Annotated in this window: 103 protein-coding genes, 2 tRNA genes, 2 pseudogenes and 1 riboswitch (1 of these 108 only partly in view); of the genes and pseudogenes, 56 read left to right on the top strand and 51 right to left on the bottom strand. The window is 68.7% G+C overall.

Annotated elements, in window-relative coordinates; translation table 11 throughout:
* The first annotated feature begins 315 nt into the window (after nt 1–315).
* The 3 genes from ACGFIV_RS24415 to ACGFIV_RS24425 all read left to right on the top strand — a co-directional run bounded on the left by ACGFIV_RS24415 (nt 316) and on the right by ACGFIV_RS24425 (nt 2,095).
* Entirely contained in the window at nt 316–675 is a 360-nt protein-coding gene (locus tag ACGFIV_RS24415) for a hypothetical protein (RefSeq protein WP_392837809.1), read from the top strand.
* A gap of 684 nt (nt 676–1,359) precedes the next feature.
* Complete coding sequence (locus tag ACGFIV_RS24420; RefSeq protein WP_392837811.1) at nt 1,360–1,869, top strand: NUDIX domain-containing protein; 510 nt, start codon at nt 1,360–1,362, stop codon at nt 1,867–1,869.
* A gap of 64 nt (nt 1,870–1,933) precedes the next feature.
* Nucleotides 1,934–2,095, top strand: a complete 162-nt coding sequence (locus tag ACGFIV_RS24425; RefSeq protein ID WP_392837813.1) for a hypothetical protein — start codon at nt 1,934–1,936, stop codon at nt 2,093–2,095.
* Between the two features lie 191 nt (nt 2,096–2,286).
* On the opposite strand, the gene ACGFIV_RS24430 is transcribed toward ACGFIV_RS24425, so the two are convergent.
* From ACGFIV_RS24430 to ACGFIV_RS24440, 3 genes are all read right to left on the bottom strand, one after another.
* Nucleotides 2,287–3,111, bottom strand: coding sequence for an aminoglycoside phosphotransferase family protein (locus ACGFIV_RS24430; protein ID WP_392837815.1), 825 nt, complete (start codon nt 3,109–3,111; stop codon nt 2,287–2,289).
* Between the two features lie 505 nt (nt 3,112–3,616).
* The gene (locus ACGFIV_RS24435; protein ID WP_392837817.1) at nt 3,617–3,883 is read right to left on the bottom strand and encodes a hypothetical protein; all 267 of its coding nucleotides are present in this window, start codon (nt 3,881–3,883) and stop codon (nt 3,617–3,619) included.
* Between the two features lie 461 nt (nt 3,884–4,344).
* Nucleotides 4,345–5,268: a phosphotransferase gene (locus ACGFIV_RS24440; RefSeq protein ID WP_392837819.1), complete on the bottom strand. Its 924-nt coding sequence runs from the start codon at nt 5,266–5,268 to the stop codon at nt 4,345–4,347.
* Here ACGFIV_RS24440 and ACGFIV_RS24445 point away from each other — a divergent pair.
* A complete protein-coding gene (locus ACGFIV_RS24445) occupies nt 5,243–5,647 on the top strand; it encodes a hypothetical protein (protein ID WP_392837821.1) in 405 nt (134 codons plus the stop codon). The genes ACGFIV_RS24440 and ACGFIV_RS24445 overlap by 26 nt on opposite strands.
* A 62-nt stretch (nt 5,648–5,709) precedes the next feature.
* Nucleotides 5,710–6,258, top strand: a complete 549-nt coding sequence (locus ACGFIV_RS24450; protein WP_392837823.1) for an NUDIX hydrolase — start codon at nt 5,710–5,712, stop codon at nt 6,256–6,258.
* A gap of 66 nt (nt 6,259–6,324) precedes the next feature.
* On the opposite strand, the gene ACGFIV_RS24455 is transcribed toward ACGFIV_RS24450, so the two are convergent.
* Together ACGFIV_RS24455 and ACGFIV_RS24460 are read right to left on the bottom strand one after the other, a co-directional pair.
* Nucleotides 6,325–7,221, bottom strand: coding sequence for a phosphotransferase family protein (locus ACGFIV_RS24455; RefSeq protein WP_392837825.1), 897 nt, complete (start codon nt 7,219–7,221; stop codon nt 6,325–6,327).
* Entirely contained in the window at nt 7,218–8,780 is a 1,563-nt protein-coding gene (locus ACGFIV_RS24460; protein ID WP_392837827.1) for a helix-turn-helix domain-containing protein, read from the bottom strand. The genes ACGFIV_RS24455 and ACGFIV_RS24460 overlap by 4 nt, the downstream gene beginning before the upstream one ends.
* A 354-nt stretch (nt 8,781–9,134) precedes the next feature.
* Here ACGFIV_RS24460 and ACGFIV_RS24465 point away from each other — a divergent pair, with 354 nt between their 5' ends.
* The 7 genes and pseudogenes from ACGFIV_RS24465 to ACGFIV_RS24495 form a co-directional block, all read left to right on the top strand.
* Nucleotides 9,135–10,391, top strand: coding sequence for an ATP-binding protein (locus ACGFIV_RS24465; protein WP_392837829.1), 1,257 nt, complete (start codon nt 9,135–9,137; stop codon nt 10,389–10,391).
* A gap of 5 nt (nt 10,392–10,396) precedes the next feature.
* Nucleotides 10,397–10,861: a roadblock/LC7 domain-containing protein gene (locus ACGFIV_RS24470; protein WP_392837831.1), complete on the top strand. Its 465-nt coding sequence runs from the start codon at nt 10,397–10,399 to the stop codon at nt 10,859–10,861.
* Nucleotides 10,862–10,938: 77 nt separating this feature from the next.
* Entirely contained in the window at nt 10,939–11,211 is a 273-nt protein-coding gene (locus tag ACGFIV_RS24475) for a DUF742 domain-containing protein (RefSeq protein WP_392837833.1), read from the top strand.
* Entirely contained in the window at nt 11,192–11,785 is a 594-nt protein-coding gene (locus ACGFIV_RS24480; protein ID WP_392837835.1) for an ATP/GTP-binding protein, read from the top strand. Before ACGFIV_RS24475 ends, ACGFIV_RS24480 begins: the two co-directional genes overlap by 20 nt.
* Nucleotides 11,782–13,236: a cytochrome P450 gene (locus tag ACGFIV_RS24485; RefSeq protein WP_392837837.1), complete on the top strand. Its 1,455-nt coding sequence runs from the start codon at nt 11,782–11,784 to the stop codon at nt 13,234–13,236. The genes ACGFIV_RS24480 and ACGFIV_RS24485 overlap by 4 nt, the downstream gene beginning before the upstream one ends.
* Complete coding sequence (locus ACGFIV_RS24490; RefSeq protein WP_392837839.1) at nt 13,233–14,354, top strand: cytochrome P450; 1,122 nt, start codon at nt 13,233–13,235, stop codon at nt 14,352–14,354. The genes ACGFIV_RS24485 and ACGFIV_RS24490 overlap by 4 nt, the downstream gene beginning before the upstream one ends.
* 81 nt (nt 14,355–14,435) lie before the next feature.
* Nucleotides 14,436–14,746 (top strand): annotated as a pseudogene (locus tag ACGFIV_RS24495) (transposase); the annotation flags it as partial.
* Nucleotides 14,747–14,982: 236 nt separating this feature from the next.
* Here the strand turns inward: ACGFIV_RS24495 and ACGFIV_RS24500 are convergent.
* Both ACGFIV_RS24500 and ACGFIV_RS24505 read right to left on the bottom strand, forming a co-directional pair.
* Nucleotides 14,983–15,732: an MBL fold metallo-hydrolase gene (locus ACGFIV_RS24500; RefSeq protein ID WP_392837841.1), complete on the bottom strand. Its 750-nt coding sequence runs from the start codon at nt 15,730–15,732 to the stop codon at nt 14,983–14,985.
* A gap of 15 nt (nt 15,733–15,747) precedes the next feature.
* On the bottom strand, nt 15,748–17,298 hold the full coding sequence (locus tag ACGFIV_RS24505; RefSeq protein ID WP_392837843.1) for a helix-turn-helix domain-containing protein: 1,551 nt from the start codon (nt 17,296–17,298) through the stop codon (nt 15,748–15,750).
* A 329-nt stretch (nt 17,299–17,627) separates the two neighbouring features.
* Between ACGFIV_RS24505 and ACGFIV_RS24510 the strand changes: the two genes are divergently transcribed.
* From ACGFIV_RS24510 to ACGFIV_RS24545, 8 genes are all read left to right on the top strand, one after another.
* Nucleotides 17,628–18,443, top strand: coding sequence for an SAM-dependent methyltransferase (locus tag ACGFIV_RS24510; protein ID WP_392837844.1), 816 nt, complete (start codon nt 17,628–17,630; stop codon nt 18,441–18,443).
* A 22-nt stretch (nt 18,444–18,465) separates the two neighbouring features.
* Nucleotides 18,466–19,335 carry an SAM-dependent methyltransferase gene (locus ACGFIV_RS24515; protein ID WP_392837846.1) on the top strand — a complete coding sequence of 290 codons (870 nt, stop codon included), beginning with the start codon at nt 18,466–18,468 and terminating at the stop codon, nt 19,333–19,335.
* 220 nt (nt 19,336–19,555) lie between these two features.
* The gene (locus ACGFIV_RS24520; protein WP_392837848.1) at nt 19,556–19,870 is read left to right on the top strand and encodes a hypothetical protein; all 315 of its coding nucleotides are present in this window, start codon (nt 19,556–19,558) and stop codon (nt 19,868–19,870) included.
* 52 nt (nt 19,871–19,922) lie between these two features.
* Nucleotides 19,923–20,984, top strand: coding sequence for a methyltransferase (locus tag ACGFIV_RS24525; protein WP_392837850.1), 1,062 nt, complete (start codon nt 19,923–19,925; stop codon nt 20,982–20,984).
* 321 nt (nt 20,985–21,305) lie between these two features.
* Nucleotides 21,306–22,043 carry a TetR/AcrR family transcriptional regulator gene (locus tag ACGFIV_RS24530; protein ID WP_392837852.1) on the top strand — a complete coding sequence of 246 codons (738 nt, stop codon included), beginning with the start codon at nt 21,306–21,308 and terminating at the stop codon, nt 22,041–22,043.
* A gap of 14 nt (nt 22,044–22,057) precedes the next feature.
* Complete coding sequence (locus tag ACGFIV_RS24535) at nt 22,058–23,074, top strand: tetratricopeptide repeat protein (protein WP_392837854.1); 1,017 nt, start codon at nt 22,058–22,060, stop codon at nt 23,072–23,074.
* Nucleotides 23,075–23,276: 202 nt separating this feature from the next.
* Nucleotides 23,277–26,177 carry a Helicase associated domain protein gene (locus tag ACGFIV_RS24540; protein ID WP_392837856.1) on the top strand — a complete coding sequence of 967 codons (2,901 nt, stop codon included), beginning with the start codon at nt 23,277–23,279 and terminating at the stop codon, nt 26,175–26,177.
* A gap of 229 nt (nt 26,178–26,406) precedes the next feature.
* On the top strand, nt 26,407–27,303 hold the full coding sequence (locus tag ACGFIV_RS24545; protein ID WP_392837858.1) for an NYN domain-containing protein: 897 nt from the start codon (nt 26,407–26,409) through the stop codon (nt 27,301–27,303).
* A gap of 197 nt (nt 27,304–27,500) precedes the next feature.
* Here ACGFIV_RS24545 and ACGFIV_RS24550 read toward each other — a convergent pair whose 3' ends face one another.
* The 11 genes from ACGFIV_RS24550 to ACGFIV_RS24600 form a co-directional block, all read right to left on the bottom strand.
* Nucleotides 27,501–29,135 (bottom strand): hypothetical protein, encoded by a 1,635-nt coding sequence (locus ACGFIV_RS24550; protein WP_392837860.1) that lies wholly within the window; start codon nt 29,133–29,135, stop codon nt 27,501–27,503.
* A gap of 18 nt (nt 29,136–29,153) precedes the next feature.
* Entirely contained in the window at nt 29,154–30,884 is a 1,731-nt protein-coding gene (locus tag ACGFIV_RS24555) for an RNA polymerase sigma factor (protein ID WP_392837862.1), read from the bottom strand.
* A gap of 20 nt (nt 30,885–30,904) precedes the next feature.
* Nucleotides 30,905–31,231: a hypothetical protein gene (locus tag ACGFIV_RS24560; protein WP_392837864.1), complete on the bottom strand. Its 327-nt coding sequence runs from the start codon at nt 31,229–31,231 to the stop codon at nt 30,905–30,907.
* A 16-nt stretch (nt 31,232–31,247) separates the two neighbouring features.
* Nucleotides 31,248–32,264, bottom strand: coding sequence for a DnaB-like helicase N-terminal domain-containing protein (locus ACGFIV_RS24565; RefSeq protein WP_392837866.1), 1,017 nt, complete (start codon nt 32,262–32,264; stop codon nt 31,248–31,250).
* Nucleotides 32,265–32,573: 309 nt separating this feature from the next.
* Nucleotides 32,574–33,392, bottom strand: coding sequence for a hypothetical protein (locus tag ACGFIV_RS24570; RefSeq protein ID WP_392837867.1), 819 nt, complete (start codon nt 33,390–33,392; stop codon nt 32,574–32,576).
* Nucleotides 33,376–35,247, bottom strand: coding sequence for a type IV secretory system conjugative DNA transfer family protein (locus tag ACGFIV_RS24575; protein ID WP_392837869.1), 1,872 nt, complete (start codon nt 35,245–35,247; stop codon nt 33,376–33,378). Before ACGFIV_RS24575 ends, ACGFIV_RS24570 begins: the two co-directional genes overlap by 17 nt.
* A 1-nt stretch (nt 35,248) precedes the next feature.
* A complete protein-coding gene (locus ACGFIV_RS24580) occupies nt 35,249–36,754 on the bottom strand; it encodes a VirB4 family type IV secretion system protein (protein ID WP_392837871.1) in 1,506 nt (501 codons plus the stop codon).
* A gap of 2 nt (nt 36,755–36,756) precedes the next feature.
* Nucleotides 36,757–38,313 (bottom strand): SCO6880 family protein, encoded by a 1,557-nt coding sequence (locus ACGFIV_RS24585; RefSeq protein WP_392837873.1) that lies wholly within the window; start codon nt 38,311–38,313, stop codon nt 36,757–36,759.
* A complete protein-coding gene (locus ACGFIV_RS24590) occupies nt 38,310–39,836 on the bottom strand; it encodes a hypothetical protein (protein WP_392837875.1) in 1,527 nt (508 codons plus the stop codon). Before ACGFIV_RS24590 ends, ACGFIV_RS24585 begins: the two co-directional genes overlap by 4 nt.
* 51 nt (nt 39,837–39,887) lie before the next feature.
* Nucleotides 39,888–40,637 carry a hypothetical protein gene (locus tag ACGFIV_RS24595; RefSeq protein WP_392837877.1) on the bottom strand — a complete coding sequence of 250 codons (750 nt, stop codon included), beginning with the start codon at nt 40,635–40,637 and terminating at the stop codon, nt 39,888–39,890.
* Nucleotides 40,638–40,657: 20 nt separating this feature from the next.
* On the bottom strand, nt 40,658–40,981 hold the full coding sequence (locus ACGFIV_RS24600; protein ID WP_392837879.1) for a hypothetical protein: 324 nt from the start codon (nt 40,979–40,981) through the stop codon (nt 40,658–40,660).
* Nucleotides 40,982–41,233: 252 nt separating this feature from the next.
* Here ACGFIV_RS24600 and ACGFIV_RS24605 point away from each other — a divergent pair, with 252 nt between their 5' ends.
* The 7 genes and pseudogenes from ACGFIV_RS24605 (at nt 41,234) to ACGFIV_RS24635 (ending at nt 46,654) form a co-directional block, all read left to right on the top strand.
* Nucleotides 41,234–41,665, top strand: a complete 432-nt coding sequence (locus tag ACGFIV_RS24605; protein ID WP_392837881.1) for a helix-turn-helix domain-containing protein — start codon at nt 41,234–41,236, stop codon at nt 41,663–41,665.
* Nucleotides 41,666–41,885: 220 nt separating this feature from the next.
* A complete protein-coding gene (locus tag ACGFIV_RS24610) occupies nt 41,886–42,410 on the top strand; it encodes a hypothetical protein (RefSeq protein WP_392837883.1) in 525 nt (174 codons plus the stop codon).
* Nucleotides 42,407–42,940: a DUF6545 domain-containing protein gene (locus tag ACGFIV_RS24615; RefSeq protein ID WP_392837885.1), complete on the top strand. Its 534-nt coding sequence runs from the start codon at nt 42,407–42,409 to the stop codon at nt 42,938–42,940. The genes ACGFIV_RS24610 and ACGFIV_RS24615 overlap by 4 nt, the downstream gene beginning before the upstream one ends.
* Before the next feature lie 223 nt (nt 42,941–43,163).
* Nucleotides 43,164–44,192: a C40 family peptidase gene (locus tag ACGFIV_RS24620; RefSeq protein WP_392837887.1), complete on the top strand. Its 1,029-nt coding sequence runs from the start codon at nt 43,164–43,166 to the stop codon at nt 44,190–44,192.
* Between the two features lie 104 nt (nt 44,193–44,296).
* Complete coding sequence (locus tag ACGFIV_RS24625; RefSeq protein WP_392837889.1) at nt 44,297–44,743, top strand: helix-turn-helix domain-containing protein; 447 nt, start codon at nt 44,297–44,299, stop codon at nt 44,741–44,743.
* A gap of 229 nt (nt 44,744–44,972) precedes the next feature.
* Nucleotides 44,973–45,176: a helix-turn-helix domain-containing protein gene (locus ACGFIV_RS24630; RefSeq protein WP_392837891.1), complete on the top strand. Its 204-nt coding sequence runs from the start codon at nt 44,973–44,975 to the stop codon at nt 45,174–45,176.
* A 120-nt stretch (nt 45,177–45,296) separates the two neighbouring features.
* A pseudogene (locus tag ACGFIV_RS24635) lies at nt 45,297–46,654 on the top strand (ISNCY family transposase).
* Between the two features lie 401 nt (nt 46,655–47,055).
* On the opposite strand, the gene ACGFIV_RS24640 reads toward ACGFIV_RS24635, so the two are convergent.
* Nucleotides 47,056–47,925 (bottom strand): hypothetical protein, encoded by an 870-nt coding sequence (locus ACGFIV_RS24640; RefSeq protein WP_392837893.1) that lies wholly within the window; start codon nt 47,923–47,925, stop codon nt 47,056–47,058.
* A gap of 58 nt (nt 47,926–47,983) precedes the next feature.
* Here ACGFIV_RS24640 and ACGFIV_RS24645 point away from each other — a divergent pair, with 58 nt between their 5' ends.
* A complete protein-coding gene (locus ACGFIV_RS24645; protein ID WP_392837895.1) occupies nt 47,984–48,238 on the top strand; it encodes a hypothetical protein in 255 nt (84 codons plus the stop codon).
* Nucleotides 48,239–48,765: 527 nt separating this feature from the next.
* Here ACGFIV_RS24645 and ACGFIV_RS24650 read toward each other — a convergent pair.
* Nucleotides 48,766–48,834 (bottom strand) — tRNA-Pro (locus ACGFIV_RS24650).
* Between the two features lie 90 nt (nt 48,835–48,924).
* On the opposite strand from ACGFIV_RS24650, the gene ACGFIV_RS24655 reads away from it, so the two are divergent.
* Nucleotides 48,925–48,995, top strand: a tRNA-Gly gene (locus tag ACGFIV_RS24655).
* A gap of 975 nt (nt 48,996–49,970) precedes the next feature.
* On the opposite strand, the gene ACGFIV_RS24660 is transcribed toward ACGFIV_RS24655, so the two are convergent.
* Nucleotides 49,971–50,549 (bottom strand): XRE family transcriptional regulator, encoded by a 579-nt coding sequence (locus tag ACGFIV_RS24660; protein WP_358546743.1) that lies wholly within the window; start codon nt 50,547–50,549, stop codon nt 49,971–49,973.
* A gap of 106 nt (nt 50,550–50,655) precedes the next feature.
* Between ACGFIV_RS24660 and ACGFIV_RS24665 the strand changes: the two genes are divergently transcribed.
* The 3 genes from ACGFIV_RS24665 (at nt 50,656) to ACGFIV_RS24675 (ending at nt 53,491) form a co-directional block, all read left to right on the top strand.
* Nucleotides 50,656–51,384, top strand: coding sequence for an amino acid racemase (locus ACGFIV_RS24665; RefSeq protein ID WP_358546741.1), 729 nt, complete (start codon nt 50,656–50,658; stop codon nt 51,382–51,384).
* Nucleotides 51,385–51,472: 88 nt separating this feature from the next.
* Nucleotides 51,473–52,816 (top strand): NAD(P)/FAD-dependent oxidoreductase, encoded by a 1,344-nt coding sequence (locus ACGFIV_RS24670; protein ID WP_358546739.1) that lies wholly within the window; start codon nt 51,473–51,475, stop codon nt 52,814–52,816.
* Nucleotides 52,817–52,921: 105 nt separating this feature from the next.
* A complete protein-coding gene (locus tag ACGFIV_RS24675; RefSeq protein WP_358546736.1) occupies nt 52,922–53,491 on the top strand; it encodes a TIGR03086 family metal-binding protein in 570 nt (189 codons plus the stop codon).
* A gap of 56 nt (nt 53,492–53,547) precedes the next feature.
* On the opposite strand, the gene ACGFIV_RS24680 is transcribed toward ACGFIV_RS24675, so the two are convergent.
* The gene (locus tag ACGFIV_RS24680) at nt 53,548–53,625 is read right to left on the bottom strand and encodes a 50S ribosomal protein bL37 (RefSeq protein ID WP_392837977.1); all 78 of its coding nucleotides are present in this window, start codon (nt 53,623–53,625) and stop codon (nt 53,548–53,550) included.
* A gap of 202 nt (nt 53,626–53,827) precedes the next feature.
* Here ACGFIV_RS24680 and ACGFIV_RS24685 point away from each other — a divergent pair, with 202 nt between their 5' ends.
* The 3 genes from ACGFIV_RS24685 (at nt 53,828) to ACGFIV_RS24695 (ending at nt 56,882) form a co-directional block, all read left to right on the top strand.
* Nucleotides 53,828–54,628, top strand: a complete 801-nt coding sequence (locus tag ACGFIV_RS24685; protein ID WP_392837978.1) for a DeoR/GlpR family DNA-binding transcription regulator — start codon at nt 53,828–53,830, stop codon at nt 54,626–54,628.
* Nucleotides 54,625–55,707 carry a galactose-1-phosphate uridylyltransferase gene (gene galT / locus ACGFIV_RS24690; RefSeq protein WP_392837899.1) on the top strand — a complete coding sequence of 361 codons (1,083 nt, stop codon included), beginning with the start codon at nt 54,625–54,627 and terminating at the stop codon, nt 55,705–55,707. Before ACGFIV_RS24685 ends, galT begins: the two co-directional genes overlap by 4 nt.
* A gap of 63 nt (nt 55,708–55,770) precedes the next feature.
* Nucleotides 55,771–55,906, top strand: a riboswitch (cyclic di-AMP (ydaO/yuaA leader).
* A gap of 34 nt (nt 55,907–55,940) precedes the next feature.
* Nucleotides 55,941–56,882: a hypothetical protein gene (locus ACGFIV_RS24695; RefSeq protein WP_358546731.1), complete on the top strand. Its 942-nt coding sequence runs from the start codon at nt 55,941–55,943 to the stop codon at nt 56,880–56,882.
* A gap of 59 nt (nt 56,883–56,941) precedes the next feature.
* Here ACGFIV_RS24695 and ACGFIV_RS24700 read toward each other — a convergent pair whose 3' ends face one another.
* Nucleotides 56,942–58,249: a site-2 protease family protein gene (locus ACGFIV_RS24700; RefSeq protein WP_358546728.1), complete on the bottom strand. Its 1,308-nt coding sequence runs from the start codon at nt 58,247–58,249 to the stop codon at nt 56,942–56,944.
* Nucleotides 58,250–58,442: 193 nt separating this feature from the next.
* Here ACGFIV_RS24700 and ACGFIV_RS24705 point away from each other — a divergent pair, with 193 nt between their 5' ends.
* Nucleotides 58,443–59,105 carry a response regulator transcription factor gene (locus tag ACGFIV_RS24705; RefSeq protein WP_358546725.1) on the top strand — a complete coding sequence of 221 codons (663 nt, stop codon included), beginning with the start codon at nt 58,443–58,445 and terminating at the stop codon, nt 59,103–59,105.
* Nucleotides 59,106–59,115: 10 nt separating this feature from the next.
* Here ACGFIV_RS24705 and ACGFIV_RS24710 read toward each other — a convergent pair whose 3' ends face one another.
* Nucleotides 59,116–60,234, bottom strand: coding sequence for a PP2C family protein-serine/threonine phosphatase (locus ACGFIV_RS24710; protein ID WP_358546722.1), 1,119 nt, complete (start codon nt 60,232–60,234; stop codon nt 59,116–59,118).
* Nucleotides 60,235–60,353: 119 nt separating this feature from the next.
* On the opposite strand from ACGFIV_RS24710, the gene ACGFIV_RS24715 reads away from it, so the two are divergent.
* Both ACGFIV_RS24715 and ACGFIV_RS24720 read left to right on the top strand, forming a co-directional pair.
* Nucleotides 60,354–61,607 (top strand): GNAT family N-acetyltransferase, encoded by a 1,254-nt coding sequence (locus ACGFIV_RS24715; RefSeq protein ID WP_392837903.1) that lies wholly within the window; start codon nt 60,354–60,356, stop codon nt 61,605–61,607.
* Between the two features lie 20 nt (nt 61,608–61,627).
* Nucleotides 61,628–61,834, top strand: coding sequence for a hypothetical protein (locus ACGFIV_RS24720; protein WP_358546716.1), 207 nt, complete (start codon nt 61,628–61,630; stop codon nt 61,832–61,834).
* Nucleotides 61,835–61,869: 35 nt separating this feature from the next.
* Here ACGFIV_RS24720 and ACGFIV_RS24725 read toward each other — a convergent pair whose 3' ends face one another.
* Nucleotides 61,870–62,340: a ribose-5-phosphate isomerase gene (locus ACGFIV_RS24725; protein ID WP_358546713.1), complete on the bottom strand. Its 471-nt coding sequence runs from the start codon at nt 62,338–62,340 to the stop codon at nt 61,870–61,872.
* A gap of 143 nt (nt 62,341–62,483) precedes the next feature.
* On the opposite strand from ACGFIV_RS24725, the gene def reads away from it, so the two are divergent.
* Nucleotides 62,484–62,972 (top strand): peptide deformylase, encoded by a 489-nt coding sequence (def, locus tag ACGFIV_RS24730; protein ID WP_392837906.1) that lies wholly within the window; start codon nt 62,484–62,486, stop codon nt 62,970–62,972.
* Nucleotides 62,973–63,065: 93 nt separating this feature from the next.
* Here the strand turns inward: def and ACGFIV_RS24735 are convergent, their stop codons facing one another.
* The 3 genes from ACGFIV_RS24735 to ACGFIV_RS24745 form a co-directional block, all read right to left on the bottom strand.
* The gene (locus tag ACGFIV_RS24735; RefSeq protein WP_358546707.1) at nt 63,066–63,566 is read right to left on the bottom strand and encodes a hypothetical protein; all 501 of its coding nucleotides are present in this window, start codon (nt 63,564–63,566) and stop codon (nt 63,066–63,068) included.
* Between the two features lie 21 nt (nt 63,567–63,587).
* Nucleotides 63,588–64,994 (bottom strand): aldehyde dehydrogenase family protein, encoded by a 1,407-nt coding sequence (locus ACGFIV_RS24740; RefSeq protein ID WP_358546705.1) that lies wholly within the window; start codon nt 64,992–64,994, stop codon nt 63,588–63,590.
* A 230-nt stretch (nt 64,995–65,224) separates the two neighbouring features.
* On the bottom strand, nt 65,225–65,872 hold the full coding sequence (locus tag ACGFIV_RS24745; RefSeq protein WP_392837909.1) for a disulfide bond formation protein DsbA: 648 nt from the start codon (nt 65,870–65,872) through the stop codon (nt 65,225–65,227).
* 253 nt (nt 65,873–66,125) lie between these two features.
* Between ACGFIV_RS24745 and pepN the strand changes: the two genes are divergently transcribed.
* From pepN to ACGFIV_RS24765, 4 genes are all read left to right on the top strand, one after another.
* Nucleotides 66,126–68,693: an aminopeptidase N gene (gene pepN, locus ACGFIV_RS24750; protein WP_358546699.1), complete on the top strand. Its 2,568-nt coding sequence runs from the start codon at nt 66,126–66,128 to the stop codon at nt 68,691–68,693.
* A gap of 267 nt (nt 68,694–68,960) precedes the next feature.
* The gene (locus tag ACGFIV_RS24755; protein WP_358546696.1) at nt 68,961–69,512 is read left to right on the top strand and encodes a LemA family protein; all 552 of its coding nucleotides are present in this window, start codon (nt 68,961–68,963) and stop codon (nt 69,510–69,512) included.
* A 13-nt stretch (nt 69,513–69,525) separates the two neighbouring features.
* On the top strand, nt 69,526–71,466 hold the full coding sequence (locus tag ACGFIV_RS24760; RefSeq protein ID WP_392837912.1) for a DUF2207 family protein: 1,941 nt from the start codon (nt 69,526–69,528) through the stop codon (nt 71,464–71,466).
* Nucleotides 71,467–71,478: 12 nt separating this feature from the next.
* Nucleotides 71,479–72,471, top strand: coding sequence for a hypothetical protein (locus ACGFIV_RS24765; protein WP_392837914.1), 993 nt, complete (start codon nt 71,479–71,481; stop codon nt 72,469–72,471).
* An 8-nt stretch (nt 72,472–72,479) separates the two neighbouring features.
* On the opposite strand, the gene ACGFIV_RS24770 is transcribed toward ACGFIV_RS24765, so the two are convergent.
* On the bottom strand, nt 72,480–73,901 hold the full coding sequence (locus tag ACGFIV_RS24770; RefSeq protein WP_358546687.1) for an amidase: 1,422 nt from the start codon (nt 73,899–73,901) through the stop codon (nt 72,480–72,482).
* Between the two features lie 325 nt (nt 73,902–74,226).
* On the opposite strand from ACGFIV_RS24770, the gene ACGFIV_RS24775 reads away from it, so the two are divergent.
* From ACGFIV_RS24775 to ACGFIV_RS24785, 3 genes are all read left to right on the top strand, one after another.
* A complete protein-coding gene (locus tag ACGFIV_RS24775) occupies nt 74,227–74,874 on the top strand; it encodes a nuclease-related domain-containing protein (protein WP_358546684.1) in 648 nt (215 codons plus the stop codon).
* Between the two features lie 193 nt (nt 74,875–75,067).
* Entirely contained in the window at nt 75,068–76,909 is a 1,842-nt protein-coding gene (gene ilvD / locus ACGFIV_RS24780) for a dihydroxy-acid dehydratase (protein ID WP_358546681.1), read from the top strand.
* 331 nt (nt 76,910–77,240) lie between these two features.
* Nucleotides 77,241–77,768, top strand: coding sequence for a WYL domain-containing protein (locus ACGFIV_RS24785; RefSeq protein WP_358559806.1), 528 nt, complete (start codon nt 77,241–77,243; stop codon nt 77,766–77,768).
* A 121-nt stretch (nt 77,769–77,889) separates the two neighbouring features.
* Here ACGFIV_RS24785 and ACGFIV_RS24790 read toward each other — a convergent pair whose 3' ends face one another.
* Together ACGFIV_RS24790 and ACGFIV_RS24795 are read right to left on the bottom strand one after the other, a co-directional pair.
* On the bottom strand, nt 77,890–78,099 hold the full coding sequence (locus ACGFIV_RS24790) for a zinc ribbon domain-containing protein (RefSeq protein ID WP_392837917.1): 210 nt from the start codon (nt 78,097–78,099) through the stop codon (nt 77,890–77,892).
* A gap of 104 nt (nt 78,100–78,203) precedes the next feature.
* The gene (locus tag ACGFIV_RS24795) at nt 78,204–78,713 is read right to left on the bottom strand and encodes an HNH endonuclease (protein ID WP_358559802.1); all 510 of its coding nucleotides are present in this window, start codon (nt 78,711–78,713) and stop codon (nt 78,204–78,206) included.
* 368 nt (nt 78,714–79,081) lie between these two features.
* Here ACGFIV_RS24795 and ACGFIV_RS24800 point away from each other — a divergent pair, with 368 nt between their 5' ends.
* Nucleotides 79,082–81,154, top strand: coding sequence for a prolyl oligopeptidase family serine peptidase (locus ACGFIV_RS24800; RefSeq protein WP_358559800.1), 2,073 nt, complete (start codon nt 79,082–79,084; stop codon nt 81,152–81,154).
* Between the two features lie 79 nt (nt 81,155–81,233).
* On the opposite strand, the gene purU is transcribed toward ACGFIV_RS24800, so the two are convergent.
* Nucleotides 81,234–82,082: a formyltetrahydrofolate deformylase gene (gene purU, locus ACGFIV_RS24805; protein ID WP_392837920.1), complete on the bottom strand. Its 849-nt coding sequence runs from the start codon at nt 82,080–82,082 to the stop codon at nt 81,234–81,236.
* Between the two features lie 244 nt (nt 82,083–82,326).
* On the opposite strand from purU, the gene ACGFIV_RS24810 reads away from it, so the two are divergent.
* From ACGFIV_RS24810 to ACGFIV_RS24820, 3 genes are all read left to right on the top strand, one after another.
* The gene (locus ACGFIV_RS24810; protein ID WP_358559796.1) at nt 82,327–82,488 is read left to right on the top strand and encodes a hypothetical protein; all 162 of its coding nucleotides are present in this window, start codon (nt 82,327–82,329) and stop codon (nt 82,486–82,488) included.
* Nucleotides 82,489–82,574: 86 nt separating this feature from the next.
* Entirely contained in the window at nt 82,575–83,045 is a 471-nt protein-coding gene (locus tag ACGFIV_RS24815) for a hypothetical protein (protein ID WP_358559794.1), read from the top strand.
* Between the two features lie 8 nt (nt 83,046–83,053).
* The gene (locus ACGFIV_RS24820) at nt 83,054–83,503 is read left to right on the top strand and encodes an NUDIX domain-containing protein (protein WP_358559792.1); all 450 of its coding nucleotides are present in this window, start codon (nt 83,054–83,056) and stop codon (nt 83,501–83,503) included.
* A 2-nt stretch (nt 83,504–83,505) separates the two neighbouring features.
* On the opposite strand, the gene ACGFIV_RS24825 is transcribed toward ACGFIV_RS24820, so the two are convergent.
* The 3 genes from ACGFIV_RS24825 to ACGFIV_RS24835 form a co-directional block, all read right to left on the bottom strand.
* Nucleotides 83,506–85,527, bottom strand: coding sequence for a tetratricopeptide repeat protein (locus ACGFIV_RS24825; RefSeq protein ID WP_358559790.1), 2,022 nt, complete (start codon nt 85,525–85,527; stop codon nt 83,506–83,508).
* 179 nt (nt 85,528–85,706) lie between these two features.
* Nucleotides 85,707–86,204 (bottom strand): GNAT family N-acetyltransferase, encoded by a 498-nt coding sequence (locus ACGFIV_RS24830; RefSeq protein WP_358559788.1) that lies wholly within the window; start codon nt 86,202–86,204, stop codon nt 85,707–85,709.
* Nucleotides 86,201–87,517: an XRE family transcriptional regulator gene (locus ACGFIV_RS24835; RefSeq protein WP_358559786.1), complete on the bottom strand. Its 1,317-nt coding sequence runs from the start codon at nt 87,515–87,517 to the stop codon at nt 86,201–86,203. The genes ACGFIV_RS24830 and ACGFIV_RS24835 overlap by 4 nt, the downstream gene beginning before the upstream one ends.
* Nucleotides 87,518–88,087: 570 nt before the next feature.
* Between ACGFIV_RS24835 and ACGFIV_RS24840 the strand changes: the two genes are divergently transcribed.
* The 4 genes from ACGFIV_RS24840 to ACGFIV_RS24855 all read left to right on the top strand — a co-directional run bounded on the left by ACGFIV_RS24840 (nt 88,088) and on the right by ACGFIV_RS24855 (nt 91,780).
* Nucleotides 88,088–88,357 carry a hypothetical protein gene (locus tag ACGFIV_RS24840; RefSeq protein ID WP_358559784.1) on the top strand — a complete coding sequence of 90 codons (270 nt, stop codon included), beginning with the start codon at nt 88,088–88,090 and terminating at the stop codon, nt 88,355–88,357.
* Nucleotides 88,358–88,800: 443 nt separating this feature from the next.
* Nucleotides 88,801–89,805, top strand: a complete 1,005-nt coding sequence (locus ACGFIV_RS24845) for a mechanosensitive ion channel family protein (RefSeq protein WP_358559768.1) — start codon at nt 88,801–88,803, stop codon at nt 89,803–89,805.
* A 13-nt stretch (nt 89,806–89,818) separates the two neighbouring features.
* Nucleotides 89,819–90,208, top strand: coding sequence for a globin (locus ACGFIV_RS24850; RefSeq protein ID WP_358559770.1), 390 nt, complete (start codon nt 89,819–89,821; stop codon nt 90,206–90,208).
* A gap of 30 nt (nt 90,209–90,238) precedes the next feature.
* A complete protein-coding gene (locus tag ACGFIV_RS24855) occupies nt 90,239–91,780 on the top strand; it encodes a glycoside hydrolase family 13 protein (RefSeq protein ID WP_358559772.1) in 1,542 nt (513 codons plus the stop codon).
* 64 nt (nt 91,781–91,844) lie between these two features.
* On the opposite strand, the gene ettA is transcribed toward ACGFIV_RS24855, so the two are convergent.
* The 16 genes from ettA to ACGFIV_RS24935 form a co-directional block, all read right to left on the bottom strand.
* The gene (gene ettA, locus ACGFIV_RS24860; RefSeq protein ID WP_358559774.1) at nt 91,845–93,509 is read right to left on the bottom strand and encodes an energy-dependent translational throttle protein EttA; all 1,665 of its coding nucleotides are present in this window, start codon (nt 93,507–93,509) and stop codon (nt 91,845–91,847) included.
* Between the two features lie 10 nt (nt 93,510–93,519).
* Nucleotides 93,520–94,824, bottom strand: coding sequence for a GGDEF domain-containing protein (locus tag ACGFIV_RS24865; RefSeq protein ID WP_358559776.1), 1,305 nt, complete (start codon nt 94,822–94,824; stop codon nt 93,520–93,522).
* A gap of 881 nt (nt 94,825–95,705) precedes the next feature.
* Nucleotides 95,706–96,509, bottom strand: coding sequence for a single-stranded DNA-binding protein (locus ACGFIV_RS24870; RefSeq protein WP_358559778.1), 804 nt, complete (start codon nt 96,507–96,509; stop codon nt 95,706–95,708).
* Nucleotides 96,510–96,544: 35 nt separating this feature from the next.
* Complete coding sequence (locus tag ACGFIV_RS24875) at nt 96,545–98,194, bottom strand: GTPase (protein WP_358559780.1); 1,650 nt, start codon at nt 98,192–98,194, stop codon at nt 96,545–96,547.
* Entirely contained in the window at nt 98,191–101,205 is a 3,015-nt protein-coding gene (locus tag ACGFIV_RS24880; protein ID WP_392837927.1) for a GTPase, read from the bottom strand. The genes ACGFIV_RS24875 and ACGFIV_RS24880 overlap by 4 nt, the downstream gene beginning before the upstream one ends.
* The gene (gene cobA, locus ACGFIV_RS24885; RefSeq protein ID WP_358550334.1) at nt 101,202–102,437 is read right to left on the bottom strand and encodes a uroporphyrinogen-III C-methyltransferase; all 1,236 of its coding nucleotides are present in this window, start codon (nt 102,435–102,437) and stop codon (nt 101,202–101,204) included. The genes ACGFIV_RS24880 and cobA overlap by 4 nt, the downstream gene beginning before the upstream one ends.
* 55 nt (nt 102,438–102,492) lie before the next feature.
* Nucleotides 102,493–103,533, bottom strand: a complete 1,041-nt coding sequence (gene speB, locus ACGFIV_RS24890; RefSeq protein WP_358550331.1) for an agmatinase — start codon at nt 103,531–103,533, stop codon at nt 102,493–102,495.
* A gap of 126 nt (nt 103,534–103,659) precedes the next feature.
* A complete protein-coding gene (locus ACGFIV_RS24895) occupies nt 103,660–104,916 on the bottom strand; it encodes a nicotinate-nucleotide--dimethylbenzimidazole phosphoribosyltransferase (RefSeq protein ID WP_392837979.1) in 1,257 nt (418 codons plus the stop codon).
* A gap of 9 nt (nt 104,917–104,925) precedes the next feature.
* A complete protein-coding gene (locus ACGFIV_RS24900) occupies nt 104,926–106,116 on the bottom strand; it encodes a sirohydrochlorin chelatase (RefSeq protein ID WP_358550329.1) in 1,191 nt (396 codons plus the stop codon).
* A 173-nt stretch (nt 106,117–106,289) separates the two neighbouring features.
* Nucleotides 106,290–107,378 (bottom strand): GNAT family N-acetyltransferase, encoded by a 1,089-nt coding sequence (locus tag ACGFIV_RS24905; RefSeq protein ID WP_358550327.1) that lies wholly within the window; start codon nt 107,376–107,378, stop codon nt 106,290–106,292.
* 194 nt (nt 107,379–107,572) lie between these two features.
* Nucleotides 107,573–108,745: an ABC transporter permease gene (locus tag ACGFIV_RS24910; RefSeq protein ID WP_358550325.1), complete on the bottom strand. Its 1,173-nt coding sequence runs from the start codon at nt 108,743–108,745 to the stop codon at nt 107,573–107,575.
* Nucleotides 108,742–109,665, bottom strand: coding sequence for an ATP-binding cassette domain-containing protein (locus ACGFIV_RS24915; protein ID WP_358550323.1), 924 nt, complete (start codon nt 109,663–109,665; stop codon nt 108,742–108,744). The genes ACGFIV_RS24910 and ACGFIV_RS24915 overlap by 4 nt, the downstream gene beginning before the upstream one ends.
* On the bottom strand, nt 109,658–109,831 hold the full coding sequence (locus tag ACGFIV_RS24920) for a transcriptional regulator (protein WP_358550338.1): 174 nt from the start codon (nt 109,829–109,831) through the stop codon (nt 109,658–109,660). Before ACGFIV_RS24920 ends, ACGFIV_RS24915 begins: the two co-directional genes overlap by 8 nt.
* Before the next feature lie 15 nt (nt 109,832–109,846).
* Complete coding sequence (locus tag ACGFIV_RS24925; protein WP_358550321.1) at nt 109,847–110,512, bottom strand: lactate utilization protein C; 666 nt, start codon at nt 110,510–110,512, stop codon at nt 109,847–109,849.
* The gene (locus tag ACGFIV_RS24930) at nt 110,509–111,924 is read right to left on the bottom strand and encodes a lactate utilization protein B (RefSeq protein ID WP_358550319.1); all 1,416 of its coding nucleotides are present in this window, start codon (nt 111,922–111,924) and stop codon (nt 110,509–110,511) included. The genes ACGFIV_RS24925 and ACGFIV_RS24930 overlap by 4 nt, the downstream gene beginning before the upstream one ends.
* Before the next feature lie 19 nt (nt 111,925–111,943).
* Nucleotides 111,944–112,720 carry a (Fe-S)-binding protein gene (locus ACGFIV_RS24935; RefSeq protein WP_358550317.1) on the bottom strand — a complete coding sequence of 259 codons (777 nt, stop codon included), beginning with the start codon at nt 112,718–112,720 and terminating at the stop codon, nt 111,944–111,946.
* Between the two features lie 88 nt (nt 112,721–112,808).
* Here ACGFIV_RS24935 and ACGFIV_RS24940 point away from each other — a divergent pair, with 88 nt between their 5' ends.
* Together ACGFIV_RS24940 and ACGFIV_RS24945 are read left to right on the top strand one after the other, a co-directional pair.
* Nucleotides 112,809–113,573 carry an FCD domain-containing protein gene (locus ACGFIV_RS24940; RefSeq protein ID WP_358550315.1) on the top strand — a complete coding sequence of 255 codons (765 nt, stop codon included), beginning with the start codon at nt 112,809–112,811 and terminating at the stop codon, nt 113,571–113,573.
* A gap of 71 nt (nt 113,574–113,644) precedes the next feature.
* Nucleotides 113,645–114,630: the 5' portion of an LLM class F420-dependent oxidoreductase gene (locus tag ACGFIV_RS24945; protein ID WP_358550313.1), read on the top strand. Its footprint extends 34 nt past the window's final position; only the first 986 of its 1,020 coding nucleotides appear in the window; it begins with the start codon at nt 113,645–113,647; its stop codon lies off the right edge, out of view.

Below are 114,630 nucleotides of genomic sequence, written 5' to 3' on the forward strand. Positions count from 1 at the left end.
CCCGCTACGACAAAGCCCCGGAAAGCTACGAGGCCGGACTCCACCTCCGAGGCTCGATCATGTGGCTGAAGCTCCTCACCTCAACCACATGATCCAAACTCCAAACAGCTCCTAGTCGGAGCATGCTCGTCCTGCGACCACTTTCATAGGCGCCCGGGGTGTCCGGGGCTGGCTTGTTGGCAAGGAGTAGCGTGCGCGGCTCGCGACCGCGCTGGCCGACACGCCTTCCCTCGGCGAGCACCTCCGGTCGGCGTGCTGCTCGCCCGTGACAACGTCACCCCTGGGCCGGGCGTCCTGTCTGTCGTGATACGGGACATGGTGAACGCTCTGCGCCGACGTCAGATGGCCACGGAGACGCGCGACCTGGATGGCTGGTCACTGGAAGACATCTACGCCCGCTACGGGCGCCAGGTACTCACTGAGTCGGAACACGACCCCGAGCTGGCGGCTCATCTGGCCACCGAGGCCGAGCACATCCGGCAGCGCCTGAAGCATCACCGGATCCGGGAACGCAGCCGGCCCGGGTACAGCTACCTGCTGGGCTGCGCCAACGCCGCTATGCAGACCATGTTCGACCCCGATACCGGGCCGCGCGTGTGCGGCCACAGCACCCCGGCAGTGCAGCTTGCCGCGGCCTGCCGGGTAGCCATCGCGTGGCACCTGCTGGCCCCCTGACAGGCCCTGCTGTTAACGATCTCTCGGTGAGGCTGCCCCCTACAGTCGCGTCCGGTCCGGCGACCCGGATCTGGCGCAGCCGTGGCAGCGGCTCCGCAGATACGCACCGCGCTGTTCGTACAGCGGCGGCGCGGTGCCGGTGAACGACGCACCACCACGGCGCGCCGGCGGCCCCAGCTATGACGTTCTCCGACTCTCCATGGCGCAGGCACAACACTCGAACGTGATCAGCCATGGCTTGACCCTAGGAGCCGCGGATCTGGTACGGCTCCCTGGATCACTTGGCCAATGAGCGATCAATCCCTTGGCCCGGAAAGGTCGCTGAGATCCGACGGGCGGCGGCATGGGTCTACCCGTGAGTTCTGGTGCCGCTGTGTAGCCGGATGATGACGGTTCAGCGAGTTTTGGTCGGGGCGTGGCGGTGGGACGCTCGATGCGCTTGGCGTCACAAGGGGCGCTGATGGCGCGGATGACCAAGGTGGAGAAGTACGCGGCGATCAGGCGGGACTCCCGGATGGAGGGCGGGCTCGTCGCAGCGGGGCCTTGGCGCGCAAGTACGCAGTTTCCCGCAGAACAGTGGCGGAGGCGTTGACGTCCGCATGGCCGGCACCGCGCAAGGCGATGACGCCGCGGAGGTCGCGGAGGTCGCGGAGAGTGCCCCGGTCGGGCGACTACCGTCGCCCCATGACCAAGTCACCCCTACCTCCCGCCGAGTACTACGCCAGCCTGCCGCACCATCTGGTCGGCGCAGGCGCGGTGCTCCGCGACAGCGACGGCCGCGTGCTGCTGGTCCAGCCCGCCTACCGCTCCGACACCTGGGAAATCCCGGGTGGCGCACTGGAGCACGGCGAGTACCCATGGGGGGCGGCTGTCCGCGAAGTGAAGGAGGAACTTGGCCTGAACCTTCCCCCGGGCCGGCTGCTGGCCATCGATATCGTCCCCGCCCAGAACGACGGACGGCCCGCGCTGATCAACTTCTTGTTCGACGGCGGCGTCCTCAGCCCGGCCGAGGCCGCCGTTGTCCACCCCTTCGACGAAGAACTGGCGGCCGTCGCCTGGTGCAACCGCCGGGAGTGGACCGCCCGCCTGGCCCCTCACCTGGCGCGCCGCATCGACGCCTGCATACAGGCCGCCGATTCAGGCCGCACCGTCTACCTGCAGTACGGCTGGCCGCCCGAAGACGGCCACGGATAACACCGCCGCATCTGTCCTGTTCGGTGTGGCGGATCAGTCCGCCGCACCGAAAGGACCCCACCCTGTGACTGCTCTGCTGAACGCTCCCCCCATCCACCTCGTCTGCTCCGTCCTCGGCGAGGAGGAGATCGCCGCAGCCGTCTCCGTCCTGCGCGGCGAGCCGACGCCCAACTGCGGCAGGGGCACCTCGAACACGCATGCGGTACAGCCCAGGCCCTCGACGTGATCGCGGAGATCAGTTCCCAGCGCGCCATCGGCCCCCTTCGTGAAATCGCCGCAGCGATGCGCGCACAGCAGCACATCCCTGTGGTCCGCGACCTTCGGGAGCGCATTGCCGTCGCAGGGTGACGACGAGCTCATCCTGATTGCCTGACATCCGGGTCGGCGGGATTACCCATCAGTGATGGCTGGGCCGGGTCAGGCGAGTAGGTGCAGAACCCGCGCGGCTTGGCGTTCCAGAGTGCCTGCTGGGTTGCGTGGTGTAGCCGGTCCGTCGGGGCCGAGCATGAGAAACCAGCCCAGTGCGAGCAATCGGCGAAAGTCCCGTACCCGCTCGGTTTCCCTCGGGGTCAGGTCGATACCGGCCAGTAGCTGATGTGCGTCGAGGGCGTCGTCGACGTGGGAGATGTGTTCGGCTACTTCGGCGAGTTCGAAGGCACGGTCACTGCGGCCGGAGTCTTCCCAGTCGATGAGCCGCACCTGGTGATCGTGGTCATCCCACAGGTAGTTGGCGTGGTTGCCGTCCGCCAGGCCGAGGACGGGCGGTAGGGGGTCGATGGTGAGCCTGTCCGGGCCGGTAGTGGCCAGCCACGCGGCTCCTGCCTGGAAGGCCTGCTGCGCGAGGGGGTCCTCGCCGAGGTCGGGTCGCTTGTCGGCCCAGGCGCGGACTTTGTCCACGGCTGCGGTGGGTCCCCACGCGGCGGGCTCGATCACCTCGACGACTCTGGCGGGGATCGCCTGGTGCAACCGGGTCAGAGCAGCGGCCATTGCGGCGGTCTGCTGGGCGGTCATGTGTCCACCACGTAGCACACGGCCGGGCAGCCTGGTCATCACGACCATTGGTGGGCAGGCCTCGCGCTCGGCTCGGACGGGCGCGGGTGCCAGGCCGGCCGCGTGCTCGGCCAGGAGCGTCAGCGCCGCCCATTCCCGGTGCGGTTCTCGCCGATCCCATGACTTGTACCGCTTGATCACGATGTCGTCGCGGATGTCGAGATTGTGGGTGCTGAATTGGCCGGCCGTCATGCGCTCGTTCCGCCCTTCTCCCCTCCTTTAGAGAGGAGATCCTCCAGGTTCGCATTCCCGCAGGGGAGTAAGGGCATCGAGACTACCGAAGCTCAAGGTCGTCATCGGGGCGGAAGACCGATCGAACTCGTGGCTCGTCTGTAGCCGGTCAGCGCGGCCGAAGATCGGGGCTAAGGAACAGGCCGCCTGTCTGTCCACGGGCGCGATCCGCGCGTGCCACGTATCGATGGCAGTCGGCGCTCGATCTCATCGCGGCGGGCGGGGTTCTCGCTGGCAACCCTGATGATGCAGCCTCCGTTCACACCGGTTCACTCCTCCAGCCCGTAGGACAAGTCCGCTCGCTGCGCGGCGATGACCATCAGCCGGTTGTACTTGGCGGCGCGTTCCCCGCGCGCGGGCGCGCCGATATTTGCGCCAGAACCACTTCTCAACCACATGACCCGCCACAGCTATCTGATCGGTGGAGGCACCCTGAGAATGGCTAGGGGCAGGAGCAGCCGAGGCGCTATAGGACGTCCTGCAGGCAGCGCCGGTCTGGGGTGATGGCATAACGCCGGCGCGCCGGCACTGCGGGCAAATCCAGGCCGATCTCCTCGGCGTAGAGGGCCAGGACCGGGGAGGCGTCCTGCTCCGACATGTGCGCGGGGGCGCTCTCCAGGCAGACCATCCCGATCTCGGCCGCGGGCTCGTACAACGTCTCGACCATGCGGCGGCCCTGCTGAACCTCGGTACGCTCATCGGCCGACGAGGGGAGCGGGGGCGGGTTGTGCACCTGGTCCACCGCACGGCGGAGCAGCGCGGCGACGTCATCGCCGGTCAGTTCCGTGCCCGTGCTCCGGGCCTGATCGACCCGCCCCTCACATCACGCAGCGCCCGCCCGGACAGTCCAAGGCCGTCTCCCGCAGAAGACACTCCCGCCACGGTGGTGGCCGCGGCAGCAGACGCCCGGCGGTGGCGGCGATGACCCGCTCGGCCAGCAGCGCCCTGCCTGTTCCACAGCGGCGATGGACTCGCGGATCTGCATGGTCAGCACACGGGCCCGCTCAGGATCAAGCAGAGCATCTGCCGGGACCGGTTCGTCCCGGATACGACCACCCACACCCTGGTTGTCCCCGCGAGCCTGCCGTTACCCTCCGGTCGCCACCAAACCGGGTGCGCGGGCAGCGCCGAGACGTTCGCGTCGTGAGCACTGTGCTGGTCAGTGAGATCTCCGGGCGGTCGACCAGCCGCTCCTTACCGGGTGGTGAGGGCCTGCTCCACCAGCTCTAGATGGGCGGTCCACCACTCCAGCAGGGCGCAGGCCGAGGCGAACAGGTGATCGCAGGAGGTGTCATGCCGTACGTAGTGCCAGTTCAACTGCCACAGATCGCACACCCGTTCCCACCACAGGAGGCGCAACGCGCTCAGCAACTGCTCCTCGCCGATCGCGACGACGCCGCGGTAGGCGCAGGTGAACGCCGCCGCCCGCTCCAGGTCCACAACCCCGGTGTCGGGGTCGGCGAACATCAGCGTCATCGAGCGGGCCAGCTCGTAGGCGTACGCGCGGCGGCGTCCCATGCGGTCCCAGTCGAGCACCGCCACCACCTGCCCCGAACGGTCCCACAGCAGGTTCAGGGGGTGGAAGTCGCCGTGCACGTACCCGGCCGGTTCCAGGGCGGCGCTGTCGTCGGGCCGCAGATGGCCCACGCTTTCCAGCAGCTCACGCCGCGCCGAAAGCTGTGCACGGGCTGCGCGGTCGAAGTCGTCCAGCCGGGGACGTTCGTCGATCAACGCCTGGTAGTGGTCAAGGTCGGCCTTGGCCTTGGCCGCTTCCGGCACCCGGTGAACGATCGGGCCGACCCCGTCGGGCAGCGCCTGGGCCAGGCCAGCGTGGACGGCTCCCAGCAGCTCGCCGACCTGGCGGCACTGGCGCAGGCTCCACCGGGCTCCCTCGATGTGCTCGCCGTCCACCCACGCGACAGCCGCGAACACCGCTTCATCCACGTGCAGCACTGTCTGCCCGGCGTTGGTCGTCAGCGGCGCGGGAACCGGCAGACCGGCCGCTGCCAGCGCCGCGGTGGCGCGGTGCTGAAACAGGGCCTGCTCGGCGCTGACGTCCAGAATCTGCTTGACCGCGACACTGCCCCCGCTGGTGTCGACGCGCCAATTGCGGTTCATCAGCCCTTCGGCGATCGGCGTGACCCGGATGGGAGCACCGACCCCGAAGTCCTCGCACACCCTGGCCAAAGTCCGCAAATCAGCGGAAGCGTCGGTGGTTGACGAGGTCACCGCATGTCCCCCCGGTCCGTCCTGGCTCACCGGCACGCTCCGTGCCTCCGTATTCTGCCAAGCCCCAGACAACTCGATGCGCTGCGGCGGCATGACGTTGCTGGCCCAGCGACTGCGGCGCGAGAACGTCCCGATCGACCAGATCGCCGCCGTTCTATTCGAGCGGTTCGACCTCACCTGTCCGCCCACGGCGATCCGCGCCGAGCGGAGCAAGCGCGCAGGACGAGGTCGCCCACCGCGTCGTCAGGCCGATGAGCCGCTGGGTTGACATCGGGGCGCCTTCTTCTCTCTGCCCGTTGATCACGTTGATCGCTCAGTAGGCTATGCCTCGTGCGTGATGAGGCGAACCTCGAATGGGAACAGCTCTCCGAGGGGCCGCCCGCGGGCTTCTTGAAGGTCAAGTCCCGGCTGTACCGCTACCCGGACGGCAAAGAGGACAAGTGGGACATCCTGCTGGGCGGGGCGACCGTGGCGATCCTCGCGCTGACGGACGACGACCAGGTCATCCTCGCCCGCCAGTTCAGGCCCGGCCCAGACCGCGTGCTCCTGGAGATGCCGGGCGGGAACGTGGCGGGCGCGGAGGACATCGTCGCTGCGGCCGTCCGCGAGCTCCGTGAGGAGACCGGCTACGAAGCCGAGAAGGCCGAGGTCGTCATGCAGACGTACCTGGCCTCCTACGCGACGCACCGGCGGCACGCGATCGTCGCCCGAGGCTGCAAGCTGGTCGGCGACCAGAAGCTCGACGACGCCGAGTTCGTCGACCCGGTCCTGATGCCGGTCGCCGACTTCATCGAGCACGTGCTGAGCGGTCAGCTGACCGACACCGACATGGCGCTGGCCGGCCTGGTCTCCGCCGGGTTCCTCAAGCCGACGGTGTGATCAGCGGGGCGTTCGTCTCTGCGATGACCCGCTCGGTGGTCACCGGGTCGCGGCCGAAGATCAGGGCTAGGGAACAGGCTGCCAATCCGTCCACGGGCGCGATCCGCGCGTGCCGCGTATCGATGCCAGTCGGCGCTCGATCTCATCGCGGCGGGCGGGGTTCTCGCTGGCAACCTGGGCCGCCATGGTGGTCAGGCGGAACTCTCGGATGTCCCGTAGGGTCTCGAATCCTTCCCAGGTGGTGACGTCGTACCCGTAGCTGCGGGTGAATGCCTGGTAGTCGTCGATCGTGATGCCGCCCAGCGTGAACCGCTTCACCGCTGTGGATGTCAGGTCCCACTCAGGCGGGCCAACGGAGCAACGCTCCAGGTCCAGCAGTACCGCGCGGCCGTCGCTGGTGCCCACCACGTTGCCCACCCACGCGTCACCATGCACGACGCAGTGGGGTAGGCCGGGTGGCAATTCGGCGTACCGGCCCTTCAGTTCGGTCAGATGGTCAAGCATCCACGTTCGGTCGTCCGGTGACAGCACCGATGCCCGGCCGATCCGTTCGGTCAGCCGTACAAACGGATCAATCGTTCCGAGCTCGAATCCGGTGGGGATCGGGAGGTCGTGCAGTCGGCGAAGCGCGCCAGCCACCTGCAGGGCGGTTCCGTGCTGGTGGGGTGGTAGTTCCCGCCACCACGTCACTGCCCGGCCGTCCACGTCGACGGGCTGCTCCACGCCGGAGATGGCCTGCACGGCGGGTATGCCAGAGGCTTCCAGCCAACGCGCTACGTTGACCTCTCGGGCGGCGACCTGCACCTGTCCGGGCCGGGTCACGCGGGCGATCATACCGGCGGGGAGCCGGAAGATGGCGTTCTCGCCGAGGCGGATGAGCTCGGCGTTGGCGGCGTCGATCCGGCTTCGACGGCTGGCTTCGTGGAGTGTGGCGCGTGCGGCCACCTCGGCCTCGCCCGTCACACCAGCACCGCGCCCTTGATGTGATGCCGCAGCTCGGCCACCGAGGTGATGTGCTCGTGTGCGGAGGCGAGTTGGTAGAGCTCCTTCATGTCATCAGCGGCGCGGCGGGACCGCACCGTGCCGCCGTCGGCGACGGCCCGCTCTCCGATCGCGGCCGCTTCACGCGGATCGCCGGTTGCCATGGTCAGGCTGGCCAGTTTGACTCCGCTGATCGCGCGTGAGCGGACGTAGGCCGCGGTGTGGCCTTGCACTGCGGCGGCCAACCGCTGAGTTGCCTCGCCGATGAAGTTTCCGCGCGTCGCCAAATCGTAGACCGCATGGCCGGTGTCGCCGGCGTGCTGGGCGGCGTCGTAATAGCGCATCCACGGGGGTTCCTCGTGAGGCCGTACGCGGCTGAACTCTTCATCGGCTGTTCCGACCGTGGTCAGCGTGTCTTGGATGCATCCTTGCTTGGCCAGAGCGCGGGCGCGGGCCGACAGCAGCATGGCACGCTCGGCGGGGGTAAGTCGTTCGGAGCGGACCAGGGCGAGCTCAACCAGGGTCAGGCCGCTGTCCGCGTCACCACACCAGATGGCCTGCCGCGCCATACTGGAGAGGATCTTGGCACGCAGGTGCCAGTTTCCGGCCTCCTCCGCACAGGCCAGTGCGAGTCGGAACATCCGCCGCGCGTCCTCGTGTGCGCAGCTGTCGAACGATGTGGCCGCCGCTGCGTGGCCGAGGTATCCCACGGCGGTGTACAGATCTGGTTGCAGGCTGTTGGGGCAGCGGGCCTGTTTCAGTAACGAAACGGCGTAGCGCAGTTGCGCGACGACGGCCTCCCGCACCAGGCTGCCGCCGTAGGTGTGGTCCCAGGCCTGGAACATGTCGGCGATCGTGCGGATCTCCTGGATGTCGGCCGCGCTGATCAGGGTCGGGAGGGGGGATGGCTGAGTTGGGATCGCCAGTTCGGTGAGCGGGGCGACGATGGCGGCAGCACCGATGCCAAGGGCCGTACGCAGAAACTCCTTACGCTCCACATCGTCCACGGTAGTCATGGGCGCGGCCGGGCGGCTAGAGAGGTGGGATCCTCCTGCACTGGTTCCCGTCGATGTGGCACCGATGGCCTCGTCGACTTCACGGACCTGCCTGGCGTGCTTGATGTGCTGAGGCATCGAAGTCGGGCAGTTGTCGTCGAGCTGCCGGTGGTCGATTCGGTCGAGTTCGGCTCGTGCCGGCGCGCTGTAGTGGAGATACTCGTCTTCAGTGAGTAGCCGCCGCGCGGTGGTCTGGTAGATCCGGGCAAGCATGTTCAGGTTCGAGATGCTGGGGCGGCGCCCCCCGGCCGGCCAGGACTCGAATTGGGAGATCCGGGACTTGGTCATGGTCGGCTCGCCAGGATTCAGCGCGTTGCACGCCTCAGCCACCTGCTGCTGGGTGAGGTTGTGCGCCCAGCGGAACGCGACGCGAGGCGAGGTGCCCGGATGGTCGCTCTCCCACACCGCGGTGATCTGCTCCCAGGTCAGCCCTCGGGTACGGAGTTCCTGTGCCCGGTGTCCACGATCGTGCGGTTTCGGATTCATTGTCGCCGTCCGCCCCTATTGCCTGTACCTGGTGGCGACCTCAGCGTTGCGTAAGCGTTTCGTGTTGTGAACCGTAACAGGTAACAAGACGCGGTGGTTATCCACGTTTGTGCAGTTCAGCGCCGATTCGGCTTGTTAACCAAATTGGATGTCGCCTTCAGTTTTTGATGAGGCCACCCTTGTGAACGTCGTCAAGGTCAAAAAGCGGCACATGTAGAGGCGATGCCGAATGCGGGCAGTGCGTTGGTTGCTGAGGCGGTGCGACGTCAGATGTCCCTTCGAGGGCGATGACGCCTTCCCGTTCGCAGAGCCTAGTGCGCCCTGGACGACGTTCCACCCCTGCCGTCGCTCTAGATGAAGGTTGATATGAGTCAAGCGGTAACCGCCCTCGTGGTGGGGTCCTTTGTGGTTGCGTTCCTGGCGCTGCTGCTTTGGGCGCGAGAGCGGCGGACCAGCACCTGGGCGCACAAGCGGGCGGACGAACTCAAGGCTGGCCTGCAGGCCTGGGAAGAAGAGCTTGGTTACCTGGTTTCCGATCGTCTTCCGCGACTGATGAATGCACTGCTGGTACAACGTGGGCCGGTTCCGGGTCTGCGTGATGAACGACTGCGTGGTACCCGATTCGCCGGGAACATCGAAGCCATCATGGGGTTGTTCGAGGCCGCAGCCGGTCGCTACCGCCAGCATGCCGATCACGCTGTTCGCGACACCTTGGGCGGCATCATCGGGCAGACGCAGGCCTTGATCGGTGAGCAGGAGGTCGCCTTACGTGCCATGCAGCACCGGCACGAGAACCCTGATGTGTTGCGGGACCTGCTTACCCTGGACCACCTCAATGCGCAGATGACCCGGAAAACGCAGGGCCTCGGCGTGCTGTGCGGGAAGTGGGTGGGGCGGCAACGGGACGCCTCCACTTTGACCGATGTGGTGCGCGGCGCGATCACCAAGATCGCTGATTACACCAGGGTGCGGTACGACGAGAACGACAAGGTCGCGGTGTCGGCGTCAGCGGTGGAGGCGGTTGTCTTGTCGCTGGCCGAGTTCCTGGAGAACGCCACGCGCAGGTCCGAGCCGAACGCACCGGTGCAGGTGCGCATGATGACGGCCTACAACGGCGTGGCCATCAATGTCGAGGACTCGGGTATCGGCATGACCGACCAGCAGGTGGAGCAGGGGCGCGAACTTCTCAGCGGCAGACGGCCGGTGGACATCACCCGGTTGGGCGACCCGCCACGGATCGGTTTCGCGGCCATCGCCGCGCTGGCCGGCAATTACGGCTTCTCCGCTCACCTGAACGGCCAGTCCTCCTCCGGCGGCCTGAGCGCGACGATCTTCGTTCCCTCTGCCTTACTGATCCCGGTGGAACAGCCCCTGCCACACGCGGGAGGCGCCGGGGCGGCCTCGGCGACGCCTGTTCCCATGAACGAGTCGGGATTGCCGCAGCGCCGCCGCAGGACCGGCGCACCCTCGGCGGCAGTGCATGTGGCCGATCAGCAGGATTCGCCGCGTCGCACTCCCCACGAGGTGGGTGACCGGCTGGGCGCATTCCAGAGCGGCACCCGCGCCGGCCGCCCGGTCGGTACTGAGTCCTCCGACAGCTACGACAGGTGACAGACATGGACACCAACGTGTTCAATCCCGATACGTTCAACCCTGACACTTTCAACTTCGGCAACGTCGATTTCTTGCTCGACCAGGCAGTGACTCGTGTCCCCCATATACGGGGGGTGATCCTGCTGACTTCCGACGGCCTGCTGCGGTCCCGCACCAAACAGACCATAGATCTGGAAACGGCGCAGCGGATGGCTGCGGCATGCACGGGGCTGCAGGCGACCAGCAGGGGCATGGCCGACTTCATCGCCACCGAGATGAACCCGGCGGGCGGCTGGCGGCAGACGATGGTGGAGTTCGACCATGGTTACGTCCTGGTCGTTTCCGCGGGCCAGGGCACTTACCTGGCGATCGCCACGGGCGGCCAGGCTGACCTGCGGCAAGTGGGGCAGTGGTCGCAGGAATTGGTGCAGTCGGTGGGCGATGTGCTCAGCGCTCCCACGCGCCCGGATGTCGGTAGCGTGTCGTGACAGTGCCTCGGCGCACCCGGCCACCGCTGGTCCGCCCCTACCTGGCGACCGGAGGGCGGACACGGGCCAGTCGCCCCGTGTTCGACGTACTGACGGTGCTGCATGCCCCGGGCTTGCCGGTCGACGGGCTAAATCCGGAGCACCGGCGGCTGGTGCAGCTGTGCGAGCGGGGCCCGATGCCGTTGTTCGAGGTGGCCAGCGCCATGGAACTGCCGATCGGCATCACCAAGGTCCTGGTGGCCGATCTGGTCGACAGCGGCCACGTACTGACCCGCCCGCCCGCCGCCAGGGCCACGCTCCCTAAGCGCGAGGTGTTGGAAAGAGTGATCGATGCACTCAAAGCCCTCTGACCGCGACTACCTCCTGCGCGGCGCCCAGTTGGCGAAGATCGTGGTCGCTGGGCCGTTCGGTGTCGGAAAGACCACATTCGTCTCCACGTTGTCGGAGGTCGCCCCGCTACGTACTGAGGAGCCGATGACACAGGCCAGCGTCGGCGTGGACGATCTGCGCGGCCGGCCAGGCAAGTCCACGACGACCGTCGGACTGGACTGGGGCCGGCTCACCATTGACGAGAACCTGGTGCTGTTCCTGTTCGGCGCCCCAGGACAGGAACGCTTCCGGCATATCTGGCAGGAGACCGCTCGCGGTGCCTGGGGGGCGCTGGTCTTGGCTGACACCCGGCATCTGGCGCAATCTTTTGAATCCCTCGCGCTGGTGGAGGAGATGGGACTGCCGCATGCGGTCGCGATCAACGCCTTCCCCGACTCCCCCCTCTACCCGCAAGCGAGCCTTCGCCAGGCGCTGGATCTGGATCCCTCGACACCGATGGTCACCTGTAACGCCTTGAACCGGCGTTCGGCTGCCCAGGCTCTGACCGTTCTGCTGCAGCACCTGATGACCCGTGAAGTATTGGAAATTACATGACGCACCCCCCGAGCTACCCTTCCGGCGAACAGCTCGCGCCGCCGCCCGGCTGCCCCGCTCATGCCGCAGGTCAAGCGCCCCCGCCTGATCCGACCGCCTTTCCCGCACCCGGCTACGTGCCGCTGTTCGGGGAGGACTTCTCCGCCGACCCGCAGCCCACCTATCGGCACTTGCGATCCATGGGGCCCATCGCGCCGGTCGAAATCGCCCCGCGGGTGTACGGGCTGATCACCACGACCTACGCCGCGGCGCTGCACCTGCTGCGCAGCACCCCCGGCCAGTTCGCCAAGAGCCCGCGGTATTGGCGGGCGCTCGCCAACGGCGAAGTACCCCGGGACAGTCCGGCACTGATGATGATGATGGACCGGAACAACGCACTGTGGAAAGACGGGCCTGCGCACGTCCGACTACGTAGCGCGATCACTGACGGCCTGGCTCGCATCGATCCGCACGACTTGCGAGCGGTCGCCGGCCGTTCCGCCGACACACTGATCGACGCCATCGCGCCGGTGGGCAGCGCTGATCTGGTGGGCGACTACGCGGCACGCCTGCCGATGGAGATCGTCCTGCAACTGTTCGGATGTCCCCCGCAGCTCGGAAGACGGATTGTCAGCAGCCTGGCCAAGCTCTTCGACACCGCACAGGACGCGGCGGCGGCCAACGCCGAACTCGAGCGCGCGTGCCTGGAGTTGACTCACCTCAAGCGCACAACCCCCGAGTCGGACATGACCTCGTGGCTGCTGGCACACCCGGCCGAACTCACCGACGCGGAGATGATCCAGCAGATCCTGCTCGTCATCGGCGCCAGCACCGAGCCGTGCACCAACCTGATCGGCAACGCTGTCAAACTCATGCTGACCGACGACCGCTTCGCCGGATCGGTCCTCGACGGCGCCCAGTCCGTCAGCAGAGCACTGGACTATGTCCTGTGGACCGATCCTCCGATGGCTAACTACAGTCCGCTGTACGCGCGCGAGGACCTCGTCTACCAAGGCCTGTTCATACCCGCGGGTGTCCCCATTCTCGTGTCGTTCGCTGCGGCGAACACCGATCCCGCCCTCCGCCTGGACGGCACTCACCTGGCCGGCAACGAAGCTCACTTGGCCTTCTCAGCCGGCGTCCACCGCTGTCCCGCACCCGACATCGCCCGGGTGATCGCTGAGGTAGCGGTCGAACGCGTGCTGGACCGGCTGCCGGGCCTCGACCTGGCCACCCCCGTCCACCAGCTCGGGCGGCGGCCCGGCACGTTCCACAGCGGTTGGTCCACACTGCCCGTCACCTTCCCATCTGTCGCGATGTCTGGAGACTCATGGACACCCAGCCCTCCTCCGCCTGCCCCCACCGTCTCGACGCCACCGGCAAGGACATCCACGCCGAAGCCCGGCTCCTCCGCGCCCAGGGCCCCGCGACGCCGGTGGAACTTCCCGGTGCAGTGGTGGCGTGGGCGGTGACCGATCCCGCCCTGATCAAAAGACTGCTCAGCGACCCCCGAGTGTCCAAAGACGCCCACCGGCACTGGCCGGCCTTCATCAACGGTGAGATACCGGAGAACTGGCCGCTGCGCCCCTGGGTGCAGGTCCACAACGCGCTCACCGCCTACGGCGACGAGCACACCCGGCTACGCCGCCTGCTGTCCGCCGCCTTCACCCCCCGCCGGACCGCCGCGCTGAAGCCCACGATCGAAAAGATCACCGACGATCTCCTCGCGCGACTCGCCGCCTCCCCTGCCGACAGCACCATCGACCTGCGCGCTCAGTTCGCCTACCTGCTGCCCCTGCTGGTCATCAGCGAACTGTTCGGCGTCCCCGAACAGGCACACGACGGGTTCCGCCGCACCGTCGGCGGCCTGTTCGCCACCAACCTCACCGAGGAACAGGCCGCAGCCAACGCCCGCGAGATCTACATGATGCTCGCCGACCTCATCGCCGCCAAGCGTCATGCTCCCGGCGACGACCTCACCAGCGCCCTGATCGCAGCCCCCGAAGACCGGGACGGCTCGAACTTGTCCGAACAGGAAATCCTCGACACGCTTCTCCTGTTCATCGGCGCCGGGCACGAGACGACGGTCAATCTCCTGGACCACGCCATCGTGAACCTGCTCAGCCACCCCGACCAGCTCGCCCTGGTCCGCACCGGCCAAGCCACCTGGGACGACGTGATAGACGAGACCCTCCGCAAGGAGGCACCGGTCGCCAACCTGATCATGCGCTTCGCCGTGGAAGACATCAACGACACAGCCAGTGGGCTGGTGTTCCACGCTGGTGATGCCATAGTGATCGGCTACGCCGCCGCCGGCCAGGACCCTGACCTGCACGGCCAAGACGCGGACCAGTTCGACATCCGGCGTCCCACCCGGCACCGCCATCTATCGTTCGGGCACGGCACCCACTTCTGCCTCGGAGCGCCCCTGGCCCGCCTGGAAGCGGAGATCGCCCTGCCCGCGCTGTTCGACCGCTTCCCCCGCCTCGCTCTCGCCAGTCCAGCGGACCAACTTCGTCCCCTTGAGTCCTTCATCTCCAACGGACACCGCGCCCTACCCGTCCTTCTCGGCCAGGCGACCGCCACCTGACCTGCTAGACCCGGCGAGAGCAGACCCGCGAAGTACGCTACGTCCCCGGGCGCACGAATACGGCATACGCAGCAGTCGCTACTGGACGAGGCGCGCGAGGACATCTTGGCGTTCACCGCTTCCCCAAGACGGTGTGGCGGCAGGTGTGGAGCAACAACCCGCAGGAGCGGCTGAACAAGGAGATCCGCAGGCGGACCGACGTTGTAGGCATCTTCCCCAACCGCGAGGCGATCATCCGGCTGGTCGGTGCCGTGCTGGCCGAGCAGAACGACGAGTGGACCGAGCAGCGTCGCTACATGGGCTTGGAGGTTCTTGCGTAGTGCCGCAAGGAAACCGACTCCGAAAATCGGACGAATGATGCTAAAGTGACTATTGAGGCGCTTGCTTCCTAATAGTCACCGGACTACGGGTGGCCTTCTCAAACACCACCTCTCTGGGCGTGGCCCTCGGCGATCCGTGCTGCCGCCTGAGCCTGCGTCTGAGCGGGCTGACCCCACCCGAGGACCCTGGCGGCGTCCCGCAGCGGCACCATGAACCGGCGGCAGGTATGCCCGGCAGTCCAGGTCGCGACTCGGATGACGCTCCGGCATCCGGCCCAAAGCCGCGCAGGACAGGCGTATATCTTGTTTCATATCTGGATAGTGAGTCCTGGCCGGGCGACGTCAACGGTGCCGGTGAATCTGGCTTGCACCCTAGTGGAAGCTTGCTCGCGGTCGAGTTCGGGTGCGAGATGGGTAAGCATCACGCCCGACACTTGCGCTGCTGTGGCGATGTCGCCGACGTCCTCTGCCGTGCAATGGTATGGCTGAGATTTACTTGCGCCTGCCTCGATCAAAAGCAGGTTTGCTCCTTGGGCTAGGTCGACCAGTTGAGGGCAGGGTCCTGAATCCGCAGAATAGGCGAATAGGCGGTCGCGATGCTGAGCTTGGAGAGCGAATGTAGGGACGCTGTGCTCGACTTGGTAGGCACGTAGCTCGACCGGTCCGACGCGGGTCAGATATCGGTCATGCAGCTCCAGCGGCGTGAAGACTTCGTCGAGTGCTCCGGGTTGGCCAAGCATCGCCTCGACCCGTTGACGCCAGCCTGGCGGGCCGAAAACCAGCGGCTGGGGAAGCGAAGGCGTATTGGCGTAGGCATTCCATGCTGACAGCAGGTCTGAGTAGTGGTCGGGATGAAGATGGCTAATCCAGATGGCGTTGATGTCTTGGAGTTGGACGTGTAGTTGGAGTTCGGCAAACGTGCCGGATCCGGCGTCGATCCAGATGGTGGATTTCTCGGCCCGAAGGAGGTACCCCGAGCATGGTTCATCAGGTCGCGGATAGGGAGTTTGGCATCCCAGAACGGTTAACGTCATGGGCGCGTCAGGTTGGATGTTCACGGGCCTTCCCGGTGTTCAAGAACTGGTGAGCCGACGGGCGGCGTTGTGTTCAGTAAAATCTCCTATTTGCGCAGCAAGCTCCTGGGCCGCGGATCTCGAACCAAGAGCTGGGGCCGCGAGCAACCGTTGGAGGACGTGCGTACGACGCACTACGCCGGCTAGCCGCATCTCTGGTGGCAGGCCGAGAACAGGCTGGACCAATTCCAGTGCACCGTCCAGGTCGCCGGAGCGCAAGTGAGCCATCGTCAAATCCAACCGGGTAACGGTGGTGTGCGCATACGAGGGGACGCCGGTCTCCGGTGGTGTCTCCTGTGCGAACAGCGTTAAGGCTCGTTCCAGGGATTCTTTGCTTTCGGGGAGGTTCAGCCACAGGTAAGCGCTTCCGGCGCACCTTTCCTGGTTACCCGGAGAGAAAGCGAGCATCCCCGCGTACTCGCCCTCATCATGCACGTGCTGGCGTGCCTCGCTGGCAGCATGAAGAGCGGCGCGGGTTCCCGGCTCATCACCAAGCCGGGCGCGGGCCCGTGCTTCGAGACTCCGCAGGCGCACCAATTCTACCCCCTGAGCACTATATTGGGTGCCGTGCTCGGCGAAGTGAATTGCGTCGTTGGTGCGCCCATCCCAAAACGCTATAAGGCTCCGGGTGGAGAGCACCCATGCGCGTAATTTATCGTGGCCCGCCAGTTCAGCACACAACCAGGCTGTACGGGCATGCGTGTCAGCGACATCGTAGTGCCCGAGATCACTGCTCGCATTGGCAAGCAGACCGCACGCTTGACCGGCGAGCGCATAGAGATGCCGCGTCTGCTCAGGGTATTGGCGGTCTTTGAGTAGCGAGAACGTGGTGTCACGAACCTCCGCCATCTCACCAATGAGAGGCACCAGCGGGTCTGTGAGATACCGCCGAGCCAGATAGGCGATGTCAGCGTCCAGTTGATCGAGATCAGTCTGCCCGATATTGGTTTGACCCACGATATGCGCGAGCCTCGCCGATTCACGCGCAACATCCACTAAGAATGCCCTTTCGAATCCTGCGACTGTAGTTGCAGTGACATCGAAGTGCAGCGCACCTCTGGCAGTGACGACAGTCGATGAGGCTCGCTCGTGAGTTGTCCCGGTGTCAGAGGTGAGCGTGTTGGCCTGCTCAGACAGCATCTCTTGCGGCCGGCTGTTGGCATCCAGATGCCGATAGTCGATCTGCTCGAGTTCCACCTGTGCTGTCCGGCCGTAGCGAAGGTATTCGTCATCGGTGAGCAGCCGTCGCGCCGTGGTCTGGTAAATCCGGGCCAGCATCTTCAAATTCATGACGCTGGGACGGCGACCCTTGACAGGCCATGATTCGAAGTTAGAGACCCGGCCCTTGGTCATGGTCACCTCGCCGGAGTCCAACTCGTTCCACAGCTCAGCGACCTGCTCCTGCGTGAGGTTGTGCGCCCATCGCAGAGCAACGCGAGGCGAGATCTCTGGGTAGTCGCTCTCCCACACCGCGGCGATCTGCTCCCAGGTGAAGCCATGGGCGCGTAATTCCTGAGCGCGGCGTCCGCGATCATGCGCATTTGGGGCCATTGAGGAACTTCGTCCTGTTTCCAGCGGTTGTGGCGGTAGTCATTTCAACCATAGGCGAGGTGTCAGTTGTAAACCTTAGCCGGTAACCCAGACAGGGGTTTCCCAGCGTAGTCCCAGGTCAGTGCCGGTACAGCTTGTTAACCATATTGGGAGTCGCTTCCCAGTCTTTGTGAGGCAATGCTGGTCAGACGTTGTCAAGGTCAACAAGCGGAACCCGCCGAGGCGATCGCAACGCCTGGCGGGCTCCTTGATCGCATGGAGCTGCGACCCGTGACCCACCTTAGATCCGCCCCGGCTCGCCGTCACGCAATAGGCGGGACCGGCGAGATATGACCGCGACGGCTGACACCTCGGGTAGCAATGTGGCAGTTGCTGCTCGCGTGTGGAATTTCCTGCTCGGGGGCAAGGACAACTACGAGTCGGACCGGATCGTGGCCCGCGAGCTGCTGGCTCTCATGCCCGATGCTGACACAACTGCTCTCAGCGGTCGCGCCTTCCTCGCCAAAGCGATCGAGTACATCGTGGCGGCGGGAGTCGAGCAGGTGGTCGATCTGGGATTCGGCCTGCCGATGCCGCCACGGCTGGAAAATACCCACGACGTAGCCCGGCGGATCAATCGGTCAGTCAGGGTCATCTACCTCGACACAGATCCGGTCGTACTGGCACACGGCCGCGCGCTGCTGCATCATCCCGGTGGCGCGATCGTCGATGCCGATATTCGGGATCCGAAGCACGTGCTCGACCTTCTGCGAGGCGAGCAGGTCGACTTCACCCGCCCGGTCGGCTTGGTCCTGACGTCGGTTCTGCACCACCTCAGCGACGATGAAGACCCGGCCGCGATCGTCGACGTCCTCCGCACGGCGCTGCCGGCGGGCAGCTTCTTAGTGATGTCCCATCTCTGTGTCGAGACGATGCAGAGCTATCGCGCGGCCGCTGCCACAGCCCTGTTCTCGAAACTGGGCGCCTTCCATCCCCGCTCGCTGAACCAGATCAGCAACCTGTTCGACGGTGCGGAACTTGTCGGCCCGGGCGTGGTGGAGGCGTCCGCCCACTGGCGACCAGGGGAGCGAAGCCAGGCGGACCATCCGCCGAAACGCGGCTGGCAGTTGATAGGCGGCGTTGCCCGCGTGCCAGATCATGACTGATCGACGAACGAAGGTGGATTCCATGGCCTCACTGCTGGGCGGAAGCGACATGAGCTCTCGGCCGCGTCCTAAAGTGGATCCGACCATTGCCAATGTCGCCCGGATGTATGACTACTACCTGGGCGGCAAGGATAACGGTCCCGCTGATCGTGAGGCGGCCGAGCGTGTGATCCAGACCTTTCCGCAGACACGTCAATTGGCGCGGGTCAATCGTGAGTTCCTCCAGAACGCGGTGGAGTTCCTGGCTGGTGACGCGGGCATCCGCCAGTTCTTCGACATCGGCAGTGGGCTCCCGACGGGCAGGAACGTGCATCAGGTAGCGCAGGGTATCGCCCCCGACGCGCGGGTTGTGTATGTGGACAAAGATCCGCTGGCACTGGTTCACGCTCGCGCGTTACTGGCAAGAAACGAGCATACTGTGGCGGTCGAAGGTGATCTCCGCAGGCCTGTGGACATCCTGGCTCGAGAAGAAGTTCGGCATATGATCGATCTCTCCGAGCCGATGGCCATTCTTCTTATTGCCGTGCTCCACTTCGTCAGGGACGATGAGGGTCCGTACGAGATCGTGAAGAGTTTGCTGGACGCGGCGGCTCCGGGATCTTATCTGGTCATATCGCATGCCGAGCGTGACAAGCGACTCAATGACGTAACCCGTGTCTACGATGCGGCAACCTTCCCTGTAGTGCTTCGCTCACATGAGGAAATCGGACGCTTTTTCTCCGGCCTGGAGATGGTCGACCCTCACGATGCGACGGTGCCGAGCTCGGACGCCGACGACCCGGAATCGGCCGCGTCGGGCGTGGTACGTCTGGGCACCTGGCGGGCGCAGTGGCCGATGTTCCACACCGACGAGCCGTTGCCGGCGTTCTGTGGACTGGGCCGCAAGAGGTGATCGTCGTCGTCCTGTCCGCTCAGCGTGTGCTCGCTTGTCGGGCAGTCGACCTGCGCTGGCGAGAGTCGGAGCGTCACTGTCTCCGCCATCGGTTCCGTCCGTCACGACGCAGGCGGGTAGCGGTATGCCGGTGACAGCTGTCCGGCGAGACGATTCATCCCGCACAAGCGACTTCGCGTTGGCGTCGAACTCCGGCGGCGTCGCACAGGAGCCGGCACCGGTGCCCTCAGCCGTGGCGACCCGTGGTGATGACGCCGGCGCTGGTACTGATGACCGGACCCGCCAGTTGGCTGCGCTGAGGAGCACCTATCCCGGATACCGGATCATCCACTACGTCAGGCGTGACGGCGCAGATGGCGGTTGGTGGGCGTTCAGGAACGATTCCCCGAATGAGCAGCAGCGCCTCAAGGGCGTCTACGCCTGTGTGGCGCGCAGCGACGCAGTGTCGCTGGGCACGGCTTTGGCCGAAGCGGATGCATTGCTGCAACTCACCAATGAGTTCCTGAAGCCGCCTATACGGCCAGGACCGGCCTGAGACTCGCCGCTCTGACCCTGCCAGCCGCGCCGACGCCAAAGGAAGTACCACGATGACCAACGTGCAGCAGCGGGTAGCAGGCCTTTCCCTGCCGGTCACTCCACCCTCTGCCGGGGCCGGATCTGCGGATGTGATCCTGCAGATCACTGGGTGGCCTGAGAAGTTTGCCGCGCTGGTGGCATTCACCCAGCTGCGGCTGCCCGATCATCTGGCCGACGGGCCATTGACGTTGCAGGAACTGGAGCAACGTGTGGGCGCTCATCCCCATCTGCTCGCTCGTGTGCTTCGCGTGCTCGAGCCGCTGGGCATGGTGGTTCAGATCGCAGCACAGACCTATGAGCTGGGCTCAAACGGGCAGACGCTACGTGCCGACGTGGCAGGCTCCATGCGCGACATGGTGCTCGCCGCCGCCGAGTGGCGGGAACCGCTGTCGCGGCTGACCGAGATTGTGCTGACCGGGCGGCCGGAGCCCTTCGTCGGACGGAAGGAAGCCGAGGGTGTCGCCGCCCTCCCCCGGCGCGGGAGGGGATTAGCTGGCGACAGGGCCGACGCGGCCCGGCTGTTGGCGTCGCATATCGCCAACATGTTCACCGGCGAGGGAACGTTGATGGATGTGAGCGGCGGGTCCGGCATCATCCTGGCTGAGGTGGTCGCACGAAATCCCGGATGGCGTGGGGTGCTTTTGGAACGGCCTGACCTCCTCCCGCAGGCGAAGACCTACCTGGCCGAACACGGCGTCCTGGACCTGTGCAGACTAGTCGAAGGCGATGTTATCGCGTCGGTGCCGGCCATAGCCGATACGTACTTGCTGTTCGGCGTCCTGCACGAATACCCCGACTCCCAAGCGGAGAAGATCCTGGCCAATGTGCGGGCCGCGATGGGTCCGGCGACCCGTCTGATCTGCGTCGACATGCTCCTGCCACCAGGCGGCTCAGACCCGCATCCGGGGCTTTCCTGGGACATGCGGACGCTGGTCAGCACCGATGGCGGACGTGAGCGCACAGGCGAGGAATACCTGGGCCTGCTGGAACGTGGCCTTGGTTTCGCTGCTTCGCCGAAGGTCATCCCACTTCCCCTCGGGTTGAGCCTGGTGGTGTCGGAAGCACCGGCCTAACCACCCGTCGCTGTCCTTCCCCCGTGCAGCTCTCCCGCTGGCGGGGCCGTGCTCCGTTTCCTCAGGCATTCCACCCGACCGGGACACGGTTCCTGCCGCCCCACGGCTGAGCCCCTGTTGGACCGGATAAGGCTCCACCTTCTCTCGGGCGTCTCCGCACCTCATGTCATCTGAAAGCGATCAACTCGCCCGGCCAACCAGCGGGGGCACTGTCTTTCAGCAGGACTCCAAGTCCAGGACACACAAGTGCTCACCCACCGGACGGCTACCAGCCACCGAGTCTGCCGCAAGGCGACTCGCCAACACTGATTAGGACTGTCAATGTCGGCATTCACCACCGCGTTCGCTCATTCGATGAGCGGGGATGCCGCCCGGGTGCCTACGGAGGGCGGGCGATCAGCGTACGGCGAGGTGTCTGGCGCCCCGGCGTCGCGCACCTACGGCGGCCTTGAGTCCGGGCAACGCCAGGCAGCACGACGAGCCCGGTTGATGGCGGCCGTGTTTCGCCTAGTTGCCGACCGCGGGCTAAGGCGTACCAGCGTCGGGGCGATCTGCAGGACCGCGCGTCTCTCCAATCGCGACTTCTACGCGACCTTCGCCGACCTGCACACGGCCGTGGAGACGGTGTACCAGGAGCGTGCCCGCCAAGCTCTGTCGGCGGCGGCTGAGGCCCTTCACCGGAGCTCCCCCGAACCGGGTTCGCGCATCGCCGCCGCGGTCCGGGCCTACCTGCGTTTTGTGCTGGCCGATGAGCGGCGGGTCCGCTTCCTGCATCCGCAGGAGTTGCCCACCGACACCGGTTTGATCACCCTGCGGCGGCGGTTCATGTCCGACCTCCTGCACCTGGCAGGGCCGCCGCCAGACCATCCGCGCCTGGCTGTGCCCCCTACCTCCCTGATGGTGTGCGCCCTGCTCGGTGCTATGGACACGCTGGTGAGCACGGCCGGGCTCCCTATCGGTCCTGCCGAGGTGAACCTGCGCATCGACACCGGGGCCGACATGGTGCAGAGGTGCCTGCTCGCCGGCGCTGAGCCTGCCCAACTGGACGCGACGCAATGAACAGGAGTTCGCCGGTGCAACACAAGCCGTCCGACGCTGCCAACGAACCTCCGAGCGCCGCACAGGCTGAAGGACTGCTGGTGCTCGCCGCAGCAGCCGACCTCATGGTGATGCCCGACCGTTGGCGCCTGGGGCCGGCGCAGGCCACCGTCTCTGCTCAGCAGCCGGCGTTCGCCACCGCGGCCGCGGCCCTGGACTGGCTCGAGCAGCAACTGCCCACCCTGCGTGCTGCCATCATCCGCGCCCATCAGCGCGGCCTGCACGAGCTCGCCTGGCAGCTGTGCGAGGCGATGTGGCCGCTGTTCCTCTTTCGACGGCACTACGACGATTGGGTGGCCACCCACGAGATCGGTGTCCAAGCCGCCCGCTCCGGCCGTACTCCGCGGGCCGTCCCGCGGATGATGGTGGCGTTGGCCTCGGCATATTGCAGCCTGCATCGCTTCGATGAAGCTGCCGCCCTGTGCGAGGAGGCCCTTCACCTGGAGCGGACCGGCGGCCACACCCTCGGCGAGGCTGCCGCCCTTCATGGCCTGGGCGTCGCCTATCTGGGGCTCAAGCGGCCTGAGCACGCCCTGGATCTGTTCGACCAAGCACGGCGCATCCACACCTACCTCGGGCGTAAGCGCGGTATTGCCCTGATAGCGCGGCGGATGGGTGAGGCCGAACGCATGGCAGGCCGTCCACAGCAGGCCACATTGCACCTGCATCAGGCCTACCGGTTGTTCAGCGAGCTCAACGATCTCTATAACGAGGCTCGTACGCTGACCGAGCTCGGCAGAACCCACGTGGCGCTGGGCCGGCCTCGATCGGCGCGAGCTCCGCTGGAGACCGCACTGGTGCTGGCCCTTCAGATGGGTGCCCTTCACCAGCAAGCCAGCGCCCAGATGCTCCTGGGCCAGGTGCTTCGAACCCTTGGTCATCACTTCGAGGCAGACAAGCATCTCGCTGAAGCACAGCAGGTGTTCGACGCGCTGGGTGCCCCCGAAGCGCAGAACGTCCAAGGGTCCGGGCCCGAGGAACCGACTTCGTAACCGGGCATGCCGCCCACCGTGACACCGCCGGGCAGCGGCACCGGATCCTGCGCCGCTGCGGACCCGGGTTCCCCGACCCGACCACAGCCACCGTGCGACCGCCTCACCACAGCGACAACCCACACCGACCACGTCAATCACCCAGGGAAGATCACCGGTGACATCCACCCCCCTCACACACCCCCCAACTCAACCCATCCTGGTGGCGCCGCGAACCGGACACCCCGAGCCCGCCAGTTCGCCGCGCCGGACTGGGATCGAACCGGCAGCACCGGACTCCCCGGCGGCGGATGAACACCCTCATCACCCCACCGATCCGTGGTTTCACCAGCTCGTCGCCGTGGATGCGATCGAACAAGCGCTCGGGCGCGGCGGCCGGGCCGTGGTGGCGTCGCCGTGCGGGTCGGGCAAGTCCAGGATCGGTGCCAAGGCTGCAGGCCGGTTGGCCCCGCTGGGGCGCGTGCTGGTGATGGTGCCGACCCTGGAGCTGGTCGGGCAGATGGTGCGCACCTTCGACAAGCACGGCGGTGTGGGGCTCGGCCGGGTGGTGGCGGTCTGCTCTGATGCCCGGGTGCTCGCAAGCAACGCCGCCTTGGATGTCGAGGGCGCACAGGTCACCACCGACCCGGCCGAGCTGGCGAGCGCGACGGCCGGTCCGGGACGGATGACGGTATTGGCGACCTACCAGAGCCTGCCGGTTCTGGCCGCGGCCCACGCCGGTCATGGACTGAAACCGTGGGATTTGGCCATCGCCGATGAGGCGCATCGCACAGCGGGGCGAGCCGGCCGAGCGTGGGCGGTTTTTCACGACGACAGCGCCGTACCGGCCAAGCGCCGCCTGTACATGACAGCCACCCCGAAGATCCTGGTCGGCGGTGAGGGCACTGACGAACTGGTCTCGATGGATGACGAGCAGATCTACGGCCCGACAGTGTTCGAGCTACCCACCTCCACAGCGATCACGCGTGGGTTGCTCGCCGACTACGAACTTGTCGTTCCCATAGTGACCGACACGCACGTCCACCAGCTGGCCGAGGAGCACGACCGTCATCTTCAACTGGCCCGAACCGCCGTCGACGCCAGGATGCTGGCGGCTCAGATCGCGGCGCTGCGCGCCGCGAAAGAGTTCGACATCCGGCGGATGATCACCTTCCACAACCGGGTGGACCAGGCCAAAGCGTGGTCGGCGACACTCCCCCAGGCATGGCAGCTGATGGATCCCGATCATCGTCCGGCAGCGGTATCGGCACGCCATATCCACGGCGGCCAGGACCTCGCGGTCCGCCGCGCGGTGCTGGACTACCTCGGCGAAAATCCCGGTCAGGCCGGCGGCGAAGAGCTGCGTGTGGTCTCCAACGCCAGGGTTCTCACCGAAGGAGTCGACGCACCCGGGGTGGATGCCATCCTGCTGGCCGCGCCCCGCAACAGCGTCATCGACACCGTGCAGGCGGTCGGGCGGGCACTACGCCTGGGAGGCCGGCCCGGCAAAGTCGCCCGCATCATCGTGCCGGTATTCCTTGGGCCGGGCGAGAATCCCGAAGCGGCCCTGGACGGTTCGGCGTACGCGCAGGTATGGCAGGTCCTGCGGGCGCTGCGCGCCCACGACAATCGCCTGGCCGACTACCTGGACATGACACGAGCCCGCATCGGCGCCCACGACACGCTTGCCCACCAAGACCACAGCGACCTTCAACGGTCAGGTCTGCGCGCCGGCTGGCTGTCGCTGTCGGGGGCCCCGGTGCCCGAAGGCTTCGCCTCAGCCATCCAGGTCCGCGCAGTTGAGGCAGCGTCATCCAGCTGGATGGCGTACTACGGCGCCGCCAAGGCCCACTTCGACACACACGGCAGCATCGACCTACCGGTCAGCCACGTGACCGCGACCGGCCTACGCCTGGGGCAGTGGCTACGTAACCAGCGCAAACTACGCGACAGCATGCCCAAGGAACGGGTCCGACTGCTCGACGACATCGCCATTGTGTGGACCAAGAAGGATCTGGCCCGGGAAAGATCATGGCGCAACGGCCTCGCCGCAGCCCAGGCATTCGCCGCTGACCACAACGGCTCCCTGCACGGTGTCCCCAAGAGCTTCACCCACAGCGGCGTCGAGCTGACCGCCTGGCTCACCCAACAACGCCGGCACCACCGCGACGGCACACTACCCGCGCGCTTCCACGACGCCTTAGCCGCTATCGACCCCACCTGGCACGACTCCGACGCGATCTGGGAACAGCACTACCAAGACGCCAACCGGTATTTCCAGCAGCACGGCGATCTGCGCCCCGAACCAGAACATCCCCCTGTCGAGGGCCGGGATCTGTTCGCCTGGCTCAAGACACAGCGTCGCCTCAAGAGCGGCGGATTCCTGGGCAGCGACCGTCAGACCCGGTTGGAAGCCATCGCAATGGCCTGGTCGATCCTCGACGATGACTGGAACCACGGGCTCGCCATCGCACGCGCCTACGCCGCCCAGCACAGGGACCTAGACGTCCCCGGCTCCCACGTCGAGCAAGACTTCCCGCTCGGATCATGGCTGAGCGGCCGTCGGAGCCGATCCGACCGGTTACCGCCCGGGCACCGAGAAGCCCTTGAGTCTCTGGATCCCGACTGGGCATCGGCCCGAAGCCAGCGTGAACGCTGGGATGCCCGTTATAAGGCTGCCGCCGCCTACGCCAAGCAGCACGGGCACCTGCCTACCAAACCGGGCGCCCAACACCCGGCCCCGCAAGGCGACGACTTTCGAACCTGGCTGCGAGAGCAACGCCAACTGGCCCGCCGCGGCACGCTCACGCCCGCCCGCCGCGCCGCACTGGATCAGCTCGACCCCAACTGGGCGTCAGGCCAATCCCGGCAAAGCCTCTGGGACCTCAACTTCGAAGCGGCCCTCGCCTACGTCAAGCAGCACGGCCGCCTGCCGTTCGGCAGGAAAGACCCCGTCCCTCAAGGGCACGATTTCCGACCCTGGTTAAGTCAACGGCGCCAGCTCGCCCGGGCAAACAAACTGGCGGCCAGGCGCCGGGCTGCCCTGGATGACCTGGACGCCGGCTGGCTAGCCGACAGCAGCGGCTCATCCCCACCACCCAGCACATGTTCACAACCCGTCTAACCGCCGACCCACCAGACGCCGCCGCCGGGGTACCGCGAGTCCACGATCGCTGTCACCCGAGCCATCGGCATATCAGGGGAAGAGCGGAGCACCTGCCCCTGGCCGAGCGGCTCGCCCGACCTGACGGGCTGAGACCCGGCCAGGCCGGCGGCCCTGGGGGCTACCTCCTCCCGGGCCGCCTATGAGCTCCTTGACACCACGTTCGCAGTTCCCCAACGAAGAAATCGAAATGACTGATAAACAACTTCGTCTTGCCGTTTTCTACGACGGCGGATGGTTCATCCACTTGTGGGGGTTCCTGGCGGACCACTCCAAGTGGAGAGCCAAACCGGCGTTCGCCGGCATCCATGACGTCATGCGGTGGTACCTCCACCGCGAACTCGGGCTGCCGCTTACACAGATCACCATGGACGAGGCTCATTACGTGCTGGGGCGGCCCACTGATTCCGCGTACCGGGAGGCCGACGCCTCGGGGCCGTTCCGCAGCATGTCGCGGGGCTGGGATGAGCTATTCCGGAACGAGGGCATCGTCCGCCACGAAGTTCTGGTTTCCGACTACAGCGGCAACCGAGAGGCGGGCGCGGACGTCGAACTGGCGCTTCTCGTCTACGAGAGGGCCATCGCAGGGTCACTGGACGCCGTCGTTCTGATCACCGGAGACGCGGACTTCCTCCCGCTGGTCCACCGGCTCCGCACCCTGGGTATCCGGGTCATCCTCCCTAGCAGTTTCACTGAGGCCGATGGCGGCAACCACAAGGTGAGGTCGGCACCCCTTCTTATCGAGGCCGCCGATCATACGCCTTCGTGGGAGTCTCTCCTGGACTCGGGCCTTGCGCCTGAGTACCGACTCAGATACCCGTTCATCGAACCGGTCAAGGGCGCAACAACCAAACGGGCCGACGACGGGTACAGCTACGGCACCGTCAACAAATGGAAGCCCGGCGCCGCATTCGGATTCATCACCGACACCCAGGGCACCAGTTGGTTCGTAGAGAGACAGGCCCTTCCTCCTGGCCTGAAATCTCTGCCCGTCGGTCAACAAGTCCGGTTCAACGGCCGCCCCCACCCGGCGCCCGGCAGGCCGTACCCGCAGGCCTACGCCGTCCAACCGGTGACGGTCGGATGAAAGCTGCCCCGCTCCCCTCCGGGGGAAGAGAGCGGGGCGCGCGACGCCTGGCCGCACACCACCCCGTGAACGCAACCACCCGGTCACGAGTTTGCGTCCCCATTCGCTCAGCATCGCCTGGTCGACGTCGACGTGAGCGGGGTTGAACTGGCCCCTCCCAGCGAGCCGTGGACCTTTCCCTGGCGGGACCTTTTGCTCTACTGGGAGTGGATGTAGATCTCGTCGAAGACTTCGGCGAGTTTGGTGAGGTCCTGGGTGATCCCCTTCTCGGGGTCGCTGGCGTCGAAGGTGACCGAGAGCCGGCCGAGCCCCTTGCGGGCCTGGAGGGCCGTCCACATGGTGTTGGTCGCCAGGCCCTGGTCCAGGAGCCGCCAGGTGGCGCCGTCCCAGCTCTGGCGGTGGGTCCAGAGCATGACCGTCTGCACGCCCGCCTGCAGGGGCAGGTCGACGCGCAGCTTGGCCGCCGCCTCCGCCTGCGCGGCGGTGAGCTTGTTGGCGCCGCTGTGGGCCAGGCCCACCTCCCTGGCGCCGATGTGGACGCGGGTGTCCCAGCCGCGGGCCCGCACGCCGATCCACTGGTTGCGCAGCGCCTTGTCCGGGGTGATCTTGTACTTGGCGTACTCGCTGGCGAACAGCCCGCTGGAGACGTTGACGTGGTCGACGTCGCCGGTGAGGACGTACTTCTCGACGTTGGCCCGGGTGATCAGCGGGTACTTGGTGCGGAGCGCGGCCTGGCAGGGCTCGGAGACCCCGCAGCCCATCTCGGGCACCACCACGTCGAGCGCGAGCTGCTTGCCCGCCGGCATCGCCGCCCGCAGGGCGGTGGAGGCGTCCTTGACGAACTTGCGGACGTCGGTGGCGGACTTGAAGCCCCAGTAGCCGAGGTCCTGGGCGAACTTCACGCCCACGACTCCTGGCCTGTTCGCCTGTGCGGCCATGGAGGCGACCGCGGCGTCGAACTGGTCCTTGCCTGCGGTCCACGCGGGGGCCAGCTCGCTCTCGATCCAGACCCGCATGCCGAGCTTGACGGCCGTGGCTGCGGCCTTGCCCGTGGCGTCGTCGGGCGCCGCGAGGGGCTGCTTGGACGCCGTGGGCGCCGCGCTCGGCTCGGGGGCCGCCGAGGCGGTGGGCTCGGGGGCGGTCGGCGCGGGCTCCTGCGCGCTGGCGCTGGGGGCGGGCTGCTCGTTGCCGTCGGGCACCGTCGAGCTCTCGACCAGCGGCGCCTGGCTGGCGTCGACCGGGGCGGTGCTGGGATCGGTCGGGTTCTGCGCCAGGGGCTCGCCCTGGTTCTGCGTGGTCCCGTCAGGCGTCGGCAGCGCGCTGGCGGTGGCCCGCCCGGAGTTCGCCGACGGAGCCGCCGACGCCCCCGATCGGTCACCTGAGCAGTCGAACTCGCCGCCGAGGCAGGCCTTGTCCGGCGGGTTGGTGACGTTGCCGCTGGTGTCCTTGCAGACGTACTTGCCGACGCTCTGGTCGTACTTGCACAGCACCTGGTCGGTGTCGGCGCAGCCCTGCATGCCGGGACCCTTGTTGGTCTTGTCCTTGCAGAACAGGACCGGGCCCGGATAGGGCACCGCTTCCTTCAGCTTCTCGCCGTCGTTGCGCGCCCAGAACCGGACGACGTCGAGGGCGTCCTTCGGCGTCTTCGCCATCCAGGAGCAGTACATGAACTCGGGGGTGCCGGTGCCCAGGATGTCGTCGCACTCACTGTTGGAGGCGGCCTCGGTCGCTCCAGGATCAGCCAGGGCCATGCCCGTGGGGATGCCGATGGTCAGCGTGAAGAGCACCGCGATGAGAGCGATGATCCACTCGCGTTTGCGAAGTCGGGGCATTGCGGTCTCTCCTGATCGCTACAAGGGTTTGGGGCAGGTCTTCATGTAGGTGATGGTGACGCCGGTGGTTCCGGAGCCTTTGGTGCCTTGGTTGTCGCCCGACCAGGAGATCGACATATACGTGGTCAAGGGCTTGCCGCAGTCGTCGGTGTGGCCCGGTCCGAGCTGGAGCGAGAAATTGATGGTCGAGCTCTGGCCGTCGCTGACGCTTCCGCTGCCAGGTGACGCGGTCACCTCCATGCCGCTCGCCTGCCAGGTGATCGACCCGGTCTGGCTGTGCACGGTCACCGATCCCTGCCGGCCGGTGCCCACGTTCACCGAGGTGGTGGACGCCGAGAACGACGGCGGAGGAGGTGGTGGTGGTGGTGGCGGGGGTGGGGGCGGGGGTGTGCTGGCCTGCGGGTGCGAGGTCTGCCGGGGGGACGACCGGGGCTGCGATGTCGTAGGTGGAGGCGGTGGGTTGTTCGGGCCGTTATTGGCCGATGGAGGGGCGTTGCGCTTGGGTTTGCCGGTGGGGTTGGTTGAGGGGTGCGATCGGTGGGACGGCGGCGGCGGCACGGAGCTGTTCGGCCGGTTGACCCCGCGCTCGTTGGTCTTCGGCGCGGCCGTGCCGCTGGGTGCACCGGGGTCCGCCGGCCCGCCGGTGCCCGATGGTGGGGGCGGGGGGTCGACCAGGGGCGGCAGCGGTTCGCCGGCCGTGACAGCGACCCTTCCTCCGGCCGCCTCCACGTCGATGGTCTTCCTGCTGTCGCTGGGATTGAACAGCAACGTCCAGATCACGGCTGCCGAAGTCACCGACACCAGGGTGACCAGGCCGATGCGACCCCACCGGATGCGGCTTTCGGGGTCGGCTGCCTCCGGGTCGGGTTCCCAGAAATCCGCGGGCGGCTGCTCCTGGTTGGGCTGCTCGGGGGTGAAGCCCTCCTCGACCGACAACGGGGCTTTGGAGAGCGGAGGGTCCTCCAGGACGTCGGGCTGCACGGGGAACCCGTCGGGGTGCCAGCTTTCGGGGCGGGTCTCAGTTGCGGTGACCGAGGTGTCCGCGCCGGCGGACAGCCGTTGCAACTCAGGTGGGCTTGGCAGGATGGGCATGCGTGACAGCAGTGTGGTGATGGATGCCTTCGACGGCGCGGCGTGGCAGTGCTTGCAGGAGCGCACGTGCCGGCTGATGTGGGCGCGCAGCAGCCGCGTCGGCGACTCCACCCACGACGTCACCAGGTCGGCCAGTAGCGAGCACGTGGGGCTCGGGCTCCTGGTGTTCATGACAGCGGCCAGCCACTGCTCGGCATCGCGCCTGCCCAGGCGTGCGGCTGTCTCCACCGTGCCCACTGGGACGTCCAGTACCCGGGCGACTTCATCGGGCGTCAGGCCGTGGCGCAGTGTCAGATCGAGGATCTCGCGCTCGCGCGGCTCCAGGCAGGCCAGCACTTCTCTCGCCAGCTCGGGGGTCCCGCTGCTTCTCTGATGGGCGTGGGAGCCGGTGTGGGTGACGCCGGCGAGCCTGGCCTGGCATTCGGCACGGGCCAGGGAGTACAGCCAGGCCCGCAGCCGCCTGGCGTCATGCAACCGGTCGGTGTGGGCTACGGCCCCGTGAAGGGCGCCCACCGTCGCCGGCAGAGCATCGTCGTCATGCAGCAGGGAACGACAGTAGTCGTAGAGATGATCACCGTACTCGCGGTACAGGTGCTCCAGTACGGCGGGATCGTCTCTCAACACGCAGATCAGCACTCCTGGGGTTCGGATCGGCATAAGGGCATCGCAGCTTGCCGTCAGGTCGGGTTCGATCGTTGTTCTGGGTCGGGCCGGGTGGCCGCACGGATCGCGGCCTTGCGGGCCACGATGGTGTCCTGAGCGGTGATGCGTGCGGCTTCGGCGTCGAGCATGTCCGCGAGCTTGTTGTCGCTGCGGACCCATCCCTTCTCGAAATGGATCCACCAGGTGTCCTGGTAGCGGACGACGTATGCGATGGTCTGGCCGAGCGGCGACACCAGGCCCTGGTCGAAGGCCCGGTTCATCTCCGCATGACTGATGATCACGGGTTGTGTGCCCGGTTCGGCGGTGGACGGCTGCTCTGCGGGGCGCTTGGGGAGCGACATGGTTTGGGTGCTCCTTCTACTGGCGCAGCTCGGGACCGTCGAGGCCGAGCGTTCGATCGGGTTGCTTGAGGACAGGCGCTGGGTGTTCTTGTGTGAGGCCGCGTTCGTGGTGCAGGGTCCGGTGCCCGGCGGGCTCGTGCGCGATTGCCCCGGTGTTCGCGGTGAGCCGGGCGGTTCCGGCGGCGATTTCGGCGCGGGCGTGGTCGGCCAGCAGGTCGCGTCCGATCTCAATCGCGGCACCGGCCTCGACTACGGTGACCGCCAGGCGAGCAACGTAGCCGGGAGCCGAGGGCCTGGTGTCGGACCGGCTCTCGGTGGTCTCGCCGGTCAGGGTAGGCTCGGTGGATCGAGCGCGGGCGAGTTCCCAGCAGAGCGTGAGTTCCTGCACCGGCTCGCCGTAGTCGTCGACCGCGACGATGGCTTCGTAGATACTGCGCCGGTCGGGGCTGGTGAACACCTCAGGATCGAGCCAGGCGGCCACCTCGTGGAGATGTTCGGGATGCTGGATCAGATCGGCCAGAAGTGCTTCCTCGCGCAGGGTCCGCAGGTCCTGGCGCGGGGCCTCCACCGCCAGATCATCGGTGAGGCTGGTCTCGAAGTGGACCGCGTTGGAGCGCAGGGCGTCCGACAGCAGCGCGAGGTGGTCCAGTTCCGGGTCCAGGCCGCGGACCGTTCCGGCGGCTTCGACCAGGCGGTCGGCGTGGCCGAGGAGTTCGCGACGCAGCGCGGCTTCTTGGATCATGCGGCCGTAGACGGCGACGGAGGAGACATCGGGGCTGGACAGAGCAAGCTCAGCGAGCCGAGCCTCGTCGATACCGGGCCGGTCGGCTTGGAAGGTGATCCGCTCGGCCATCGTCACGCCCCAAATGCCGGGTTCGTTCGCCCGGACGTCGAGGAACGCCGCGAAGATGGCCTGATGATCAGCGTGGGCGAAGTGCCGGGGAAGCAGGTAGGGCACGTCGTTGATGAGGCTCGGATCGTAGATCAGCGCTCCAAGGAGCACTTGTTCGGTCCGGTGGACGAGATTAGGCATGGCGTGGGAGCTTCCTATCGTTATGCGACCTCCTAGAAGGCAGGCTCCAGGTCGCGGCGCCGCTGGTCGTTCTGATCGCGGCGCGGGCGTGACTGGCCGCCAGTGGCGCTGCGGTCTGCTCTGCGTTGAGTAGACGCAGGGTCTGAGGGCCGGCCTGCCGAACGGTGTGGACTTGTGATGCCGGTCCGAGCGCCGAGGTCGGCCGACCACCGGGTTGCATTTCAGCCGACGTGAGATCAGCCACCAGCGCTCCGGCGGCCTCGGCGTGAGCCTGAAGTACCGCTGCGGCTTGGGAGGTGAAGGGCGACATCAGGCGATTCCTTTCGCCGCCCAGCCGGCGGGCTTCAACGCGCGGCGGCGGTCAACGCTGCGGTCTGCGAGCGCCAGGGCGGCGGATCGTTCGTTGAGGCGACGGTCGAGCTTGGGGTCCATGATCCGCAGCCAGCCACCTTCACCGGGCGCCCACCAGGAGCCGTCGTGGTGGAGGTAGTCGGTGACGGTCTTGCCCAGGGGGACGGCCGCCTCCTGCTCCCGGTGAGTGCTCATGGTGGCGACTGTCAGGAACAGGTAGCTGTCGGGACGGCCTTTTGGGGACTCATCGGCTTTAAGTAGGCTGGCGGGAATGCCCGCGGCGGGATCGGCGGTCGCCCAGCGTTGTTGGAGGGCGGCATCCTCGGCGGCCAGACCATCGGCTCCACGGTGCCCGGCGCGGCAGCCGGCGGCGTAGAAGGTGATAGCCGCGTGCATGGTCTGACGCAGCTCGGCGTGCCAGTAACGTGCGGCCTGCCCCGACGGCTGCTCGGCGTCGTAGATCTCTTCGCGCCAGGCTTTGAGCGCCCACAGCTCTTCGATCAAACCGGGATGCTGCGCCCAGCAGCGCGGCAAGCGTTCCTCGACGCCGAGTTCGTAGCGATCGTGCAGCCAGGTCACCCAGGCCCGCAACTCAGTCCAGTTTGCCTTGCGTTCGTCGAGCTCCATCCGGTGCCACTCGATCAGGCGCCGGGTGGGCTTGGCCGTGTGGCGGTCCCGACGCTTGCTCACGTGCTGGTCGCGGTAGCCCTTGTTCAGCGAAGATTTGAGCAGGATGGGCACGTGGGGCTTGACGGACTGCTTAGGCGTCTCGGTCATCGTCGGCTCCCTCCTTCCCCTTGGTGGTGTTCGTGGTGGTGGTGTTGGGTGTGCTGGTGGTCAGATCCGGATCGGCGATCATCTGGGTGGCCGCGGCGACCGAGCGGGCGTAGGCGTCGCGGTCTGGGCCTTCGTAGTGCCGGGTCATTCGCACCAGCACCGCGGGGGTGGTGGCGTGGATGACCAGCGCCTCGCGCCGTTCTTCGGACAAGGTCCGGATCGCCTCGGGCGCAAGGGTCTTGCGATCATGCAGCGTGGACTGGACGGTGTGCCCGGTGCTGCCGCGCTGATGAGTAGTGAGGAGCTCGCGGTACTCGCCGGCCAGCGCGGACAGGTCCCGCAGTTCGTCACCGGACAGACCGCCGAGGGCGATCTTGACGGTGGAGGCGCCCCAGAGCATGGCGGCGCCTTCGCGGCCCCATCGGTTCTCGGCTTGGGCCATGTTCTGGAGCACGGCGACGATGAACATTCCCGATCCGCCCGCGTACGACATCAGCGCGGGAAGGTGCGGGAGCGGGACGACGTTGGCGACCTCATCGCAGATCAGGCCGAGGGGTGGGTCGAGCCGGCCGCCGGGTGAGGCGTCGGCGAGCTTCTTGGCGGTCTCGGTGAGTTCGTCGACGAACGCCGAGATCAGTGGCGCCAGGTCGGTCGCCTGCTTTTCGGAGACCAGCAGGTAGATCGTGCCGCAGGCTTTGAGGAAGGCTTCCAGGTCGATGCCTTCCCCCGCCGCCGGTGTGAAGGTGGCGCGGGCGGTGGGAGCCAGCAGCGGCGCCACCGCTGTCTGCACGGTGGTCCACAGGTTGGAGCGGGTGCCCTCGGGTGAGCGGTAGGCGGCATCGAGCATCGCGGCGGTGCCCGGCGCGGCGCCGGGGTGGTCGCGGAGGATCTTCACGGGCTGGTCGAGGCGTTCATCGAGCGCCCATCGCAGGACGTCGTCCATGGAGCCGCCGGACAGGGCGGCGGCGTGCAGCCAGCCCGCGAGCAGGTTCGTGGCGGTCATGCCGAAGTAGGCGGCGTTGCCGGAGTCCTGGTTGGTGCCGGTCTTACCGACCGTGACCATGACGTCGGCGCGAGTGCGGGCCTTTTCGAAGTTCTCGCAACCGGAGCTCGGTGACCAGCGCACCAGGTCGGGCCAATGGATCATCCCAGTGGGTGCCATCACCAGTACGGGACGGTCGCCTTGCGCGCGCAAAAGCGCGGTGGCCTCGACGACGTCCTTGCGGACCGAGGTGACCAGGGCAGGACCTGGCCAGCGGTGCAGCCACGGGATGATGACCATGCTGGTCTTGCCTTGGCGGGGCGCGGAAATCAACAGGACCGATGACTCGGAGCTGAGGGCCAGCGGCATCCCGCCGGAGGCGGTGCGGCCCAACCGGACCCCGACGTCGTCCACCGTGTAGTCGGTGCCTGCGACGCTCGGGCGGACGACCGGGCCCCGGGTGATGACCGCCTTCTCCGACATCGACCGGGCGAGTTGGCGGCGGGAGGCGAACCCGCGCTGGGAGCGCCGGCTGCTGATCCGCCGGATACCGAGGACGGCTGCGGTCGTGATGCCGGTGAGGGTGATCAGGGCTGAGAGCAGGAAGCCTGGCCAGCCCGGCAGGGAGTCACGTGCTGAGGCCGGCCAGGCTTGCTTGGGGTCCGGCAGGTGGTGGGGAAGCCGCGCCAGGACCGATAGGCACTCGCCGAGGCTGGTGTCCGGCCAGGAGAAGGCGAACACCAGCCCGGCGATCTGCCCGGTCAACCAGACCCCACCCACCAGGGCGGCGATGCACGCCAGCCCACCGAACAGCAGATAGTCGGCAGGGCCGTCGAACACTCCGCGGCCGGCGATGGTCTCGTTTCGTGCCATGTCAGACGGCCATGCGTTCGTTGGTCCAGTAGAGCCGGCGCTCCGAAGGGGTGAGGACGACTTGGACGACGTGACTGGCGGTGCGGCCGATCTTCCAGATCGCCCGGCCGAGCTGCTCGCCCGACCAGGACGCGATGTGCGCGCACTCGGTGTCGGTGAGCCCGATCGCATCCCGGGTCATCGCCAAGGGGGCGGTGTCCTGTCGCAGGCAGATTCGCACGTCGCAGCTCGCGATCAGGTTCTTGGCGATCGTGACCTCTTGTGAGCCTTCCGGTCCCACCGCCTCGAAGTCGGCGAGCCGGTGGGTGGCCAGGACCTGGATGGTGCCCTGCGCGCGGGACAGGCGAAGGTCGGAGTCGACTTTGCGGATCATGGCGGGGACGCGCATGGCCCGCCACAGCTCGTCGCGGACGACCAGGCGGACGGGCCCGCCGGGTTCGTCGATGGCGGCCTGGCCCCAGGAGGAGACGCAGGCGAGCGTCATGGCCACGGTCTCATCCCCGCGGCCGTTGATCCGGGACAGATCGACGGTCTGGATCGGGGCGTTGAAGTCGAGTTGCACGCTGGTCGGCCCGTCGAACAGCCCGGACAGGGAGTCGCGGACCATGTTGCCCAGGGCGTCGGTTACCCGCCGGATCATCTCCCGCAGCTCCCCGACGTCCTGGCCCCGTACCCGCAGTTCGGTCGCCATCTCCGCAAGCGGGTCGCGTAGGAGCTGCCAGACCTGCGGGATGGTCGGGTCTTTCAGGGTGGTAGCCCCGGTGGCTTGCCCCGAGGCGTGCTTGATCGCCAGGCTGACCGCCGCTTCCTCGGTCGGGGTGAGGTCGCCGCCCAGTCGCATGACCAGCAGTGAGGACAGCAGGGTGATGCGGCGGCGGTGGATCTCCTCCAGTCGCTCGCGGAGCTGCTCGGTGCCGGTGGGCAGGTTCTCACCGAGCGGCCCGGCATCCAGGGGGTTGAGCCGGGTTGCGAGGCCTGGCCCGAGTTCGACCGGCGAGACGCCGAACGCCCGCGCCAGGGGCGCGTACTCGTTCTTGATGTCGCCGAGCACAAAGGTCTTGACGCCGTACGCGCTCAACCTGGTGATGAGGGCTTTGATCGTGGCGGACTTGCCCGCGCCGGGCACTCCCGTGATCAGCATGTTGGGGTTGGAGACCAGGCCCCGGTGCAGCCATTCGATGGGATGACAGGCAAAAGCCCCGCCCGACAGGCAGTCGACGCCGACGTAGACGCCGACCGGCGGCATGCTCGCCCCATACAGCCACGGGTACAGGCCCTGCACCTGGCCGGTGCTCCCCCGGAATACGGGGATCGCCGGGAAACGGGGGGCACGCCCACCGAACGGGCGGGCGTGCCCGCGCCGAGGCGCAAGCGCATCCTGGCGGCGGCGCTCGACCTTCCCGGCCCGGTTGTCGCCAGACTTGCCCGGTGGGGCGGCAGGAGTGCCCAGAACATCGGCAAGGTCGAAAGCGGGCAGAGCAGTGCTGTTCTTCTTGCGCAGGCCCATACTCAGAACCTCTTCCGGGGCAGGCCCATGCCGAGCGGCAGCGCACCGAGCGCGAACCCGATGTCCTGGGCCATCCACATGCGGCGGACGGAGATCCGCGCTGCCGCCGCGTCGGCTTCCAAGGCCGCGCAGGCGTCATCCAGCTCGGCCGCGTCGGTGACGGTGACCGTGACGTAGGCCGAGAAGCGGACCAGGCCGTGACCGGCCGCGCGTTCACGGTCCTGGGCGCGGGCACGGTCAAGGGCGGCCTGCTCGTGCTCGGGGACGATCTGGCCGGTGCGCTGCCGCATCTTGATCGCGACATCGCGGGCGGTACGCTCCCGCATGACCTCCTGTTCGGCCTTGCGCGGGCCGAGGGGCTCCACATGCAAGGAGAAAGCACGACGGTGGTCGCTCTCCCCCAGCAAAGGCGCCAGCGCGGTGGAGTAGACCTGGTTTCGCGGCCAGTCGTGGACCACGTAGCTGACCGAGTGAGCGCCGTCGTGGGCGTAGGAGCCGGGCTTGGCCTCGGCCGCGGCCGGTCCCGCCAGAGCCGGGTCCACCCCCGGCACACCGTTGTGGTGGACGCCCACTGTGGCAGCGGCCATCGCCCCCGCACGCTGGTCGGCCAGGACACGAGCCGAGTGCGGGTCGAACGCGGTCCGCAGCACTTCGGCCAGATCCCGCGGATCGAGCCAGCCTTCCACCTGCAGATCGGCACCGCTGATAGCCGAGGTGAGCGACTTCAGCTGGCGAACCAGCACAGCGGCGGCTCCCGCCGCACCACCGCCGGCGGCCCTGATCTGCGACGCCGCCCTCTTGTGGTCCATGGTGAACGCCAAGAACGCCTCACGCTGCGAGGTCGCCAACGTCGAGGTCGCCAAAAGCATCGCGGTGATCTCCCGCGCAAGAGGCGGCGCCTCCTCGGTCAGGTGGTCGGCGTGCCATCGGCGCAACGCCGCCCCCGATTCGGGGACCAGCCGCTGAAGCGCCTGCACCCGGACGATCGGGCTGCCCTCGGTGCACAGGCCCGACAGCAACCCGCCCCATCCCGCGACCCGTAGATCCCGACGCGAGGAGTCGACCAGCCCGATCCCCGGGAAACCGATCCTGGCGACCGCGGTGAAGGTCCGCTCGTACCTGTTGTGCGCCACCGCGATCGTGACGCCGTTACCGAACGCGGCCTCCAAGATGGTCAGCGGAGCCAAAATCCCGGGCAGATCCATCGGGGCAGGCGCACCAGGGCGGGTCCTAGACCGCGGGGCGAACGCCGCGCTGACGAACTTGTTGTGGTCTCGCGACCGCAGCAGCCCATAGGAGACAGCGGCCACGATCCACTCATCCACCGTCCGGCCGGCGATCCGGACGAACGCCAACGCGACCAGCAGACCAGCGACCGGCCAGCACACCAACCCCTTCCTGACGTCGGAGACAGCCAGCGGCCACGCGGCGGAAAGCACACCAGCGGCGAGCAACGCTGCCCGCTGACCACTGACCCCGAAAATGAACGCGACCTTCTCCTCCTGCCAGCCGAAATACGTCCGCGACGAAGGCGTCCCGCTACCGGTACCGGTGATCACGCCCCACCCCCCTCAGGTTCAAAGCGGTCGTTGACAGCGCGCGGCTTCGGCTGCGGCGCCGCCGCAACCTCGCCGGCAGCAGGCTGATCCGAAACGGCAGACTGATCCGGCAGGGCAGGGCGGACCTGTCCGGGTGAGCCTTGTTCGGGTGAGTTCTGTTCGGCTGGCGGTTCCGCTGCGGGTGACTGCTGTGCGGGTGGCTCGGCCGGCGACGCTTCCACTGGATCTCGCCCCTCCCCCGGTGCGCTTGTCCCGGCCACGGGAGCGGGGGGCGTGCCGGCTGGGCTGTCATCGCCGGCGTCAGAGGATCGGCCGTACGGGCGCCGGTAACGACCGTGTCCGGCGTAGGGCGGTACTCCCGCCGCGTAGCCAGCGGGTCGCCCGCCCATTCCCCCATGGTTCGCCATCTGGTCCATGCCGCCGCTGAGACTGTTGATCGCCTTCTGCGCTGCCTGGAGGGCCGCGACGGCGACCGCTGCGGGACCGGCCCCGGCCGCCGCTGAACCTCCCACGCCCCCGGCCGCTGACGCACCACCGCCGGACTGAGCGAAGGCGGCCATGGTCCGGGCCTCGGACGCCTGGCTGAACTCATCAGGATCGATACCGGTCGGCACGCCCCCGGCCGAGCCCCCGCCGCTCGCCCTTCCAGCTGCAAAACCGACAAGGCTTCCAAGTCCTGCGCTGCCACCTACCGCGACGCTGGCGAAGGAGAAGAAACGGGCAATGGCCGGCCAGGCGAAGACCGCCAGGATCAGCACGAGCATCCCCGCCAAAAGGGATTGGATGTCCTCGCTCTTGCCGGTCATCCCGAATCCCAGGGCGAAGACCAGCGCGATCACCGGCTTGAGGATGATCAGTTGCCCGGTGGCCACCGCGAACTTGGTCCACCAGGACTTGGTGGCATCCGACACCAGCCCGGCCGCCGCGATCGGCGAGGTCGCCACCAAGACGACGATCGCCGCGTTACGCAGAAGCAGCTGGAACCAGAGCACCAACGTGAGCAGTATCCCGACCACGGCCAACAACAGAATGAGGGCACCTTGGGAGGCCGCAGTTGGGTCCCACTGAATCACACGGGCGATCCTCGCGGTGAGAGCCTTGGTGCTACCGAAACTTCCCACGACGATGATGTTGGTCAGTTCGTCAGCGGCTCTGAGGGCTGTCCCGGCGATGACCAGGGTCAGCAGGAACGCCAATGCGGCCTTACCCACGCCGATCAGCCCTTGCACCACAGCGGAGCCGTCGTGCGTAATCGCCGTTCTGATGACCTGACCCAGCAGGAGCAAAACAGCGATCACCGCGGCGAGCATGATGGAGATCTGATAGACGCTGCGGACCCCTGGCGAGGTCAGATCGACCGGCGGGATGGCGACGAACGCTTTTCCGAAGCTCTCCAGCAGGAGGTTCGCCGCCGACACGAAACTCTGGACTACCCCGTTGAAGGCACTGTTGGTGACGCTGGTGACGGCCCCGCCGATGAGGTCGCCGGCACAGCCGACCGGATCAAATGCGGGGCACGCCATGGGAGACCTCCTCTGCTGTCAAACGGGGATGATCAGTAACGGACCTGGGGCTCATCGCGAAGCCAGCGGCTGCCATCCCATGGCGGCCGCCTCCTCCGACCCGGGCATTGCCTCAAGGCCTGAGTAGTCCGCGCTGAGCGTGGGGGCGGGCATCTTCCAGTCGCCGGCGGCCCAGTGCATCTGCAAGGGGAAGACCCCGATGCGGTTTTTGGACTCCTGGTCCGGCAGCGTGATCTGGAGGTAGCCGAGCAGCAGGACGGTCACCGAGTCAGTCCTGATCTGCCGAATCTGGTATGCCACCGGGGTGAGCAGCATCGACGCTCCGTCGGGAACTGGTCCACTGGTCGGCAGGCCCAGGCGCTCGCGGCTGTTGATCGGCCCCTCGGACAGTTCGGCGACGGCGTTCGGCCACGCCGGATCGGCGACGACCGAGCCGATCTGCGACGCACGAACTGGGTCGAGCGTCGAGGCGATCTGGCCCCAGTACTGCACTGCGGCGGAGACCGCACCGAGCATCGAGTGCGGGTAACCCACCGAGACCTCATGCACCATCCGAGTTCCCGGCAAAAGTTGCAACGGCGGCGGATGCTCACCGAAGTCAATCAGCTTGCCGTTCTGGTCGATACCGGTCACCGACCCGGGCCCTACCGCAGCCGCTGGGACACGGTAGTTCGGGGGATGCTTTGGCATCAGGGCTGTCTGGACCACCAGGCCGACGGCCACGAACGTGACCAGTCCAAGCACGATCAGGCGCACGTAGAACAGGACCGGGCGGCGACGCTGCAGGAAGGTGTTGCTCATGTCGTGTTCGCACCGCCCCCTTAGGAAGCGGCTCCGAAGACCGTGTTGACCATGGGAATCGCGATCGCCGTGACCACGACCCCGCCCAGGCTCCACACCAGGGCCCGTTTGCCCTTGTCAGCATGGTCCGGCCGGTTGGACAGGGCGCCGACGGCCATCAACCCGCCGGAGACGACGGCCGCGACCGCACAAGCGATCAGCGCGCCCCACTTGGCGTACGCCAGCAGCAGGCTGATGCCTTTGCTTCCTGCGGTCGGGTCCTGCGGCGCGGGGTTATCGATGTCACCCGCCAGCACCTGGACCGCGGCATGGACACCATCATGCAGGTACAACAAAAGAGACATATCGGACTCCTCGGGGGTGCGTGGCCCACCCGCCCATCAGGTGTACGAGCGGCCTCGATCAACAGGGGGGAGAGGGGATCTGACGATGCTTGTCAGCTAAACGACCTGGGAACGGTTATAAGGTGCCCGACAGATGACTGTCAACCCCAGCAAACAGATTGCCTGGACCCATGCCCGCATTTGCTCTGCCACAGCAAACACTGCATCATGGATCAGTACTCGATCTTGCGCTGACGGAGGGCTACGTCTGACATGACCGACAGCCGACCGGGTGTGCTCGCGCAGCGGCTCGACCATTTGTTCAAGACCGTCCACCCCAAGGGACGCCGGCCGTACTCGCTCCGCGAGGCCGCCAAGCAGATCAACGACGAGGCAGGCAAGCCGATCATCTCCGCCGCCTATCTGTCGCAACTGCGCACGGGAGAGAAGACCAGGCCCAGCCACGAACGGCTGGCGGCCATCGCCCGCTTCTTCGGCGTCGAGGTGACCTACTTCACCGACGACCAGGTGGCCGAGCGCACCGACAGCCAGTTGGCGTTGGTCAACGCGATCCGCGACAGCGGCGTGCGGCAACTCGCCCTGCGAGCATCCGGCCTCTCCCCCGAAACCCTCGCAGCGATCTTGAACATGGTCGAGCAGGCCAGGAAGATCGAGGGCTTGGCGGACGACGACCCCACGCAATGAAGACGCACCAGTAGCCCCATCACTCACCCCTCCCCCAAAGATCTACCTTTCTCCACATCCCCGCCCCCTCAGGCGTTTCCAGTCAAACCGCCCCCGACCTGCCGAAAAACACCGTAAACGTCCTTTACTCTCCCTTTACTGGGAGAGGGTGGATTGCCCGCGATCATGCCGCCGGGCAGGTGTGACGGCCACCCTCCCCACGGATCGGGGAGAGTTCGGGTTGGACGATCTGAAGCGCCTTCGGCCGCTGTGCGAGCAACATCTGCGCGAACTGACCATCCCCGACCCCTTCGAGATCACCGCGTTCTGTCACTCGGTGTCCGAGCGTCGCGGCAAGCCGATGGTCCTCACCCCGACCCAGATGACGTCCACCGCGCAGTCCTGCCCCTACGGCCTGTGGATCGGCCTCGACCATGTCGATCACATCGTCTACGAGCAGGACACAAGTCCCCTGCATCGCGACGCGATCATCCTGCACGAGATCTCCCACATGCTGCTCGGCCACCCTTCCGACGTGAGCGACCTGCTCGACCTGGCCGGGATGCTGCCTGATGTGAATCCCGCCAAAGTCCGGCACTGGCTGAGCCGGCGGATCAACAACACCGACAACGAAGTCCAGGCCGAGCTCCTCTCATTGCTGATCTTGGAGCGGGCAAGCCCGCCACGGCCACGCCCGCAAAGGCGAGCGACCCGGCTCGGCCAGGCTTCGCGGCGCCTCAGGCAGACGACCTCGCGCCCGAGATGAAGATCCTCGCCACCGCTGGAAGCCACCTTCCATCGATCAGCACTGCGCTCGCTGCCCAATGGGACTATCGCAGCCTCAACGCGCTCCGCCCGCTGTGGGAGCAACTCACCGGCGCGGCGCCACACGTCATCCTCGGCACGCCACCCAGCCGGTTCACCGACCTGACCTCGTTCGCCGATCTGCGTGTCAGACTGCTGCGTCGCACGATCGAGATCCGCGACGCGCAGCTCGCCCTGCGCGGCTACGTGACCGACGAGAACTATCGCCGGCTCCGAGACCAACTGATCAATCAGGGCGTGACGGGAGAACAGTTCGACGCGGCACTGGAGGCCGCCTGGCTCACCGCCGCAGTGACGGCCCGACACCGCGGCGGGCCCTTTGCACCGGTGGCTCCCCGACCGGTACACGGGGGCAGCGACGTGCACAGCGAGGCCCGCTGGCTCCGCCGCGTCGACGCGGCCCGCCGCTCCAAGACCGTCACGACCGCCTTGTCCAAGCTCAACGAGCATAAAGCGGCACGGCAGGCATGACCACGCGCGACAGACACCACAGCAAGCGGAACAACCCTCAACCAGGCACATCGCGTTTGCTGTAGTTGACGGCGATCTGGGGTGGCCACTACGGTCTTCTCACCTCGTTTGCTCTCAGCAAACAAGCGCGGGACTGTGTGGCCCACGCCGACCCGGCACCTCCAGGAGACACCAGGGACACCATGCCCACGATCATCCCTGTTCCCCGCGACACAATCCGCCCGTGAGCGGCAAACTCGTCGGTGCCGCGGTCGCGGCCGTCGCCGTACCGCTCACGCTGGTTGTGGGCATCGGGCTCGGCTCAGCTGCCGGAACCGCGCCCACTTCACCCCAGGCGAACGTGGACCCCTCATGCTTGAGCGCCACCGGTTCTGGCATGGACACCGGCCGCGGCGAAATCCTCAACGACAGCCAAGCCCGGAACGCTCAGATCATCTACCAGGTCTCCATCGAGCTTGAGCTTCCGGCCCGAGCGGCGGTCATCGCCATCGCGACATCAATGCAGGAAGACCGGCTCCGCAACTCCACAACCCCTAACGACCGCGACAGCCTGGGACTCTTCCAGCAGCGGCCGTCCCAAGGCTGGGGCACTCCGCAGCAGCTGATCGATCCGGTCCACGCCTCCAAGAAGTTCTACGCGGCGCTGGTCAAGGTACCGAACTGGCAGACAATCCCCCTGACGCAAGCCGCACAGGCCGTCCAGAGGTCCGGCACTCCCGACGCCTACGCGCAGTGGGAGCCGTTCGCCACGAAAATCGTCACCGCCTTCGCAGAGAAGGCGGCCACCTGCCCCACCGTCGCCCCACCCAGCGACCTCGGCGCGGCGATCCTCGCCCAAGCGCAGAAGTGGAACGGGATGGCCTACCAGTACGGCGGCGGCGACCAGAACGGGCCCTCGGTGGGAACGAACTCCAACGGGAGCGGCCAACCGGGCTTTGACTGCTCAGGCCTGACCGTCTGGGCCGTCTACCAGGCGACCAACGGCAAGGTCCTACTCCCCCGGACCGCCGCCACGCAGTTCCAGGACCGCCGATGGAAGCACGTCCCCTACGATCAGCTCCAGGTGGGCGACCTGGTCTTCTGGCCAGGCTCCTCGGGCACCGGCAGCGCCCCGTCCCATGTAGGTATCTACGCAGGCGACCAGCGCTTCTTCAACGCACCCTTCACCGGCGCCAACCTGCGCTTCGACTCCATGGCACCAGGAACCTACCGGCAAAAGACCTTCATCGCGGGCGCCCGCATCACCGGCTAGGATGTACTCATGTAAACGCCGCCCTGTTGCCGAGTACTGGAGTCTATGGCCAGTTCGGCAGGGGGCTCGTCACCAACCGTCCGCCCAAGGGAAGGGAAGGACCCGTGAGCGCCACGCCTTCCAAACCCGGCCCGCTTGCAGACCGGCTTGAGCACCTGTTCCAAACCGTCTACCCCAAGGGCGGCAAGCCGTACACCAACGTAGAGGTCGCCGAAGCGATCAACGCCGCCGCCGACGACAAGGTGATCTCACAAGCCTACGTCTGGCAACTCCGCAAGGGCATCAAAGACAACCCCACCAAACGGCACCTCGCCGCACTCGCGGCCTTCTTCGGCGTCTCAGTGCTGTACTTCTTCGACGACGAGAGCGAAGACGGCACCACAGCCCCGGCGACCAAGGTCGAGCTGGCGCTCAGAGACGATGCGGTCAAGGAAGTCGCGCTGCGGGCGGCCGGCCTGTCCGACGAAACCCTGAAGACCATCCAAGACATGATCGACCGCGCACGCACCCTCGAAGGACTTCCCGCGGTCGACGTGCAGGGGAAGGGCTGAGCGCAAGAGTTGGCGAGCTCAAAGATCTACCTAGTCACATGAGAACGCAAGGTATGCCGACGCGTGGCATTGATTGCTCTCTCCAGCGTCGCCTGTTCTACTGCACTCCCCTACAAAGTCGCCTTCGTCCAGCTCGAAGCAACACGCGCCCTTGACGGGTCATATATATGAGTATATTTTTCTCATAGAGATACACGTGAGTGCATTCGCGAGCTTGAAGGTGGGCAGCTTGAGCAAAGACTCCTTCGACGGCGCCGAGTTCGTGAGCCTGCGGCTCATCGACGTCGACCAACTGTGTGGCCTCTGGGGCGTCAAGAAGAGCTGGGTGTACGACCAGGTCGAGGCGGGAAGGCTTCCCGTCGTTCGCCTCGGCAAGCAGCTACGGTTCCGCGAGACCGACCTCGCTGGCTACCTCGCCGAGGCAGTCGTCTAGCTACTTGCTCCTGAAGAAGTCCGTCGTGGTAAGGGCTTTCGGCCTTGGCGATCACATCGTTGAGTGGCTTGGCCGGCGGAGAATGATGCCAGTGTCATTCCCCGCCGGAGGTGGTGGCCGGTGCTACGGGTCGCAGAACAGCAGATCCCGTTATGGGAGACGCAGTTGCCGGTGGAGGTGACGCGGCTGCCGCAGGAGTTGGCCCTGGTCGATGCCTATCTGGATGACGAGCGGTTCATCGCGCCATGGCGAGGGGTGTTTCATGCCCGGCTGGGCCGTCCGTCGGTGCCCGTCACCTGCCTGCTGCGGATGCTGTATCTCAAACATCGCTACCAGCTGGGCTATGAGTCGCTGTGCCGGGAGGTCGCCGACTCCATCAGCTGGCGTCGCTTTTGCCGGATGGCCGGGTGCCGCACTCCACCACGTTGATCAAACTGGTCCGGCGAGCCGGACCCGAGGTGTTCGACGATCTCAATGCTGCGCTGGTCGGCAAGCTCACCGAGGACAAACTGCTGCGATGCCGCAAGCTGCGTATCGACACCACCGTGGTCGAGGCCGACATCGACCACCCCACCGACGCCGACCTGCTGGAACACGGAGTGCGTAAGCTGAGTGGGCTGGTACGGCGCATCAAGGCGGCGGGCGCGGCGACCCGGACCCCCTTTCGAAACCGGAGCCGGTCGGCCGGACGGCGGCTCAAGCAGATCAGCCGTACCCTGCGACGGCGCACAGGCCAGGCCTTGGGCGAGATCGATCGGCTCACCGGGCAGATCGCCGACATCGCGGCCACGACGCTGGCGCAGGTGGCACCGGTGCTCCGCAACGCCCGCCGCGCCTTATCCCAGCGGTCCTCAGGACAACTCACCCGTCTGATCAACGATCTTGATCAGACGGTGGCAGGCATGGAGCGGCTGCTGGCTTCGACCGCTCAGCGACTGGCCGGCAACCGCACCATCCCCGACCGGATGGTGTCGCTGGCCGACCCCGATGCCCGGCCCATCCGCAAAGGAAAGCCCCAGCACCCGACCCAGTTTGGCTACACCATGCTGCTCGCCGAAGACGAACGCGGCTTCATCTGCTTGCACCAGGTGAACAAGGGCAACCCCGGCGATGCCCCCCAACTGGTCCCGGCCGTCGAACACGTCGTGCAACGGACCGGCAAGGTCCCCGCGACCGTGGTCGGTGACCGCGGATTCGGTACCGCCGCAGGCGACAAAGCCCTGGTCGACCTCGGCGTCAAACACCTCGGCCTGCAACGCGGCGGCACCCTCAGTAAGACCCGCCGCGATCACGAACGGACCCGCCCGTTCCGGCGAATGCGCAACTGGCGTGTCGGCATCGAAGCCCGTATCAGCCACCTCAAGCGAGGATTCGGGCTCCGCCGCACCCGCCTACGCCGCCTCGAAGGCGCCCAGATCTGGGCCGGACTCGGAATCTTCGCCTACAACCTCCAGCGGATGACCGTGATCACCCGATGACCACCGGCTGGAACCGACTGGAGAGTGTAAATCGGGTCGGCAAGCAGCCCCCCCGCCCCACAGGCCGGCCATCGGCCCCCTGCCCAAAGCTTCAACGACCATTTTTCAGGAGCAAGTAGCTAGTACATCGCCCCGTTGGTGGTCATGGCGTTGCCTTTCTCGGTGTTGGCGACCCGCCAGCGGCAAGCCGATATGAGCACGGTGGGAACGTTGCGCTGTGACTGATCCCTCTGGGGGTTAACGATCTTCGACGGCTCATCAGCGCACGTCAGTGGGCATGCGATGGGGCGTCGACGTGTGCGACAGGTATCGCGGACGTGCTTGACCGATGGGCGGCGCGGCCGGTGAGCTCATCAGCTTTCTTCGGATGGATCGAGGCTCACGACGGCGTGGAACATGGGTCACGCTGGGAAGTGCCGGAGCAGGAAGCGCGCGGTGGCCGTGACCATCTGCATCCGCCAGCGCGCTTCATCGGCGTCTGTCTGTCCCGGGTGTGGGCCGTTGGTCTGGATCATCTGCCAGAGACCTCTCAGCATGGCACCGCCATCGCGTTCCCGAATGCGGTTGCCGTTGATCATGTGGTTGATGGCCTCGCTCCCGGTGTTCGCCCTCGTGGGTCGCGCAAAGCCCGTGTGATCCACGGCCAGCCGGGTGACGAGGTCCTCAAGGGTGGTTCGCAGGTCGCCGTTGGCCGACGCGTACTTGGAGTTGGTCAGGCCGTGCACGGCGTCGCGGTAGTGCTCCAGCACGGTGGTGTAGCCGCGACTGGCGAGGTCTGCTTCAAGAGCGCTGATCTCGAGGCCGAGGGGTGCGGGTGTCGCATCCGTGGGTGCGAGCCTGTAGCAGCCGATCTCCCGCTCCTCCCAATCGCCGGCGATCACGACTCCTTCCCATCTGAGGTCGTAGCCATCAGCGAGCAAAGCTTCGCTCAGGGCACCAAGCAGAGCTCCGCTCGGATCATCGACCCAACCGGGCAATTGGGGTCCCTTCGTGGTGAGCGTCTTCTCAAGGATCAATCGAGCGAACGCGAGGAGGGCTCGGCGGGCCTCAATGTTGCCTTCAAGGGCTATTTCGCGAGCGCCGTTCACCCAGTAACGCATCAATCCCTGGGTGGTCTGGATGTTGCCTCTGTAGTAACGGTCCGGCCTGAAATCTTGCCGTTGAAGATCGGCACGCATCAGCAGGGTCTCGACCTCGAGGACTCCAAATCTCTCAGCTTGGTCAGCGATCTCGATCAACAGGCCCAAAGTGGGGTTCGACAGCGTCGTCATAGTGCTAAGCGTCGTGGATCAGACGTGATCACGACACACGGTTTTCGCATAGCGCGACATGCCTGTGACGTCGCAGGCTCCGGAGACGGTGGCACCCGATGAGCTCCACGACGAAGATCGAGAGCTCGCCGGGTTCTTCGGCGTGAGCGTGCATGAGGACGTGCTGCGTGAGCCGATGCGGTGGCGGAAGCCGCGCAAGGTGTTCGTGAACTCGATGAGTGCTGGTTCTCCCGTTGTGGCGATGTGGAGAGCCCGGGCTTTTGTGGAGTTGGTGGTGGCCGGGTCTTTGGCGGACCCGGCCACCAGCGTTTAGCCCCTCAAGTGGCGCAATCTCCCGGCTGGCCTCGAAGTTCTTCTCGCCGCAGGGAAGCCGTAGGCCAAATCAGACCAGGGTTACCGACCCGGCCACTCGGGCAGCCTTGTTATCGAAGTCCTGTCGCATCAGCGTCAACACGTGACCGCGGCCAGCCTTGAACTGCTGGCGATGAAGGGCCCCAACGCCTGCTCGGCGATGAGGGTTCGTGGCTGGTGTAGCCGGAGCATCCGTGAGACCACGCGTAGGGCACGCGGAGCCGGTGTGGCGGAAGCCGTCAGCATCTGGTCGGCCAAGTGCGGCTTGGTGACGGTGCCCTGCTGAGCGTGGTGCAGGTCGTGGCACGGAGCATGCAGCGACTCGCACTTGTTCAACTGGCGGGCGAGGCACCTACTCCAACCGGCAACTCGGCCCTCCACCAAACGCCACGGATCATCGAGGTCGCCCGTGGTTCCAACAGATCGTCTAACACGCCGTTAGAAGTACGCAGGCGCGGCACTCATATCAGCAGGTCGGACGGGGGACTTAAGGGGCGACTTGACATCAAGCCCTCTTGCACCCAAAGCAGGCGCGCTACCAAGCTGCGCTACACCCCGGAACGTCGGGTCGCTCGCGCACTCGCAATCTCCGGTACGCTTACGTCCTGACGACCGGATGAAGTCTAGACCAGACGGAGACCGGCTCGCGCGGACGTAGCTCAATGGTAGAGCCCCAGTCTTCCAAACTGGCTACGCGGGTTCGATTCCCGTCGTCCGCTCTCGCGATAAAGGCCCAGGTAGAGGACATGATCCTCAGCCCGGGCCTTAACTCTTTCACGACTTACTTTTGGTGTCGTGCCCGTCGCGTGCCTGTCCCCTTTCGGGCCTACGCGGGATATGGCCCGGATGCCTGCGTCGGAGACGTAGGCCGCGCGGACTCTGACGGGGTCGGGGTCGGTTGCCAGTCGGAAGTAGCCGATGCGGGCGCCGAGCATGTAGTCGGATGAGATCTGGTCGGTCAGAGCGCTCCGGTCGCGTGGGCCGTCGTCTAGAACCATGTCGACCTGTTCGGACTCATCGAGCCGGAGCGCGATCTTGTCGGGGAGCAGGTTGCGGATGTTCATGAGCCCCAGCGCCGCACCGCCGCCGACCAGACTCCCGCTTGAGCTGCTGAACGGCCTTGGCCAGATCCCCCGCGCACAAGTTCCGCGTTCCAATCGACCCGCTCCAGGGTGCTCGACACGACGTACCTCTTTGCCGCGCTGATCGTCTGGGCGAAGGGTTCCATCCAATCGGGTCTCGCTCCCGTCGGCGCCGGCGGCCGCCACGCTGCCTCCAGCATTTCGTAAGTCACGCGGCGGAAGAGGAGCGCATCGGCCTGGTTGCGGTTCCCGACGTGGTGACGATGCAAGTCTTCGTCCGCGGGGATCGCACGATGATCGCAGCACCCGTCCAATGTGACGTTGATGGAGTAGCGAAGGGGCCGCATTTCGCAAGAGTACTGCCGAAGGGGTAGACCGGCGGTGTGTCACTTAAAGCATGATCTCTTGTATTTCGGGGTGGGATGGTGGCTGCGGCTGGGGCCTTGGAGATAGCGGGTGAGCAGCGGGTTGAGCTGGAGCGGCTTGCTCGTTCGCACACCGCGCCGACTCGGGATGTGCGCCAGGTCAAGGCGACCTGGGCCTCGGTTTTCCCCCAGCCTCGTTTTCTGTTTCTTTCGCCGGCGCGTCCTTGTGAAGCGGGCGCGTGAGACCTCAGATGTGCTCCATGACGATCACCGCCGTGGTGCCCGGTTCGAGAGCCCTGTAGATGTGCGCCGTGTCGCCGGGGAAGACGACATAGTCTCCCGGGCCGAGCTCGACAGGCTCCTCGGCCGGGCCCGCCAGCGCGCGGCCGGTGGCGAGCACAACGTGTTCGATCGTGCCGGGCATGTGCGGATCGGAGACCCGGGGCTCGCCCGGCTGGGCCACGATCCGGTAGAGGTCCCGCCGGGCGTTCGGCGGGCAGGAGGCGAGCAGCGTGGCCGCGTAGTTGGCCTGCTCCGAGTGGATGACCGGCCCCTCCCCCGCACGGATCACCCGCACGTCGGGCTTCGGAGGGTCGACCAGCCGGCTGAACGGCACGCCGAGCGCGGCGCCGATCGCCCACAGGGTCTCGACGCTGGGGTTGCCGGCGCCCGATTCGAGCTGGGACAGCGTGGATTTGGCTATGCCCGCCCGCCTGGCCAGCTCGGTCAGGGAGACCCCGGCGCGGTCGCGCTCGCGGCGGATCGACGCCGCGATCAGAGAGATCAGGTCGTGGTTCCCGCCATCACCGGGTGAGCCCTTACCCAAGATGTTCGCTCCATAGGTCGTTTCGTTCGCTTTGACGAACAACTGGCTATAGTGTTCATTTTACTGGACGAATGTTCGCCAGCACGAACAAGGAGGAACGGCCACCATGAAGCATCTCGGCATCCTGGCCCACAGCGCGGAAGGGGCCGCGCTCTGCTTCCGCACCTTCTGCCAGGAGGGATTCCGCCGGCTGGGTCCCCACGACCACCCCGACGTGACCGTCGACCTCATCGCCATGGCCCGCAGCATGCCCGCATGGGACGCGGGAGACCACGGCTCGATCAGGGCCACACTGTCGGTGAGCGTGGAGCGGCTCGACCGTGCGGGCGCGGACTTCTTCGTCTGCCCGGACAACACCGCCCACATGGCCCTCGAACTACAGGGAGAGGACCTCGCCCTGCCAGGCCTGCACATCGCCGAGGTGGTCGCCGCTCGCGCCGCGCGCGACGGCCGTACGCGCGTCGGCGTGCTGGGGACCGGATACCTGATGGACGGCCCGGTCTATCCCAGGGCGCTCGCCGGACGAGGGATCGCCGCCGAGGTTCCGGAAGCGGGCGATCGGCGCGTCGTCAACGAGATCATCTTCGAGGAGCTGGTGAACGGCGTGTTCACCGAGGCCGCGCGCCAGGCGTACGTCCGCGTCATCGAGAAGCTGGCAGCGCGCGGCTGCGACGCGGTGGCCCTGGCGTGTACGGAGATCCCGCTGCTGGTGACGCCCGAGTCCTCCCCGCTTCCCACGTTGGACTCGACCCGCCTTCTGGCTCGCGCCGCGTTCGACGTCGCCGCCGGCCGTCAGCCGATGCCGGTCTGGCGCGGCGGCCCGATCAGAGGCTGACGGCACCCCGCCCGGGACTTCAGAGGATCTTGGCGGCGTCCGTGTCGGCGCCATATCCCCTGGGCAGGGGGAGGCCATGGATGCGGAAATGGAAGAGTTCGACGTCATCGTCGTGGGTCTCGGGCCGGGCGGCGAGGACGTCGCCGAGCGCCTGGCGGAGGCGGGTCTGGCCGTCGCCGGGGTGGAGGCCAACCTCGTGGGCGGTGAGTGCCCCTACTGGGGATGCGTCCCGTCCAAAATGATGATCCGGGCGGCCGACCTGCTCGCCGAGGGCAGGCGGATCCCCGGAATGGCGGGCGAGGCGGCCGTCTCGCCCGACTGGGCCCCCGTGGCCCGTCGCATCCGTGAGGAGGCGACCGACGGCTGGAACGACAAGGTGGCCGCCGATCGGTTCACCGGCAAGGGCGGCACCCTGGTACGGGGCCGTGGCCGGATCACCGGGCCGAAGGAGGTCACGGTCGACGGCACGCGCGTGCTGCGCGCCCGCCGCGGCACAGTGATCTCCACGGGATCCCAGGCCTCCATCCCGCCCATCGCGGGCCTCGCGGGCACGCCGTACTGGACCAACCACGAGGCGATCGAGGCCGAGCAGGTGCCCGAGTCGCTCATCGTGCTGGGCGGCGGTGCGATCGGGGCCGAACTGGCGCAGGTGTTCGCCCGTTTCGGGGCCGAGGTCACCGTGATCGAGGCCGCCGAGCGGATCCTCGGCCCGGAGGAGCCTGAGGCGTGCGAGCTGGTCGCGAGGGTCTTCGCCGGCGAGGGCGTGACGGTCCGTACGGGCACCAAGGTCACGCGGGTGGACCACCACGGGTCCGCCTTCACGGTGATGACCGAGGACGGCAGCCACCGGGCCGAGAAGCTGCTGGTCGCCACCGGGCGCCGGTCCGACCTCGCCGCGCTCGGCGTCGGCGCGATCGGCCTCGACGAGTCCGCGCACGCGATCGAGGTCGACGAGCACATGCGCGCCGCCGAAGGCGTCTGGGCGCTCGGCGACGTGACGGGCAAGGGCGCCTTCACCCACATGGCGACGTACCAGGCGAAGATCGCGCTGGCCGACATCCTGGGTGAGCCGGGTCCGGCGGCCTCCTATCACGCCGTCCCGAGGGTGACCTTCACCGATCCCGAGGTGGCGGCGGTGGGGATGACCGAGCACCAGGCGCGCGAGAAGGGCATCTCCGTACGAACGGCGTCCACGCGGCTCTCCTCGTCCGCCCGAGGCTGGATCCACGGGGCCGAGGGCTTCGTCAAGCTGGTGGCGGACGAGCGGGTGCTGGTCGGCGCGACGAGCGCGGGGCCGTACGCGGGCGAGATGCTGAGCATGCTGACGCTGGCCGTGCACGCGCGGATGCCGATCGAGCGGCTCAAGACCATGATCTACGCCTATCCGACGTTCCACCGGGCGATCGAGGACACCCTCCGGCAGCTCGACTGACCCTTCGTGTCCTCACCGGCGCGGTGCCGCGAACCCGCCCTTTCCTCCCCCTGACGGGATCTTCCGGGCGGGTTAACGTCGGGACGACGACGCGGGAGGGGCATGATGACGATGGACATACGGGAGGCCTACCGGCGGGCCCTCGACTCTGCCGGCTCGCAGGTACACCAGGTGACGGCGGGCCAGTGGCGGCTCCCCACCGCGTGCGGAGGCTGGGACGTGCACACCCTGGTCGACCACCTGGTGGGCGAGACCCTCTGGGCACCTGAGCTGCTGGCGGGCAGAACCGTCGCGGAGGTGGGCGACCTTTTCGAGGGCGACCTGCTCGGCGACGACCCGGTGAAGGCGTTCGACGTCGCGGCCACCGCCGTGGTGCGGGCGATGGAGCCGGACGACCTGCTGGCGCGGACGGTTCATCTGTCGTTCGGCGACGTCCCCGCCGGGGAGTACATCACCGAACTGTTCGCGGACACGCTGATCCACACCTGGGACATGGCCACGGCGATCGGCGGGGACGACCGCCTGGATCCCGAGCTGGTCGAGGTGTGCGCGGAGTGGTTCGCCGGGGCGGAAGAGGCCTACCGGCTGGCCGGGGTGATAGAAGAACGCCCGCCGTCACCCGAGGACGCCGACCCGCAGACACGCCTGCTCGCCGCGTGGGGGCGCGGCGGCTGAGACGGCGCACCCTCGTCCTGATCTCACCACCCCTCGACTCCGGACGACAGGAACGGTCAGCGGGAGACCGGCCGCTTGCCGTGGTTGGCCTTCTTCTTCCTGCGGGCCTTGCCCTTGCGCGCGCGTCTTCCCATCTCGCGGTCCCCTTTCCGTGCGGCTCGTCCACCCACACTGCTCCCGGTCGCGGAGCCGTACAAGGCCCAAACGTCAAAGACGCGCACCGCGTCACGTCATACCCGCGGCGTCCCCGTTGTGAGCTCTCCGCCATCAATTCTCAACATTGGACCGTTAGTAACGTGCGATAATTTGTTGGAATCTGTTGAAGAGGAGAGCACGATGCTGGCCCAGCAACGGCAGCAGGCGATCCTCGAGCGCGTTCGCAGGAACGGCGCGGCACGGGTCGCCGACCTGGTCCGCGAGCTCGGGGTGTCCGATATGACCATCCGCCGCGACCTGGAGGTCCTGGCCGAGCGCGGGCTGATCGAGAAGGTGCACGGCGGCGCCACGGCCACGGGCGCCGGGTCCACCGAGGAGCCGGGGTTCGCGGCCAAGTCCGTGCGCCAGCAGGCCGAGAAGGAGGCCATCGCGCGCCGGGCCGCCGAGCTCGTACGCCCCGGCACCGCCGTGGCGCTGTCGGCGGGCACGACCACGTGGACGCTCGCCCACCATCTGGCCGACATCCCCGAGCTGACCGTCATCACCAACTCGGTGCAGGTCGCCGACGTCTTCCACCGGTCGGGTCGTCCCGACCAGACCGTGGTGCTCACCGGAGGAGTGCGCACTCCGTCGGACGCGCTGGTGGGCCCGGTCGCCGTGGCCGCCATCCGCCGGCTGAACGTCGACACGCTCATGCTCGGCGTGCACGGCATGAATTCCCGGGCGGGGTTCACGACTCCCAACCTGCTGGAGGCCGAGACGAACCGCGAGCTGGTCGCCGCCGCGCAGCAGCTCGTCGTGCTCGCCGACCACACCAAGTGGGGCACGGTGGGCATCAGCACGATCGCCAAGCTCGACGAGGCCCACGTCGTGATCAGCGACACCGGCCTGCCCGAGGAGGCCAGGTCGACGCTGTCCGACCAGGTCGGCACCCTGATCCTGACCGACCCCGCCGGTGCCCCGCAGGTGGTGGCCCAGTGAAGCGCACGGCCACCCGCCTCGCCGACGGCCGCGAGCTGATCTACTTCGACCGCCGCGACGACGCCGACCGCGGCGCGCCCGACACCCGTGAGCTGCCGCCGCGCCCTCCGGCGTCCGAGCTGCGCCACGACCCGGTCATGGACGAGTGGGTCGCGGTCGCCGGTCACCGGCAGAGCCGTACGTTCCTGCCTCCCGCCGCCGAGTGCCCCCTGTGCCCCTCGGCTCCGGGCCGGCCGACCGAGATCCCGTCCGCCGAGTACGACGTCGCCGTCTTCGAGAACCGGTTCCCGTCCTTCAGCTTCCACACGGGCGACTACGAGCAGGTGGGCGGACTGAGCGAGGTACGGCCCGGCCTCGGCCGCTGCGAGGTGGTGTGCTTCACCTCCGAGCACGGGTCGTCGTTCGCGACGCTCTCCCCCGACCAGGTCGACCTGGTCCTCACGGCCTGGGCCGACCGTACCTCCGAACTCTCGGCGCTGCCCGGCGTGGAGCAGGTGTTCTGCTTCGAGAACCGGGGCGCCGAGATCGGCATCACACTGTCCCACCCGCACGGGCAGATCTACGCCTATCCCTACGTGACGCCCCGCACCCGGCAGATGCTGGCCTCCGCCGAGCGCTACCGGGACCGCACGGGTGGCAACCTGTTCGCCGACGTGCTGGAGGCCGAGCGCAAGGACGAGACGCGCCTGGTGGCGGCGAACGACTACTGGACGGCGTTCGTCCCGGCCGCGGCCCGGTGGCCGTTCGAGGTGAACGTCTACCTGAACCGCCAGGTCCCCGACCTGTGCTCGCTGGACGCCGAGGAGCGCGCGGCGTTCGGCCCTCTCTACACCGAGGTGCTCAGGCGGCTCGACGGCCTGTTCGGCGTGCCGATGCCCTACGTCGCGGCCTGGCACCAGGCCCCGGTCCGCACAGGGCGCGACCTGGCCTACCTGCACCTCCAGCTGTTCACCATCCGGAGGGCCAAGGAGAAGCTGAAGTACCTGGCCGGTTCGGAGTCCGCGATGGGCGCCTTCGTGAACGACGTCCTCCCCGAGGAGGCGGCCCGGCTGCTCCGGTCCCAGGATGACCTCGGGTGATTTCCACCTCAAAGTCGCCATAATCAGGTCTTTACCACTACCATCCATCGCACACCGGCCGCATCGGCCGGTGCGCCTAATCCCAGGTGTCCCGCCTGGGAACCGGGGACCCAATGGTTCTTGGGGTGAATCCACTTCGTGGTAGGGCGACTCCGGCCCGAACCCGTCAGCTAACCCGGTCGGCAGATGGAGAGGAGTGGGCTCTGCCCCCGACTTCGGGCCGCTACGTCTACGTGGCCGCCAGCGTTCTGACCGCGGCCGGGCTCTTGCTCGGCCAGACGACGGCGGGAAACGCCGCCCCGAAACCCTCAGAGAAACAGCTCAAGTCGCAGCTTGCCGACCTCGGCAAGAAGGTCGACAAACTGATCGGCGAGTACAACGCCAAGCGCGTCGCCGTCGCCAAGGCCAAGGCGGCCGAGAAGTCGGCACGCGAGCGCCTGCGGAACGCCGAGACCGACCTCAAGGCGGCGCAGGAACAGGTCGGCGACATCGCCCAGCTCCGCTACCAGGCGGGCGGCCTCGGCATGGTGGGCGAGCTCATGTCACCGGGCTACGGTGACGCCGCCATGCTCCAGCAGCTCCAGGCCGAGCAGTCGGCCAAGCTGGTGGGCTTCACCTCGGCCAGGGACGCCCGCAAGAAGGCCGCCGACGACGCGGCCGATCTGACCAAGCAGCTCCGCGACGACGTCGTGGAGGTGACCGCCCAGCGCAAGGACGCCGAGAAGCTGATCGGGCAGATCAAGGACAAGCTCGACCAGCTCGTCCCGACCGCGCCGGGCAAGCGGGCGAACGGGTCATGGGCTCCCGAGCTCCCCACCGGCGGCGACAACATCACCCCGAGGACGCGGCTGATGCGCGCCGAGGTGAAGGACCACTTCTCCCTGAGCTTCCCGGTCGGCTGCTACCGCGCGGAGAACGACGGCGGTGAGCACCCGCTGGGCCGGGCGTGCGACTTCATGCTGAGCTCCGGCGGCGCGATGCCCTCGGCCGCGGAGGCCGCGCTGGGCGACCAGGTCGCCGCCTGGGTCATCAAGAACGGCCGCAAGCTGGGTGTGAAGTACGTGATCTACAAGCAGCGGATCTACAACCTGGGATTCCCCGGCTGGCGGGCCATGTCGAACCGCGGCGGCGTCACCGCGAACCACTTCGACCACGTGCACGTCTCGATGTACTAGCCACTCCCGGCCCGGCCCGGCTCGGCTGAAGGCCGGCCGGGGCGGGGCGGGGCGGCCGGTCAGCCCGCCAGGCGGATCGGGTTGACGATGTCGGCGTAGATGAGCAGGGTGCCCATCACGAGGAGCACGGCCGCCATGGCGTAGGTCAGGGGCAGGGCCTTGGCGATGTCCACGTACCCGGGAGCCGGACGCCGGCGGACCCGGGCGTACCCCCGCTTGAGGCCCTCCCAGAGCGCGCCCGCGATCTGGCCGCCGTCAAGGGGCATCAGCGGGATGAGGTTGAACAGGCCCACTGCGAGGTTCACTCCGGCGAGAAGCTGGAGCAGCCCGGAGATCTTGTTCTCGACCGGGACGGGGGCCGCGGCGATCTCGCCGCCGATGCGGCCCGCGCCGACGACGCTCATCGGGCTGTTGAGATCGCGCTCACCCCCGCCGAAGGCGGCGTGCCAGACCCCGACGAGCTTCTCGGGGAACCTTCCGAGAGCCTGGGCACTGCGTTTGGTCACGTCCCACATGACGCCGGCGACGTAACCGGGGCCCTGCTTCTCAAGGACGACGGTGGCGCTGACGCCCAGGTAGCCGACGGCCTTGTCGATCTTCGCCGGGTCGTCGATCGACGGGCGGTCCTGCGCGATCAGGTTCGCGTTGAGCGTCATGGGCTTGCCGCCGCGCTCGATGCCGATGGCGATGGGCCCGGCGCCGTGCATCCGGATGATCTTCGTCGCCTCCTCCCACGAGGCCACCTGCTTCCCGCCGACAGCGACGATCTTGTCGTTCACCCGCAGCCCGGCGGCCGCGGCGGGGCTCCGCGGGTGCGAGGGAGTGCACTTCTGGCCCTTCGCCTGCTCGGCCTGGGTCATGACGCACTCGGGGATCCCGGCCACGATCGGCTTGGTGACCTGGACGCCGAACCCCATGATCACCACGGCGAACAGGGCGAAGGCCAGCACGAAGTTCATGGCGGGCCCGCCCGACATGATGATGGCCTTCTGCCACCAGGGCTTGCGGTAGAAGACCCGCTCGCCGTCACCTGGCCCGACCTCCTCCAGGGACGCCTGGCGGGTGGTCTCGATGAGCCCCTGCCACGGCCCCGTGGACATGCCGCGCAGCTTGGTGGGATCGGCGTCGGGCTTCGGAGGCAGCATGCCGATCATGCGGATGTAGCCGCCGAGCGGAATCCACTTCATGCCATATTCGGTCTCGCCGCGGCGCCGCGACCACATGGTGGGCCCGAAACCCACCATGTACTGCGTGACCTTGACCCCGAAGATCTTGGCCGGGACGAGGTGCCCCAGCTCGTGCAGGCCGATGGACAGGGCCATCCCCAGGAAGAAGATGAGAAACCCGGCCACGATGAGCCAGCTCATAGGTGCTACCCCCACCTGCGGAGAAGATGCCTTCTGTTTACATTGCCCCGTCTGAGAGTAACCGAACTCGGCGGCGACTCCGGCCGGGCCGTGAAATCACCTGTCAACGACCAACCGTAGGAGTGACTTGCGCGAGGTGGACCGAATCGGGAGACTGCATTGACGGTAAGCAATCATGTAGACACCGTGGGATATGAAAGGGCGAAGCGCGATTTGCCCGATCTGTTCCAAGGCCACCCAAGGGAGCACCTTGATACGCATCCTGGTTGCCGAGCATCTCCCGCTGGTTCGCCGAGGGCTGGTGGCATCACTGAACGGAGAGAAGGATCTCATGGTGATCGCCGACGTCGCCTCAGGCGAATACATCGTGCCGGCAGCTCTGGAGCTCAGCCCGGATGCGGCGGTGATCGACGTGGACCTTCCCGACGTCGACGGCCTCACCGCGGCGGCCCGCCTGCACGAGAAGGCCCCTGGCTGCAAGGTGCTCCTGTTGTCCGCGCAGCCCAATCCCGGGCAGGTGCGGCGGGCCTTCGCCGCGCACGCGCTCGGCTTCCTCAGCATCGACGTGGCGCCGGAGCATCTCGCGGACGGCATCAGGCGGGTCGCCGCCGGGCGCAAGGCCGTGGACTCCGACCTCGCCATCGCGGCGTTGACCTCGGCGGACAACCCTCTGACCCCTCGCGAGCTGGACGTGCTCCGCATCGCGGCGCAGGGTGCGGCCTCCAAGGAGATCGCCGCGAAGCTCTATCTGTCGGTGGGAACGGTCCGAAACCACCTGTCGCGCGTCATCTGCAAGACCGGTGCGCGCAACCGGGCCGACGCCGTGCGCATCGCGGCCGAGGCGGGCTGGTTGTGACGGCGGAGCCCTACGGGCGCCAGATGAGGATCAGGGCGCAGTCGTCGTTGTGCCCGGCCGACATGGAGTTGACCAGGGGCCGTGCGCCGTCGTAGAAGCCCGAGGGCACGAGCCTCTCGGCCTCGCCGAGGAGCCGGTCGAGCCCCGAGTCGATGTCGCGGCCGGGCTGCTCGATCAGGCCGTCGGTGTAGAGCATGAGCGCGTCGCCCTTGTGGAGCACTCCGCTGTCGGGCTCGCAGTGCAGGTCGGGGACGACGCCCAGCACCACGCCCTTGGCCGCCGACACCTGCCAGGTGCCGGTGCCCGCGTCGAACTTGACCACGGGCGGGTGACCGGCCGAGGTGATGTCGTAGGCCCCGGTGGACAGGTCGAGGCGCAGGTGGACGGCCGTGACGAAGCCCTCCCCCTCGGGCTGGCGGTGGAGATAGGCGTTGCAGGCCGGCAGGAACGAGTCGACCGATCCGAGCAGCCCTCCGAAGGTGCCGGAGAGCATGAGCGCGCGGGTGCCGGCGTCCACCCCCTTGCCCGAGACGTCGACCAGCGCGATCTCCAGGATGTCGCCGTGACGCATGGAGACCAGGAAGTCGCCGCCGAACGAGGAGCCGCCCGCCTGCTTGAGCACGACGCGCGAGCCCCAGTCTTTGGTGGGCAGCCGCGGCAGCTCTCCCTGCCTCTTCAGCCGGTCTCTGAGCTCCAGGAGCATGACGTCGCCGCGCAGGCCCTGCACGCCGAGCTTCCCGCGGGTGCGGGCCATCAGGACCGCCAGGACCGTGGTGAACCCGATGGTCACGAGGAACCCCGCGCCCACGGACCCGACGCCGAGCACGACGGCGATGTAGCCGAGGGCGACGCCGACGGCGCCGGCGAGGACGACCAGGCTGCGCAGCCTGAGCTGAAGGCCGCCCACCAGGATGACGAGGATGAACAGGCTCGGGGAGAACCACTCGGTCGACACCCTCGCGGCGAGGCCGCCGAGCAGGAGGGTGAGCACACTCAGGGTGATGAGGAGATTCCGGTCACGCGCCAGCGGTCCCCTGCGGAGGAATCGCACGATCCGCACCAGGAACGGGATGCGTACCAGGATCGCGCGGAGCCGTGGGGGGATCAGCGGCGCCGGACGGGAAGTCATGATGCACCCGACTCTATCTGCCCGTCTGCACTTTAGGCAGCCGACTTGACCAAGACCTTGATCATTAAACGGGGATATTAGGTGGCCGATCCGGTTTGCCCGGCCATAACGTTAATCGGGTGAACACGGAACCAAGCCCGCAGCTCAACCCGGTCATCCGCCCGATCAAGAACTCAGAGTGGGACCAATGGATCGTGATCGACGAGGAGGCGTTCGCGATGGACGCCACGGAGCCCCGCGCCGGGCAGTTCAGGGCCCTCGTCGAGTGGGACAGGTCTCTCGGCGCCTACGACGGCGACCTGCTCGTCGGCAGCACCATGGGGCTGAGCTTCACCATGACCGTCCCGGGCGGCCGGCGGCCGGTGTGCGGCGTGACGGGCGTCGCGGTGCTGGCCTCCCACCGCCGCCGGGGCGTCCTGTCCTCGCTGATGCGGCGCCAGCTGGCCGATCTCCACGAGAGCGGCGAGGCGGTCGCGGTGCTGTACGCCTCCGAGGGCGCGATCTACGGCCGGTACGGCTACGGCAGGGCCTCCGACAACCTGGTCCTCCGCATCCCCAAGCGGGGTTCCGAGTTCGTGCCGTACGCGCCGGCCGACCCCTCGCTCAGGTTGCGCGTCGTACGGCCCGCCGCGGCGCGGGCCGACATCGAGAAGGTGTTCGACAGCGTCGTGACCACGCGCCCCGGCCTGTACGCCCGTTCCCCGGAGCGGTGGGACGCGATGCTGGACGACGACGAGAGCAGCCGCTACGGAGCCACCACGCTGCGCTGCGTGATCGCGGAGGACGACGCGGGACCAAGGGGATACGCCCTCTTCCGGCTCAAGGCCGACTACACCGACCACGACGTGGCCGACGGCGAGGTTCGGCTGAGAGACCTGTTCGGCCTCGACCCCGCGGCATACGCCCTGCTGTGGAGGCACGTGCTCGACCGCGACCTGTGCTCCCGGGTGTACGCGTCCAACCGCCCGGCCGACGATCCGATCATGCACCTGCTCGCCGAGCCCCGCATGCTGAACGCGGCCTTTGTCGACGAGATGTGGGTGCGCGTGGTGGACGCCGGCAGGGCGCTGCCCGACCGGGCCTACTCCGCGCCCGTGGACGTGGTCCTCGACGTCGCGGACACCGTGTGCCCCTGGAACGCGGGACGATGGCGGCTGTCGGCCGACGCCACCGGGGCGACCTGCGCCCGTACGAACGACCCGGCGGACGTCGAACTCCCGGTCAGCGTGCTGGGCGCGGCCTACCTCGGTGGGCGGACACTCGGGGCCTACGAGGCGGCCGGCGTCATCCGCGAGACCCGTCCGGGCGCGGTACGGGCCCTTTCGGCGGCGATGTCGTGGGAGACCAAGCCGTGGGGCGGTCTCATCTTCTGATCGGATACTAGGATCCGGGCATGGCACTGCAGAGCTTGCAGATCACGGCGATCACGGCGATGCGGGCGCGAGACGTCTCGCGCCCGGCTCCCGACCACCAGGACGCCGCCGACAGGCGGCCCCTGCGTGACGAGGCCCCCCGCAAGGCGGATCCCGCACGCAGGCCCGAGCCCCAGCGAAAGCCCGAACCCCAGCGCAAGGCGGACCCCCGCCGAAGGAACGGCTAGGCCCTACACCAGGGCCTTCGCCGGCACACCTTGGCTCAAACCGGCAGGGGCGGGAGCGCGCCGGTGGTCTCGTACGCGAAGATCTGGGCGATGCGGCGCCTGTGCCTCTCGTCGCCCGAGAACTCGGTGCCGAGGAAGACCTCGACGAGGCGTGTGGCCTCCTCCAAGGAGTGCATGCGCGCGCCGAGGCTGATGACGTTGGCGTCGTTGTGCATGCGCGCGAGCGAGGCGGTCTCCTCGCTCCAGGCCAGGGCCGCGCGGATGCCGCGCACCTTGTTGGCGGCGATCTGCTCGCCGTTCCCCGAGCCGCCGATCACGACGCCGAAGCTGCCCGGGTCGTTGGAGACGGCCTCGGCGGCGCGGAGGACGAAGGTGGGGTAGTCGTCCTCGGCGTCGTAGACGAAGGCTCCGTCGTCGACGGCCTCGTGGCCGTGGTCCTTGAGCCAGGAGACCAGGTGGTTCTTGAGTTCGTAGCCGGCGTGATCGGCGGCGATGTAGACGCGCACGGGCTCATTGTCGCAGCCGCGCGCACCACTGGTCCATCGGGCCTCGCCGCACGCCGTTGATCTTCGGAGTCGGCGGTGTCACCGGCGCGTATTCCGTTACAGTAATGGGCGGCTAGCCAGATGAACCCTTACAGGAGAGCTTCATGCGTGAGATCCGCGTGATCGGTGACCCGGTCCTGCGCACCCCCACCGAGCCGGTCACGGAATTCGACCGGGATCTGCGCCGCCTGATCGACGAGATGATGGACGCGATGTACGCGGCCGACGGTGTCGGGCTGGCGGCTCCCCAGATCGGGGTGTCCAAGAAGCTCTTCGTGTACGACGCCAGCGGGCGCAAGGGCCACGTCATCAACCCCGAGCTGATCGTGGACGACGCCGAGGAGGTCCTCGACGAGGAGGGCTGCCTGTCGGTTCCCGGCCGCGACACCGGCAAGCCGCTGTACGCCAGGACGCCCCGGGCGGCGGGCGTCACCGTGCGCGGGTTCGACCGGCTCGGGCGCCCGGTGAAGGTGAAGGCACGGGGGCTGCTGGCCCGCTGCTTCCAGCACGAGTACGACCACCTCGACGGCGTCCTCTACGTCGACCGCCTGGCGAAGGACGCCGCACGGAAGATCCTGCTGCAGGCTCCCTGAGCCCGCCTCACACCGCGATCGGCCCGTTGTGCGTGAATAACCCTCGCCAGACCGCGTTCGGGCGACCAGCAGGGGTTTCAGCCCCTCTGGCGTCTAGCTCACGCCTCCGGCGGTCGGTTCGAGGCCGCCCGCGGGGCGCGGCGGGGCCTGCGGCCTCACCGGGCCCCGGCGGCGCGACCGCAGCAGGGGCCGCAGCGCGAGGCCGAGACCGACGAGCAGCAGGGCGGCGACGACGACCCACTCGTTGGACCCGCCGGGGCCGTACACGTGGCCGAGCCTGCCGGTGTCGAACGACGGGGACGTCGCCCCCGGCGTGAACGTGCCCCGCTCGCTCCCGTAGAACGCGATGCCCTCACGGACGGCCCTGCCGTCGCCTGACCGGAACGTGCCGACCCAGTTGCACTGCTCGTGACCGGGATGCTCGATGCAGTCGAGCCGCTGCGCGGTGAAGGTGCCCCGGACCCCGTCGCCGGTGAGGGCCGCGAGGGCGGGCCCGGCGTTCTGCACGGCGAGCAGGATGAGGAGCAGCCCGCCGAGCGCCAGCGCGATGTCGAACGCGCTGACCCGGCGAACCGGCGTACCAGACGGCTTCATGGGGGGCACCCGCCCTTCGGATCACATCTGCAGGGACTTGACCTCGAGATACTCCTCCAGCCCGAACTCTCCGAGCTCGCGCCCGTTCCCGGACTGCTTGTAGCCGCCGAACGGGGCCGAGGGGTTGAACCGGCCGCCGTTGATCGCGACCTGGCCGGTGCGCAGCCTGCGCGCCACGGCCACCGCGCCCTCCTCGGTGGCCGCCCACACCGCGCCCGCCAGACCGTACGGCGTGCCGTTGGCGATCTCCACGGCCTCGTCGACCGAGGTGTAGTGGATGATCGACAGGACGGGACCGAAGATCTCCTCCTGCTCGATCACCATGCCGGGGGCGACCCCGGCGAAGACGGTGGGCTCGACGTAGTAGCCGCGTTCGAGCGGCCGGTCGGCGCCGCCCGCCACCAGGCGCGCGCCCTCCTCCTGGCCGCGGTTGATGTAGTGGACCACCCGGTCGCGCTGGGCGGCCGAGACCAGGGGGCCGAGGCGCGTGGCCGCGTCGAAGGGGTCGCCGACGGTGTAGGCGGACGCTGCGGCCACCGCCTGCCTGACGGCGTCGTCGTACTGGTCACGGTGGACGAGCATGCGGGTCCAGGCCGAGCACGTCTGGCCGGAGTTGACGAAGGCGTTGGCCACGCCGGACTTCACGGCCGCGCCCAGGTCGGCGTCCGGGAGGATGACGTTGGCGGACTTGCCGCCGAGCTCCAGCGCGACGCGCTTCACCGTGCGGGCGGCGAGCTCCGAGACCCGCCGGCCGGCCCGGGTCGACCCGGTGAAGGACACCATGTCGACGTCAGGGTGGGCGGCGATCGCCTCGCCGACGACGGGCCCGTGCCCGCTGACCATGTTGAACACGCCGGCCGGCAGGCCCGCCTCGTGCAGGATCTCGGCCAGCGCGTAGGCCGCGAGCGGGGCGACCTCGCTCGGCTTGAGCACGACCGTGCAGCCGGCGGCGAGCGCGGGGGCGACCTTGCACACGACCTGGTGCAGCGGGTAGTTCCACGGGGTGACGGCGCCCACGACGCCGACCGGCTCCCGCAGGATCAGGGAGTTTCCGACGCGCCTTTCCGACCCGCCGTGCTCCTCGGCCAGCCGCGCGAAGTCGGCGAGCACCCCGGCGGGCATCAGCGTCTGCACCTTCAGGGCCAGGGGGTACGGCGCGCCCATGTCGACGGCGATGATCCGCGCGACCTCCTCGGCGCGGGCCCTCAGCAGGTCGGCGGCCGACCGGAGGATCTTGGCGCGCTCGGCGGGCGACGTGCGAGACCACTCGGGGAACGCCTCGCGCGCCGCGGAGACGGCCCTGCCGACGTCCTCCACCGAGCCGGCGGGCACCCGGTCGACGACCTCTTCCGTCGCGGGATTGACCACGTCGATGCCCTCACCCGACGACGAGGGCACCCAGGCTCCTTGCACGTATAGGTGACGCATACCCCTCAATCCCTGCGCGCGCGGTGCCCGGCGGCGGTTCGCGCCGCCGGGCGGTGTCCGTCCACCGCCCGGCGGGTGCGCGTCCAGCGGATGGGGTGCCGCGCGGTCGCCAACATCCTGTCGCCTTCCCCACCGACGGTACGGTCAAGCTAGAAGTACGGCTTGAGTTGACCATGGGTGTCCACAAGGTCGCAACCCTCTGGAAGACGGCCGGATCGCGGCTCGGCCGATCAGTCGAAGACGGGTTCGCGGGTGCGCGAGCGCTTCAGCTCGAAGAAGCCGTCGGTGCCCGCGACCAGGAGCACGCCGTCCCAGAGCTTGCCGGCGTCCTCGCCCCTGGGGGCGGGGGAGATCACCGGGCCGAAGAAGGCCACGCCGTCGACGGCGATGACCGGAGTGCCGACCTCCTGGCCGACCAGCTCGATGCCCTTGTTGTGCGACCGGCGCACGGCCTCGTCGAACTCGGTGGAGTCGACGGCGTCCACCAGCTGGGGGTCGAGCCCGGCGGCCTCGAGGCCCTCCGCGAGCACCTCGCGGAGGGCGAGCGCCGTGTCGAACTCCTCGCCGGGCTCGCTCGGCCTGAGACGGCCCTGGATGTGGATGCGAAGGCCCAGCTCGGTGTAGAGGGGGCCGAGGACGTCGGTGCCGTACTTGTCGGCGGCCGCCTGGAGCACGCGTACCGGCCCCATCGCGTTCTTGAGGATCTCGCGGTAAGAGTCCGGGATGTCCTTGTCCTCGTTGAGCACGGCGAGGCTCATGATGTGCCAGCGCGGTTCGACGGGCCGTACGGCCCGCACCTCCAGCAGCCAGCGCGAGGTCATCCACGCCCATGGGCAGAACGGGTCGAACCAGAAGTCCACCGGGGTTCGTTCAGTCATGGCCAGCTTCCCTGATCGTGGTTTCGAAGTGGTTCCAATGCCACGGCAGCCACAACCGGCGTCGCGGCGATTTCTATTCCTTTGTATTCCGGTAGGAATCAAGGAATAGATCGTCCCCTCCTGGGGTCCCCCCTCATCCGTCTCGCGGGCCGCCGCTCCCCCTGTTCCGGTGCCGCATCAGGGCGCCCGACGTGGCAGGATTCATGCATCCCTCTCGCGAAGGGGCGGGGGAGAGTCGTGATGAGGAGCGGATGTGGCAGGCAACCTGACCCGTGACGAAGCCCGGGAGCGGGCCCGACTGCTGAAGGTGGACTCCTACGCGGTCGAGCTGGACCTCACCGAAGGCGACGAGCGGTTCGAGAGCATCACTACGGTCCGCTTCTCCTGCAGTGAGCCCGGGGCGAGCACGTTCATCGACCTGGCCGAGGCGAGGGTCCGCAAGGCCGTCCTGAACGGCGCGGAGATCGACGTGACCGCCTACGACCCGGAGAAGGGCCGTCTGCCCCTTTCGGGCCTGTGGGCGAGCAACGAGCTCCAGATCGATGCCGACTGCACCTACATGCGCAGCGGCGAGGGCCTGCACCGGTTCGTCGACCCCGTCGACCAGAAGATCTACCTGCACTCGCAGTTCGAGACGGCCGACGCCCACCGCATGTACGCCTGTTTCGACCAGCCCGACCTCAAGGCCTCCTTCGAGCTGACGACGCTCGTGCCGTCCGACTGGGAGGTCGTCTCCAACGCCGCTCCCGACTCCGTCGAGGAGCTGGAGGAGCACCACGGGCGCCACGGCACGCTCCAGACGGCCAAGCGCTGGCACTTCCCCCCCACCCCGGTCATGTCGACGTACATCACGGCCCTGGTCGCCGGGCCGTACGCCGTGGTGCGCGACGAGCACGACGGCATCCCCCTCGGCGTCTTCTGCCGTGCCTCCCTGGCCGAGCACCTCGACGCCGACAACGTCATCGAGGTCACCAAGCAGGGCTTCGACTTCTTCCACCGGGTCTTCGGCGTCCGCTACCCGTTCGGCAAGTACGACCAGCTGTTCGTGCCGGAGTTCAACGCGGGCGCGATGGAGAACGCCGGAGCGGTGACCCTGCTGGAGGACTACATCTTCCGCTCGCGCGTCACCGACGCCGTGGTGGAGCGCCGCGCCGAGACGATCCTGCACGAGATGGCGCACATGTGGTTCGGCGACCTGGTCACCATGCGCTGGTGGGACGACCTGTGGCTGAACGAGTCGTTCGCGACGTACATGTCGGTCCTGTGCCAGTCCGAGGCCACCCGCTGGGGCCAGACGGCGTGGACCACGTTCGCCAACGTGGAGAAGTCCTGGGCCTACCGGCAGGACCAGCTGCCCTCCACCCACCCGATCGCCGCCGACATCCCCGACATGCAGGCCGTCGAGGTCAACTTCGACGGCATCACCTACGCCAAGGGCGCCGCCGTCCTCAAGCAGCTCGTGGCGTACGTCGGGCTCGACAACTTCCTGGCCGGCGTCCGCGACTACTTCGGTGAGCACGCCTGGGGCAACACCGAGCTGAAGGACCTGCTGACGGCCCTTGAGCGCACCTCCGGCCGCGACCTGTCGTCGTGGTCGAAGGAGTGGCTGGAGACCGCGTGGGTCAACACGCTGCGCCCGTCGTTCAGCGTCGACCCGCAGGGCCGGTTCCTCAACTTCGAGGTCCTGCAGGAGGCCCCGGCCGACTACCCGACCCTGCGGTCCCACCGCGTCGCCATCGGCCTCTACTCCCGGGTCGAGGGCGCCCTGGTCCGTGTGAAGCGCGTCGAGCTCGACGTCGTCGGCGCCCGCACCCCGGTCCAGGAGCTGGTCGGCGAGGTCCAGCCCGACCTGGTCCTGATCAACGACGACGACCTGACCTACGCCAAGATCCGCCTCGACGAGCGCTCCCTGCGCACCCTGGTCGAGGGCGGCATCGCCGGCTTCACCGAGTCGCTGCCGCGCGCCCTGTGCTGGTCGGCCGCGTGGGACATGACGCGCGACGCCGAGATGGCGACGCGCGACTACGTCCGGCTGGTCACCGCCGGGATCCACTCCGTCACCGACATGACGGTGCTGCAGACGGTGATCCGCCAGGCGCGCCACTCCGCGCAGCAGTACGCCGACCCGGCCTGGCGCGACACCGGCCTCGCCGAGCTGTCGGCGGCCCTGCGCGGCCTGATCGCCTCCGCGGAGCCCGGCTCCGACCACCAGCTGGCCTACGTCAACGCCTTCACCGCGGGCGCCACCTCCCCCGGCGACCTGGCGTTCGTCCAGGGCATCCTCGACGGCGCCTCCGTTCCCGAGGGCCTGACCGTGGACGCCGACCTGCGCTGGACGCTGATCCACGCGCTGGTGTCGGGCGGGGTGTTCTCCGCCGACGACATCGCGGCCGAGCTGCGGCGCGACCCGACGGCCACCGGCGAGCGGTCGGCGGCCCTGTGCCAGGCGGCGATCCCCACCGCCGAGAGCAAGGCCCAGGCGTGGGCCTCGATCACCGGGGGCACGCTGAGCGGCGCGGTCCTGCGCTCGACCGTCGTCGGGTTCATGGACCCGAACCACGTCGAGCTGCTCCAGCCGTACGGCGAGCGCTTCTTCGAGGAGGTCGGCCGCATCTACAAGAGCTGGACCTCCGACAGCGCCCAGCGCTTCGCGACCGGGTGCTACCCCGCGCTGCTGATCGACACGAGCACCGTGGCGAGGACGCAGGACTACATCTCCTCCTCCGAGCCTCCGCACGCGCTGCGCCGCCTCCTGCTGGAGGGCGCCGACAGCATCAGCCGGGCCCTGCGCGCCAGGGCCAAGGACGCCTCGGCCGCCTGAGGTCCTTCCGCCACACCCCGCAGGCCGGCCCGTGCCCCACGGGCCCGGGCCCGGCCTGCCCGCCCGAGGAACACCCTCCTTGAGGCCCGGCCCGCCCGATGTCCAAGTCCGGTTGGACGTCAGGCGGGCCGGTCGGCTTCAACGGCGTTGTAAGCGCGTTGCAACCAGCACGCGGTGCTATTGGGCCAGAACCCGGCAGCATCCGTTTACAGCAGGCCACGGCAGGTCTACTGTGCGCGCTGTCACCGTACGTCAGGGAGGCCCCCCTTGATCACCCTCGTCGTCGTCGGCATCCTCGCCCTCGTCCTCATCTTCGTCGTCGTCACGACCTACAACGGGCTGATCCGCAGGCGCGGGGCGGTGGACAACGCCTGGGCGCAGATCGACGTGCAGCTCAAGCGCCGCCACGATCTGATCCCGAACCTCGTCGAGACCGTGAAGGGGTACGCCTCCCACGAGCGCCAGACCCTCGAAGCGGTGGTCGCCGCCCGGCGGCAGGCGGTGTCGGCCCAGGGCCCGCACGACCAGGCCGCCGCGGAGAACATGCTCTCGGGCGCCCTGAAGAACCTGTTCGCCCTCTCGGAGGCCTACCCCGACCTGAAGGCCAACCAGAACTTCGCCGCGCTGCAGGAGGAGCTCGCGAGCAGCGAGAACCGCATCGCCTACTCCCGGCAGTACTACAACGACGCCGTGCTCGCCTACAACAACGGCATCCAGACGGTCCCCGCCAACATCGTGGCCGGCATGACCGGATTCCAGCAGCGCGAGTACTTCCAGGCGCCGGGCGAGGAGCGCGGCCCGGTCCAGGTCCGCTTCTAACCCCGCCCCTGCGATGATCTACATACTCGTCGTCGTGGCCGCCCTCGGCCTCTGGCTGCTCCTGCTGGCGACGCTGGCCTTCTCCACGCGCAGCCCCGACATCGAGCCGGGGCCGCCCACCAGCGAGCTACGCGACGAGTCGCCCGCGCTGGTCGACCTGATCACCGGCAACTGGCGTCTGTGCGACGAGGCCGCCTCGGCGACCCTGCTCGACCTGGCCGCGAAGGGCGCGGTCCAGATCGAGGAGATCGGCCCCGAGCTGTCCCTCGTGCGGCTCCGCGAGCCCCGCACGGCGCTCACGGCGTACGAGAAGCTGGTCCACGACCATGTGCGGTCCCTCGCCACCGACGGGGTCGTGGCCACCGGCGCACTGGCCGAGGGCGCGAGGAACCTCGGCCGCTGGTGGAAGAGCTTCCGCAGGAAAGTGATCGTGGAGGCGCGTGAGAAGGGCCTGTCGCGGCCCCGCTGGAGCAGGTCCCAGGCGGCACTGCTCACGGTCGCCGCGGCGGTGCCGGCCCTCGCCCTCGGCGTCGCGGTGGCCGCGACGGCGGACACCGGCCACAAGGACGGGGGGTTCGGGGCGGCCATCGTCGGCTTCGCGCTGCTCACCTCGCTGCTGGGAAGGCTGAACGGCGAGCGCGGCACGGCAGAGGGGGCCAGGGTCGCGGGCTACTGGATGGGGGTGCGCGCCCACCTGGCCGCCAACCAGGGGTTCGCCGAGCAGCCCGCCGCGGCCGTCACCATCTGGGGGCGGCACCTCGCCTACGCCGCCGCTCTCGGCCTGGCGAGACGGGCGGTGACCAGCCTGCCGATCAGCGTCCCCGCCGACGACAAACGGGCCTGGTCCGACTACGGCGGCATGTGGCACGTCGTCAACGTCCGCTATCCACGGCGCATCATGTGGGGCCGTCCGCCCTGGCCCACGATCGGGCGCGGCCTGGTCGCCGGGCTCGCGAGCGGGTTCTGGCTCTGGTTGCTCGGCATCATCGCCCACGCCGTTCTCGGCTGGCCGGAGCCGCTGGTCATGCCCGTGGCCTACCTGGGCGCCGCCGTCGCGGCCGCGGTGCCCATCGCCTTCGCCATCGCCGACCTGACCACCAAGACGGAGGTGGAGGGTCAGATCGTACGGCTGCGGGCGATCCAGGTCGGCACCAGCGGCAACGACCAGCCCAAGTACGCCTACTGGGTGGCGCTGGACGACGGTCACCTGCGTGACGTCAAGGCCTTCGGCATCGAGGAGGCCAAGTGGAGCCCGCTGGCCGAGGGCGACCGGGTCAGGGCGCGCGTCGGGCGGAGGCTCGGCTGGATCCACGAGATCGAGATCCTCGACCGCTCGCGGCACCGCGACGCGTCCTCCTACGACGACACCGGCGAGTTGCTCCTCAACGTCCCCGAGAACCTCGGCGAGGTGCCGGTCCTCCGCCGCTCCCCCCTGGCTCCGGCCGCGGGGACGGGCGGCGGCGCGCTCGCGGTGTCCGGCGAGGGCACCGACCACGGCGGCCCGGCGGGTGCGGCCTCCGGCGGCGGGGGCGCGGACGGCCGTACGGCCGCTCTGGTCACGCCCGGCGACCTGCGACGGGCGCTCGGCATCACGGTCGGCCCCGCCGGGCCGTACCGGGAGACGCTGCCCACGCCCCCCTGGCTGGCCGTGCGGTCGTGCCGCTACGAGACGACCGGCGGGACCCCGGTGACCGTGGACGTGCACGCGGCGTCCGGCGCGCGGGGCGGCTACCTGATGGTCCTCGGGCACCTGCTGACCCGTGTGGAGGGGCGCCAGCTCTCCGGGGTGGGCACCGGCGCCATGCTGTACCCGGGGGTGGTCTCGGCGCGGACGAGCGAGGGCACGTTCGCGATCCACGTGCACTCCCCCGCCGGCCCGCCGCCCGAGGACGCGCTCGTCGACCTGGCCCTCACCGCGGCGGCACGCATGGAAGGCGGATCACCGGTCGCGTGAGAGGGTTACCAGGTGAAATCGCCCCTCGATCTTCTCACCGAGCTCGCCCGGCGGTACGCCTTCGGCGATCTTGGAGCCCTGGCTCCCAAGGTCGTGCCGGAGGCCGTGCTGATCCCGGCGCTCTGCGAGTTCGGCCAGCGGCTGCTCACGCTCGACGCCGAGGACTTCGCCGCCGAGGTCGACGCGAAGACCGTCCCCAGCGCCCTGAGACGCCGCGCGCGTGACTGCCACATGCCCCAGACGCCCCGCGAGCAGCCGCGAGGCGCCCTCGCCTCCCTCAGGCCCGCCTACGGGCTGCTGCTGGAGGTCATCCAGGTCCGCTGGGAGCGGCGCGAGCTCAGCTCGGTGATGGCGGCCCTGCACATCGCGGGCGAGTATCTTCCGCTGCTGGCCTTCGAGCCGGTGCTCGGGCACGCCGGCGACCCGGCGCGCTGGCCCGAGGGATTGCGCGCCGAGGGCAGCCGGTTCGGCGTGATCGGCGACCGCGAGTGCGACCACACCAAGAGCGAGAGGTCGGCGGCCGAGCGAACGCTGCGGGTCGCCCACGAGCCGCCCGAGGGCTGGCGGGCCTACTTCGACCGCCAGCACAGCCAGCTCGCCGGGGCGATGGCGACGTGCGTCGCCAAGTGCCGCAGGCCGTGCACGGCCATGGACTGGATCGCCGCCGAGGCCCTCGAGAGCCTCGCCCTGCGGTGCAAGGTCGCGCTCGCGTTCGCCGACACCCCGCTGGTACGGCTGCGTCACGCCGCGCCGGTGGGTCACGGTTTCGGCGTGCCCTCGCCGGAGGAGGTGCTCGAGGCCTGGGCCCGGAGCCGGGCGCACCTCGACAAGAACGGCATCGGTCACCATGCCACGCGCGACGACGGTTTCCCCCTGCCGGGCCTGCCCAGTCTGTTCTCGGCGGTCGCGGGCGCGACGATCGAGCCCTCGACGCTGCTGGCGGACGTCGCCGCCCGGCTGGTCGAGCTGATCGAGGGCCCGGTGGCGCGCGGCGTCGCGTCGTAAACCGCCGGTCACCAGACGGCGGGCCGCCGATCGCCCCAGAACCCGCCGACCGCCGCCTCGACCTGGGCCGAGACCGAGATGAGCGTGGCCTCGTCGCCGAACCGCCCGGCGAGCATCACGCCGATCGGCAGGCCCTCATCGGTCCAGTGCAGGGGAAGGTTGACGGCGGGCTGGCCGCTGACGTTGTAGATCGCGGCGAACGGCGCGAACCGCTCCATGCGGTGGAAGGTCTCCTCGGGGTCCTCGACGTCCTCGAACCAGCCGACGGGCACCGGCGGCAAGGTCACGGTGGGGCTGAGGACCGCGTCGTACTCGTTCATCACCAGGAAGCCGAATCGCGTCGCCGTCTGCAGCGTCGCCTGGGCCTGGAGGAACTCCGGAGCCGTGGTCGCGAAGCCCCGCGCACGCAGCCACCTGGTCAGGGGGCGCAGCTTCGGCTCCAGCGAGGGGTCCACCGGGTGCATGCAGGAGAAGCAGAACCACAGCTTCTCGAACTCGCTCACGATGGAGGGGTCGAACGGCGGCGGCATGTCGACGACCTCGTGACCGAGCGACTCCAGCAGCGCCGAGGCCTTCTCGTAGGCCTCAAGGACGTCCGGATGCACCTCCGAGCCCGGCACCACGGGCGTGGCGTTCCTGCCGATCCTGAGGCGGCCCGGCTCGCGCGTGACCGCCTCGGTGAAGCCGACCGGCGACGGCGGCGCGACGTACAGGTCGCCGGGCTGGTTGTGGGCCATGACCTCAAGGAGCGCGGCGGCGTCCGCCACCGTGCGCGCGATGGGCCCGTTGGTCGACAGCCCCGCAAGGTCGGGGACGATCGGCGCGAAGGAGATGCGCCCCCGGGTCGGCTTGATGCCGTACAGGCCGCAGACGGAGGCGGGGATGCGGATGGAGCCCGCACCGTCGCTGCCGTGCGCGGCGGGGGCCAGGCCGGCCGCGACCGCGGCCGCCGCTCCCCCGCTCGAACCTCCCGCCGACCGGGTGAGGTCCCAGGGCGTGCGGGAGGGGGGCGACACGTAGGTCTCGGTGTAGCAGGGAAGGCCGAACTCGGGGGTCGCGGTCTTGCCGATCATGATCGTGCCGGCGTCCCGCAGCCGCTCGACCACGCTGTCGTCGACGGGCGCGACGAAGCCCTCGTAGGTGGAGGAGCCGAAGTGGATGGGAACGTCCTTGACGAGGTTCAGGTCCTTGATCGGGATGGGCACTCCGAGCAGCGGGGGAAGATCGGCTCCGCCCTCCAGGGCGAGGGCCTCGGCCCTGCGCGCCTCGTCGAGCGCCCGGTCGGCGGTCAGCGTGACGAACGCTCCGACCTCGGGATCGATCCGCTCGACGCGCTCCAGATAGTGCTTGGTGATCTCCACCGGAGACAGCTCCAGGGATCGCACGGCCGCCGCCTGCTCCAGGGCTGTAAGATCGTGTATGTGCGCCACGCTTCCGCACAGTAGGGCCTTTGAGCAACGGTTATCTAGAGAGAAAAGAGTTAGATACCCGGCTTTTCGCCTTACAATGCGGGAAGAGACGGCCACAAAAATGTGAACTAGCCAACACTAGGCATGCCCTTGGGCGTCAACTACCGTGAGTTACGTGGATTCCGGTCTAGAACCTGATGACGGTCACAATACGTCACCCATATGGGTGAGTGAGCGTCCCTCGGAGCCGAAATCTCGGCCCCCAGCTCCTGAGGCGACATACGCGCCGATTCAGCGCGCGTCGCTGCTCGGACTGCTTCAGCAGCCCAGATATCAGCATCTGCGGGTGCGTGCCCTGATCGCCGCCGGTGCGGGTCTGGTCGTCGGCATCCCGATGTGGAGCTGGCGGCTCGGCCTGGTCGCGGCGATCATCGCCGCGATCGCCGACACCGTCTACCGTGCGCGTACGGCCTCAACGGTCGCGCCCTGGCGCCGCGCCTCGGCCGCCGAGCGGCGCACCGAAGCCCAGCTGAGGAAGCTAGAAAGAAACGGCTACCTCACGCTGCACGCGCGCGCCATCCCCGATAGCGACGCCCAGATCGACCACCTGGTCGTCGGCCCGACGGGGGTGTACGCCGTCGACTCCGAGAAATGGGACAAGCGGCTCCCGGTGCGCGTTCAGTCGCACCGCAAGCTGTTCCACGGGCCGTTCAACCAGAAGCCGCGCCTCGACGAGGCGCGCTGGGAGGCGTCCCAGGCGAGCGAGCTGATCACCAGGGAGCTCGGCCGTGAGGTCAGCGTGGTGCCGTCCCTCGCGATCTACGGCCCGGCGATCCCGTGGAAGATCCTCAACATCCGCGAGGTCGACGTCTTCGACGGCAGCCGCGTGAGCAAGTGGATCACCAACCGGGAACGCTCCTTGACCAGCGACGAGGTCGAGGAGATCTACGCCGCCGCTGAGCAGGTCCTCCCGGCCCGCTACCCCGAGAGCTGACCACCAGAGGGTCCTTCGGGGTTCCCGTCACCGTCCACCACTGCCCCCGGGAATCCCGAAGGATCTTGTACGTCCCGCCGGCGCGCTCCGGTTCCCGTCCGCCGGCCTGTCCAGCCTGTGGACCGCTGGTCTCGCCAGACGGGCGGTGGCCGTACCATTTGAAGACTCAGCGTCGTCGGATGGGAGAACGGTCATGCCGGCCCTCAGGTCTCGTACGGTCACTCATGGCAGGAACATGGTCGGGGCTCGCGCCCTCCTCCGCGCCACGGGGGTAGCCGGCGAGGACTTCGGCAAGCCGATCATCGCGGTGGCCAACAGCTTCACCCAGTTCGTCCCCGGTCACGTCCACCTTCGCGAGGTGGCCGAGGTGGTGGCGGGCGGCGTCCGCGAGGCGGGGGGCATCCCGCGCGAGTTCAACACCATCGCCGTCGACGACGGCATCGCCATGGGCCACGGCGGCATGCTCTACTCGCTGCCCTCCCGCGAGCTGATCGCCGACGCGGTCGAGTACATGGTCAACGCCCACTGCGCCGACGCGTTGATCTGTGTCTCCAACTGCGACAAGATCACGCCCGGCATGCTGCTGGCCGCGTTCCGGCTCAACATCCCCACCCTCTTCGTCTCCGGCGGTCCCATGGAGGCCGGCAAGACCACGTCGGGCCGCAAGCTCGACCTGATCGACCCCATGGTCGCGGCGGCCGACGAGAGCGTCTCCGACGCCGAGCTGCTCGAAATGGAGGAGGCGGCCTGCCCGACGTGCGGCTCCTGCAGCGGCATGTTCACCGCCAACTCGATGAACTGCCTCGCCGAGGCGATCGGCCTCGGGCTTCCTGGCAACGGCACCACGCTGGCCACCCACAGTGCCCGTAAGGCGCTGTTCGAGAAGGCCGGGCGCAAGATCGTCGAGATCACCAAGCGCTACTACGAGCACGACGACGAGTCGGTGCTGCCGCGCAGCATCGCCACCCGCGACGCCTTCGAGAACGCCATGGCGCTCGACGTGGCCATGGGCGGCTCGACGAACACCATCCTCCACCTGCTGGCGGCGGCCCGTGAGGCCGGTGTCGACTTCGGGCTCAAGGAGATCAACGAGGTCTCCCTGCGCGTGCCGTGCCTGTGCAAGGTGGCGCCCGCCACGTCGAAGTACCACGTGGAGGACGTCCACCGGGCGGGCGGCATCCCCGCGATCCTCGGCGAGCTCGACCGGGCGGGGCTGCTCAACCGCGACACCCACAGCGTCCACGCGGCCTCGCTCACCGAGTTCGTCAACGCGTGGGACCCCAAGTCTCCCGGCGTGACCGAGGAGGCGCTGGAGCTCTGGCACGCCGCGCCCGGCAACGTCCGTACGGTCAAGGCCTACTCCCAGAACGCGCAGTGGGAGTCGCTCGACCTCGACCGCGCCGAGGGCTGCGTCCGTGACATCGCGCACGCCTACACCCGTGACGGCGGCCTGGCCGTGCTCTACGGCAACATCGCGCCCGAGGGTTGCATCGTCAAGACGGCGGGCGTCGACGAGTCGGTGTGGAGGTTCAGCGGCCCGGCCGTGGTGTTCGAGTCGCAGGAGGACGCGGTCGAGGGCATCCTCGGCAACAGGGTCTCGGCCGGCGACGTCGTGGTCATCCGCTACGAGGGCCCCAAGGGCGGTCCGGGCATGCAGGAGATGCTCTACCCCACGAGCTTCCTCAAGGGCAAGGGTCTCGGCAAGGCGTGCGCTCTGGTCACCGACGGCCGGTTCTCCGGCGGCACCTCGGGCCTCTCGATCGGGCACGCCTCCCCCGAGGCGGCCGAGGGCGGCGTCATCGCCCTGGTCGAGGACGGCGACCTGATCGAGATCGACATCCCCGGTCGCGGCATCGAGCTCAAGGTCTCCGAGGCCGACCTCGCCGCCCGCCGCGAGCGACTGCTGGCCGACCTCGGCCGCTATCGTCCCCGTGACCGCGACCGGCAGGTCAGCGCCGCCCTGCAGGCCTACGCCGCGCTGACGACCTCCGCCTCCACCGGCGCCTCTCGCGACCTGTCCCAGCTCTCCCGCTGATCACCAGGTGGTACGGCTCCGCACGAGCCGTACCACCCGCTCTCCACTGCCCATCGGGAGGGCGGGCATTCTCTCAGCGTCGACGGCCGGCTCGCCCCGTAGGGCGGCCGGCCATCCGCGCGTGGTGGGACGGCCCGCTCTGCCTGCCCCGGTGGGACGGCCGGCTCGCCCGGCTCTCCGCGCCCCCCGTGGGGCGGCCGTTCGCCGGTCGCGGCGGCGTTCCGGAGGGACAGTAAGTCGTCACTCCGAGGTAACGAACACTCGCCTCGGAGTCGACCGCTCCAAGACCCGGTGTTCGAAAAATGTCGGTGGCGGCGGGTAGTCTTCTTGTATGGCCAACGTCACCACCCCGCTCCTGACGACCGCCGAAATCGCCGCTCTCGCCCTGTCCCTGGCCCATCTGGGGGAGGGCCCACAGGCCGTCACCGCCCGCCGGGGCCTGCGCAACGTGTTCGAAAACCTCGACTTCGGCGACGACGTCATCGCCGAGACCCTCGACACCCTAACCACGCCGCTGCCGCCCGACGTGGCGAGGCGTGCCCGCACGATAGCGGGCGCCGTGACCGGCCGGCAGGTGGTGCGGCTCCACTACCGCGACGCCGGCGGGCGGGTCACGTCCCGTGACGTCGAGCCGGTCACCTGCCTCGTCCACCGCGATCACTGGTATCTGGTGGGGTGGTGCCGCACCAAGGCCGGCATCCGCGCCTTCCGGTTCGACCGCATCGTGGCGGTCGAGCCCACGCTGGTGCCCGCTCGTCCTCACCGCGCGGAGCGCTACCTTCCCTTCCAGCGAAGGAAGGCCCCCGACCGCCCCACCACCCGCACTCCCACCCACGCGACCAATCGCCGGTCCGCCTGACCGACTCGGCTTCCACGTCAAGGCCGACCCATCACCCGACGACCGGCTCTCGGTGCCGGTCGTCGGCCGTTCAGGCTCGGGGTCGCCGGCCGCTCAGGCTCGGGGCGGGGTGCTCGCTCGGTCAGCCGCAGCAACCACCGCCGCAGCAACCACCGCCGCCACCACTGGGGCGGGGCGCCGAGGCGCCGCCCGTGACGGCGACCGTGGACAGGAGCTTCACGGTGTCCTCGTGCCCCTCCGGGCAGAGGGCGGCCTCGCTGGAGGCGGACATGGGCCGGGAGAGCTCGAACGTGGATCCGCAGGCCCGGCAGCGGTAGTCGTAACGCGGCATGCCATCAGGGTACGACGTGCCGGGACCCTCGGGTCGAGGTCGTCGGAGGAGGAAACCCCGCCCGAGGATCGGTGCGGGGGGGTGTCCAGCCCCGGAGGCGGGGGTCAGGCGGCGGTTTCCACCAGGTAGGGCGCCCATTGGGGGTCGCCGTCGAACTGGGCGCCGATGAGGCGCCAGTGGACGCCATGCGGCACCACCGGGGTGACGCGCAGCGACCACCCGATCTCCTCCAGCAGCCGGTCCGCCTTGCGGTGGTTGCAGGGCATGCAGGAGGCGACGCAGTTCTCCCAGGTGTGCAGCCCGCCTCGGGAGCGGGGCAGCACGTGGTCGATGGTCTCGGCGCGCTGGCCACAGTAGGCGCAACGGTAGTCGTCCCTGCGCATGAGCGCGGCCCTGGTCAGCGGGATGCGTGACCGGTATGGGATGCGGACGTAGCGCCGTAGCCGGATGACCGAGGGCACGTCCAGCGTGCACGAGGCCGAGCGCAGCACCGCGCCCCGGCCGTCACGGTGCACGACGTCCGCCTTCTCCCTGATCACCAGCACGACGGCCCGATGCAGGTTGAGGGTGGTGAGCGGTTCGAAAGTGGCGTTGAGTAGCAGGACCTGGCGCATCAGCGGGCCTCTCCCGCCGTGCGGTCCGAAGAGGGGGATGCGCCGCGGCACACCCCGATTTGCGGCCCGTCGTCTTGGGCTCCAGATGCTTCCGTCACGTGGACCTCCGCCGGACGGCCCAGCGGATGGGTTCCACGGCACCGCCCTTCAGCAAGTGTGGCCTTTCGGTCGACTCTCCCGCCACCCCAATTAACGGTCGTGTCTTCCGGACCCCGCCTTCCGGTTTATGTCCGGTTCACCCCACTTAGCAAACCTATTAGGCAAAGATCACTCCCGAACCATGATGATCTGCCGCTTCCGCCACAAGCGAAGGGCTTCCCAAAACGATGTACCACGACGGGTAACGGGGGTGCCATAAGCTCGCCTACATGACGCGAGAGCCTTACCCGAACGCACGCCGCGACGACGTGGTGGACGACTACCACGGCACGCCGGTGCCCGACCCGTACCGCTGGCTGGAAGACTCCGAGCAGCCCGCGGTGAAGGAATGGCTCGACGCGCAGGGCGAGCTGTTCACCAAGGCGATGGCCGCGTCACAGGTGCGAGAGGGCTTCCACGCCCGCATCGCCGAGCTGGTGCGCTCGGGCACGGTCGGCGCTCCGGCGTGGCGGGGAGACCGGCACTTCTTCATGCGCCGCACCCCCGACCAGGAGCACGCCGTGCTCTACACCGTCGGTGCCGACGGTGTAGAGCAGGTGCTCCTCGACCCCATGGGCATGGACTCCTCAGGGCTGACCACCATCGACTCCTGGCAGCCCGACAAGGAGGGCCGTCAGCTCGCCTACCAGATCTCGGTGGGCGGCGACGAGGAGTCCCAGCTCCACGTGATCGACGTCGTGAGCGGCGAGCGGCTCGACGGTCCGATCGACCGGTGCCGCTACTCCCCCATCGCCTGGCTGCCCGGCGGCGAGGCGTTCTACTACGTGCGCAGGCTCCCCGCGAGCGAGGTGCCCGACGGCGAAGACCAGTACCACCGCCGCGTCTACCTCCACCGCGTCGGCGCGCCCGCCGAGCAGGACGTCATGGTCTTCGGCGAGGGGCTGGAGAAGACCAACTACTACGGCGTCTCGGTCTCCAAGGACGGCCGGTGGCTCACGATCTCCGCCTCCCGCGGCACGGCTCCGCGCAACGACCTGTGGATCGCCGATCTGTCCGCCTCCTCCCTTGAGGCCCCGCGGCTGGTCACCGTCCAGGAGGATGTGGACGCTCAGACCGGGCTCCTGTTCGGCCGTGACGGGCGGCTGTACGTCTTCACCGACCGCGACGCCCCGCGCGCCCGCGTCTGCGTCGCCTCCCCCGACCACCCCGGGTACGACGGCTGGCGCGACCTCATCCCCGAGGACCCCGAGGCGGTGCTGTCCGACTTCGCGATCCTCGACGACCTCGACCGGCCCGTGATGCTCGTGGGCTGGACACGGCACGCCATCAGCGAGATCTCCGTCCACGACCTGGCCAGCGGAGAGAAGATCGGCGAGGTGCCGACCCCCGGGCTCGGCACGATCGGCGGCATCACCGAGCGGCCCGAGGGCGGCCACGAGGCCTGGTTCGGCTACACCGACAACACCACCCCGGCGAGCATCCAGCGCTACGACGCCCGCACCGGCGAGACCACGCTCTGGGCGGCCTCGCCCGGCGCCGTCGAGGTCCCCGAGGTGAACACCGAGCAGGTCGTCTATCGCTCCGCCGACGGCACCGAGGTCCACATGATCGTGGTGTCCCGTCCGGGCACCGGCCCCCGGCCGACGATCCTTTACGGCTACGGCGGCTTCGGCGTGTCCATGACCCCGGGGTTCTCCTCCGCGATCCTTTCGTGGGTGGAGGCCGGCGGTGTCTACGCGGTCGCGCAGCTGCGCGGCGGCGGCGAGCAGGGCGAGGAGTGGCACCGGGCGGGCATGCTCGCCGGCAAGCAGAACGTCTTCGACGACCTGCACGCCGCGGCCGAGCACCTGATCTCCACCGGCGTCACCACGCCCGCCCAGCTCGCGATCTCCGGAGGGTCGAACGGCGGCCTGCTGGTCGGGGCCGCCCTCACCCAGCGGCCCGAGCTGTACGCCGCGGTGGCCTGCTCGGCGCCGCTCCTCGACATGATCCGGTACGAGAAGTACGGCCTCGGCGCCACCTGGAACGTCGAGTACGGCTCGGCCGACGTTCCCGAGGAGTTCGCCTGGCTGTGGGACTACTCCCCGTACCACCACGTCCGCGAGGGCGTCGAGTACCCCGCGACGCTGTTCATGGTCTTCGGCTCCGACACCCGGGTGCATCCTTTGCACGCATGGAAGATGTGCGCCGCGCTCCAGCACGCGCAGGCGGCCGACGACCGGCCCATCCTGCTGCGCAACGAGAGCGAGGTCGGCCACGGGGCCCGCGCGGTCAGCCGCTCGGTCGAGCTCATGGCCGACCAGCTCGCGTTCCTCGCCCGGCACACCGGCCTCGCCGACTGAACCCCCACACCCCGCTGAGATCGCGCAGCAAGGGCATGACGGACTTGGCCTCAGGGACCGGCGGCCCGGCTCCGGCGGCCTAGCGGGGGAAGACGACCGTCTTGTGGCCGTCGAGCAGCACGCGCTGCTCGGCGTGCCATCGCACGGCCCTGGACAGCGCCAGACGCTCCACGTCGCGGCCCATGGCGGCCAGGTCCTCGGGAGAGTGGGTGTGGTTCACCCTGGCCACCTCCTGCTCGATGATCGGGCCCTCGTCGAGGTCGGCCGTGACATAGTGCGCGGTCGCGCCGATCAGCTTCACGCCGCGTGAGTGCGCCTGGTGGTACGGCTTGGCGCCCTTGAAGGACGGCAGGAACGAGTGGTGGATGTTGATCACCTTGCCGGACAGCTTGGAGCACAGATCTTCCGAGAGCACCTGCATGTAGCGGGCCAGCACCACCAGGTCGGCGCGATAGTGCTCCACCAGCGTGAGGACCTCGGCCTCCTGACGGGGCTTGGTCTCCTGCGTCACCGGCAGGTGGTGGTAGTCGATGCCGTACGACTGGGTGAGGGGTCGCAGGTCGGGGTGGTTGGAGACGACGGCCACGATGTCGATCTCCAGCAGCCCCGAGCGCATCCGGTAGAGGAGATCGTTGAGGCAGTGGCCGAGCTTGCTCACCATCACGAGCACCCTCGGCCTGACGGCGAGGTCGTGCAGCCGGAGCTCCATGGCGAACTCGGGGGCGAGCGCGGTGAGGGCCCCGCGAAGCTCGTCCTCGGGGAGGGCGGCGGTGAACTGCACGCGCATGAAGAAGCGCCCCTCGACCGCGTCGCCGAACTGCTGGCTCTCGGTGATGTTGCAGCCCCGTGCGGCCAGCAGGCCGGAGACGGCCGCGACCACGCCGGGCCTGTCCGGGCAGGACAAGGTCAGCACGTATTCGGAACTCACCGACTACTCACCCCTTCGCTCGCGTTGAGGCAGGTTACCGCTCCCTGGCGTCCTCGCGATCCCTCCTTCCCCAGGTTGGGCGGGCCACTTCGCTGCCGTCCGGGCGCCGGGGCCGTCCCCGTGGTGTGATCACCGGGTGGACGTGATCGTCCGGCGACGCATTACGGTCGCACGACGGTACGAAGACGCAATGCATTTGCGCCTGTTGCCCCCTGTTGACCTGCCGCTTCATAGCCTCTATGACGTGAAATGGGTGGACAGCAGAGGATTTGAGGTCGAGGCGCTCGTCCTCGGCAACCAACCCTGGCTGCGGGTGCGCAGAGGGCACGAGTACGTGGCCTACTACACGGATGTCACCGAGCTCTCCCAGCATGTGGACCTGACCGATCTCGTGGTCTCCGACTGACCACCATCCCCCACGGCGGTGCTCCGACGGGACGTACGAGCACGGGAAGTACAGTGGCGCCCGGACGAGCGGAGAGGAGCCGGCGGGTGCTCAAGTGGGACACATTGTCACCGGAGGAGAAGCGAGCGGCGGTCGCGCTCGCCGCGATGCTCCCTGGGTACGTCAACGCCGTCTTCGTGGCGGAGCACCTGGCGGAGGCGATCGCCTGGCAGCGCGGCGAGCTCACCGACGAGCAGCTGACGGAGCTGACCGGCTGGAGGTTCAACGCCACCCCGGAGCAGTACGCCGACATGGCGCTCAGGTCGGCCGAGGAGGCGGGGATCGACCCGGTGGAGTGGCTCGACGCGATGAAGGGCGCCTACGAGGAGCAGCGCGTCATCGCCGCCGAACTGCAGGAACAGAGCATGCGCCAGGCCGCTCGCCGCCCCGACGAGTTCTGGCGGATCGTCGGCGCCAACACCTGGCCGGAAGGCTTCGACGAGCCCGACGCCTCCCTCAGCCCGGAGCCCCCCGAGCCCCCCGAGCCCCCGAAGAAACCCGGTGAGCCCGAGGCGTAGGCCTGCCGGTGACGACGATCAGTGACCGGCCCGCCGCCCGGGTGGTCTGCGTGGACGGCCAGGGCCGGATCCTTCTCATGCACTGGCGCGATCTCGTCAGCGGCAGGGTCTTCTGGGAGCCGCCGGGCGGCGGCCTCGACCCCGGCGAGACCCCGCTTTCTGCCGCGCGCCGGGAGCTGTACGAGGAGACCGGCCTGCCCGGCGAGGCGGTGATCGACATGTGGGTGCCGGTCGAGCGGGACTACCACTGGCTCGGCGTCCACTACGTGAAGGTCGAGCCGTTCTACCTCGCCCGCTTCGCCGGGACCCCCGAGGTCGTCCCCGCGACGCTCACCGGCGAGGAGCGGGACACCTACCTCGGTCACGCGTGGCTGTCCCCGGCCGAGCTGGCGTCACTTCCCGACCCGGTCGAGCCGCCCGCGATGATCGAGGTGATCGCCCTACTTCTCCAGGAGTGAGCTCAGGTCGCCTCGTGGAGGGCCTTGACGACGTCCGGGTCCTCGGGATCAAGGGCATGGGCGCGGTTGAGGTCGTCCAGGGCCTCGGTGAGCCTGCCGAGGCCCCTGAGCGCGGTCGCCCGGTTGAAGTAGAGGGCCGCGTCCTCCTCCAGCTCTATCGCGTGCGTGAGGTCCGCCACGGCTCCCTGGAGGTCGCCCTTCTCGTACCTCAGGCTCGCGCGGCTGGCCCAGGCCGGCGCGAGGCCGGGGGCCCCGGAGATCGCCACCTCGAACGCGGCCCTCGCCTCCTCGTAGCGCCCCGCGGAGGTCTCCAGCTGGCCGAGCAGGCACGACAGGTGAGGGTTGCCGGGGGCGAGGGCCAGGCCCGCGTCCACGTCTGCCCGGGCCTGCTCGTCGAGGCCGAACTGCACGAGCAGGCCGGCCCGGTTGATGTAGGCGTCCAGGTAGCCCGGATCGAGCTCCAGCACGCGGTCGAGGTCGGCCTTGGCCGCTTCGAGGTCCCCCATGGCGAGCAGGAGCTGGGCGCGGTTGTAGTGCCCCTCGGGGAGCGGGGGGCTCAGCCGCAGCGCCATCTCGTAGTCGGCGAGCGCCGCGTCCGGCCGTCCCATCTGGAAGAGCAGGTTGCCCCGGTCCAGGTGGTAGTCGGGATAGGTCGGGTCGATCGCGATGGCGGCGTTCAGGTCGGCCAGCGCCTCCCCGGGATGTCCGAGCACTCCGAGGAGCTGCGCGCGGTTCGCCCGCAGGACCATGCGGTGGATCAGGTGCCGCCCCGGCGGAAGGTCGGCGTCCGCGAGCTCGATCGCCGACTCCACAAGGGTGAGCGCCCTGTCGGCGTGTCCGCCGCGCATCTCGATGAGTGCTTTGCCGTTGAGGTCGAAGCCCAGCTTGAAGGCGCGGACGGAACGGTCGGGCAGCAGGCCGGAGATGGCGATGGCCTCGTTGATCCAGCCCTGGGCCCGACCGAGGTCGCGCCTGGCGGGATCCGGGTGGCGCGCGTCCAGCATGGCCGTCCCGTACGCCGAGGCCGAGTGGACCTCCGCGTCCACGCTGGTGCGCCGGGCCCGCTCGTACAGCTCACGGGCCTCGTCCCTGCGCCCCAGCCCGGCCAGAGCCGTCGCCGTGCCCTGGATGAGGTTCCACCATCGGCGCGCGTCAGGAGCGGCCAGGCGCAGGCCGCGCAGGCCGAAGTCGGCCGCCGCCTCCAAGAACCCCTCCCGCATGCAGTGGTCGAGCGCGGTCCAGAGCGCTTCGACACCGGCGCCCGAAGGGTCGCTTCCGTGCTCCCGGTGGTAGGGGATGGCGCCGAACGACCAGTGCGCCTCCCCCGTGGCGGCCAGCTCTCCGGCCCGCAGGTCGTGCAGCCGGGCCCGCTCCGCGGGGGGCAACTCGTGGTACGCGGCGAGCGCCTGAGGGTCGTCGAGGGTGCCGTCGGAAGCGACATAACGGGACGTCAGGTTTTCCGGTTCTCCCGAAGTCGATAATTCGGCCTTTAGAATCCGGCCACGAAAGGAATCAGATGGCGCTTTACTGGAGAGCACCACAATTGTCAAACCCGAGGGGTCGAAACGGCGGAGAAGCGTGGCGAGGAGTTCGCGATCGGTCTCGTCGGCCTCATCAACGTTGTCGACGGCGACAGCACCGGGCGCCACCCCGCAGTCACGGACGAATTCGGTGATTCCATTGGCAATCCGCAGAGTGCGGCGGGGCGCGGGCACGAGGATGCGCTCGTCCTCGGAAAGACGGGCGTCGAGGGTTTCGCGGCGGGCGGGCACCCGATCGCGAAGATCGGGTGCCGCCGATCTGATCTCGATGTCGTGCTCCGCGACGACGTCAGGGGAGCGCTTCAACGCCTCGGGGACCAGGGCGCACAGAAGGGCTCCACCGAAGGTGTACGGCCCCCGGAGTCGACGGTGAGCGTCGAAGACGGGAGCCGGCCAGGAGGCAAGGCCCAGCCCGGCGAGGACGTTCAGGCGGTCCTCCGAACGCCCTCCATAGACCCAAAGGTGGTCAGGGCGGACACTCACCCCTTGTGGATCGCACTCGCGGTACCGGTCAGGTGTACCACGCCAGGCTTGCGGACGATGATCTTCTTCATCGCTTTGCCTCCTCAGGTCTTCAGCTACAAAGACCTTATTATTCGGACAAATCGATAAACCGCAAGCGTCAAACGTCGATTGCACCACATAGCGGGGAAATTTAGGACCTAACGGAGGAGTTGCGACGATGGTTGGTTGACTAGCTGTTTCTCCCCGTAAACAACGACAAGCCCCCCTCTGTCCTCCCTGCGTACTTCGCGCCAGCCGTACTTGCGATAGAGCTCCAGAGCGGCGCCCTGCGCCAGGGTCGTGTCCCCGCGCAGCCCGCGGTAGCCGAGTTTGGTCGCGGCCGCCTCAAGGGCATCGATGATCAAGGTGCCGAACCCCCGCCGCTGGAAGTCCGGATGGACCCTCAGGCGGCACATCTCGGCCGTCTCGTCGTCGACGCGCCGTAACCCGCCCATGGCCACGATGCCGGAACCCTCTACCTCGCCGACCAGGAACTCCCCCCGGTCGGCGAGGTAGATCTGGTTGATCCGCGGGATGTCGTCCTCGTAGTAGACCCCGTCGCCGTCGGTGATACCGACCTGCGCGAGGCACGTGCGGTGCAGCTCCCAGACGGCTTCCCGATCCGACCAGCGATACCGCCTGAGCAGGAGCGTCATGCATCGGCCCCCGGGTCAGGAACCGAGGAGGCCGGCTTGGCCAGGAGCTTCGTGAACTCCTGGAGACCGGTGATGTCGCCGCATTTCGCCTGGATCGCCTTGACCAGGGCGTCTGCGCGGCGCGTGATGATGTCCGTGCGGAAATCCCCTCCGACCTGCCTCACCGCTTCAAGGCCCATGCGCAGCGCCTCGTCGCCGTCGCCCTCCAGCAGCCTGCACTGGGCCTGGTCGAACCGGATGAGCGTCTGGTCGAGCAGGTCGCCTTCGTACTTCTCCAGCGCCTGTTCGAGGATCAGGTCGGCCTCGATGGTCTGACCGAGCCGGGTGAGCGCGTCGCCCTGGTGGAAGTAGAGCTGGCGCTCGGTGTAGCCGAAGACCGTGTCCTCCTGCTGGGCGGGGGTCATCTGGGCGAACGCGGCCCGCGCCCGTGACAGCGCCCGCTTGGCCTGGTCGACCACGTCCTTCTTGCCCCCGGAGTTCGCGAGCATGGAAAGCGCGCGGGCCTCCACGACCGGGGCCATGGCCTTGGCCGCGCACGGCGTCTGCCCGGCCATGTCGCGGCTCTTCTTCGCGAGGTTCAGGGCCTCGCGCGGGTCGCCGTAGAACAGGGGCACGAGGGCCTCGCGGGCCGTGACCCAGGCACGCAGCGCGCGGTCGCCGGTCTCGTCGGCGGCGGAGCGGGACGTGCGGAAGAACGAGCGGGCCATCCGCTGGTCACCGAGATCGATCATGATGATCCCGGCGAGCCCCGAGAGCCGGGCGGCGAGCGCGCAGAGGCGCTCCTGGAGATCCATCGGCTGGTGGCGCTCCATCGCCTGGCGGACCGTGCTGAACTCCAGGAGCACGTCGCACAGTTGCCGCAACGGCGGGGTGTTCATGTACTGCCGGCCGAAAGAGGCCGCGGCCTCTTCCCAGTGATCGAGCATGGCGGGGGAAACAGTGGTCGACACCAGGGTCTCGTCCATGCGCCTTCGGATGCTGTCGGCGGCACCGAGCACCGACTCGTTCAGCATCACGGTGTTACCCGCGATCAGTTGCAGCAGCGTCCTACGTAACACGTTCTCGTCCTCCTCCTCACCCCCGTCCACAGAGGGGTCGCTGGGCGGCTTGATCCACAGCTCGCGCGACTCGGGGGAATTGTCGGCTTTGACCTCTTGGAGGCCGCCCCGCACGACACCCGGCATCCGGTGGCCGTGGCCACAGATGCACGGGCCGTCGTATCCGAGGGCGGGCGGTTCGACCCGGTAGACGGAACACAGGTAGTGGAGGTACTCGGGGCCGGGACGCTTCAGTCCGCTCTCGTAAGCGCTCAAAAGCGTTTCCCCGATACCGGGTGCCGGTTTGCCGTCTCGCTCGAACAAGGCGCGCACCTGTTCGATGACGTCAGCAAGGGCGATGCCATGGGCGAGACGGTGAGATTTGATTCGAGTTGTCCCGAAATGCGGAGTACACTCTTCAAAAATCTCTTCGGCGATTCGGGGAGTACTCCGCCCAACCGCCAGGCCACGCGCCCGGGTTCGCCGAGCTAACTCCGTTTCCTTGTGCTGTCTGCCGGACATACCGGACCCTCTCTCGTGGCCAGCGGCTCGTCCTGGTCATGTTCCGACCGGTCCCACCTGCGCCGACGTAGCATGGCGCTCGCGCTACGCTACGTCTATTGAGAATGATGGACCAGTTAAGACGAGACGTGAATGGACTATTGGAGCTGCTGGCATAGAATCGTCCCCCGCCGGGGGCGTTCTTTCAACCCACTTGAAATATCCGCTTACCCGGAAGACCCCTGACGTTCGTTGACCGCGTCGGCCGAGGTGAGTCAGATTTGGCCAACCAGCCCCGATTCACCGGCATCATCGCCGCCGAATCGGACTAGAGGAAGGCTCGAAGTGGACGACGGCTTCCAACACTTGGAACGACTGGTCAACGAGCTCGACGCTCGGGGGCTGCTCGCCCGGGTGGTGCACACACAGTCAGGGCGGGTGTTCGTCCGCGTGATCAACCCGAATGCCACCAGCCTCGCCGAGAACGTCACGTGCCGGCCGCAGGCGACCCCCGCCTACTACTGGTGGTCATGGGGCGAGCGCATGCACCAGGTCGACGATCCGGCGGGAGCGGCGACCAAGGTCGCCCGAGTGCTGGCCGCGGTGAGCGAGTAAGGCACGAGTACCGGACATGGTGCAGCGCAGTCATCATGTCCACCCGTGTCCACCGCGGCTCTTCGGAACCGGCGGGGTGACCGGTGCGGAGCGCTCGGGGTCGTGGAGACACGACCGTCCGGGCGCTGGTCACCCCGTCGGCTCCGCACACGAACAGCCACCGGTCCTGGTTCTCTTCCGGGTCCGATGGTGATCGGGGACCTCCCCGATCGGAAACGGTGCGGGACACGCTTCCGGGTGCGTGTCCCGCACCGGGCCGCACGCCACCGGGGTGTCCGGGCCCGCCCTCCGCGGCCCCGGGCCCGGGCACTCCCGTCTTCCCCGGCGTAACGTGACGGCGGCCGGGTCGGTCGGCGAACTCAGTTTGGTCAAGTACCGTTCCGTCTAGGTCAAGTACCGATAATTGATTCCGCCGGCCGACCCGATCCGAAGGGGATCACCGAGTGTTCCTGTCCGTCCTAGATCCCTCGCCCTCGCCGACCCCCACCGGCCTGGCCGATCTCGCCGACCAGGCCGCCAACGCCGTGATGGCGACGTGCGGCGGCACCGGCGGCAGAGACGACGTGCTGTGCGTGACGCTGTCCAACGTGCTCCCCGCGGGCTGGGCGTCACCGGTGGCCTGGGTGATCAGCCTGGTCCTCATCGTGGTGGCCGCCCTCATCGTGCGCGCGATCCTGCACCGGCTGATCGGCCGGGTGATCCGGAGGGCCGCCGACGGGGTGATGCCCGAGCGTCTCCGCGTCAGGACCGTCACGATCTTCGACGGCACCTCGGCCGTGCTCAGCGAGCGCCGCCGCCAGCGGGCCGAGACCCTTGGCTCCGTGCTCAGCAGCCTCATCTCCGTGATCATCTTCGGTACGGCCGTGCTGATGATCCTCGGGCGCTTCGGCATGGACCTCACCCCCGTCCTGACCAGCGTCGGCATCCTCGGCGTGGCCGTGGGCTTCGGCGCCCAGGAGCTCGTCAAGGACTTCATCGCCGGCATGTTCATGCTGATGGAGGACCAGTACGGCGTGGGCGACCTGATCGACACCGGAGCGGCCGTCGGCACCGTCGAGGCCGTCACCCTGCGCATCACCCGCCTGCGGGACGCCGACGGCCGGGTCTGGTACGTCCGCAACGGCACCATCACCCGCATCGGCAACGAGTCGCAGGGCTGGTCCCGGGCTCTGGTGGACGTCCCCGTGGCCTACGACGCCGACATCTCGGGCATCCGCGACCTGCTCAAGAAGGTCGCGGAGGACATCTGGGAGGACCCAGAATTCCGGGACGTCGCGATGGTCGAGGAGCCCGAGGTGTACGGCCTGGAGCAGATCTCCGACAAGGCGATGATCTTCAGGATCACCGTGAAGACGGTCCCCGCGCACCAGGCCGAGGTGGCCAGGGAACTGCGCCTGCGGGTCAAGTCGGCGCTCGACCGGGCGGGCGTCGCCCTCGCCGGGGTCTGAGTAGGCTGGGAACGTGTCCGCTACTCCTCCGGAATCCCTGTCCCTCTACGACGCCGTGGGCGGCTCCGAGGCCTTCGAGCGCCTCGTACACCGCTTCTACCAGGGCGTGGCGGAGGATCCCCTGCTGCGCCCGCTCTACCCCGAGGAGGATCTTCACGGGGCCGAGGAACGGCTGCGCATGTTCCTCATCCAGTACTGGGGTGGCCCGAACACCTACGGCCTGCGGCGTGGCCACCCCCGGCTGCGCATGCGGCACGCGCCGTTCGTCATCGGCGAGGCCGAGCGCGACGCGTGGCTGAAGCACATGCGTGACGCCGTCGAGTCGCTGGAGTTGCCCGAGGAGCTGGAGACCAAGCTCTGGACCTACCTGCAGTACGCGGCCCAGAGCCTCGTGAACGCATAAGTCCCCGGATCAGGGGGCAGCCAAGGAAATGTGAATAGCTCCCCTTGGTGGCGTGATGCCGTCGTTTACGAGATCTACGTTCGCAGCTTCGCCGACGCCTCGGGAGACGGCGTCGGCGACCTCCAGGGGATCCGTTCCCGCCTGCCCTACCTAGCGGAGCTGGGCGTGGACGCGGTCTGGCTGACCCCCTTCCAACCCTCCCCCATGGCCGACGGCGGGTACGACGTCGCCGACTACCGTGGCGTCGAGCCGCTCTTCGGCACGCTCGCCGACTTCGACGCTTTGGTCGCCGACGCCGACTCCCACGGCCTTCGGCTGATCGTCGACATCGTTCCCAACCACAGCTCGTCGGCCCATCCGTGGTTCCAGGCGGCCCTGGCCTCTCCGCCGGGCAGCCCCGAGCGCGACCGTTACATCTTCCGGGACGGCGAGGCGCCGCCCAACAACTGGACCTCGGTGTTCAGCGGGCCCGCCTGGAACCGCCTGCCCGACGGTCAGTGGTACCTCCACCTGTTCGCGCCCGAGCAGCCGGACTTCAACTGGCGCAACCCGGAGGTCCACGAGGAATTCCTGGACGTCCTGCGGTTCTGGCTCGACCGGGGCGTCGACGGGTTCCGCATCGACGTCGCGATGGGCCTCTACAAGGATGCCGATCTCGCCGACGTTCCGCCCTCGGGTGAGGGGTTCATGTCCCGGTCGCCCATCTGGAGCCAGCCGGAGGTCCACGAGGTCTACCGCGAGTGGCGGAAGGTCCTCGACTCCTACCCCGGGGACCGCGCCGCCGTGGGAGAGGTGTGGACCGACACCCCCGAGGACCTCGCCCTGTACGTCCGGCCCGACGAGCTGCACCAGAGCTTCAACTTCGCCTGGCTGGAGGCCCCGTGGTCCGCGACGGCGTTCCGCAAGATCATCGATGACACGCTGGCCGCCGTCACGGCGCCCACGTGGGTGCTCTCCAACCATGACGTCGTCCGCCACGTCACCCGCTACGGCGAGGGCTCCCTGGATCCGGACGCCGGGCTCGCGCGCGCTCGCGCCGCCCTGCTGACGATGCTCGCGCTGCCCGGATCGGCCTATCTGTACCAGGGAGAGGAACTGGGCCTTCCGGAGGTGAAGGATCTTCCCCCGGAGGCGCGGCAGGACCCGATCTTCAAGCGCTCCAAGGGCGAGCTCCGGGGGCGTGACGGGTGCCGCGTGCCGATCCCGTGGTCCGGCGCCGCCGAGCCGTTCGGGTTCTCCCCGGAGGGCACACGACCCTGGCTTCCCCAGCCCGCGGCGTGGGCGCCGCTGACCGCCGAGCACCAGGCCGGCGACCCCGGCTCCACGCTGTCGTTCTACCGCCGGGCGCTGGCGCTGCGCCGGTCGCTGCGGGGGTCACTGCCCGGCTCCGTCACCTGGCTCGACGCCTCCGGCGACGCGCTCGCCTTCTCACGCGGCGAGCTGGTCTGCGTGATCAACTGCGGCGGGCAGCCCGTACCGCTGCCGCCCCACGGCGGGATCCTGATCTCCAGCGGGGAGCCGGACGAGGTGTCCCTGGCTCCGGACACGGCCGTCTGGCTGCGGGCCGGCTAGCCACTGCCGGGGACGGGCGAATGGGGCGGGCAGGTCGGCGTGCCCGCCCCATCGAGGTTCCCGATCAGTCGCGCGTGAGCTTGCGGTAGGTCACGCGGTGCGGACGTGCCGCGTCGGCCCCGAGCCGATCGATCTTGTTCTTCTCGTAGTCGGCGAAGTTGCCCTCGAACCAGAACCAGTTCGAGCCGCCCTCCCACGCGAGGATGTGAGTGGCGATGCGGTCGAGGAACCACCGGTCGTGCGAGGTGATCACCGCACAACCCGGGAACTCCAGCAGGGCGTTCTCAAGACTGGACAGCGTCTCGGTGTCGAGGTCGTTGGTCGGCTCGTCGAGCAGGAGGACGTTGCCGCCCTGCTTGAGCGTGAGAGCGAGGTTGAGCCGGTTGCGCTCTCCACCGGACAGGACGCCCGCGGGCTTCTGCTGGTCGGGACCCTTGAAGCCGAACGCCGCGATATAGGCCCGGGAGGGCATCTCGACGTGACCGACCTTGATGTGGTCGAGCCCGTCGGAGACGACCTGCCAGACGTTCTTCGCCGGATCGATGTTGCCCCGGCCCTGGTCGACGTACGAGATCTTGACGGTCTCGCCGATCGTGATGTCACCGGTGTCGGGCGTCTCGGCGCTCATGATCATACGGAACAGGGTGGTCTTGCCCACGCCGTTGGGACCGATGATGCCGACGATGCCGTTGCGGGGCAGGTCGAAGGAGAGGTCCTCCATGAGCAGCCGGTCGCCGAACCCCTTGGTGAGGCCGGTGGACCGGATGACCGTGGTGCCGAGACGGGGCCCCGGCGGGATCTGGATCTCTTCGAAGTCGAGCTTGCGGAACTTGTCGGCCTCGGCGGCCATCTCCTCGTAGCGCTGCAGACGCGCCCGGCTCTTGGTCTGGCGGGCCCGCGCGTTGGAGCGCACCCACTCGAGCTCCTCCTCCAGGCGCTTCTTGCGCTTGGCGTCCTTCTGGCCCTCGACCTTGAGACGGGCCGCCTTCTGCTCCAGGTAGGTGGAGTAGTTGCCCTCGTAGGGGTAGCAGCGGCCCCGGTCGAGCTCCAGGATCCACGTCGCCACCCTGTCGAGGAAGTAGCGGTCGTGGGTGACGGCGAGGACGGTGCCGGGGTACTTCTCCAGGTGCTGCTCCAGCCACTGGACGCTCTCGGCGTCGAGGTGGTTGGTGGGCTCGTCGAGCAGCAGGAGGTCGGGCTGCTCCAGCAGCAGCTTGCAGAGCGCCACCCGGCGGCGCTCACCACCCGACAGCTTGGTCACGTCGGCGTCCGGCGGCGGGCAGCGGAGGGCGTCCATCGCCTGTTCGAGCTGGCTGTCGACATCCCACCCGTTGCGGTGGTCGAGCGCGTCCTGCAGCTTGCCCATCTCGGCGAGCAGCTCGTCGCTGTAGTCGGTCGCCATCAGCTCGGCGATCTCTTCGAAGCGGGCGCGCATGGCGAGGGTCTCGGCGACCCCCTCCTGGACGTTGCCGAGCACGGTCTTGGACTCGTTGAGCGGGGGCTCCTGCTGCAGCATGCCGACCGTGAAGCCGGGCATGAGCCGGGCGTCACCGTTGGACGGCTGCTCCAGGCCGGCCATCATCTTGAGAAGCGTTGACTTACCAGTGCCATTGGGGCCCAGCACACCAATCTTGGCTCCGGGCAGGAAATGCAGCGTGACGTCGTCGAGGACGACCTTGTCGCCATGCGCCTTGCGCACGCGCTGCATCGTATAGATGTACTCGGGCATGCTCCTAAGACTAGGGGATAGCGCCGTCGGAGTTGTCCGCTCGCGCACGAGGGCCGGGCACCGGAGCGACCGGGAGGCAGATGCGGTCGCGGCCGAGCTCCTTGGCACGGTAGAGAGCCAGGTCGGCCGCGGCGAGCAACTCGATCAGGTCGTCACCGTGAACGCTCATGATCGCGACTCCGGCGGAGATCGTCACCGTGATCATCGCCTCGTCCACGGGGATGGCCATGCGGCCGACGCGGGAGCGCAGGCGCTCGGCGACCCGGCGAGCCTCGGTGACGTCGGCGCGCGGCAGCAGCACCACGAACTCCTCGCCCCCGAACCTGCCGACGACGTCGTAGTCACGGAGCTGGCTGCGGAGGGCGGTGGCGACACCCGCCAGGACCTGGTCGCCGACCAGGTGGCCGTAGGTGTCGTTGACCCGCTTGAAGTGGTCGATGTCGACGATCAGGAGGGCCAGGGTCTCCCCCGTGCGACGAGCCCGGACGATCTCGGTGTCGGCCTCCCGCTGCCATGCCGTGGCGTTGAGCAACCCGGTCTTGGCGTCGGTGCGGGCGGCGGCCTTGAGCTGGGCGTGGAGCAGACTGCGCTGAAGGAGCACCACCGGCGGGAGCGTCAGCACCAGCAGTACGGGGCTGAGCCCGCACGCGATGGCGACCAGCACACCGAGGCACAGCTCGACGACGTCGAGGAGGACCCTCTCTCGGTCCCACAGGACGTCGCGCCAGCGGGTGTCGGGGTCGGCCATGTGGAGCGCGACGGCGATCAAGGCGGTGTTGAGCACGGTGAACAGCACCGCGCACCCCACGGCGAGCGCCATCGGTCCGCCCGACCCGAACGACCGGCCCGTCGGATCTCGCACGAGCGAGTGGAAGATCACGGAGGCGGCGCCGGCCGCGAGACCGATCGCCGCCGCGCTGAACACGCGCCTGTAGACCACCGTCGCCCTGACCCGGATCTGCAGCAGGAACTGCAGGGGCAGGGGTGCCAGCAGGGCGTAGACCGGCGGAAGCAGTAAGGCGACCGGGAGCCACCACGCGGAGAGCAGGTCGCGGGACACACCGGCCGGCATGCCGAGACGACGGGTCGCCTCGATGCAGACCGCTCCACATGCCATCAGCGCCACGAACGTCAGGAGCTCCGACCAGCGGAACTCGGTCTGCGTGGCGAGGAAGCCCGCCGCGGAGAGGGCGAGCCCCACGGTGGCGCACAGATAGACGACCAGGACGGCGGGCTGTGCCAGCAACGGCCAGCGGTCGGCTAGTGAGAGCATGCCGCCGCGTGGCTCGACCGAGATTTCACCGGACGCTGTCATCACATCCCCCAACGCACGCTTCCATCGGGACGGGTTCGCTGTCTCGACTCTACGTCTCACGATGTGTAACACAATAGTCGCGGAGTGTGCGGCTCGCGATGGGAACCGCTACGTTGTGCTCTGCGGCCATCTCCGTCCGTTGGCCATGACGTGACCGCTCCCTGTTGAGCGGCCCCCTGCGGAAAGGAGCAGCCATGGTGCGAGGCATCATCTGGACCTGATTCGGACGCACGGACACCTAATTCAAGGCGTCCGCATTCAAGGGGTCCTTATAAGCGTCCGCATTCCAAGGCGTCCTTGTTCAAGCGTCCGCCTTCCAAGGCGTCCGCGTGCTAGCTCGACCCACCTCAGACACCGCAGGTCGACCTCTCCGGCACGAGCCTTGGCCCACCCGACGCGCATCACAACCACCCGCCCCACCCCACCCGGCCCCCCGCCCCACCCCCCACCCGGCCCCACGCGCCGCCTCCCGCCACCCCACCCGACCAACGGGGCGCCATCCCACCAGGCCCACTCCGCCCCACGCCGCCGCCCTACCCGGCCCCACGCGCCGCCATCCCACTTGACGACCCGGCCCACGCGCCACCGCCCACCTGGCCCAACGCGGTGCAACCCACGCCGCCCGGCCCAAGGCGCCACCCGCCCCGCCCGGCTCGGGGGTCGGACCCGATTGCGCGACCACCCGACGCAGACCAGGCTTCATAGGCTCACGCGTCCAACCGTCGAACGCGGGCCAAAGACGCGTAAGCCGACGTGCTGGATCACCGCGCCTCGAACCAGTGCCTCAATGGATCAAGGCCTCCGGCTGCCGGGTAGGTGGTGGGTGCATCGGCCGCGCTGTGCGTGGAGGGCGCAGCCGACGCGTCTCGTGGCATGGGAGCTCAGGCGGCGAGACGTCCGACGGCCTCGCCATCGGCCCACGGCTCCGTGTCGGCCGGATCTTCCGCCACGTCGCCCCCGCTCTCCCCGCGGGTGAGCGGGGAATCACCGCCCTCAGCTGATCCGCTGAGCGAGAGATCGACTTCGTCTGCCCCCGTGAGGGCCGACCCCGAGCCATCGGCCTCGCTGATCGGGCCGACGAGCTCCCAATCTCGGGTGCTGGAGGCGAGTCGCTCTCGCGCGACGTTGTCGAAAGCGGGTGTCGAGGGTCCGCGCTGGGCCTTCTCGAAGCGGCTGACGCCACGCCTCAGGTCGTGCCCGACCGATGTGGCCTCGACCTCGGCGAGGAACCGGCGCTCGCCGTCACGCTCGTACGACCGGATGCGCAGCTTGCCGTGGACGACGATCGGCTGCCCGATCTTGATCGACTGGGCGACGTTTTCGGCCAGGACCCGATAGCACCGGACGGCGTAGAAGGTGGTCTCGCCGTCGTGCCATGACTGGGACGCCTTGTCGAACACGCGTCGCGTCGAGGCGAGCCGCAGCGATGTGACACGGGTGCCGTCATCGAAGTGGTACTGCCGGGGGTCGGCGGCGACGTTGCCGTTCAGCGTGATGTAGATGTCGTTCATCGTGCCTCCCATGGCGGGCCGGCGGACGGTCTCCGCCGACATGGAAGTCAGCTTGTCGGTCCAGTGCCCCGCCATGACCGCCGAGCGGCGTTCTGTGGACTTCCCGCCCCGCCGCACGGCCGCCCTGTGGAAAACCCGGCTGCGGCCGGTGCCCCGCTGTCGTGGTCCTGGCACCGATGGGTCGTACCGGTTGAGGTCAGGGGCGTGGGTTAGCGGCGGCCGGCGGTGAGGGCGGCGAAGAAGTCGTTGTAGCGCCTGAGCTCCTGCTCCACCGGCTTGATGACCATGTCCTTGGACACCGCGGAGATCCGCCGGCGCATCTCCCGTTCGAGATGGTCGCGTTCCTTGCCGGCGCCCAGCACCACGAAGTTGCGACTGGAGATGGCAGAAAGCAGGCCCAGCCCGAGCACGCTGACCATCATCAACCCCAGCCACGGCAGGGCCGAGACGTCACCCAGCAGGTCGGAAGGCTCGCGGCCGACCTTGAAGACCCCGTACAGCAGGATCGCCCCCGCCCAGCCGACTCCTGCGGCGAACAGCACGACCAGGAGGTACTGCCAGATCTTCAGCAGCCACCACCATCCGGGCACCCGGTCGAGGCGCGGGGCGATCTCGCTCAGCTCTCCAGAAATGACCTGGGGCAGCTTGTTCAGCTGGGAACGCGCGGCGTCGCGGACGCCGTTCCGCCAGGCCTCCGGCATCCCGGAGCTCAGCCCGTCGGCCAGCGTCTGAACGGCGTTCTCCACCTCGGCGGGCTGGGCGCTGACCGATGCCGCGGTCACGGCCTTGATCTCGTCACGCACGTTGCCGAGGCGAAGGCTGTTCATGGGGTCGGGCCGCAGCCGTGAGGCCCATCGGGCGTACGGCCAGCCCACCCAGTCGACGGAGCGCACACCGTAGACGTTCTCCATCGCCTCCCCCACGGCCGGTACGCCGACCGCGTCGCACAGGGAGTCGGTGAGCCCTTCCTGCCTGGCGAGGTCGACGGTGGGCTGCACCGCCATGGCCTCGGGCGCGGGCATCACCTTGGTCAGCTTGACCATGATGCGGTCGAGATCGGCCTCCAGACGCCGCACGGCGGCCCGCCGGTTGGAGACGGACTCGGCCAGCACGCTCTTGAGGCTGTTCACGCCCCTGCCCGTGGTCGCCGAGGTTGGGACGATGCGCGGGTGCTGGACGCCCTCCCGCTTCAGCAGGTCGGACAGGTCGACGACGCACTCGGCCAGCTCCTCGGGGGCGAGCCGGTCGGCCTGGTTGAGCGCGAACACGGTGATCGCCTCGTGCCCGGCCAGTTCCGCGACATACTTGTTGTGCGTGGCCGCGTCGGCGTACTTCTGGGGGTCGAGCACCCACACGATCAGGTCGGCCACCTGGATCAGCCGGTCGGCCTCGTGGTCGGTGATGGCCCTGATCGAGTCGTGGTCGGGCAGGTCGAGCAGGATCAGGCCGTGGAGCTGGCTCTCTCCCCTATCCAGGGCGCTGGCACGGGCGAAGCGGTGCCGCCACTGGATCTGGAGCCAGTCGAGGAGCGGCCCGGCGCCGTCCAGCCCCCAGACGCACGCGTGGGTGCGCGCGGTCGTCGGCCGGCGTACGCCCGTAGGAGACAGCTCAAGCCCGGAGATGCGGTTGAACAGGGAGGACTTGCCGCTCCCCGTGCCACCGGCGAGGGCGACCACGGTGTGGTCGCCGGAGAGCTTGAGACGGTCACCCGCGCGGAGCAGCAGCTGCCCGGCCTCGGCGATCAACGCGGGGTCGACCCTTCCGGGGCCGAGCTCCACGAGCCTCGCGAGTGCCGAGAGCCGGTGGCCCAACTCGTTCCGCGTGTCCGTCGTCCCGGCACGCACGGCGCTGACACTCATCGGGCGACCTCAAGGTTGTACGTTGCCTGGTAGAGCCGCTTGGCGGCGGCCTCGTCGGGGATCCCCGCCTCGTCGAGCACCTGGACGTATCGCAGCGTCTCCTCGTCGAAGAGCACGCTGATGCGGGCTCGCAGGTCGCTGCGCGCCCTGGTGCCGATGCCGCGCAGCGACTCGGCGCCGAGAACCCCTCGCAGCAGGCGCTCGGGAAGGGTGCCCGTGCCGGAGGAGGTCGCGACGTCAGAGCTTCCGTAGCCGAGCAGCCCGATCATGAAGACCAGCGAGAGCGACTCCTCGTCGAAGGCGACCAGCTTGGCCACCGACCGCTTGGTGACGCCGCCCGAATGGATCAGCGCCACGACGTGTTCCTGCCAGGCTCCGATCGTACGGCCGACCCGGCGCACGAACTCGTCCGATGGGCGCCCGAGGCCGGGAGCGGCGGCGAGGCGGTCGCCGACGCCGTCGCGCTGGCGCCACCTGACGACGACCTCCTCGGCGGCCCGCTGCCCCGCGGAGACGATCACGGATTCGAGCCCGGAGCGGAGCGCCGACTTGAAGGCGCGCAGCCGCGCCGGAGCCTGCTGGCTCGTCTTGGTGGCCATGCGGCCGGGGCGGCGCAGGTGCAGGGTCTTCATCAGGTCGCCGGAGCCCGCGAAGTCCTGCCAGCGGGCGAGAACCTCACCGCGCAGCAGCGATCCGTCGGTCGTGGCCTCGTCGATCTCCGCCAGCGCGCCCATGTAAGCGGCGTCCACGTCGGTCCGGAGTTCCGCCCGGAAGGCGACCTGGGCCTCCAGGTGCCGTGCCAGAGCGGGGACGCGGCCGCGGAAGCTGTTCAGGACGCCGTCGAGGGTCGCCTGGATGGCCTGCGAGCGCCGCTGGTCGTCGACCGAAAACTCGGTCAGCCACATGCGCAGGTCGGCGACCTCCTCCTCGGGAAGGCGCCCCGCGGTCACCGTCGCCTCGTTGATGACGAACCGCTCGACGTCGCCGAGACCGTACTCCTGGAGCATCCGGGAGAAGTGCTTGTCGATCACTTCTCGGGATCTCACCGGCACGCGCGAGAGCACGATGGCCAGGCGGGCGCCGCGTTCCTTGGCGAGGCGCAGCAGGCTCCACGCGGGAGCGTCGGCGTAGCGGGTCGCGGTGGTGACGAACACCCACAGGTCGGCGGCGTCGAGCATGCGGTGGGCGACCTCGTGGTGGGTCTCCACCACCGAGTCGATGTCCGGGGTGTCGAGCAGGGCCACACCCTGGGGAAGCCGCTCGGTCGAGGCGAGCACGAGCGTGTCGAGAGACCCGTCGGTGGCCGGCCTGTCGACGCGGATCATGCCGCCGAGCACGTCGCCCTTGGCGAACCACTCGCGGTCGTCGGGGTGGCAGGCCAGTACGGGCGTGCCTGTGGTGGGACGGCGCACTCCCGTGGAGCTGACCTTCGCGGCGGCGAGGGTGTTGACCAGGGTCGACTTGCCCGCCCCCGTGGAGCCGACGACGGCGATCAGAGCGGGCGCGGTGCTCATGTGCACGCGCGGGATCACGTAGTCCTCGATCTGCGCGAGGATCTCGACCTGGGCCTTGCGCGCCTCCTCGACCCCGGGCACGTCGAGGCCGAGCCGCAGCCCGGTGACGCTGTCCCTCAGGCCGGAGAGCGCGGACGTCAGAGCTCGCGAGACGGGCTTGGGCAGCGGCACCTCCCGCACGCGCTCCGACACCTGGAAGCCGTCGTCGTCTTCGTCGTCTTCGCCGTCTTCGCCGCCTTCGTTGCCGTTAGCGGTGTCACTGCTGTTACTGCTGTCATGGCGCTCACTGCCGTCAGCGCCGTCGCCGTCATGGAGCTCGTCCCCGTCGTTGCCCTCATCGGAGCCGTCTGCGTCGGCCGCCTGGACGGACCCGGCAGGCTCCCACACACCGCGCGACCCGGTCCCGGTGTCGCCGTGGCTCGCTCGCGCCTCAGTGTGGGCGCTCTGCGGCCGTGTCTCCCTGAACGGGTCGAAGGGGACGTCTTCTGGGACGGGCAGGACGTCCTCGGCGTCGGCCGAGACGTCCTCAAGGTCGGCGGAGACGTCCTCCTGACCGGGTGAGACGTCTTCAGTATCGGCTGAGACGTCCCGCTGTACGGCTGAGACGTCCTCGGGACCAGCGGAAAGGCCCTCCGGGACGGACGGGACGTCCTCGGCGCCGGCGGAGACGTCCCCCGGCGCGGGTGGGACGTCCTCCGGCGCGGGTGGGACGTCCTCCGGCGCGGGTGGGATGTCCTGCTGTACGGCCCAGATGTCGGACTTCGCGGCGGAAGCATCTTCCGTCTTGCGTGAGATGTCCTCACTGTCGGAGAAGTCCTTCTGCGCGGGTAAGAGGTCAAGCGGGTCGGCGGAAACGGTCCCCGGAGTGGAGGAAAGGTCCCGCGCCTCGGCGGTGACGGCCTCCGGCACCGCCTTCACCGGGGCGAAAGCGTCGAACGCGGGCCAACCGGGGGCGGCCTCACCCGTGCCGCCGTCCCCGGTCGTCACCTGAGCGGCCTGTGCCTTGACCGGGGCGAACACATCGAACGCGGCCGGACCGGGCCCGGCGTCGTTCACAAGCCCGCCACCCGATCGCTCGTCATCGAGTCGCGCGTCGCCGGACCGCGCGTCGCGCTCGTCGGACGAACGAGCGCCGACATGCCCTTCAATGATCGCGCCGTCGCCAGCCGTCGCGGCGTTGTCCTCGGTCGCGGCCCCGTCACCGGTCGCGGCGTTGTCCTCGTTTGTGCCCTGGTCATCCTTAACAGCGTCGGTTGTGCCCCGGTCACCCGTAACCGCGTCGTCGGTGGAGGCGGGCTTGTGGCCGGAGGCGGCCGGGGCGCGCTTCGCGGGGATTCCGGCGTGACGGGGGTCGTCGTCGCCGGCACTGATCGCCTGGAACGTTATCGTCTGCTCCTCCGGGGTCTCGGGGACGCTGTCCCTCCCCTCGATCACCGCGTCACCTGACTGCTCGGTGTGCTCATCGGCGCACTCCGTCTTCTTCGCAGTCGATTTCACGGAACCCGCTCCGCTCGAACCATCTCGATCTCCTGGCCGACCCTGACGACGTCACCGACGACCACGATCGCCGGCGGCCGCGTCCCAGCGGCGATCACGCGCTCCGCCACCGTGGAGAGGCTGGCATACAGAGCTCGCTGGGTCGGAAGAGTACCGTCCTGTACCACCATCACGGGGGTTTCCGGCGAACGTCCGTCTCGCATGAGTGTGTCAGCGATCATGGCTATTCGTTCAACAGCCATCAGAAGTACCAGGGTTCCCGGTGATCTCGCCAGTCCCGCCCAGTCAACAGTTGATTTCGGATCGTCCGGCGCCACGTGAACGGAGATGACGTGGAACTCCTGGCTGACTCCCCGGTGGGTCACCGGCACCCCGGCCGCGGCGGGCACGGCCACCGCGCTCGTGACCCCGGGCACGACCACGACGGGGATGCCGGCGCGAGCGCACGCGAGCGCCTCTTCGCCGCCCCTGCCGAAGACGAAGGGGTCGCCCCCCTTCAGCCGCACGACGAACCTGCCCTGCCGCGCGTGCTCGATCAGCAGCTCGTTGATCTTCTCCTGGGCGAGGTAGCGGCCGTATGGGATCTTGGCGGCGTCGATCAGCTCGACGTCGGGCGCGAGCTCGTCCAGCAGCGCCCGGGGCGCGAGGCGGTCGGCCACGACCACGTCGGCCTGGGCCAGCAGCTGCCGCCCTCGTACGGTGATCAGGCCGGGGTCGCCGGGGCCGCCGCCGACCAGCGCGACGCCGACCGGCTTGGAGCGGTTGCGGCGGGCGTCGACCGTGCCGTCGCGCAGGGCGCTCACTACGGCGTCGCGGATGCCGGCCGCGCGGCGCGGGTCGCCTCCGGCGGTCACGGCCACGCTGATCTCGTCGACCCGTCCGCTGGCGGGCGTCCAGGCGGCGGAGGCGTCGCGGTCGTCGGCGCGTACGCACCAGATGCGCTTGGCCTCGGCCTCGGCGGCGATGGCCGCGTTGACGGACCGGCTGTCGGTGCACGCCTGGACCAGCCATGAGCCGTCGCAGTCACCGACCTGGTAGCGCCGGCGCTCCCACGTGATCAGGCCGTCGGCGATGAGGTCGTCGAGGGCCGGGGTCACGCTCGGGGACACGAGGGTGACCGACGCACCCGCGTCGAGCAGGGTTGGCACCCTGCGCTGGGCCACGCGCCCGCCGCCGACGACGAGCACGCGCCTGCCGTTGAGCCGAAGTCCGAGCAGGTAGGGGGACGACATGGGACGGTGTTCCCTTTCCCGGGAAGAGGCAAAACCCGTTGTCCGTGAAGTAAACCTACAGGCCCTCCGCCGTGGGAGGCGCAGCCAGCCTTCCTTCCAGAAGGGGCTTGCGCGGATCCCACGGCTCGCCCCCCGCCTCCACCTCGCGCTTGCGCGCGATCGCCGACAGGGCCTCAAGGATCACACGGTTCCCGAGGTAGGCGGTGATCTCCGCATGGTCGTACGGCGGGGCGACCTCGACCACTTCCAGACCGACCACCGGCAGCTCGTAACAGATGCGCCGTACCGAGTCGAGAAGCTGCCGCGCGGACAGGCCGCCGGGCTCTGGGGTGCCCGTGCCCGGGGCGTGAGCGGGGTCGCACACGTCGATGTCGACGGAGAGGTACACGCCGTCGCACTCGTCGGTGGCGATGGCGAATGCCTCGGTCAGGCATTCGGTGAGGCCGCGCTCGACGATCTCGGTCATCTCGTACGAGCGCATCTCCTGCTGGGCCATCCAGCCGAGGGTCTTCGGACCCGGCCAGTAGCCACGCAGGCCGATCTGCAGGAACCTGTCCCCGCGGATCGCCTCGGACTCGATGAGCCGCCGCATCGGCTGGCCGTGCCCGTACAGGTGGCCGAACTCGATGTCGCCGGTGTCCGCGTGGGCGTCGAAGTGGATCATCGACACCCGTCCGAACCCGTGGTGACGGGCCACGCCGCGGGCGTCGGGCAGCGCGACGGTGTGGTCGCCCCCGAGGACGAGCGGGATCGCCCCGGAAGCGGAGATCGTGTAGACGGCCTCCTCGATGTTCCTGATCGAGCCTTCGATGTCGCCGGAGTAGCACTCGACGTCACCGGCGTCCAGGACCTTGAGATCCCGCAGGGCGTCCACGCGCAGGGCCATGCTCGGCCGGGAACCGTCGTGGGGCAGGTAGCAGGCCTGCCGCAGGGCCATCGGGCCGAACCGCGCGCCCGGCCTGTTGCTGGTGCCCCCGTCGAAGGGGGCTCCGACGATCACGACGTCCGCTCCCGCGAAGCTGGCCGGATCGCCCAGGTCGCAGCGCTCCACACCGAGGAAGGTGATGTCGGGACCGAACATGGGGCCGTAGCGCATCAGGATCCAATCATGCTCCGTAGCGGAATGTCACCATTTAACCCCATTTCATGAATGATGCACCGCACAAGTGATCGTCGACCCACATGCCCCGGAGAGACGCCCGGCACCCGGTTTCGGGAGGTGCTAGATGGCGTCGAGGGTGGTCTGGGCGTCCTTGTCGGTTACCCCTGCGGAGTCGAAGGTCGCCACGTCGTGCATGACACGTACGGCCGCGCTCACCAGCGGGTACGCGAGCAGGGCCCCCGTACCCTCGCCGAGCCGGAGCTCCAGGTCGACCAGGGGGCGGAGGCCGAGGTGGTCGAGGGCGATGGCGTGCCCTGGCTCGGCCGAGCGGTGCCCCGCCACGCAGTAGTCGACGGCGTCGGGTGCCAGCGCGGCGGCGACCAGCGCCGCCGACCCGGCGATGACCCCGTCGAGGATGACCGGCACGCCTGCCGCGGCGGCGCCGAGGACGAACCCGGCGATCGCGGCGTGCTCCAGCCCGCCCACCGCCGCCAGCCTGCGCAGCGCCTCGTCCACGGAACCGGACGGAGTGCCCCGCCCCCCGGAATCCACGACACCGGACGGAGCGTCCCGCTCGCCGGAAACCACGACACCGGACGGCGAACCCTGCCCAGCGGAGTCCACGGCCCCCGGCGGCGAGCCGAGCTCGGCGGGCGGGACGCCCTCGGCCGGCCGGGTCGGCGGGGTGGGGGGGATACCGTTGATCTCCAGGCCGCGGCGGACGATCTCGATCTTGCGGCTGAGGGTGGCGGCGTCGGCGCCGGTGCCCCTGCCGGTGGTCCCGGCCGCGTCGGCGCCCGTGAAGGCGCAGATGAGAGCGGCCGACGCGGTGGTGTTCGCGATGCCCATGTCACCGGTGATCAGGCAGGCCGCGCCGGCGCCGGTCAGGTCGCGGGCCACGGACACGCCCACCTCGATGGCCGCCACGGCCTGGTCGATGGTCATGGCCGGGCCGCGTGACAGGTCGGCCGTGCCGTACGCGACCTTGCGGGAGAGCAACCCGGGCGCCTCGGGAAGGTCGGAGGCGACGCCGACGTCGACCACGGTCACCGACGTGCCGACCTGCGCGGCGAAGGCGTTGGCCACGGCGCCGCCCGCGAGGAAGTTCGTCACCATCTGGGTGGTGACCTCCTGCGGCCAGGGGCTGACCCCCTGGGCGTGCACGCCGTGGTCGGCGGCGAAGATGGCCAGGGCGGCGGGCGTGGGAAGCGGCGGCGGGCAGGCGCCCGCGACGCCGGCGAGGCGGACCGCGACCTCCTCCAGCACGCCGAGCGCGCCACGCGGCTTGGTCAGGCGGTCCTGGTGTGCCCGCGCGTCGGCCATGGCCTGACGGCCGGCCGGCCGGATCGCCGCTAGGGTCTGCCGGAGGATCTCCATGCTCATCGGTCAGACCAGCCCGTCGACCATCGCGGCCTCGTCGAGGGGGAGCATTCGCACGGCGGGCCGGCCCACGCGGACGACATCCTGACCGCCTTCCTGCGGGGACCCGACGCGGACACCCTGAGCGCCCTCGCGGACGTCCTGCCCGCCCTCGTCAAGGGACCCGACGCGGACGTCCTGCCCGCTCCCGTCCAGGGACCCGATACCGTCCAGAGACAACTGCTCGCCCACCCTTTCGAGAAGTTCGTCCCCAGCCTGGCCGGAAACCAGTGGTTCCGCAATGCCCAGAACGCGCTCCTCGGCGTCCTCCAGCGGCCACAGGTCGGCGGCGCCGAGGATCTCGTCCTCGGAGTCCGCCACGTCGGGGCCGGGCCGGCGCAGGGAGGCGTCGGTCGCCTCCAGCACCTCTTCGTACCGCTCGATGATCAGGTCGGCGAGCCCCTCGCAGTCGCCGATCACCTCCGCGCAGCGCACGTCGAGGTCGATGTGCCCGGCGGCGTAGGCGAGGGCCTCGGCCCAGATGCGTTCGAGCACGCCCCCGGCGAACAGCAGGTAAGGGAGTACGACGACCCGCTTGGCGCCGAGGCGGCGGCAGCGCTCGATGCCCTGGGCGACGCTCGGCGGGGCGTCGGCGACGTAGGCGGTCTCGACGGTCAGCAGCTCGGGGGCATGCGTCTCCCAGAACAGCCGCGAGACCCGGTGCACCTCGGCGTTCGCCCCGGTGTCGGATGACCCGTGGCCGACCAGCACGACGGCGGTCTCGGCGGGCGTCACCGGCTCCCACGGCGCCTCGCCGTGCTCTTCGGTCATGGAGACCGACGCGAGGCGGGGCATCTCGGCGAGCGCGTCGGCGAGTCGCTCGGCCATCAGCGCGAGCACCTGGGGCGAGGCGCCGAGAGCCCGGCCCCGGTCGCAGGTGAGGATGGGATGGGCCACGCGCGCCCTCGCGATGGCGGCGGGGACGTCCTCGCTGTCGCCGAGCGTGAGGGGAATGGCCACCAGGCGATGGTGACCCCGGGCGACCAGGGAGGCGACGGAGTCGCTCAGTGACGGGCGTCCCTTGGCGACGAACCCACCTGACACATCCGCCACTAACTGGTCGAGTCGGCACCGCAGCCGGTGGACGAAACGGCCGAACTCTGCTGCACCGGTGTCATCGTGGGCGCCGTGCCCTATGAGAAGGAGCGGCGGCTTCATGTGGATCTCCGATACTTTGACCTGCGGATATGTTGGTCGGGCCGAGAGGATATCCGAATCTGTCAATCCATGGACATCGCTTTGCGGAGCATTTGGTCAAGACAAGACCGACCGTTCATCGTGATCTGGGTCGGCGGGCCGCCATGCGAGGGGGTGTGGCCTCCGGCCTTACCTCAGACCGTCTCGCCCTTGAGCAAACTGAACAGCACGGCGTCGGAGATCCCCCCGGACACGGGCAGTGCCCGCCGGAGCACTCCCTCCTCGACGAACCCGGCCTTGCGCGCGACGGCCTGGCTCGCGACGTTGCCGACGGCGGCGAGCAGGGTGACGCGGTGGAAGCCCCGCATCATGAGGAACGTGGTCACCGCACGCGTCGCCTCGGAGGCGAAGCCCTGGCGCCGTGCCCACGGCGAGATCCAGTAGCCGACCTCGACGTCCCCGCGCTCCCAGTCGGCCCGCTGCACGCCCGCCGACCCTGCGAGGCGACCTCCCGCCTTGGGCTCGATGGCGAACTGAAGGCCGTTCACGGAGTCGCTGTGAGCGAACCTGGTGCACCAGTCGTACGAGCGCTGGAGGTCGTACCCCTCGGCCCAGGGCATCCAGCGGTGGATCTCGGGGTCGCCGTCGACGGCGTCGAAGACGTCCCTGGCGTCGGTGCCGGTGAAGGGGCGCAGGATGAGGCGTTCGCTCTCAAGGCGGACGCCGGTGCCGAAGCCGCGGCCGTTCATGGTGGGCGGCCCCATGATGATGTCGCGGGAGAGCAGGCCGAAGACGACCAGGTCGTGCGGCCCGTCGTCCTCGAAGCCCGCGCCGCGCAGCACGCCTTCGCGGGTGAAGCCCGCTTTCTCGGCGACCCGGAGGGAGGCGGTGTTGTCGAGGTTGGCACGCAGCTCGACCCGTCGCAGGCCGCCCTTGGTGAGCATCCACTCGGTCAGCCCGCTCACGGCTTCTGGGGCGTAGCCCCGGCCCCGGTGCGCGGGGTGGACGCCGTACCCGATCTCGGCGGTGGCGGCGCCCCAGACGGTCTTGAACAGGCTGACGGCCCCGACGATCGCCCCCTCTGCGACCATCGCCAGGTGGATGCCCTGCCCGGATCGCCACAGCTCATGGACCCCGTACGACAGCCACTGGGCCACGCCGGAGACGTGGCCCGGCACGCCGGGCGGGAGGAACCGCGCCCCGGACTCGATGATCGCGCGGACCCGGTCGGCGTCGCGTGGGCCGAAGGGCCGTATGACCAGCCGCCTCGTCGTGATCGTCAAGTGCTGATCGAAACCCGTCAATTCCATCTCCCCTGTACGGACATATCAGCTCACCGCACATTGGGGGTTGCCCGCAACTTGAATAGCCCTTGGTGGAAGGACAAGCTCGGCCGACCCCCAAGGACCCGATTTTCTCACGTCACGGCCGCCCCGGGAGACGACTCACCGCCCAGCCGACCCTCCTCCCACGAGGGCTACGAGGCGGACCTCAGCGCCTCCCGCCACCGAACCCGCGCGCCCGTACGCAGCACCGCGCGCTGGTAGATCAGGCCGCCCGCGTACAGCGTGGCCGCCGCCGCGAGAACCATCAGGCCCATCGCCAGGCCCGTCTCCCAGAGCGGCACGTCGACGACGGCCGACCTCACCGGCATGACCATGGAGGAGAACGGCGGGACGATCGACAGCACGTGCGTCAGCGTCCCGTCCGGGGACCGGGCCCCGATGAAGCCGATCAGGTAGCTCGCCATCAACAGCATCGTGGCGGGCGTGAGGACCCCGCTGAGCTCCTCCTGCCGGGACACCAGCGAGGCGATCGCCGCGAACATCGCCGCGTAGAAGGCGTAGCCGAGCAGGAACCACACGATCGTGCTCGCCACCACGCCGTACGTGCCGTCGGGCAGGTCGGGCACCGCCCCGCTGATCTGGGCCGCCGCGAGGCCGACCACGGCGATCACCACGATCTGCGAGAGCCCGAGCACGCCGAGGCCGATGACCTTGCCGGCCAGGAGCTGCCAAGGCCGTACGGAGGTCAGGAGGATCTCCACGATCCTGCTGCCCTTCTCCTCCACCACGCCCATCGCCACCCAGGTGCAGATCTGGATCAGCAGCATGAACAGGATGACGACGATGACCATCGCGATCACGAGCCGGACCGTCGCGTCCTCGCCGCTGCCGTTGAGGGTCACCTCCTTCATCGGCCGCACCTGCTGCGCCTGCCCGACCTTGGCGGGGTCGAGTCCGGCGGCGGTGAGGTTCTCCTCGGTGGCCACCATGCGGTGGGCGGTGTCGAGGATCACCGAGAGGTCCTGGCCGACCACGGTCTTGGAGATCACCGTCTCGTTGCCCACGACCGCGGCCTCGACGTCGCCGGCCGCCACGGCCGCGCGCGCCGCCGTCTCGTCGGCGTAGCGGGTGACCTTGACGGTGAGGTCGCCCCCCGGCGGGGCCTGCGCGGTGAGCGCGGCCTGGAGCCGGTCGGCCTGCGTGCCCACCAGGCCCACGGTGTGGTCGGACCCCCCTCCGAGCAGCCTTGGAAGGGCGGCCAGCACGGCCACCAGCACCGCCGTGACCAGCAGGCCGTAGCGGTATCCCTTGGTGCGGCCCCGCACGCCGATCTCGCGGCGGGCGACCAGAGCTACGGCGTTCACGCGACCACCTCACGGAAGATCTCGGCGAGCGAGGGCTCCAGCCATCCGAAGTGCTGCACCCGGCCGGCGCTCGTGGCGACGCGCAGAGCCTCCTGGTCGTCGGCCGGCGTCAGGATCACCTCGTCGTAGCGCTCGGTCGCCCCCGACTGGGCGGGATCCCCGTGGGGCGGCCGGACGATCTTGGTGATGATCTCTCCGGGCAGCCGGTCGGCCCATCCGGACTCGGCGCCGGTCACGACGATGCGCAGGCGTTTGCGCGACTCCCGTGCGCGCAACTCCGCCACGGTGCCTCCGGCGACCATGCGGCCGCCCTTGATGATGCCGACCGAGTCGCACAACCGCTCGACCAGGTCGAGCTGGTGGCTGGAGAACACGACCGGGACCCCAGCGGCCGTACGCTCGGCCAGCACCCCGGCGAGGGCGTCGACCGCGATCGGGTCGAGACCGGAGAACGGCTCGTCGAGGACCAGCACCTCGGGCTCGTGGATGAGCGCCACGGCGAGCTGCACGCGCTGCTGGTTGCCCAGCGACAGGCTGTCGACGTCGTCGCCGCGCCGCTCGGTGAGCCCGAGCCGCTCGATCAGGGCGTCCGACGACCGCTTGGAGGCCCCCGCGTCCATGCCGCCGAGCCTGCCGAAGTACTCGATCTGCTCGGCGACGCGCATCTTGGCGTACAGCCCGCGCTCTTCGGGCATGTAGCCGAACCTGCGGCGGGTCTCGAAGCCGGCCCGCCTGCCCTTCCACCGGACCTCGCCGCCGTCGGCGCCGAGCACGCCCATGACGATGCGCATCGTCGTGGTCTTGCCTGCGCCGTTCGCGCCGACGAAGCCGAACATCTCGCCGGGGCCCACCGTGAGGCTCACGCCGTCGAGGGCGACCGTGTCGCCGTACCGTTTCTTGAGCCCGTCCACTTCAAGCATGGGGGGATCCCTTCATTGTCTTTTCGAGTACGGAGACGTACTCCTTGAAAGCCTCGCGGCCCTCGGGGGTGAGTGAGAACCAGGTGCCGGGTTTCTTGCTGACGAAGGCCTTCCGCACCTTGACGTAACCGGCCTCTTCGAGGGTAGGCATGTGCTTGGACGGCAGGGAGTCCTGGCGTGCCTACGGGAGGTGCGGGAGGTCCTCCGTGATGATCACTTCGAGCGTGCGGGGGCCGTGTACGCCCTCGACGCGGTTCAGCTCGATGTCACTGGTCGCCGAGGGGCCGCTGATCCAGGTCAGGGGCCGTACCGGGTCGAGACGGGCGACCGCCTCCGGCACGCCTGACACGACCTGGCCGGCCCTCACCACGCACAGGTGGTAGTCCGGCACGAGGGTGAGCGCCCTGCGTCCCTGGCCGGGGCCGGCGTCGAGCACGATCGTCCCGGTCTCGGCGACGCCCGCCGCGCAGCCGGTGATCACGCCGTTCGCCGCTTCGAGATCGGCGGCGCTCAGCGGTGGATCGTCCCGGAGCCGCTGAAGGCCGGGCGCGGCGGCCAGCCAGCCGTCCGGCAGTCCGTCCGGGACGACCACCCGCCGCGCGCCCCGGCTCGACAGCGCCAGGGCGAGGGTGGCGGCGACCTCGCTCTCGGGCACGACATGGACGATCGCCCGGTAATCGCGGACCCGCTCGGCGAACAGCTCGACGATCGGCTCCCGGGACCCGGACTCGTGGCCCGCCGCCCGGTACCGGCGGGGAACCTCGACCTCGGGGGCGCCCGCTACGGCCGCGCGGATCCGGGAGAGGATCAGGTCACGGGCGCCCTGTGTTCCAGGCGGACGGCTCATCGGTGGCCTCCCTCGGTGCGGTCCCACCAGTCACGGAACGACTCCGCGGGCACCGCCGGGACGTCCCTGGTGTCCGTCCACGCCGCACCGGGACCCGGCAGGCGCCTCTTCGGCACGAGCTTTCTGAACCGGCTCGCCAGGCGCTGGGCGCGCTCCAGCCGTACCGGCGAGTCGAGCACCCACCCCGCGGCCTTCAGCCCGAACCGCTCGGCCGGGCCGTGCGGCGCCTTGGCGCGCAGGTGGACCAGCACCTCGGGGATGTCGATCGCGACGGGGCACACGTCGTAGCACGCGCCGCACAGGCTGGAGGCGTACGGCAGCGAGGCGTCGAGCTCGGAGGCCATCCCGCGAAGCTGCGGGGTCAGGATGGCCCCGATCGGCCCGGGATAGACCGAGCCGTACGCGTGGCCCCCGGCGCGCTCGTACACGGGGCAGACGTTGAGGCAGGCGGAGCAGCGGATGCAGCGCAGCGCCTGGCGCCCGATCTCGTCGGCCAGCACCTTGGTGCGGCCGTTGTCGAGGAGCACGAGGTGGAACTCCTGGCCCTCGGTGGCGCCCGTCCACATGGAGGTGTACGGGTTCATCCGCTCGCCGGTGGAGCTCCTCGGCAGCAGTTGCAGGAACACCTCAAGGTCGCGCCAGGTGGGCAGGACCTTCTCGATGCCGACCACGCTGATCAGCGTCTCGGGAAGGGTCAGGCACATGCGGCCGTTGCCCTCGGACTCAAGGACCACCAGGGTGCCGGTCTCCGCGACCACGAAGTTGGCCCCGGAGACGCCGACCTTGGTGGAGAGGAACCGCTCGCGCAGGTGCAGGCGCGCGGCCTCGGCGAGCGCCCTCGGGTCGTCGCTCAAGCTCTCGGGGGCGGGACGGCCCCACTCGGCCATGTGCTCGCGGAAGATCTCGCGGATCTCCGAGCGGTTGCGGTGGATCGCCGGGACCAGGATGTGGGACGGCCAGTCGTCGCCGAGCTGCACGATCAGCTCGGCGAGGTCGGTCTCGTAGGCGGTGATCCCGGCTGTCGCCAGCGCCTCGTTGAGGCCGATCTCCTGGGTGGCCATCGACTTGACCTTGACCACCTCGGTCTGGCCCGTGGCCCTGACCAGTCCGGTCACGATCGCGTTGGCCTCGGCGGCGTCCGACGCCCAGTGGACGTGGCCGCCCGCCGCGGTGACCGTCTCCTCCACCTGGAGCAGGTAGTGGTCGAGGTTGCGCAGCGCCTCGTCCTTGATCGCCCTGCCCGCCGCGCGCAGCTCCCCCCAGTCGGGCAGCTCCCCGACCACTGACGCCCGTTTGGCGCGGATCGTGTGCGTCGCCTTGCGGAGGTTGAACCTGAGCTGGGAGTCCTGGAGGGCCTCCTCTGCGTTCTCCGGGAAGGAGGGCATGCCGAGGAAGGTGCCGGGGCCGGTCATCGTCCTTCTCCTTCGCGGGTCACTGCTCCGCCTCCGTGGTGGCGAGGATCTCGGCCAGGTGCATGACCCTCACGCCGGTGCGGAGACGGCTGAGCGTGCCGCCGATGTGCATCAGGCAGGAGTTGTCGGCGGCGCAGAGCACTTCGGCGCCAGTAGAGGTGATATTTCTGACTTTGTCAGCACACATGGCCGCCGAGACCGCCGCGTTCTTCACCGCGAAGGTGCCACCGAAGCCGCAGCACTCCTCCGCGCCGGGAAGGGGCGCGAGCTCCAGGCCTCGTACGCTCTGGAGCAGCCGGGTGGGCCGGTCGCCCACGCGCAGCCCGCGGAGCGAGTGACACGTTGGGTGATATGTCACCCGGTGTGGGAAATATGCGCCTACGTCGGTGACGCCGAGCACGTCCACGAGGAACTCCGACAGGTCGTACACGTTCGGGGTCACCTCGGCCACGGCCTCGGCGAACGGGGAGTGCCCGCCGTGGGCGCTCGCGAAGGCGCCCGCCCGCGTCGCCCCCATGCCCGCCGCCAGCTTCGGATACTGCTCGCGCACCATCGCGGCGCACGAGCCGGACGGGGCCACCACGGCGTCGTAACCGCGGAAGACCTCCAGGAAGTGCCGCGCCAGCCGCACCCCCTCGTCGCGGTATCCGGTGTTGACGTGCATCTGACCGCAACAGGTCTGGGCCGTGGGGAACTCCACCTCGCAGCCGAGGCGGCGCAGCAGCGTCACGACCGCCTTCCCCGTGCCCGGGAAGAGCGTGTCGTTGACACACGTGACGAACAGGGCGACCCGCATCGGACCCCTTCCTCGGGTGCATCGAGTCACTCCGGCCGGTGAAAGCCGAGTATGGTCAGACCATACTCCAGGGCCGAAGGAGGGTCACGTGGCGGGCAGGGCGCGGCGGACGCGCGCGTTTGAGGAGGTGCTCCTCCAGGTCGAGCGGCGGATCGCCGACGACGGGCTCAGGGTGGGAGACCGTCTCCCCGGCGAGCGGCAGCTCGCCGAGCAGCTCCAGGTGAGCCGGGCCTCGGTGCGGGAGGCGCTTCGCGTGCTCGAAACGCTGGGCGTGGTGTCGTCGCAGGCCGGGCGGGGTCCCGACGCGGGTGCGATCCTCACCTCCCGCCCCGACAGCGCGCTCACCGACCTGCTGCGCCTCAGCCTCGGCCTGTCAAGCCTGTCGCTGCGCGAGGTCATCGACACCCGCCTGATGATCGAACGCTGGTCCGCCGAGCACGCCGCACGCGGCGCGACCACACAGGCCCGGATTGACGCGATGGCGGCGGCTCGACCCGGCGCGACCACGGAGCTTCGACCTGACGCGGTGGCGGAGGCTCGACCCGGCGCGATGGCGGAGGCCATACGGGCCATGGAGGCGGCGGCGACCGCCGAGGAGTTCGTGGAACACGACATCGCCTTCCACGTGGCCATCGCCGAGGCCTCCGGCAACCGGCTCGTGGCGGCCGTGATGCGCGCCCTGCGCGACGCGATGCGCCGGTACGCCATCGAGGCCGTCGAGCGCCTCGGCGACACCGGCGTGCTGCGGGAGGACCACCGCCGGATCCACGACGCGATCACCTCGGGCGACGCGGCGGCCGCGATCGACGCCGTGACGGCGCACCTCGCCCACGCCTACCCCGAGCTCTTCTGACCCTCGACCAGCCCAGCTAGAACGTGTTCTAATTGCGGGGCGTCGTGCCGTACTCCCGCGGAGGTCTGGACATGAGCGGTGACCTGAAGCTCGGACTGAACGTCGGCTACTGGCAGCGGAACGCCGACGACGCCACCGAGGTGGTCCAGACGGCCGAGCGGCTCGGCTACGACTCGGTGTGGACGGCCGAGGCGTACGGGTCGGACGCCTTCACCCCTCTGGCGTGGTACGGCGCCAGGACCAGCAGGATCAAGCTGGGCACCAGCGTCGCGCAGATCTCGGCGCGCGCGCCCGTCACCACCGCGATGACCGCGATGACGCTCGACCACCTCACCGGCGGCCGGCTGCTGCTCGGCATCGGCGCGTCCGGGCCCCAGGTCGTGGAGGGCTGGTACGGCCGGCCGTTCCCCCGGCCGCTCGCCCGCACCCGCGAGTACGTCGACATCATGCGCAAGGTGTGGCGCAGGGAAGAACCGGTTACCAGCGACGGCCCGCACTACCCACTCCCGTACCCCGGCGGGGCCGAGCTCGGCAAGCCGCTCAAGCTGATCACCCATCCCCTGCGGCCGGAGATCCCGATCTATCTCGGCGCGGAGGGACCGAAGAACGTGGCGCTGGCCGCCGAGATCACCGACGGCTGGCTGCCGCTGTTCGTCTTCCCCGAGAAGATCGAGAGCATGTACGGCGGCGCGCTGGCGGGCGCGAGGCCCGGCTTCGACATCGCGGCGATGGTCCTGGTGACGATCACCGATGACGTCCAGGCCGCACTGAACGGCGTGAAGATGATGCTCACGCTGTACATCGGCGGCATGGGCGCCAAGAGCCGTAACTTCCACGCCGACATCGTCGGCCGCATGGGCTTCGCGGACGCGGCCCACAAGATCCAGGAGCTGTACCTCGCGGGCCGCAGGGACGAGGCCTTCGAGGCGATCCCGGACGAACTGGCGGACGGCATCTCCCTGGTGGGCCCGATCGGGCGGATCCGCGAGCGGCTCGAACTGTGGCGCGCCAGCCCGGTGACCAGCCTCCTCGTCATGGGCCCCCGCGACGAACCCAG

This window comes from Sphaerisporangium sp. NPDC049003, assembly GCF_043197795.1.
GTDB lineage: Bacteria > Actinomycetota > Actinomycetes > Streptosporangiales > Streptosporangiaceae > Sphaerisporangium.

What these genes read in the sequence shown, in the direction of transcription:
- ACGFIV_RS24895 (WP_392837979.1), bottom strand. Translation starts at nt 104,916, where the DNA reads ATGGAGATCCTCCGGCAGACCCTAGCGGCGATCCGGCCGGCCGGCCGT.
- ACGFIV_RS24560 (WP_392837864.1), bottom strand. Translation starts at nt 31,231, where the DNA reads ATGTCGCTCCCCAAGCGCCCCGCAGAGCAGCCGTCCACCGCCGAACCG.
- ACGFIV_RS24710 (WP_358546722.1), bottom strand. Translation starts at nt 60,234, where the DNA reads ATGACTTCCCGTCCGGCGCCGCTGATCCCCCCACGGCTCCGCGCGATC.
- ACGFIV_RS24515 (WP_392837846.1), top strand. Translation starts at nt 18,466, where the DNA reads ATGGCCTCACTGCTGGGCGGAAGCGACATGAGCTCTCGGCCGCGTCCT.
- ACGFIV_RS24640 (WP_392837893.1), bottom strand. Translation starts at nt 47,925, where the DNA reads ATGACGACGCTGTCGAACCCCACTTTGGGCCTGTTGATCGAGATCGCT.
- ACGFIV_RS24935 (WP_358550317.1), bottom strand. Translation starts at nt 112,720, where the DNA reads ATGCGGGTCGCCCTGTTCGTCACGTGTGTCAACGACACGCTCTTCCCG.
- ilvD (WP_358546681.1), top strand. Translation starts at nt 75,068, where the DNA reads ATGCCGGCCCTCAGGTCTCGTACGGTCACTCATGGCAGGAACATGGTC.
- ACGFIV_RS24875 (WP_358559780.1), bottom strand. Translation starts at nt 98,194, where the DNA reads ATGAGTGTCAGCGCCGTGCGTGCCGGGACGACGGACACGCGGAACGAG.
- ACGFIV_RS24545 (WP_392837858.1), top strand. Translation starts at nt 26,407, where the DNA reads ATGACTGATAAACAACTTCGTCTTGCCGTTTTCTACGACGGCGGATGG.
- cobA (WP_358550334.1), bottom strand. Translation starts at nt 102,437, where the DNA reads ATGTCGTCCCCCTACCTGCTCGGACTTCGGCTCAACGGCAGGCGCGTG.
- ACGFIV_RS24525 (WP_392837850.1), top strand. Translation starts at nt 19,923, where the DNA reads ATGACCAACGTGCAGCAGCGGGTAGCAGGCCTTTCCCTGCCGGTCACT.
- ACGFIV_RS24925 (WP_358550321.1), bottom strand. Translation starts at nt 110,512, where the DNA reads ATGAGCCGTCCGCCTGGAACACAGGGCGCCCGTGACCTGATCCTCTCC.
- ACGFIV_RS24670 (WP_358546739.1), top strand. Translation starts at nt 51,473, where the DNA reads ATGGAAGAGTTCGACGTCATCGTCGTGGGTCTCGGGCCGGGCGGCGAG.
- ACGFIV_RS24415 (WP_392837809.1), top strand. Translation starts at nt 316, where the DNA reads ATGGTGAACGCTCTGCGCCGACGTCAGATGGCCACGGAGACGCGCGAC.
- ACGFIV_RS24505 (WP_392837843.1), bottom strand. Translation starts at nt 17,298, where the DNA reads ATGGCCCCAAATGCGCATGATCGCGGACGCCGCGCTCAGGAATTACGC.
- ACGFIV_RS24760 (WP_392837912.1), top strand. Translation starts at nt 69,526, where the DNA reads ATGATCTACATACTCGTCGTCGTGGCCGCCCTCGGCCTCTGGCTGCTC.
- ACGFIV_RS24605 (WP_392837881.1), top strand. Translation starts at nt 41,234, where the DNA reads ATGACCGACAGCCGACCGGGTGTGCTCGCGCAGCGGCTCGACCATTTG.
- ACGFIV_RS24685 (WP_392837978.1), top strand. Translation starts at nt 53,828, where the DNA reads ATGCTGGCCCAGCAACGGCAGCAGGCGATCCTCGAGCGCGTTCGCAGG.
- ettA (WP_358559774.1), bottom strand. Translation starts at nt 93,509, where the DNA reads ATGCCCGAGTACATCTATACGATGCAGCGCGTGCGCAAGGCGCATGGC.
- ACGFIV_RS24705 (WP_358546725.1), top strand. Translation starts at nt 58,443, where the DNA reads ATGAAAGGGCGAAGCGCGATTTGCCCGATCTGTTCCAAGGCCACCCAA.
- ACGFIV_RS24675 (WP_358546736.1), top strand. Translation starts at nt 52,922, where the DNA reads ATGACGATGGACATACGGGAGGCCTACCGGCGGGCCCTCGACTCTGCC.
- ACGFIV_RS24865 (WP_358559776.1), bottom strand. Translation starts at nt 94,824, where the DNA reads ATGACAGCGTCCGGTGAAATCTCGGTCGAGCCACGCGGCGGCATGCTC.
- ACGFIV_RS24645 (WP_392837895.1), top strand. Translation starts at nt 47,984, where the DNA reads ATGCCTGTGACGTCGCAGGCTCCGGAGACGGTGGCACCCGATGAGCTC.
- ACGFIV_RS24580 (WP_392837871.1), bottom strand. Translation starts at nt 36,754, where the DNA reads ATGGGCCTGCGCAAGAAGAACAGCACTGCTCTGCCCGCTTTCGACCTT.
- ACGFIV_RS24565 (WP_392837866.1), bottom strand. Translation starts at nt 32,264, where the DNA reads ATGCCTAATCTCGTCCACCGGACCGAACAAGTGCTCCTTGGAGCGCTG.
- ACGFIV_RS24570 (WP_392837867.1), bottom strand. Translation starts at nt 33,392, where the DNA reads ATGACCGAGACGCCTAAGCAGTCCGTCAAGCCCCACGTGCCCATCCTG.
- ACGFIV_RS24795 (WP_358559802.1), bottom strand. Translation starts at nt 78,713, where the DNA reads ATGCGCCAGGTCCTGCTACTCAACGCCACTTTCGAACCGCTCACCACC.
- ACGFIV_RS24590 (WP_392837875.1), bottom strand. Translation starts at nt 39,836, where the DNA reads ATGGCGTGCCCCGCATTTGATCCGGTCGGCTGTGCCGGCGACCTCATC.
- ACGFIV_RS24595 (WP_392837877.1), bottom strand. Translation starts at nt 40,637, where the DNA reads ATGAGCAACACCTTCCTGCAGCGTCGCCGCCCGGTCCTGTTCTACGTG.
- ACGFIV_RS24830 (WP_358559788.1), bottom strand. Translation starts at nt 86,204, where the DNA reads ATGACGCTCCTGCTCAGGCGGTATCGCTGGTCGGATCGGGAAGCCGTC.
- speB (WP_358550331.1), bottom strand. Translation starts at nt 103,533, where the DNA reads ATGCGCTACGGCCCCATGTTCGGTCCCGACATCACCTTCCTCGGTGTG.
- ACGFIV_RS24485 (WP_392837837.1), top strand. Translation starts at nt 11,782, where the DNA reads ATGACGCACCCCCCGAGCTACCCTTCCGGCGAACAGCTCGCGCCGCCG.
- ACGFIV_RS24480 (WP_392837835.1), top strand. Translation starts at nt 11,192, where the DNA reads ATGCACTCAAAGCCCTCTGACCGCGACTACCTCCTGCGCGGCGCCCAG.
- ACGFIV_RS24800 (WP_358559800.1), top strand. Translation starts at nt 79,082, where the DNA reads ATGACGCGAGAGCCTTACCCGAACGCACGCCGCGACGACGTGGTGGAC.
- ACGFIV_RS24740 (WP_358546705.1), bottom strand. Translation starts at nt 64,994, where the DNA reads ATGCGTCACCTATACGTGCAAGGAGCCTGGGTGCCCTCGTCGTCGGGT.
- ACGFIV_RS24510 (WP_392837844.1), top strand. Translation starts at nt 17,628, where the DNA reads ATGACCGCGACGGCTGACACCTCGGGTAGCAATGTGGCAGTTGCTGCT.
- ACGFIV_RS24575 (WP_392837869.1), bottom strand. Translation starts at nt 35,247, where the DNA reads ATGGCACGAAACGAGACCATCGCCGGCCGCGGAGTGTTCGACGGCCCT.
- ACGFIV_RS24555 (WP_392837862.1), bottom strand. Translation starts at nt 30,884, where the DNA reads ATGCCGATCCGAACCCCAGGAGTGCTGATCTGCGTGTTGAGAGACGAT.
- ACGFIV_RS24440 (WP_392837819.1), bottom strand. Translation starts at nt 5,268, where the DNA reads ATGAACCGCAATTGGCGCGTCGACACCAGCGGGGGCAGTGTCGCGGTC.
- ACGFIV_RS24680 (WP_392837977.1), bottom strand. Translation starts at nt 53,625, where the DNA reads ATGGGAAGACGCGCGCGCAAGGGCAAGGCCCGCAGGAAGAAGAAGGCC.
- ACGFIV_RS24785 (WP_358559806.1), top strand. Translation starts at nt 77,241, where the DNA reads ATGGCCAACGTCACCACCCCGCTCCTGACGACCGCCGAAATCGCCGCT.
- ACGFIV_RS24530 (WP_392837852.1), top strand. Translation starts at nt 21,306, where the DNA reads ATGTCGGCATTCACCACCGCGTTCGCTCATTCGATGAGCGGGGATGCC.
- ACGFIV_RS24745 (WP_392837909.1), bottom strand. Translation starts at nt 65,872, where the DNA reads ATGACTGAACGAACCCCGGTGGACTTCTGGTTCGACCCGTTCTGCCCA.
- ACGFIV_RS24420 (WP_392837811.1), top strand. Translation starts at nt 1,360, where the DNA reads ATGACCAAGTCACCCCTACCTCCCGCCGAGTACTACGCCAGCCTGCCG.
- ACGFIV_RS24700 (WP_358546728.1), bottom strand. Translation starts at nt 58,249, where the DNA reads ATGAGCTGGCTCATCGTGGCCGGGTTTCTCATCTTCTTCCTGGGGATG.
- ACGFIV_RS24430 (WP_392837815.1), bottom strand. Translation starts at nt 3,111, where the DNA reads ATGACGGCCGGCCAATTCAGCACCCACAATCTCGACATCCGCGACGAC.
- ACGFIV_RS24460 (WP_392837827.1), bottom strand. Translation starts at nt 8,780, where the DNA reads ATGAATCCGAAACCGCACGATCGTGGACACCGGGCACAGGAACTCCGT.
- ACGFIV_RS24900 (WP_358550329.1), bottom strand. Translation starts at nt 106,116, where the DNA reads ATGAAGCCGCCGCTCCTTCTCATAGGGCACGGCGCCCACGATGACACC.
- ACGFIV_RS24465 (WP_392837829.1), top strand. Translation starts at nt 9,135, where the DNA reads ATGAAGGTTGATATGAGTCAAGCGGTAACCGCCCTCGTGGTGGGGTCC.
- ACGFIV_RS24790 (WP_392837917.1), bottom strand. Translation starts at nt 78,099, where the DNA reads ATGCCGCGTTACGACTACCGCTGCCGGGCCTGCGGATCCACGTTCGAG.
- def (WP_392837906.1), top strand. Translation starts at nt 62,484, where the DNA reads ATGCGTGAGATCCGCGTGATCGGTGACCCGGTCCTGCGCACCCCCACC.
- ACGFIV_RS24550 (WP_392837860.1), bottom strand. Translation starts at nt 29,135, where the DNA reads ATGCCCCGACTTCGCAAACGCGAGTGGATCATCGCTCTCATCGCGGTG.
- ACGFIV_RS24735 (WP_358546707.1), bottom strand. Translation starts at nt 63,566, where the DNA reads ATGAAGCCGTCTGGTACGCCGGTTCGCCGGGTCAGCGCGTTCGACATC.
- ACGFIV_RS24470 (WP_392837831.1), top strand. Translation starts at nt 10,397, where the DNA reads ATGGACACCAACGTGTTCAATCCCGATACGTTCAACCCTGACACTTTC.
- ACGFIV_RS24930 (WP_358550319.1), bottom strand. Translation starts at nt 111,924, where the DNA reads ATGACCGGCCCCGGCACCTTCCTCGGCATGCCCTCCTTCCCGGAGAAC.
- ACGFIV_RS24615 (WP_392837885.1), top strand. Translation starts at nt 42,407, where the DNA reads ATGAAGATCCTCGCCACCGCTGGAAGCCACCTTCCATCGATCAGCACT.
- ACGFIV_RS24600 (WP_392837879.1), bottom strand. Translation starts at nt 40,981, where the DNA reads ATGTCTCTTTTGTTGTACCTGCATGATGGTGTCCATGCCGCGGTCCAG.
- ACGFIV_RS24720 (WP_358546716.1), top strand. Translation starts at nt 61,628, where the DNA reads ATGGCACTGCAGAGCTTGCAGATCACGGCGATCACGGCGATGCGGGCG.
- ACGFIV_RS24665 (WP_358546741.1), top strand. Translation starts at nt 50,656, where the DNA reads ATGAAGCATCTCGGCATCCTGGCCCACAGCGCGGAAGGGGCCGCGCTC.
- ACGFIV_RS24915 (WP_358550323.1), bottom strand. Translation starts at nt 109,665, where the DNA reads ATGCTTGAAGTGGACGGGCTCAAGAAACGGTACGGCGACACGGTCGCC.